The sequence below is a fragment of the Mesorhizobium sp. M0029 genome (genome assembly GCF_040323735.1).
In the GTDB taxonomy this organism is placed as follows: Bacteria; Pseudomonadota; Alphaproteobacteria; order Rhizobiales; family Rhizobiaceae; genus Mesorhizobium.
In genome coordinates this window covers 255,344-366,134 of record NZ_JAMYVF010000003.1, presented here as the reverse complement: position 1 = coordinate 366,134, position 110,791 = coordinate 255,344, and the positions used below count along the sequence as shown (strand labels likewise).

114 protein-coding genes, 1 tRNA gene and 1 pseudogene (2 of these 116 cut by a window edge) are annotated in these 110,791 nt (G+C 62.6%); 64 read left to right on the top strand and 52 right to left on the bottom strand.

Features of this window, described 5'->3' with window-relative positions; genetic code table 11:
* From NKJ76_RS07775 to NKJ76_RS07760, 4 genes are all read left to right on the top strand, one after another.
* Positions 1–1,552, top strand: the 3' portion of a protein-coding gene (locus NKJ76_RS07775; RefSeq protein ID WP_502902279.1) for an ABC transporter ATP-binding protein. The gene continues 305 nt to the left of window position 1, outside the view; the window shows 1,552 of its 1,857 coding nt (coding positions 306–1,857); its start codon lies beyond the left edge, outside the window; the stop codon is at positions 1,550–1,552.
* Positions 1,552–3,438, top strand: a complete 1,887-nt coding sequence (locus NKJ76_RS07770) for an ABC transporter ATP-binding protein (RefSeq protein ID WP_352537128.1) — start codon at positions 1,552–1,554, stop codon at positions 3,436–3,438. Before NKJ76_RS07775 ends, NKJ76_RS07770 begins: the two co-directional genes overlap by 1 nt.
* Positions 3,439–3,805: 367 nt before the next feature.
* Positions 3,806–3,970 (top strand): DUF3309 family protein, encoded by a 165-nt coding sequence (locus NKJ76_RS07765; protein WP_023667887.1) that lies wholly within the window; start codon positions 3,806–3,808, stop codon positions 3,968–3,970.
* 148 nt (positions 3,971–4,118) lie between these two features.
* Positions 4,119–4,316, top strand: a complete 198-nt coding sequence (locus NKJ76_RS07760; RefSeq protein ID WP_352537127.1) for a hypothetical protein — start codon at positions 4,119–4,121, stop codon at positions 4,314–4,316.
* On the opposite strand, the gene NKJ76_RS07755 is transcribed toward NKJ76_RS07760, so the two are convergent.
* On the bottom strand, positions 4,307–5,488 hold the full coding sequence (locus NKJ76_RS07755; protein ID WP_352537126.1) for an MFS transporter: 1,182 nt from the start codon (positions 5,486–5,488) through the stop codon (positions 4,307–4,309). The two genes, NKJ76_RS07760 and NKJ76_RS07755, sit on opposite strands and share 10 nt — an antisense overlap.
* Positions 5,489–5,590: 102 nt before the next feature.
* Positions 5,591–5,818, bottom strand: a complete 228-nt coding sequence (locus NKJ76_RS07750) for a DUF1127 domain-containing protein (RefSeq protein WP_352537125.1) — start codon at positions 5,816–5,818, stop codon at positions 5,591–5,593.
* A 255-nt stretch (positions 5,819–6,073) separates the two neighbouring features.
* Here NKJ76_RS07750 and NKJ76_RS07745 point away from each other — a divergent pair, with 255 nt between their 5' ends.
* Together NKJ76_RS07745 and NKJ76_RS07740 are read left to right on the top strand one after the other, a co-directional pair.
* The gene (locus tag NKJ76_RS07745) at positions 6,074–7,591 is read left to right on the top strand and encodes a winged helix-turn-helix domain-containing tetratricopeptide repeat protein (protein WP_352537124.1); all 1,518 of its coding nucleotides are present in this window, start codon (positions 6,074–6,076) and stop codon (positions 7,589–7,591) included.
* 531 nt (positions 7,592–8,122) lie between these two features.
* On the top strand, positions 8,123–9,619 hold the full coding sequence (locus NKJ76_RS07740; protein ID WP_352537123.1) for an aldehyde dehydrogenase family protein: 1,497 nt from the start codon (positions 8,123–8,125) through the stop codon (positions 9,617–9,619).
* A 24-nt stretch (positions 9,620–9,643) separates the two neighbouring features.
* Here the strand turns inward: NKJ76_RS07740 and doeB are convergent, their stop codons facing one another.
* From doeB to ehuR, 10 genes are all read right to left on the bottom strand, one after another.
* Positions 9,644–10,648: a N(2)-acetyl-L-2,4-diaminobutanoate deacetylase DoeB gene (gene doeB / locus NKJ76_RS07735; RefSeq protein WP_023682666.1), complete on the bottom strand. Its 1,005-nt coding sequence runs from the start codon at positions 10,646–10,648 to the stop codon at positions 9,644–9,646.
* A 5-nt stretch (positions 10,649–10,653) separates the two neighbouring features.
* Positions 10,654–11,832 (bottom strand): ectoine hydrolase DoeA, encoded by a 1,179-nt coding sequence (doeA, locus tag NKJ76_RS07730; RefSeq protein WP_352537122.1) that lies wholly within the window; start codon positions 11,830–11,832, stop codon positions 10,654–10,656.
* Between the two features lie 131 nt (positions 11,833–11,963).
* Entirely contained in the window at positions 11,964–12,956 is a 993-nt protein-coding gene (locus NKJ76_RS07725; RefSeq protein ID WP_352537121.1) for a cyclodeaminase, read from the bottom strand.
* 232 nt (positions 12,957–13,188) lie between these two features.
* On the bottom strand, positions 13,189–14,175 hold the full coding sequence (gene eutB, locus NKJ76_RS07720) for a hydroxyectoine utilization dehydratase EutB (protein ID WP_352537120.1): 987 nt from the start codon (positions 14,173–14,175) through the stop codon (positions 13,189–13,191).
* A gap of 5 nt (positions 14,176–14,180) precedes the next feature.
* Positions 14,181–14,960 (bottom strand): ectoine utilization protein EutA, encoded by a 780-nt coding sequence (gene eutA / locus NKJ76_RS07715; RefSeq protein WP_352537119.1) that lies wholly within the window; start codon positions 14,958–14,960, stop codon positions 14,181–14,183.
* Positions 14,961–14,967: 7 nt separating this feature from the next.
* Entirely contained in the window at positions 14,968–15,627 is a 660-nt protein-coding gene (ehuD, locus tag NKJ76_RS07710) for an ectoine/hydroxyectoine ABC transporter permease subunit EhuD (protein WP_352498036.1), read from the bottom strand.
* Positions 15,627–16,286: an ectoine/hydroxyectoine ABC transporter permease subunit EhuC gene (ehuC, locus tag NKJ76_RS07705; protein WP_023682673.1), complete on the bottom strand. Its 660-nt coding sequence runs from the start codon at positions 16,284–16,286 to the stop codon at positions 15,627–15,629. The genes ehuD and ehuC overlap by 1 nt, the downstream gene beginning before the upstream one ends.
* 163 nt (positions 16,287–16,449) lie before the next feature.
* Complete coding sequence (gene ehuB / locus NKJ76_RS07700; protein ID WP_352537118.1) at positions 16,450–17,301, bottom strand: ectoine/hydroxyectoine ABC transporter substrate-binding protein EhuB; 852 nt, start codon at positions 17,299–17,301, stop codon at positions 16,450–16,452.
* A 63-nt stretch (positions 17,302–17,364) separates the two neighbouring features.
* Positions 17,365–18,150: an ectoine/hydroxyectoine ABC transporter ATP-binding protein EhuA gene (ehuA, locus tag NKJ76_RS07695; RefSeq protein ID WP_023682675.1), complete on the bottom strand. Its 786-nt coding sequence runs from the start codon at positions 18,148–18,150 to the stop codon at positions 17,365–17,367.
* A gap of 124 nt (positions 18,151–18,274) precedes the next feature.
* Positions 18,275–19,660, bottom strand: a complete 1,386-nt coding sequence (gene ehuR / locus NKJ76_RS07690; protein WP_352537117.1) for a MocR-like ectoine utilization transcription factor EhuR — start codon at positions 19,658–19,660, stop codon at positions 18,275–18,277.
* Between the two features lie 82 nt (positions 19,661–19,742).
* Here ehuR and NKJ76_RS07685 point away from each other — a divergent pair, with 82 nt between their 5' ends.
* From NKJ76_RS07685 to NKJ76_RS07670, 4 genes are all read left to right on the top strand, one after another.
* Positions 19,743–20,231 carry an Lrp/AsnC family transcriptional regulator gene (locus NKJ76_RS07685; RefSeq protein ID WP_023686966.1) on the top strand — a complete coding sequence of 163 codons (489 nt, stop codon included), beginning with the start codon at positions 19,743–19,745 and terminating at the stop codon, positions 20,229–20,231.
* Between the two features lie 129 nt (positions 20,232–20,360).
* Positions 20,361–21,854 (top strand): NAD-dependent succinate-semialdehyde dehydrogenase, encoded by a 1,494-nt coding sequence (locus tag NKJ76_RS07680; protein ID WP_023686965.1) that lies wholly within the window; start codon positions 20,361–20,363, stop codon positions 21,852–21,854.
* Positions 21,855–21,885: 31 nt separating this feature from the next.
* Positions 21,886–23,265: an aspartate aminotransferase family protein gene (locus NKJ76_RS07675; protein WP_352537116.1), complete on the top strand. Its 1,380-nt coding sequence runs from the start codon at positions 21,886–21,888 to the stop codon at positions 23,263–23,265.
* Between the two features lie 9 nt (positions 23,266–23,274).
* The gene (locus tag NKJ76_RS07670; RefSeq protein WP_352537115.1) at positions 23,275–24,378 is read left to right on the top strand and encodes an alcohol dehydrogenase family protein; all 1,104 of its coding nucleotides are present in this window, start codon (positions 23,275–23,277) and stop codon (positions 24,376–24,378) included.
* A gap of 12 nt (positions 24,379–24,390) precedes the next feature.
* On the opposite strand, the gene NKJ76_RS07665 is transcribed toward NKJ76_RS07670, so the two are convergent.
* Complete coding sequence (locus NKJ76_RS07665; RefSeq protein ID WP_023692240.1) at positions 24,391–24,567, bottom strand: hypothetical protein; 177 nt, start codon at positions 24,565–24,567, stop codon at positions 24,391–24,393.
* Between the two features lie 177 nt (positions 24,568–24,744).
* On the opposite strand from NKJ76_RS07665, the gene NKJ76_RS07660 reads away from it, so the two are divergent.
* From NKJ76_RS07660 to NKJ76_RS07635, 6 genes are read left to right on the top strand one after another with little or no spacing between them, the layout of a single operon-like run.
* On the top strand, positions 24,745–25,416 hold the full coding sequence (locus tag NKJ76_RS07660) for an amino acid ABC transporter permease (protein WP_023807549.1): 672 nt from the start codon (positions 24,745–24,747) through the stop codon (positions 25,414–25,416).
* Positions 25,416–26,087: an amino acid ABC transporter permease gene (locus NKJ76_RS07655; protein WP_023692242.1), complete on the top strand. Its 672-nt coding sequence runs from the start codon at positions 25,416–25,418 to the stop codon at positions 26,085–26,087. The genes NKJ76_RS07660 and NKJ76_RS07655 overlap by 1 nt, the downstream gene beginning before the upstream one ends.
* 1 nt (position 26,088) lies before the next feature.
* Entirely contained in the window at positions 26,089–26,823 is a 735-nt protein-coding gene (locus NKJ76_RS07650) for an amino acid ABC transporter ATP-binding protein (protein WP_023692243.1), read from the top strand.
* A gap of 2 nt (positions 26,824–26,825) precedes the next feature.
* A complete protein-coding gene (locus NKJ76_RS07645; protein WP_352537114.1) occupies positions 26,826–27,746 on the top strand; it encodes an isoaspartyl peptidase/L-asparaginase in 921 nt (306 codons plus the stop codon).
* Positions 27,747–27,763: 17 nt separating this feature from the next.
* Positions 27,764–28,555: a transporter substrate-binding domain-containing protein gene (locus tag NKJ76_RS07640; RefSeq protein WP_023830390.1), complete on the top strand. Its 792-nt coding sequence runs from the start codon at positions 27,764–27,766 to the stop codon at positions 28,553–28,555.
* Positions 28,549–29,571 (top strand): LacI family DNA-binding transcriptional regulator, encoded by a 1,023-nt coding sequence (locus NKJ76_RS07635; RefSeq protein WP_023692245.1) that lies wholly within the window; start codon positions 28,549–28,551, stop codon positions 29,569–29,571. Before NKJ76_RS07640 ends, NKJ76_RS07635 begins: the two co-directional genes overlap by 7 nt.
* Before the next feature lie 81 nt (positions 29,572–29,652).
* Here the strand turns inward: NKJ76_RS07635 and NKJ76_RS07630 are convergent, their stop codons facing one another.
* From NKJ76_RS07630 to NKJ76_RS07605, 6 genes are read right to left on the bottom strand one after another with little or no spacing between them, the layout of a single operon-like run.
* On the bottom strand, positions 29,653–30,912 hold the full coding sequence (locus NKJ76_RS07630; protein ID WP_023695226.1) for an ABC transporter substrate-binding protein: 1,260 nt from the start codon (positions 30,910–30,912) through the stop codon (positions 29,653–29,655).
* A 36-nt stretch (positions 30,913–30,948) separates the two neighbouring features.
* Positions 30,949–31,377: a hypothetical protein gene (locus tag NKJ76_RS07625; RefSeq protein WP_023667860.1), complete on the bottom strand. Its 429-nt coding sequence runs from the start codon at positions 31,375–31,377 to the stop codon at positions 30,949–30,951.
* Complete coding sequence (locus NKJ76_RS07620) at positions 31,374–32,429, bottom strand: aldo/keto reductase (protein WP_023667859.1); 1,056 nt, start codon at positions 32,427–32,429, stop codon at positions 31,374–31,376. Before NKJ76_RS07620 ends, NKJ76_RS07625 begins: the two co-directional genes overlap by 4 nt.
* Complete coding sequence (locus tag NKJ76_RS07615) at positions 32,426–32,779, bottom strand: TIGR04076 family protein (RefSeq protein ID WP_023667858.1); 354 nt, start codon at positions 32,777–32,779, stop codon at positions 32,426–32,428. The genes NKJ76_RS07620 and NKJ76_RS07615 overlap by 4 nt, the downstream gene beginning before the upstream one ends.
* A complete protein-coding gene (locus NKJ76_RS07610; protein ID WP_023692247.1) occupies positions 32,780–33,268 on the bottom strand; it encodes a DUF3830 family protein in 489 nt (162 codons plus the stop codon).
* Between the two features lies 1 nt (position 33,269).
* A complete protein-coding gene (locus NKJ76_RS07605; RefSeq protein WP_023686960.1) occupies positions 33,270–33,992 on the bottom strand; it encodes a GntR family transcriptional regulator in 723 nt (240 codons plus the stop codon).
* A 124-nt stretch (positions 33,993–34,116) separates the two neighbouring features.
* Here NKJ76_RS07605 and NKJ76_RS07600 point away from each other — a divergent pair, with 124 nt between their 5' ends.
* Genes NKJ76_RS07600 through NKJ76_RS07580 form a run of 5 tightly spaced genes read left to right on the top strand, consistent with a single transcriptional unit; the run spans position 34,117 to position 38,840 of the window.
* A complete protein-coding gene (locus tag NKJ76_RS07600; RefSeq protein WP_023692248.1) occupies positions 34,117–34,917 on the top strand; it encodes an ABC transporter ATP-binding protein in 801 nt (266 codons plus the stop codon).
* Positions 34,914–35,663, top strand: a complete 750-nt coding sequence (locus tag NKJ76_RS07595) for a branched-chain amino acid ABC transporter ATP-binding protein (RefSeq protein WP_023692249.1) — start codon at positions 34,914–34,916, stop codon at positions 35,661–35,663. The genes NKJ76_RS07600 and NKJ76_RS07595 overlap by 4 nt, the downstream gene beginning before the upstream one ends.
* Complete coding sequence (locus tag NKJ76_RS07590) at positions 35,660–36,568, top strand: branched-chain amino acid ABC transporter permease (RefSeq protein WP_023745643.1); 909 nt, start codon at positions 35,660–35,662, stop codon at positions 36,566–36,568. Before NKJ76_RS07595 ends, NKJ76_RS07590 begins: the two co-directional genes overlap by 4 nt.
* The gene (locus tag NKJ76_RS07585) at positions 36,565–37,548 is read left to right on the top strand and encodes a branched-chain amino acid ABC transporter permease (RefSeq protein ID WP_352537177.1); all 984 of its coding nucleotides are present in this window, start codon (positions 36,565–36,567) and stop codon (positions 37,546–37,548) included. The genes NKJ76_RS07590 and NKJ76_RS07585 overlap by 4 nt, the downstream gene beginning before the upstream one ends.
* Positions 37,545–38,840, top strand: coding sequence for an NAD(P)/FAD-dependent oxidoreductase (locus NKJ76_RS07580; protein WP_352537113.1), 1,296 nt, complete (start codon positions 37,545–37,547; stop codon positions 38,838–38,840). Before NKJ76_RS07585 ends, NKJ76_RS07580 begins: the two co-directional genes overlap by 4 nt.
* Before the next feature lie 125 nt (positions 38,841–38,965).
* On the opposite strand, the gene NKJ76_RS07575 is transcribed toward NKJ76_RS07580, so the two are convergent.
* From NKJ76_RS07575 to NKJ76_RS07540, 8 genes are all read right to left on the bottom strand, one after another.
* Positions 38,966–41,803 (bottom strand): nitrate reductase, encoded by a 2,838-nt coding sequence (locus NKJ76_RS07575; RefSeq protein ID WP_352537112.1) that lies wholly within the window; start codon positions 41,801–41,803, stop codon positions 38,966–38,968.
* 3 nt (positions 41,804–41,806) lie between these two features.
* Positions 41,807–42,136: a nitrite reductase small subunit NirD gene (gene nirD, locus NKJ76_RS07570; RefSeq protein WP_352537111.1), complete on the bottom strand. Its 330-nt coding sequence runs from the start codon at positions 42,134–42,136 to the stop codon at positions 41,807–41,809.
* 5 nt (positions 42,137–42,141) lie between these two features.
* Positions 42,142–44,592 carry a nitrite reductase large subunit NirB gene (gene nirB / locus NKJ76_RS07565; RefSeq protein ID WP_352537110.1) on the bottom strand — a complete coding sequence of 817 codons (2,451 nt, stop codon included), beginning with the start codon at positions 44,590–44,592 and terminating at the stop codon, positions 42,142–42,144.
* Between the two features lie 4 nt (positions 44,593–44,596).
* Complete coding sequence (locus NKJ76_RS07560) at positions 44,597–45,394, bottom strand: ABC transporter ATP-binding protein (RefSeq protein WP_023667847.1); 798 nt, start codon at positions 45,392–45,394, stop codon at positions 44,597–44,599.
* Positions 45,395–45,404: 10 nt separating this feature from the next.
* Entirely contained in the window at positions 45,405–46,295 is an 891-nt protein-coding gene (gene ntrB, locus NKJ76_RS07555) for a nitrate ABC transporter permease (RefSeq protein WP_352537109.1), read from the bottom strand.
* A 92-nt stretch (positions 46,296–46,387) separates the two neighbouring features.
* Positions 46,388–47,716 (bottom strand): CmpA/NrtA family ABC transporter substrate-binding protein, encoded by a 1,329-nt coding sequence (locus NKJ76_RS07550; protein ID WP_352537108.1) that lies wholly within the window; start codon positions 47,714–47,716, stop codon positions 46,388–46,390.
* A 338-nt stretch (positions 47,717–48,054) separates the two neighbouring features.
* Positions 48,055–49,293 carry a CmpA/NrtA family ABC transporter substrate-binding protein gene (locus NKJ76_RS07545; RefSeq protein ID WP_352537176.1) on the bottom strand — a complete coding sequence of 413 codons (1,239 nt, stop codon included), beginning with the start codon at positions 49,291–49,293 and terminating at the stop codon, positions 48,055–48,057.
* A 2-nt stretch (positions 49,294–49,295) separates the two neighbouring features.
* Positions 49,296–49,898 carry an ANTAR domain-containing response regulator gene (locus NKJ76_RS07540; RefSeq protein ID WP_352537107.1) on the bottom strand — a complete coding sequence of 201 codons (603 nt, stop codon included), beginning with the start codon at positions 49,896–49,898 and terminating at the stop codon, positions 49,296–49,298.
* 282 nt (positions 49,899–50,180) lie between these two features.
* Between NKJ76_RS07540 and NKJ76_RS07535 the strand changes: the two genes are divergently transcribed.
* Positions 50,181–52,469 carry a mechanosensitive ion channel family protein gene (locus tag NKJ76_RS07535; RefSeq protein ID WP_352537106.1) on the top strand — a complete coding sequence of 763 codons (2,289 nt, stop codon included), beginning with the start codon at positions 50,181–50,183 and terminating at the stop codon, positions 52,467–52,469.
* A 177-nt stretch (positions 52,470–52,646) separates the two neighbouring features.
* Here the strand turns inward: NKJ76_RS07535 and NKJ76_RS07530 are convergent, their stop codons facing one another.
* From NKJ76_RS07530 to NKJ76_RS07520, 3 genes are all read right to left on the bottom strand, one after another.
* Entirely contained in the window at positions 52,647–54,134 is a 1,488-nt protein-coding gene (locus NKJ76_RS07530; RefSeq protein ID WP_352537105.1) for an aldehyde dehydrogenase, read from the bottom strand.
* Complete coding sequence (locus tag NKJ76_RS07525) at positions 54,131–55,324, bottom strand: cytochrome P450 (protein WP_352537104.1); 1,194 nt, start codon at positions 55,322–55,324, stop codon at positions 54,131–54,133. Before NKJ76_RS07525 ends, NKJ76_RS07530 begins: the two co-directional genes overlap by 4 nt.
* 62 nt (positions 55,325–55,386) lie before the next feature.
* Complete coding sequence (locus tag NKJ76_RS07520; RefSeq protein ID WP_352537103.1) at positions 55,387–56,835, bottom strand: APC family permease; 1,449 nt, start codon at positions 56,833–56,835, stop codon at positions 55,387–55,389.
* Between the two features lie 166 nt (positions 56,836–57,001).
* Between NKJ76_RS07520 and NKJ76_RS07515 the strand changes: the two genes are divergently transcribed.
* From NKJ76_RS07515 to NKJ76_RS07490, 6 genes are read left to right on the top strand one after another with little or no spacing between them, the layout of a single operon-like run.
* Positions 57,002–57,772 carry an IclR family transcriptional regulator gene (locus NKJ76_RS07515; protein WP_352446547.1) on the top strand — a complete coding sequence of 257 codons (771 nt, stop codon included), beginning with the start codon at positions 57,002–57,004 and terminating at the stop codon, positions 57,770–57,772.
* On the top strand, positions 57,772–59,055 hold the full coding sequence (locus NKJ76_RS07510; protein WP_023686943.1) for a Tm-1-like ATP-binding domain-containing protein: 1,284 nt from the start codon (positions 57,772–57,774) through the stop codon (positions 59,053–59,055). The genes NKJ76_RS07515 and NKJ76_RS07510 overlap by 1 nt, the downstream gene beginning before the upstream one ends.
* Positions 59,052–59,714 carry an HAD family hydrolase gene (locus NKJ76_RS07505; protein WP_023820914.1) on the top strand — a complete coding sequence of 221 codons (663 nt, stop codon included), beginning with the start codon at positions 59,052–59,054 and terminating at the stop codon, positions 59,712–59,714. Before NKJ76_RS07510 ends, NKJ76_RS07505 begins: the two co-directional genes overlap by 4 nt.
* A 20-nt stretch (positions 59,715–59,734) precedes the next feature.
* Positions 59,735–61,084, top strand: coding sequence for an aminotransferase class III-fold pyridoxal phosphate-dependent enzyme (locus NKJ76_RS07500; RefSeq protein ID WP_352537102.1), 1,350 nt, complete (start codon positions 59,735–59,737; stop codon positions 61,082–61,084).
* 33 nt (positions 61,085–61,117) lie between these two features.
* Positions 61,118–62,425 (top strand): aminotransferase class III-fold pyridoxal phosphate-dependent enzyme, encoded by a 1,308-nt coding sequence (locus NKJ76_RS07495; RefSeq protein ID WP_023751795.1) that lies wholly within the window; start codon positions 61,118–61,120, stop codon positions 62,423–62,425.
* The gene (locus NKJ76_RS07490) at positions 62,422–63,453 is read left to right on the top strand and encodes a phosphotransferase enzyme family protein (protein WP_352537101.1); all 1,032 of its coding nucleotides are present in this window, start codon (positions 62,422–62,424) and stop codon (positions 63,451–63,453) included. Before NKJ76_RS07495 ends, NKJ76_RS07490 begins: the two co-directional genes overlap by 4 nt.
* Before the next feature lie 17 nt (positions 63,454–63,470).
* On the opposite strand, the pseudogene NKJ76_RS07485 reads toward NKJ76_RS07490, so the two are convergent.
* Positions 63,471–63,971: pseudogene (locus NKJ76_RS07485) on the bottom strand (FAA hydrolase family protein); the annotation flags it as partial.
* 138 nt (positions 63,972–64,109) lie between these two features.
* On the opposite strand from NKJ76_RS07485, the gene NKJ76_RS07480 reads away from it, so the two are divergent.
* Positions 64,110–65,030: a zinc-binding dehydrogenase gene (locus NKJ76_RS07480; RefSeq protein WP_352537100.1), complete on the top strand. Its 921-nt coding sequence runs from the start codon at positions 64,110–64,112 to the stop codon at positions 65,028–65,030.
* 15 nt (positions 65,031–65,045) lie between these two features.
* Here NKJ76_RS07480 and NKJ76_RS07475 read toward each other — a convergent pair whose 3' ends face one another.
* The 9 genes from NKJ76_RS07475 to NKJ76_RS07435 form a co-directional block, all read right to left on the bottom strand.
* Positions 65,046–65,798, bottom strand: a complete 753-nt coding sequence (locus NKJ76_RS07475; RefSeq protein ID WP_023686590.1) for an SDR family NAD(P)-dependent oxidoreductase — start codon at positions 65,796–65,798, stop codon at positions 65,046–65,048.
* 130 nt (positions 65,799–65,928) lie between these two features.
* Positions 65,929–68,205 (bottom strand): transglycosylase domain-containing protein, encoded by a 2,277-nt coding sequence (locus NKJ76_RS07470; RefSeq protein ID WP_352521587.1) that lies wholly within the window; start codon positions 68,203–68,205, stop codon positions 65,929–65,931.
* Positions 68,206–68,327: 122 nt separating this feature from the next.
* A complete protein-coding gene (locus NKJ76_RS07465; RefSeq protein ID WP_352534055.1) occupies positions 68,328–69,563 on the bottom strand; it encodes a site-specific integrase in 1,236 nt (411 codons plus the stop codon).
* Positions 69,527–69,856 carry a hypothetical protein gene (locus NKJ76_RS07460; RefSeq protein WP_023820563.1) on the bottom strand — a complete coding sequence of 110 codons (330 nt, stop codon included), beginning with the start codon at positions 69,854–69,856 and terminating at the stop codon, positions 69,527–69,529. Before NKJ76_RS07460 ends, NKJ76_RS07465 begins: the two co-directional genes overlap by 37 nt.
* A 55-nt stretch (positions 69,857–69,911) precedes the next feature.
* Positions 69,912–70,352 carry a helix-turn-helix domain-containing protein gene (locus NKJ76_RS07455; protein WP_352537099.1) on the bottom strand — a complete coding sequence of 147 codons (441 nt, stop codon included), beginning with the start codon at positions 70,350–70,352 and terminating at the stop codon, positions 69,912–69,914.
* Positions 70,349–70,582: a hypothetical protein gene (locus NKJ76_RS07450; protein ID WP_023820561.1), complete on the bottom strand. Its 234-nt coding sequence runs from the start codon at positions 70,580–70,582 to the stop codon at positions 70,349–70,351. The genes NKJ76_RS07455 and NKJ76_RS07450 overlap by 4 nt, the downstream gene beginning before the upstream one ends.
* Positions 70,579–70,971, bottom strand: a complete 393-nt coding sequence (locus NKJ76_RS07445) for a hypothetical protein (protein WP_352534051.1) — start codon at positions 70,969–70,971, stop codon at positions 70,579–70,581. Before NKJ76_RS07445 ends, NKJ76_RS07450 begins: the two co-directional genes overlap by 4 nt.
* Positions 70,968–71,387 carry a hypothetical protein gene (locus NKJ76_RS07440; RefSeq protein WP_352534049.1) on the bottom strand — a complete coding sequence of 140 codons (420 nt, stop codon included), beginning with the start codon at positions 71,385–71,387 and terminating at the stop codon, positions 70,968–70,970. The genes NKJ76_RS07445 and NKJ76_RS07440 overlap by 4 nt, the downstream gene beginning before the upstream one ends.
* A 66-nt stretch (positions 71,388–71,453) precedes the next feature.
* Positions 71,454–71,627, bottom strand: a complete 174-nt coding sequence (locus tag NKJ76_RS07435) for an Arc family DNA-binding protein (protein ID WP_352537098.1) — start codon at positions 71,625–71,627, stop codon at positions 71,454–71,456.
* 84 nt (positions 71,628–71,711) lie between these two features.
* Between NKJ76_RS07435 and NKJ76_RS07430 the strand changes: the two genes are divergently transcribed.
* Positions 71,712–72,185, top strand: coding sequence for an Arc family DNA-binding protein (locus NKJ76_RS07430; protein WP_352534047.1), 474 nt, complete (start codon positions 71,712–71,714; stop codon positions 72,183–72,185).
* Position 72,186: 1 nt separating this feature from the next.
* Here the strand turns inward: NKJ76_RS07430 and NKJ76_RS07425 are convergent, their stop codons facing one another.
* Together NKJ76_RS07425 and NKJ76_RS07420 are read right to left on the bottom strand one after the other, a co-directional pair.
* On the bottom strand, positions 72,187–72,546 hold the full coding sequence (locus NKJ76_RS07425) for a hypothetical protein (RefSeq protein WP_155921514.1): 360 nt from the start codon (positions 72,544–72,546) through the stop codon (positions 72,187–72,189).
* 88 nt (positions 72,547–72,634) lie between these two features.
* Entirely contained in the window at positions 72,635–73,282 is a 648-nt protein-coding gene (locus tag NKJ76_RS07420; protein ID WP_023820555.1) for a LexA family protein, read from the bottom strand.
* Between the two features lie 88 nt (positions 73,283–73,370).
* On the opposite strand from NKJ76_RS07420, the gene NKJ76_RS07415 reads away from it, so the two are divergent.
* The 7 genes from NKJ76_RS07415 to NKJ76_RS07385 all read left to right on the top strand — a co-directional run bounded on the left by NKJ76_RS07415 (position 73,371) and on the right by NKJ76_RS07385 (position 78,599).
* A complete protein-coding gene (locus tag NKJ76_RS07415; RefSeq protein WP_352537097.1) occupies positions 73,371–73,649 on the top strand; it encodes a transcriptional regulator in 279 nt (92 codons plus the stop codon).
* A gap of 10 nt (positions 73,650–73,659) precedes the next feature.
* Positions 73,660–74,532: a hypothetical protein gene (locus NKJ76_RS07410; protein WP_352537096.1), complete on the top strand. Its 873-nt coding sequence runs from the start codon at positions 73,660–73,662 to the stop codon at positions 74,530–74,532.
* Positions 74,533–74,565: 33 nt separating this feature from the next.
* A complete protein-coding gene (locus NKJ76_RS07405; RefSeq protein ID WP_081731198.1) occupies positions 74,566–76,182 on the top strand; it encodes an AAA family ATPase in 1,617 nt (538 codons plus the stop codon).
* A complete protein-coding gene (locus NKJ76_RS07400) occupies positions 76,172–76,465 on the top strand; it encodes a hypothetical protein (protein WP_352534043.1) in 294 nt (97 codons plus the stop codon). The genes NKJ76_RS07405 and NKJ76_RS07400 overlap by 11 nt, the downstream gene beginning before the upstream one ends.
* Positions 76,452–76,913 carry a hypothetical protein gene (locus NKJ76_RS07395; protein ID WP_352534041.1) on the top strand — a complete coding sequence of 154 codons (462 nt, stop codon included), beginning with the start codon at positions 76,452–76,454 and terminating at the stop codon, positions 76,911–76,913. The genes NKJ76_RS07400 and NKJ76_RS07395 overlap by 14 nt, the downstream gene beginning before the upstream one ends.
* A gap of 176 nt (positions 76,914–77,089) precedes the next feature.
* Complete coding sequence (locus tag NKJ76_RS07390) at positions 77,090–77,941, top strand: hypothetical protein (protein ID WP_352537095.1); 852 nt, start codon at positions 77,090–77,092, stop codon at positions 77,939–77,941.
* Between the two features lie 52 nt (positions 77,942–77,993).
* Complete coding sequence (locus NKJ76_RS07385; protein ID WP_352499010.1) at positions 77,994–78,599, top strand: DUF6456 domain-containing protein; 606 nt, start codon at positions 77,994–77,996, stop codon at positions 78,597–78,599.
* 143 nt (positions 78,600–78,742) lie between these two features.
* Here NKJ76_RS07385 and NKJ76_RS07380 read toward each other — a convergent pair whose 3' ends face one another.
* Positions 78,743–78,922, bottom strand: a complete 180-nt coding sequence (locus NKJ76_RS07380; RefSeq protein WP_081731211.1) for a hypothetical protein — start codon at positions 78,920–78,922, stop codon at positions 78,743–78,745.
* 139 nt (positions 78,923–79,061) lie between these two features.
* On the opposite strand from NKJ76_RS07380, the gene NKJ76_RS07375 reads away from it, so the two are divergent.
* The 16 genes from NKJ76_RS07375 (at position 79,062) to NKJ76_RS07300 (ending at position 96,218) form a co-directional block, all read left to right on the top strand.
* Positions 79,062–79,568, top strand: coding sequence for a terminase small subunit (locus tag NKJ76_RS07375; protein ID WP_488377119.1), 507 nt, complete (start codon positions 79,062–79,064; stop codon positions 79,566–79,568).
* Positions 79,543–81,075 (top strand): terminase large subunit domain-containing protein, encoded by a 1,533-nt coding sequence (locus NKJ76_RS07370; protein ID WP_352537094.1) that lies wholly within the window; start codon positions 79,543–79,545, stop codon positions 81,073–81,075. The genes NKJ76_RS07375 and NKJ76_RS07370 overlap by 26 nt, the downstream gene beginning before the upstream one ends.
* Complete coding sequence (locus NKJ76_RS07365; protein ID WP_352537093.1) at positions 81,072–83,303, top strand: hypothetical protein; 2,232 nt, start codon at positions 81,072–81,074, stop codon at positions 83,301–83,303. Before NKJ76_RS07370 ends, NKJ76_RS07365 begins: the two co-directional genes overlap by 4 nt.
* A 13-nt stretch (positions 83,304–83,316) precedes the next feature.
* Entirely contained in the window at positions 83,317–83,568 is a 252-nt protein-coding gene (locus NKJ76_RS07360; protein WP_156939134.1) for a hypothetical protein, read from the top strand.
* Positions 83,569–83,618: 50 nt separating this feature from the next.
* Positions 83,619–83,894 carry a hypothetical protein gene (locus NKJ76_RS07355; RefSeq protein WP_352537092.1) on the top strand — a complete coding sequence of 92 codons (276 nt, stop codon included), beginning with the start codon at positions 83,619–83,621 and terminating at the stop codon, positions 83,892–83,894.
* Positions 83,891–84,112: a hypothetical protein gene (locus NKJ76_RS07350; RefSeq protein WP_352534033.1), complete on the top strand. Its 222-nt coding sequence runs from the start codon at positions 83,891–83,893 to the stop codon at positions 84,110–84,112. The genes NKJ76_RS07355 and NKJ76_RS07350 overlap by 4 nt, the downstream gene beginning before the upstream one ends.
* A 28-nt stretch (positions 84,113–84,140) precedes the next feature.
* Complete coding sequence (locus tag NKJ76_RS07345) at positions 84,141–85,304, top strand: hypothetical protein (protein WP_352537091.1); 1,164 nt, start codon at positions 84,141–84,143, stop codon at positions 85,302–85,304.
* Positions 85,305–85,328: 24 nt separating this feature from the next.
* Entirely contained in the window at positions 85,329–86,345 is a 1,017-nt protein-coding gene (locus NKJ76_RS07340; protein ID WP_352537090.1) for a phage major capsid protein, read from the top strand.
* Between the two features lie 18 nt (positions 86,346–86,363).
* Positions 86,364–86,879, top strand: a complete 516-nt coding sequence (locus tag NKJ76_RS07335) for a hypothetical protein (RefSeq protein WP_352534030.1) — start codon at positions 86,364–86,366, stop codon at positions 86,877–86,879.
* Between the two features lie 81 nt (positions 86,880–86,960).
* Complete coding sequence (locus NKJ76_RS07330; protein WP_352534028.1) at positions 86,961–87,782, top strand: hypothetical protein; 822 nt, start codon at positions 86,961–86,963, stop codon at positions 87,780–87,782.
* A gap of 5 nt (positions 87,783–87,787) precedes the next feature.
* The gene (locus NKJ76_RS07325; protein ID WP_352534026.1) at positions 87,788–88,489 is read left to right on the top strand and encodes a phage adaptor protein; all 702 of its coding nucleotides are present in this window, start codon (positions 87,788–87,790) and stop codon (positions 88,487–88,489) included.
* The gene (locus tag NKJ76_RS07320; RefSeq protein WP_352537089.1) at positions 88,486–90,069 is read left to right on the top strand and encodes a hypothetical protein; all 1,584 of its coding nucleotides are present in this window, start codon (positions 88,486–88,488) and stop codon (positions 90,067–90,069) included. Before NKJ76_RS07325 ends, NKJ76_RS07320 begins: the two co-directional genes overlap by 4 nt.
* The gene (locus NKJ76_RS07315; RefSeq protein ID WP_023691803.1) at positions 90,066–90,509 is read left to right on the top strand and encodes a GNAT family N-acetyltransferase; all 444 of its coding nucleotides are present in this window, start codon (positions 90,066–90,068) and stop codon (positions 90,507–90,509) included. Before NKJ76_RS07320 ends, NKJ76_RS07315 begins: the two co-directional genes overlap by 4 nt.
* Positions 90,502–91,515: a hypothetical protein gene (locus NKJ76_RS07310; protein ID WP_352537088.1), complete on the top strand. Its 1,014-nt coding sequence runs from the start codon at positions 90,502–90,504 to the stop codon at positions 91,513–91,515. Before NKJ76_RS07315 ends, NKJ76_RS07310 begins: the two co-directional genes overlap by 8 nt.
* Before the next feature lie 3 nt (positions 91,516–91,518).
* On the top strand, positions 91,519–94,047 hold the full coding sequence (locus NKJ76_RS07305) for a glycoside hydrolase family 24 protein (RefSeq protein ID WP_352537087.1): 2,529 nt from the start codon (positions 91,519–91,521) through the stop codon (positions 94,045–94,047).
* Positions 94,047–96,218 (top strand): hypothetical protein, encoded by a 2,172-nt coding sequence (locus NKJ76_RS07300; RefSeq protein WP_352537086.1) that lies wholly within the window; start codon positions 94,047–94,049, stop codon positions 96,216–96,218. The genes NKJ76_RS07305 and NKJ76_RS07300 overlap by 1 nt, the downstream gene beginning before the upstream one ends.
* Here NKJ76_RS07300 and NKJ76_RS07295 read toward each other — a convergent pair.
* Positions 96,171–96,569, bottom strand: coding sequence for a hypothetical protein (locus NKJ76_RS07295; protein WP_352534018.1), 399 nt, complete (start codon positions 96,567–96,569; stop codon positions 96,171–96,173). The two genes, NKJ76_RS07300 and NKJ76_RS07295, sit on opposite strands and share 48 nt — an antisense overlap.
* 47 nt (positions 96,570–96,616) lie before the next feature.
* On the opposite strand from NKJ76_RS07295, the gene NKJ76_RS07290 reads away from it, so the two are divergent.
* The 3 genes from NKJ76_RS07290 (at position 96,617) to NKJ76_RS07280 (ending at position 99,402) form a co-directional block, all read left to right on the top strand.
* Positions 96,617–97,771 (top strand): pyocin knob domain-containing protein, encoded by a 1,155-nt coding sequence (locus tag NKJ76_RS07290; protein ID WP_352534016.1) that lies wholly within the window; start codon positions 96,617–96,619, stop codon positions 97,769–97,771.
* 47 nt (positions 97,772–97,818) lie between these two features.
* Entirely contained in the window at positions 97,819–98,742 is a 924-nt protein-coding gene (locus tag NKJ76_RS07285) for a glycosyltransferase (protein WP_352534014.1), read from the top strand.
* A 297-nt stretch (positions 98,743–99,039) separates the two neighbouring features.
* On the top strand, positions 99,040–99,402 hold the full coding sequence (locus NKJ76_RS07280) for a hypothetical protein (RefSeq protein WP_352534013.1): 363 nt from the start codon (positions 99,040–99,042) through the stop codon (positions 99,400–99,402).
* On the opposite strand, the gene NKJ76_RS07275 is transcribed toward NKJ76_RS07280, so the two are convergent.
* Positions 99,386–100,171 (bottom strand): hypothetical protein, encoded by a 786-nt coding sequence (locus NKJ76_RS07275; RefSeq protein ID WP_352534011.1) that lies wholly within the window; start codon positions 100,169–100,171, stop codon positions 99,386–99,388. The genes NKJ76_RS07280 and NKJ76_RS07275 overlap by 17 nt on opposite strands.
* Positions 100,168–100,734 (bottom strand): CatB-related O-acetyltransferase, encoded by a 567-nt coding sequence (locus NKJ76_RS07270; RefSeq protein WP_023807183.1) that lies wholly within the window; start codon positions 100,732–100,734, stop codon positions 100,168–100,170. Before NKJ76_RS07270 ends, NKJ76_RS07275 begins: the two co-directional genes overlap by 4 nt.
* A 69-nt stretch (positions 100,735–100,803) precedes the next feature.
* Between NKJ76_RS07270 and NKJ76_RS07265 the strand changes: the two genes are divergently transcribed.
* From NKJ76_RS07265 to NKJ76_RS07235, 7 genes are all read left to right on the top strand, one after another.
* On the top strand, positions 100,804–101,601 hold the full coding sequence (locus NKJ76_RS07265; RefSeq protein ID WP_352537085.1) for a glycoside hydrolase family 108 protein: 798 nt from the start codon (positions 100,804–100,806) through the stop codon (positions 101,599–101,601).
* A 112-nt stretch (positions 101,602–101,713) separates the two neighbouring features.
* The gene (locus tag NKJ76_RS07260; protein WP_352534007.1) at positions 101,714–101,956 is read left to right on the top strand and encodes an ABC transporter permease; all 243 of its coding nucleotides are present in this window, start codon (positions 101,714–101,716) and stop codon (positions 101,954–101,956) included.
* On the top strand, positions 101,938–102,132 hold the full coding sequence (locus tag NKJ76_RS07255) for a hypothetical protein (RefSeq protein ID WP_352534005.1): 195 nt from the start codon (positions 101,938–101,940) through the stop codon (positions 102,130–102,132). The genes NKJ76_RS07260 and NKJ76_RS07255 overlap by 19 nt, the downstream gene beginning before the upstream one ends.
* A 37-nt stretch (positions 102,133–102,169) precedes the next feature.
* Positions 102,170–102,757: a hypothetical protein gene (locus tag NKJ76_RS07250; RefSeq protein ID WP_352537084.1), complete on the top strand. Its 588-nt coding sequence runs from the start codon at positions 102,170–102,172 to the stop codon at positions 102,755–102,757.
* A gap of 197 nt (positions 102,758–102,954) precedes the next feature.
* Positions 102,955–104,994: an acyltransferase family protein gene (locus NKJ76_RS07245; protein WP_352537083.1), complete on the top strand. Its 2,040-nt coding sequence runs from the start codon at positions 102,955–102,957 to the stop codon at positions 104,992–104,994.
* A gap of 142 nt (positions 104,995–105,136) precedes the next feature.
* Positions 105,137–105,484, top strand: coding sequence for a hypothetical protein (locus NKJ76_RS07240; protein ID WP_352533999.1), 348 nt, complete (start codon positions 105,137–105,139; stop codon positions 105,482–105,484).
* Between the two features lie 50 nt (positions 105,485–105,534).
* Positions 105,535–105,771: a hypothetical protein gene (locus NKJ76_RS07235; protein ID WP_352533997.1), complete on the top strand. Its 237-nt coding sequence runs from the start codon at positions 105,535–105,537 to the stop codon at positions 105,769–105,771.
* Positions 105,772–105,993: 222 nt separating this feature from the next.
* On the opposite strand, the gene NKJ76_RS07230 is transcribed toward NKJ76_RS07235, so the two are convergent.
* Positions 105,994–106,084, bottom strand: a tRNA-Ser gene (locus NKJ76_RS07230).
* 112 nt (positions 106,085–106,196) lie between these two features.
* On the bottom strand, positions 106,197–107,396 hold the full coding sequence (locus NKJ76_RS07225) for a porin (protein ID WP_352533995.1): 1,200 nt from the start codon (positions 107,394–107,396) through the stop codon (positions 106,197–106,199).
* Between the two features lie 323 nt (positions 107,397–107,719).
* Between NKJ76_RS07225 and NKJ76_RS07220 the strand changes: the two genes are divergently transcribed.
* Positions 107,720–108,442: an antitoxin Xre/MbcA/ParS-like domain-containing protein gene (locus tag NKJ76_RS07220; RefSeq protein WP_023814763.1), complete on the top strand. Its 723-nt coding sequence runs from the start codon at positions 107,720–107,722 to the stop codon at positions 108,440–108,442.
* 565 nt (positions 108,443–109,007) lie between these two features.
* Here NKJ76_RS07220 and NKJ76_RS07215 read toward each other — a convergent pair.
* From NKJ76_RS07215 to NKJ76_RS07200, 4 genes are all read right to left on the bottom strand, one after another.
* Positions 109,008–109,262, bottom strand: a complete 255-nt coding sequence (locus tag NKJ76_RS07215; protein WP_023704219.1) for a GlsB/YeaQ/YmgE family stress response membrane protein — start codon at positions 109,260–109,262, stop codon at positions 109,008–109,010.
* 105 nt (positions 109,263–109,367) lie between these two features.
* The gene (locus NKJ76_RS07210; RefSeq protein WP_023683046.1) at positions 109,368–109,574 is read right to left on the bottom strand and encodes a hypothetical protein; all 207 of its coding nucleotides are present in this window, start codon (positions 109,572–109,574) and stop codon (positions 109,368–109,370) included.
* A gap of 80 nt (positions 109,575–109,654) precedes the next feature.
* A complete protein-coding gene (locus NKJ76_RS07205; RefSeq protein WP_023698188.1) occupies positions 109,655–110,275 on the bottom strand; it encodes a ribonuclease D in 621 nt (206 codons plus the stop codon).
* Between the two features lie 77 nt (positions 110,276–110,352).
* Positions 110,353–110,791 carry the final stretch of a M20/M25/M40 family metallo-hydrolase gene (locus tag NKJ76_RS07200; protein WP_352537082.1) on the bottom strand. 947 nt of this gene lie beyond the right edge of the window, so 439 of the gene's 1,386 nt are visible here — the last part of the coding sequence; its start codon lies off the right edge, out of view — the gene reads right to left on this strand; it ends in the stop codon at positions 110,353–110,355.

Sequence of the window (110,791 nt, the reverse complement as noted above, 5' to 3'; positions counted from 1 at the left end):
CCTCTTCACCATGGCGCAGAATTATTACGGCGAGGCCGTCGGCCACCGCACCGGCTATGAGTTGCGCCTGGCTTTCTACGAAAAGATCCAGCGGCTGAGCTTTTCCTTCCATGACCGGGTGCATACCGGCGACCTGATTACGCTTGGCCTGCTCGACCTCGACGGCGTGCGCATGTTCTTTTCCACCGGCATATTGCGCGTGGTGCTGCTCGGCGTGCTGATCGGCGTCGGCTCCTATCTCCTGATCAGCACCGATCTCGAGCTCGGGCTGCTCAGTCTGAGTTTCGTGCCGTTCGTCGCCTGGCGCTCCTCGGTCACACAGCTCAGGCTGCGCAGCACCTGGCTGACGCTGCAGGAGCGGCTGTCAGTGCTGAGCCGGGTGATGGACGAGAACCTCGGCGGAATCCGCGTCGTGCGCGCCTTTGCGGCGCAGCGGCATGAGCTGGAAAAATTCGACCGCGCCAAGAAGTCGGCGCTGGAGCTTGCCGACCAGCGCGTCGACATCCGCGTCTCCAACACCAGCGCCATGAATTTTTCCTTCCTGGCTGCCATGGGCCTGGTGCTGTGGTTCGGTGGCCAGAAGGTGATCGCGGGCCAGATCAGCGTCGGCACGCTGGCCCAATTCCTCACCTTCATGACCATCCTGCAGATGCCGGTGCGCCAGCTCGGGCTGATGGTCAACTCGTTCGCCCGCGCCTCGACCTGCGGCACAAGGCTGTTCGAACTGCTCGACGCCGAACTCGACATTCAGGATGCGCCCGATGCCAAGGATCTCGTGGTCACCGAAGGCGTGCTGCGCTTCGACAATGTCGGCTTCCGCTACGCGGGCGCCGGCGGCCGGCCGGCACTGTCGGGCATTTCCTTCGAGGCAAGGTCCGGCGAGACCGTCGGCATTGTCGGCCCGCCGGGCAGCGGCAAGTCGACCATCGCGCATCTGATCCCGCGCTTCTACGACGTGACGTCGGGCGCGATCACGATTGACGGGCAAGATATCCGCGAGGTCACGCTGCAATCGCTGCGCAAGGCGGTCGGCGTCGTGCAGCAGGACGCCTTCCTGTTCACCACCTCGATCGAAAACAACATCGCCTATGGCAATCCGTGGGCGCGCGAGACCCGCATCGGGCAGGCGGCTGAATACGCCCAGCTGCACAATTACATCATCGGGCTTCCGGCCGGCTACACTACAGTCGTGGGCGAGCGCGGCTCATCGCTTTCCGGCGGCCAGCGGCAGCGCCTGACCATCGCCCGCACCCTGATGCTGCGGCCTTCGGTGCTGGTCTTCGACGATTCCACCGCGGCTGTCGACGCCGGCACCGAGCAGCGAATCCGCACCGCGATGAAGCGCTTCGCCAAGGACCGCGTCACGCTGATCATCTCGCACCGGCTGAGCTCGCTGATGCATGCCGACCAGATCCTGTTCGTCGAGAATGGCCGCATCGCCGAGCGCGGCACGCACCAGGAATTGCTGGCGCTGGGTGGACGCTACCGCGCGCTTTACGACCTGCAGCTGCGGCCGGACGACGATTTTCCGGTGGCGGTGGGAGCCGCATGATGTCAACACAGAACGACGACCAGAAGGAAGACACCAGCCGGCGGCCCACCAGGGCCGTTGTCGGTTCGCACCGCGACGAGGAAGAGGTCTTCGGCAAGGTCTACGATCCGCGTATCGTGCGCCGCATCTGGAGCTTCGTGAAACCGTATCAGGGCCGGATCTTCATCTCGGTTGCCGCCGTGCTGGTGTTCACGCTGACGCAATTGGCGATCCCGCTGGTCATCCGTTACGCCATCGACCACGGCATGGCCGCTGGCAAGGCCGACCGCTCGGTGATGAACTGGGCGATCGGCGCCTTCGCTCTGATCATCCTGATCAACTATGGCGCCAGCTATGTCCAGGAAAGTGTCGTCGGCAAGGTGGCCGAGAATGTGCTGTCGGATTTGCGCCGCGCCATGTTCAGCCATCTGCAGCGTGTGTCGCTGAGCTTCATGGACAAGACCGAAGTGGGACGGTTGATGTCGCGCCTGCAGGGCGACGTCAATTCCATGCAGGAATTCCTCGAGACCTCGGTGATGTCGGTGGGCGACATCGTGCTGCTGTTCGGCATCGTCAGCGTGCTTTTGTGGCTCGATTTCCGGCTCGGTCTGCTGACGCTGTCGACCATGCCGGCGTTGTTCATCGTGCGCCTGTTCTGGCTGCCGCGCGCCAAGGTCGCCTTCATGGCCGCGCATGAGACCAACTCGATCGCCAATGGCGCGCTGGCCGAAGGCATCCATGGCGTTCGCACGGTGCAGAGCCTGGAGCGCCAGCACGTCAATTTCGACCTTTATGACGAGAAGGTGCTGGCCAATCTCAGGGCTCACCTGACCTCGGCCAAATATGCGCAGGTGATGGTGCCGATCGTCGACACGCTGACCGGCATTGCGATGGCAACCGTGATCGTCGTCGGCGGCTCGATGGTGCTGTCGCACAGCCTCGACATCGGAGTCATGGTGGCGTTCCTGTTCTATATCCAGCGCTTCTTCGACCCGATCCGCTCGCTCACCATGCAGTACTCGGTCATGCAGCGTGCCATGGCGTCGGGCCAGCGAATTTCCGAAGTGCTCGATGTGCCGGTCGATGTCAGCGACAGACAAGGCGCGGTGGCGCTGACGCGCGACATGGACGGTTCGGTCGAGTTCAGGAACGTCACCTTCGGCTACCGGCAGAACCAGCCGGTGCTGAAAAACATCTCCTTCCGCGTCAATCCCGGCGAGACGGTTGCGCTTGTCGGCCCGACCGGTTCGGGCAAGTCGAGCTGCATGGCGCTGGTGCACCGCTTCTATGATGTCTGGTCGGGCGAGGTGCGGGTCGGCGGCCACGATGTGCGCGACGTGACGCAGGATTCGCTCGGCGACCAGGTGGCGATGGTGCTGCAGGAGCCATTCCTGTTTTCCGGCACGGTGCTGGAGAACATCCGCTACCACAAGACATCGGCTACCCGCGAAGAGGTTGTGCGCGCCGCGCAGGCCGTCGGCGCGCACGACTTCATCGAGCATTTGCCCGATGGCTACGACACCGAGCTCGAACAGCGCGGCGGCAATCTGTCCCTCGGCCAGCGCCAGCTGATCAGTTTCGCCCGGGCGCTGGTGGCGGATGCGAAAATCCTGGTGCTGGACGAGGCGACAGCGAGCATCGATTCCTACACCGAGATGCTGATCCAGAAGGCACTGGTCACGCTGCTGGAAGGCCGCACCGGGCTGGTCATCGCGCACCGGCTGGCGACCATACGCGGCGCCGATCGCATCATCGTTCTACAGAACGGCGAGATCGTCGAAAGCGGCAACCACGAGCAGCTGATGGCGCTCAAGGGCCTCTATGCCAGGCTCTACAACATGAACTACGCATCGTTCGACGATATTGCCGAGGAAGACATAGGCGCGCTGGCCGGCAAGGCGACGTGAGCTGCTGCCGGTTCGGCTCGACTGGAAATAGTGCGGGGCCAAAACTCGTCGTCGACCAATTCGGCTTCAGATGTCGACACGTTTCAGCTCGCCTTCCAGCGTAAGCCCGGCGTCACGCCTGCCGGCGCGTTCGGGTGGACGAGCCGCCGGCCGCCTTAAGGGCGATCCCGCGTAAATTCTGAATTCTACGCGCCGCCCAGCGCGCGCGATGGCCCGCCCAGCTTGCGCCTGAACCTCAGCAAACGCCGTGATGATGGCTTTCGTTCCTTAGCCGTCGGATGAAAATCGCCGGGGAACAGGAAGGCTTGCTGGGAGTTTAGTTCTTCGAGCCGCGCCGTGAACGGCGCGGCAGGGAAGGAGACGGCATATGGGCCTGGGTACCATTCTTATTATCATCCTGATCATCGCGTTGCTCGGCGGCTTCAGCGGCCTCGGCGGCGGCCCGTTCTACGGCACTGGTTACTATGGCGGCGGTGGCCTCGGGCTGGTGCTGATCATCGTGATCATTCTGGTTGTTCTCGGGCGAATATAGCGTCGCCATTGGCGGCCGCCGAGTTTCTACGGCGGCCGCGTTTTCGCCTGACATCGAGGTTTGAAGACATGGCAGCTGAAGACATTGCTGGTCCGGAAACACTGGGCCGGCGTCGGCGCGAGCGAACGCGACGAGCTGGGATATCCTAATGGTGGCACTATCCGAAGGCGCCGGGCGTAATGCTGCAGACCCCTACACCCGCCTGGCGGCCGTGGCGTTCATCGAGGCGGATCGGACGCTTCGAGAAACCCAGGACGGCGACGAGGCGGGTTCGGCCTTTCTCGCTCTTGTCGACAAGGGCAGCATCGGCCCGAAGGCAGCAATGGCAGGCACGCCTTACGCCTGAACGCGGTCAACCCGCCGTAGTTCCGCCAGCAGAAACACCACCAGCACGCAGCACAGGATGCCAAGCGACGATGGCAGTCCCTGATGTCGGGTCAGTTGCATCGCCAGCCCGGCCACCGGGGAGCCGACGATGCCGCCTACGCCCCATACGAACGCAAAGGCGGCATTGCCGGCGATCAAGGCTTGACCGGTGAAACGCTCGCCGAGCTGGATCAGCGACAGCGTGTAGATCCCGAACGAGACACCGCCCCAAACGAAGAAGAGCGGCCAGATAAGCCATGTAGCGAAGAGCAATGGCAACAGCAGGCAACCGGCCAGGCAAGCCAGGACACAGAACAGCATCATCGGCTTCGAGCCAAACCGTTCGGCGGCGCGCCCAAGCACGACCTGCAGCACGGCATTGCCGGCGATGAAACAGGTGATGAGCGAAGCGATGCGCTGCTCAGTGCTGCCGAGCGCGGCACCATAGACCGCGAACAGCGAAAGCAGGACTTGCTCGAAGGCGGCAGCCGTGAAGACTGCGAACAAGAGCAGCGGCGCCAGCGCGAAGAAGCCGCCGACCGACACCGCTTCGCCCTCACGCGGCATGTCGGGCAGGCGCGGCGCGACGGCAAGCACGATCAGGCCGCAGACAAGGAAGGCCGCGCTGCCGATGATGAAGGGTGGCCATCCTTGCGTGCCGACCAAGCCTAGCGACAGCGGGCCGAGGCCAAAGCCGGCGGAAACGATGGAGGAGTATAGGCCCATGATGCGGCCTCGGCGTGCGGCGGGTGTGATCGAGACCAGCCAGGTTTCACTGATCACGTAAAGCGGATTGGCAAAGAAGCCGAGCAGGAAGCGCAACGGCATCCAGGCCCATACATCCTGCGTCCAGGCAATCGCGATCAGGACGGTTGCTGCCAGGATCGAACACACAACCGCAAGGCGCGCCGCGCCCACCCGCCGGACCAGCGCCGGCGTGAAGAGCGACGATATAATGAAACCCAGAGGCGTCATCGCGGCCGAGAGGCCGATAAGGCCCGGTGTCGTCCCTTGCCGTTCCAGGATGAAGCTGAGTAGCGGATACGTCAGCCCCTGTGCTATGGCGAACACCGTAACTGTCGCGATGATGCCGGCCATCGCGACCCATGGGATGCGGTTCTCTGGCGGTGACGTCGCGTCTTCGGCGCTCATGCCGGCTTCGAAGCAGGATCGGCACGTTCCGGCAAGTGCAAATGCCGGCAAAACGCCGCGGTACGCCCAAACAGGCGGGCGGGTATTATCCGCGACATCAGCTCACACTTGCCAGAAGCGTTTGACGATTTCGGCCTCGACCTGGTGTCTGGTCAGACCGATATCGTCGATCAGGTGCGGATTGGCCTCCGCCATCTGCTTGAGGTCCCAGCGAAAGCGTAGCCGCTCGCGCCAGGCCGCGATCATGCCCCGCGGGCCTGTCGGACGCCGGCCCGATGACACCGCCTTTTCCGGCAAGGCTGCACGAGCAGAAGCAAGGGTATCGTTCATGGCAACCTCCATTCGGTTTGAGGGGCGACAGCCCTCTGCTTGAAAGAGGTTGAATTCTGCCGCATGCGGACGGCGCCGTAATTAAGCCCGGCCAAATAGTTCTCAAAAGTTCCAAACCGGCTAGAGCACCTCGCCGTTTCATGGAAACGGCGAGGTGCTCAACTCTTTGTTTTGACGCCATACGTCCGTGAAGCGCTCCGCCGCGCTTTCCCGTGGGAAAACCGCCTTCACACCTTTCCTGGAATTGCTCTATAGATGCGCGTTATGCAGGGATCGCGCTTTGCCTTTGGTCCGTTCGTGCTTGATCCGGGTGCGGGAACGCTCCTTCGGGACCAAGTTCCCGTCGCCGCCGGCCACCGCGGACTGCAGCTGCTGGCGGCGCTCGTCGCCCGGCCCGGCGAGATCGTGGCCAAGGCCGAGTTGATGGATGCGGCATGGCCAGGCACCGCCGTTGAGGAAGGCAACCTCACCGTCCAGATTGCGCAATTGCGCAAGCTGCTGGGTCCGGCCACGAACGGCGGAGAATGGATATCGACCGTTCCGCGCGTCGGCTATCGCTTCGCCGGCGCCATCGAACAGCTCGGCGACGAGAAGCGACAGGCTTTGCCGCTGCCCGCCAAACCGTCGATAGCCGTGCTGCCCTTTGCCAATTTCAGCAACGACCCCGAGCAGGAAGCCTTCGCCGACGGGTTGACCGAAGACCTGATCACCGACCTGTCGAGGATCGGCGGCCTGTTCGTCATCGCGCGCAACTCGACCTTTGCCTACAAGGGCAAGGCGGTGGATGTGCGCGAGGTCGCCAGAGAACTTGGCGTGCGCTATCTGTTGGAGGGCAGCGCCAGACGCGCCGCCGGGCGCGTGCGCATCAACGCCCAGCTGGTCGACGCGCTGAGCGGCGAGCATTTGTGGGCAGACCGCTTCGATCGCGGCCTGAAAGATATCTTTGCCGTTCAGGACGAGGTGACGGCCAAGATCGTCGAGGCGCTGCTTGGCCGGCTGCGCGCGCCGCTGCCGCGCAACCGGCCCCGAAATCTCGAGGCCTACGATCTGTGCGTGCGGGCCCGCAACCTGATCGACGTCTCGCCGGAGACGGCGCGCGAAGCGCATCTGTTGCTGACGCGCGCTCTTGCGCTCGATCCGGACTATGCCGAAGCCTATCGCTGGCTTGCCATGAACCACTGGATGGGATGGGTGCATTGGGGAGAGCCCATTGAGCCTGCCCGCGGCCTTGCCCTGGAACTGGCGCGCAAGGCTGTGGCGATCGATCCCAACGATGCCGGCTGCCACTGGGTGCTTGCCAACCTGCTTGCCTATGAGCGCAGATTCGACGAAGCGGATGTGGGATTTGCCAAGGCGTTCGAGCTCGACCCGAACGAGGCCGATGCCTGGGCGACATTGTCCGACATCGCGGTCCTGGCCGGGCGCGTCGAGGAGGGCCTCGACTATATCAGCAAGGCGTTCCGGCTGAACCCGTTTCCGGCAAGCTGGTACTATCTGACGCTCGGCCAGGCGCAATATGCGGCGCGCGACTATGAAGCCGCCGTCGAGACGACGCGCCGGGACGAGACGTATCGGACAAGCTCGCGCCGTTTCCTTGCGGCAAGCCTTGCGCAACTCGGCCGGATCGACGAGGCGCGCGCCGAGGTCGACCTGTTCCTCGTCGCGAACCCACATTTCACCACCCGTCACTGGGTCGAGACGGAGCCGTTCCGCGACACTGCCACGCTCGACCATTTCGTCGATGGCTTCCGAAAGGCCGGCCTTCCGGAGTGACGGACCGGCGTGCTCGATCGATGCCAGGCACCGTCGGTTGCGGATCAATCCTGCCAATGTTTGCACGTCGCGAGGCCGCTCGACCGATCTTGCTTCCGCGAGCAGTCATCCAACAGCGATTGCAGCGAAGCGGCGCGCGAAACCTCTGTCACGGTGAAGCCGGCTGGAACGGCCACGATCGATCCGGCCACGGGTGAGCGCTGGGTGGCGGCTGGCGACTGCCTGTTGCGCTCTCGTCTGCAATGCCGGCATCACGGTCGCCGTGGGCAATGATCGGCTTGCCTCATTGAGCTTTTAGCGACGCGCTCCGACAACTCGCGATGATTTTTCTAGATGCCATTTGTCGAAGCACAATCTTTTCCGAAAGCCGGTTTCCACTTTTCGGGACCATGCTCTAGCGGCTGTCTGTTTCTTGTTGCTGGCGCGATCGGAAGTCACCCGCACAACCTGGTTTCTGAGCGCCCTTTAGCTTTCCTTGTTTGAGGTCGGCGGCGGGAGTAATAGTCGCCAAGGAATTGCGAGGAGGAAGAGATGACGCTGAACTTCGACCCGAAGGCGAAGGCCACGGCGTTGTACCATGGCGAATTCCGACCGATGTTCATTGGCGGCAAGTGGGTCGCCGCGCAGTCCGGCCAGGGCATGCAGGCACTCAATCCGGCAACAGGCGAGGTGCTGGCGACAGTGCCGCGCGGCGGGGCTGCCGATATCGACTCGGCGGTGGCCGCCGCGCGCGCGGCCTTCGAAGGCCCATGGTCCAAATTCTCGCCCTACGAGCGGCAGTGCGTGCTGCTCAGGATCGCCGATCTGTTCGAGACGCATTGGGAAGAGCTCAGCGTTTCCGACACGCTCGATATGGGACTGCCGATCACGCGCACGCTCGCCAACCGGCGCCGCGTCATCGGCATGCTGCGCTTCTATGCCGGCATGGCGACGGCGCTGCATGGCGAGGCGATCGACAATTCGATTCCCGGCGAGATCGTCACCTTCACCCGGCGCGAGCCGGTGGGCGTCGTTGGTGCGATCATTCCCTGGAACGCGCCGACCGCCGCCTCGATCTGGAAGATCGCGCCGGCGCTGGCGACAGGCTGCACCATCGTGCTGAAACCGTCCGAGGATGCGTCGCTGACGCCGCTGCTGATCGCGCAACTGATGCAGGAAGCCGGCGTGCCCGACGGCGTCGTCAACGTCGTCACCGGCACCGGGGCCGAAGCCGGTGCGCGGCTCGCCGAACATCCAGACGTCAACAAGATCGTTTTCACCGGATCGACGCTGACCGGCCAGGCCATCGCGCGGGCAGCCGTGGCCAACCTCAAACGCGTTTCACTGGAGCTCGGCGGCAAGTCGCCGATCATCGTCTGCCGCGACGCCGACATCGACAAGGCTGTTCCGATCGCGGCGATGGCGGTGTTCGTGCATTCGGGCCAGATCTGCATTGCCGGCTCGCGGCTGTTCGTGGCGCGCGAAATCCATGACGAGTTCGTCCGCCGCCTCGCCGATTTCGCCGGCAGACTGCGGATCGGCCATGGCATCGAGGCAGAGACGGAAATCGGACCGCTCATCAATGCCAAGCAGGCAGCCAAGGTGGAGGGCTATATCAGGGCCGGCAGCGACGAAGGCGCCGAACTGGTCGCCGGCGGCTCGCGGCTGACCGGCGAGCTCTACGATGGCGGCAACTTCATTGCGCCGACGGTCTTCGGCGCCGTGTCGGACCAGATGACCATCGCGCGCGAGGAGATTTTCGGCCCGGTCATTTCGGCGATGCCCTTCGACTCGCTCGACGAAGCGGTGGCGCGTGCCAATGCGACGCCCTATGGCCTGGCCGCCGGCATCTTCACGACACATCTGGGCACCGCGCACAAGCTTGCGCGCCGCGTCAAGGCCGGCTCGGTCTGGGTCAACATGTACCATGCCATCGACCCGGCGGTGCCGTTCGGCGGCACGAAGATGTCGGGTTATGGCCGCGAGGGCGGCATCGAGCATCTGCACGAGTATCTGGAGACCAAGTCGGTCTGGATCCAGACCGACTGATATTCGCGCGGCGTACTCTGCGAATCACGATGAAACCACAACGGCCAGGACGGCGGCGCAGTCACCGGCTTTGACCAGGCCGGGGAAATGCCGCGCCGCCAGAATGCCGGACATTTTTGCCCGGATTTCCTGCGGAGCGATGCCGGTGCGGCCGGTGGAATGGATGCGCGCCAGCACCGAGCCTTCTTTCACAGGCTCGCCGAGATCGACCATGGTTTCGATCATGCCGTCCTCCTCGGCGAAGGAGAAACAATCGCCTGACGGCATGTCGAGCCACTGAGTTCTGCCCTTCTCGACCGCACCATCAACAATGCCGGCATGGCGCAGCACATTGCTGATGCCGCGCCGCGCGATCCGCACAGTCTGTGCGCGCGAGGTGCCGCCGCCGCCAAGCTCGGTGCTGACGAAGACCTTGCCCATTTCCTCCGCCGCCGTGTCGTACATGCCGACGGAGTCGATCTCGATCATGCGCATCGAGAACGGGGCAGAGAACGCCGCGACCGCATCGAAGGCTTTCTGCTCCAGCACCTTGTCGGGCACCGTGTGGGCGGCACAGAAGGGCACGAAATCCAGTGTCTTGCCACCGGAGTGGAAGTCGAAGACGAGGTCGGCGCGGGGCAGCAATTCGCGCTGGAAATAGTCGGCGATCTTTTCCGTCACCGTGCCGTCGGGACGGCCGGGAAAGCTGCGGTTCATATTGCCCTTGTCGATCGGCGATGTCCGGGTGCCGGCGCGAAAGGCCGGATAGTTCATCGCCGGCACGATGATCACCGTGCCGCTGACCTGTTTGGGATCGAGCGTGCGGGCGAGATCGTAGAGCGCCAGCGGCCCCTCATACTCGTCGCCATGATTGCCGCCGGTGAGCAGGGCAGTCGGCCCCTTGCCGTTGCGGATGACGCAGATCGGGATCATCACCGAGCCCCACGCCGAGTCGTTGCGGCTGTAGGGCAGGCGCAGGAAACCATGTTGCACGCCGTCCTTGTCGAAATCGACGGTCGGGGCGATCGGGGATGGGCGAAGGCTAGGCATCGGGCTCAATTCTTCACCACCAGTTTGCGCGGTACATTGGCGAGGCACTCTACACCGGTTTCGGTGATCAGGATGGATTCGGTGATTTCCAGTCCCATGGTCTCCAGCCAGAGACCGGTCATGAAATGGAAGGTCATGCCAGGCTTGAGTTCGGTGCGGTCGCCGGGGCGCAGGCTCATGGTGCGTTCGCCCCAATCCGGCGGATAGGAGAGACCGATGGAATAGCCGGTGCGGTTGTCCTTGACGATGCCATATTTCTTCAACACGGCGAAAAAGGCGTTGGCGATGTCCTCACAGGCATTGCCGGGCTTTGCCGCCGCCAGCCCCGCCTCCATGCCTTCCAGTGTCGCCTTCTCGGCATCGAGGAATTCCTGTGTCGGCTTGCCGAGAAAGACGGTGCGCGACAGCGGGCAATGGTAGCGGTTGTAGCAGCCGGCGATCTCGAAGAAGGTGCCCTCGCCCGACTTCATCGGCTGGTCGTCCCAGGTGAGATGCGGCGCCGAGGCGTCGGCGCCCGACGGCAGCAGCGGCACGATCGCCGGATAGTCGCCGCCGATGCCGTCGACGCCGCGCGTGCCGGCATCGTAGATCTCGGCGACCAGATCGCATTTGCGCATGCCGACTTCGATCTTGTCGACGATGCGCTGGTGCATGGCTTCGACGATCCGAGCCGCCATGCGCATATAGTCGATCTCGGTTGAACTCTTCACGGCGCGCTGCCAGTTGACCAGCGCTGTCGCGTCGACGAAGCGGGCGTTGGGCAAATGCTTCTGCAACGCGGCGAAGGCAGCGGCCGAGAACCAGTAATTGTCCATCTCGACGCCGACGGTCAGCTTGCCCCAACCGCGATCACTAAGCACGCTGGCCAAAAAATCCATCGGGTGGCGCTCGGTCGACTGCACGTAGTGGTCGGCATAGCCGACGATGTTGTCATGCAAGAGATAGGCGGTGCGCTTGGCGCCATTGGCATCCTGGCCGCGGCCGTACCAGACCGGCTCGCCCGATGGTGGCACGATCACCGCCTGATGCACATAGAACGACCAGCCATCATAGCCGGTCAGCCAGGCCATGTTGGATGGGTCGCTGACAACCAGGAGATCGACGCCCTTCACCTCCATGGCTTTGCGCGTCTTGGCGAGGCGATCCGCAAATTCGGCGCGCGAGAATTTCAGGTTCGGTTGCATTGTTCTTGGTCCTCGTTTGTTGGGCCTCAAGCCTGTTTTCAACTTTGTTGAACCCAGCTCGTCGTTCTTGCTTGAGCGTGATCTCTGGGAAAAACCGGTTCCCACTTTTCCGGATCACGCTTTGGCCAGCATCAGCTTTCAAAAATGGTTCCGGCATTGGCCGCCCGCGCCCGGTCGCGGGCGAGTGTGGCGATTGCCGTATCCTGCACACCGGTGCCGGTGAGGTCGGCGATGGTGATGTCGCTGGGTGAGCGCCTTCCGTGCCGTTCGCCGGCGATGATCTGGCCGAGTTCGGTGACCTCGGCATCGGCGCCCATCACGCCCGATGCGATGGCATGATGCAGTTCGCCGAGACGCTGTGTCTGCTTCGCGCTGTCGGCGACATAGAGATCGGCCATGCGCAGGATCGTTGGCGCGATCTCGTTCTTGTGCTCGGCGTCGGAGCCCATGGCGGTGATGTGCTGGCCGGCAACGACAAAGCCGGCCTTGATCAGCGGCTCGGTCGACGGCGTGGTGGTGACGATGATGTCGGCGCCGATGGTTGCTTTGGCTGCATCCGGCTCGGCGCGCACGAGAATACCTAGTTTTTCGCGCAGCGCGCCTGCGGCCGTCTCCGCCTTTACGGCATCGCGCGCCCAGATGCGTGCCTCGGCGATCGGCCGCACCAACATGAGCGCTTCGAGTTGCAGCCCGGCTTGCACGCCGGCGCCGAAGATTGCGGCGACGGACGAATCCGGCCGCGACAGATGCTTCGCCGCGACGGCACCGGCAGCAGCGGTGCGGACATCTGTGAGATAGCCATTGTCCAGCAGCAGCGCCTCGACCACACCGGTCCTTGCCGATAGCAGCACCATCATGCCGCCTCCGCTGGGCAGACCGAGCTTCGGATTGTCGAAAAAGCCGGAGCTTATCTTGACGGCGAAACCGTCTATTCCAGGCACATAGGCCGACTTCACATCGACCTCGCCGCGCTGCTCGTGAATGTCCAACCGCAGGATCGGCGGCATCGCCACCGGCAATGTGGCGAGCGCGCGGAAAGCGTTTTCGACACAGGCGACAGCGTCGAGATCGAGCGTCACGATTGTGCGCAGTTCTTTCTCGGTAAGGATCGTCATCCGGCTCATGCGACGCGCTCCGCGAAGGCGCGCACTGCGAAGGATAGTGTTCCGTCACACCCCCCTCTGGCCTGCCGGCCATCTCCCCCGCAAGGGGGGAGATTGGACTGCACTCCTGCCTTCGCCAATCTCCAGCGCAGCAAGAACAGCGACCGCATCGAAGCTGCCGATCTCCCCCCTTGCGGGGGAGATGTCCGGCAGGACAGAGGGGGGTGGGCGGGAATTCGGCGTGGGAGAGTTTTCATGCCGCGCGCTCCGCGATTGCATCACCGCAGACGATCTTGCGATGCGTGTTCATGTCGATATTGCGGCCCGAGAGAAGAACGACCACGGGCCCGGTCGCCCTGACCTTGCCGGCGAGTAGCGCAGCGATGCCGACCGCTCCGGCGCCTTCGACGATCTCGCGCTCCTGTTCATAGGCATGGCGGATGCCGGCGGCGATCTCGTCCTCGCTGAGCAGGATGACGTCGTCGAGCAGATCGCGGCACATGGCGAAGGTCAGCCGGTTGTCGAGACCGATGCCGCCGCCGAGCGAATCCGCCAGCGTCGGCAACTCCTCGACCTCGACCGGACGGCCGGCATCGAGGCTGGCCTTCATCGCCGCGCCGCGCGCCATCGAAACGCCGATGATTTTTGTCCCGGGGCTGACGCCCTTGACGGCGGCGGCGATGCCCGAGGCGAGTCCACCACCGGAGAGCTGCACCAGGACGAGAGCGGCATCCGGGACCTGCTCGATCATCTCCAGTCCAAGCGTGCCTTGCCCGGCGACGATGGCGGGATGGTCGAAGGGCGGCAACATCACCAGCCCCTCTTGCGCCACCAGCCGCTCGACCTCCTGCTGCGCCTCGTCCTGACTGTTGCCGATGATGCGGACATCCGCGCCAAGCCGACGGATTTCGTCGAGCTTGTTGCCCGGCACCAGTCGCGACATGCAGATCACCGCACGCATGCCTTCGAGCTTCGCGGCATGGGCCAGCGCACGGCCATGATTGCCGGTCGACGCCGCGACCACGCCGCGCGCCTTCTCCTCGGCGCTCAGCGAAGCAACGGCATTCGAGGCGCCGCGCAGCTTGAAGCTGCCGGTGGTCTGACGGTGTTCAAGCTTGAGGTGGACGGGGATGCCCAGTCGTTCGGAAAGGCTGTGAGATAACCCTGTCGGCGTGCGTTCGATTTTGCCGGCAATTCGCTCCCGGGCGGCACGAATATCGTTAAGGGTGACCGTCGTCATGATCGTCAATCGCGCGGCAAAGGCAGCGTCATCAGACGGCCAAATTCGGGATGCGACGTCCCGTCGCCACACAACCGCAAACAATTCCAGGCGCTGGCCTGATTGCTGGTGACGACCGGGCGGTCGATCGCCTGTTCCATGCCGGGAACCGCGAGCGCTCCGCGCAATGCGGTGCAGGACACGAACAGTGCATCGGCCTGCGCATGCGTCGCCTCACGAGCTAGGTCGACGATCGCTGCCGGCGCAATGCGCGCCATCTCGCGATCGTCCTCGGAGCCGAGGCAGGTGAAGCTGACGATCTCAAAGCCGCGCTCGCCGAAATACGTCGCCATCGGCCTGGAGGTTTCGACGGTGTAAGGGGTGAGGATGCTGATCTTTTTCGCGCCCAGCGCCTGCAGCCCGCGCACGCCGGCCATCGGCGGCGTGACGACGGGAACACCCGGCTTGGCAGACTGGATCGCGGCCTCGATTTCAGCGTCGCCAATCACCACCGAGGCCGAGGTGCAGGAGTAGCAGATCGCGTCGAGCGGCTCGTCTGGCAGGATCAGCGCGGCGCCCGCCGCCAGCTTCGGCTGCATCTTGCGAAGGTTTTCCGGCGTCGTCGGATTCTTGTAGGGAATGCGCGCGACATAGACGCCGACCCGCTCGCTCGCCACCATGCGGCGGAAATCCGGTTCGCTGGTGTGGTCGGTGGCAAGGATGATCAGGCCGACGCGCTTTTCCAGCGGGCGCGCATCGAGCGCCGGCCTTGTCGGCATCAGCCTGATCTCGGGCAGCGGTTTCATCTCAGAATTACCTTTCGATCTTGCCGTAGCGATGTTCCAGCCAGCGCAGCAGCACGACCGAGAAGAGGCTGATGACGAGAAAGAAAGCGCCGACCAGCGTGATCGGTTCGATGTAGCGGTAGTAGGTGTTGGCGACGCTCTTTGCCTGGTTCATCAGCTCCAGCACGGTGATTGCCGATAGCAGCGGTGTCTCCTTGAACATGGCGATGAAATAATTGGCCAGCGCCGGGATCATCGGTGGGATCGCTTGCGGAATGATGATGTTGGTCCAGGTCTGCGTGGCGCTCAGATTGCAGGCCTTGGCCGCCTCCCACTGGCCGCGCGGCACGTTGTCGATGCCGGCGCGATAGACTTCCGCCGTGTAGGTGCCGTAGTGCAGGCCGAGCCCGATGACGCCGGCGACCAGCGGCGGCAACAGGATGCCGAAATCCGGCAGGACATAGAAGATGAAATAAAGTTGCACCAGAAGTGGCGTGCCGCGGATGAATTCGGCCGCCCAACCAACGGTGCGCGACAGGACCTTGTTGGGCGAGCGTCGCGCCAGCGCGATGCCCAGACCCACGACAGCGGCCAGCACGGAGCCGAGCAGCGTTGCCAGGATGGTGATCTTCACGCCCTGGATCAGCGTCGGCAGGATCTCCCAGACGAAGTTCCAGTCCCAATCCATCAGACGCGCACCCCGTCGAGGCCGCGCGCCATGCGGCGTTCCAATGAACGCACGCCCCAGGAGATGATCAGCGCCAGGGCGAAATAGATGATCAGGATGGTGGTGAACGGCGCCAGCGTGTTGCCGGTCTGCGAGCGCACGACCTGCGCCTGAAAGGTGAGATCGGCGAGCGAGATCAGCGACACCACGGAGGTCGCCTTGAGCAGCTCGATGGCGTTGTTGCCGAAGGTCGGCAGCATGATCAGCAGCGCCTGCGGCAGGATGACATGGCGCATGCCTTGCCAGCGGCCGAGGTTGAGCGCGATGCAGGCCTCATATTGTTCGCGGCCGACCGACTGGATGGCGCCGCGTACCACCTCGGCCGCATAGGCGCCGACATTGAGGCCCAGCGCCAGCACACCCGCCTGCAGCGGGGTCAGTTCGAGGCCGATCAACGGCAACACGAAATAGGCAAAGAACAGCTGCACGAAGATCGAGGTGCCGCGGAAGAATTCTATATAGACGGTTGCCAGCCAGCGCAGAGCAAAGAAGCGCGACACGCGGCCCATGCCGGCGAGGAAGGCCATGATCAGGGCGAGCACCGACCCCATCAGCGTCAGCTCGATGGTGACAAGCGCTCCCTGCAATATCAGGCCAAGGTAGCCGGACCACTGGGTCATTCGGGTTCCAACGGTTGGGTTCTAGCTCCTTCTCCCCGTACACTGGGAGAAGGTGCCGGCAGGCAGATGAGGGGCAGCGCTAAATTCTCAGAACCTGGCGCCGCCCATCATCCGGCCCTTCGGGCCACCTTCTCCCCGTGAACGGGGAGAAGGCAAAACGGCCCTATTTCGCCGCGCAGAGCTTGTCCCGCGTGGTCGACATCGCGGCTGCGGCCGAGAAGCCGTAGGGCTCGATGATCTTGGCGAACTCGCTGGATTTCTTCAGCTTGGCGAGCTCGACATCGAAGGCATCGCGCAGGGCCTCATCGCCTTTCTTGAAGGCGGCGCCGTCGCAATAGACCGGGGCGCCGACCACCGGGGCGATGACTTCGAGGTTCGGATCGTTGGCTTTCTTGACGAGGTCGTTGATCGACAGGACGGGCAGCGAATAGGCGTCGATGCGGCCGTCCTGCAGCATCTTCAGGCCGCTCTGGCCGTCCGGCACGACGATGACGCGCTCGCGCGGCACGCCGGCGTTGAGCGCCAGCTTCTCCTCGGTGCCGCCACCGGGCGCGCCGATGGTGGCTGACGTGTCCTTGGCGACGTCCTCGTAGCTCTTGAAGCCCTTCGGATTGCCCTTCTTCACCAGCATCGCCTCGGCGTCGCACAGCACCGGCTCGGAATAGACGACCGCCGCGCAACGCTCCGGCTTCATGAACAGGCCGGCGGTGACGACGTCGAAGCGGCCGGCCTGCAGGCCGGGGATCATCGCGCCATATTCGGAGATCGAAGCGACGATGTCGGCAACACCGAGACGCTTGAAGACCTCGCGCGCCACGTCGGGCGCCGCACCCGAAACCTTGCCGTCGGCGGCGACCGCCGTATAGGGCGGCTCGTTGGCGATCGCGACGCGGGCAAAGCCCTGCGCCTTCAATTGCTCGAGCTTGCTGTCATCGGCCGAACCGGTGCTCGACGCGGCGAGCACCGCCGTCAGTGCGATACCGGCGACGCCGGCCAGAATGCCAAGTTTCTTCATTGTTCCCAACTCCTTGTTGTCTTCTTGGTTTTGTCTGGGGCGGTCTTTCGCCCCGCAAAGCGGTCAGACACGATGTCCGGCCGCGATGATCTTCTTCAGGAAGCCTTGCGTGCGCTCCTGCTTTGGATGGCGGAAAATCTCGTCTGGTTTGCCCTCTTCGACGATCTTGCCGCGGTCGAAGAACAGCACGCGGTCGGCGAAGTCGTGGGCAAAGCCCATCTCGTGGGTGACCAGCAGCATGGTCATGTCGGTCTCTGCGGCGAGCTTGCGCATGACATTCATCACCTCCTCGACCAGCTCCGGATCGAGGGCCGACGTCACCTCGTCGAACAGCATGATCTTCGGCGACAATGCCAGCGCACGGGCAATCGCCACGCGCTGCTTCTGGCCGCCGGACAGCTGCGCCGGCATCGACTTCGCCTTGTCGGCCATGCCGACCATGTCGAGCAGTTCCATGGCCCGCTTTTCAGCGGCGGCGCGAGGCGTGCCCTTGGTCAGCATCGGCGCCAGCGTCACGTTATCCATGACGCATTTGTGCGGAAACAGATTGAACAGCTGGAAGACCATGCCGATCTTCTGCCGCATCTTGGTCAGGTGCCGCTCGTCGGCGGGCAGCAGCTGGCCGTTGCGCTCCATGTGGTAGAGCTGCTCGCCATCGATCTGGATATGGCCGCCGTCGATCTTCTCCAGCGTCATCAGGATGCGCAGGATCGTCGTCTTGCCCGAGCCGGACGGGCCGATCAGCGCCAGCTTCTCGCCGGGCATGACCTGCATCGACAGGCCGTCCAGTACCTTGAACGAGCCGAAGCTCTTCGAAATGGCGTCGACCTTGATGATGGGTGAGGACAAATGAATTTCCCCTGCTGGAGAAGCCTGTGCCCTTAACGATGCGGAACGCGCCAAATCATGTCAATTGGGAAAATAAAATCATGACAATATTTCCGGCACTGCATGATTCCAGAGCAATTCCCGCTTAGATTGCGAGCAGCAGATGCTCCGGATCGCCAAGCAGCAACTTGGTGACAACGCCGAGGCCGGCGCGCAGTTCCCCCTCGGTGGTCGAGCCGAGCGAGATGCGCACCGCCGGATGCCAGGGCGCATCCGAGATGCGGAAGGAGGTGCCGGGCGCGATCGCCACGCCTTGCAGGCGGGCCTGGGCGACGAAGCTTTCCTCGGCACGGTCCGCGGGCAGTTGCAGCCAGACATGCAGCCCGTCGCGCCTGGCGCGATAACCAACCCCGCCCAGCACCTCGGCTGCGATGTCCTGGCGGCGGCGCAATGCCGCGCGCTGCCAGCGAACGAGTTCCATCGCCGTGCCGTCGGTCACCCATTTGGTGGCGATCTCGGCCACCAGCGGCGTCGCCATCCAGTTCGACACCAGATGCCGGTTGGCAACGGCGGCGACATAGCGGTCGGGCGCCGCGAGATAGCCGATGCGCAGGCCAGGTACCGTGATCTTGGTGAAGGAAGTGACGTAGAGCGTGCGCTCCGGTGCAAAGGCCGCGACAGGCGGCGGCCGGTCCTCCACCAAGGGACCCAGCACATCGTTCTCGATGATGGCGATGTCGTGCTTGCGCGCGACCGCGGCGATCTCTTCGCGCCGCCGAGCGTCCATCAGCGTCGCCGTCGGGTTGATCACCGACGGTTGCACGAATACCGCGCGAATGTCGGTGAGCCGGCAGACCTCGTCCAACGCCTCCGGGATCAGGCCATTGCCGTCGATCGGCAGGCCTTCCAGGTTGAAGCCGAGATAGCGCGCCAGCGGCACAAGCGTGTGGTGGCCGATGGCCTCCGTGGCGACGGTCGAGCCCGGCGGCGCCACGCTCATCAGCGCCACGGTCATCCCAGCAGTGGCGCCGTTGGTCAGGCTGATGTTCTGCGCGGAGACGTCAAGCCCGCACAGTTTCAGCCATTCGACCGCCACCGCGCGGTGGCGCGGAAACACCATGTTGGGCCGAAACGACAGCGCCGAACTCGATGGCAGGTTTTCGGCCAGCCAGCCCAGCGCCTGCTTCAGCCGCTCCAGATGCATCGGCTCGCAGACCGGCTTCAGGATCGACAGATCGATGACCTCGCCGAGGCGCTCCGGCAGATAGGGCGGCTCCGGTTCGCGGCGCTGCGTCTGGACAAAGCTGCCACGGCCGATCTCGCCCGAAATCAGGCCGCGCCGGATCAGTTCTTCGTAGGCGCGGCTGACCGTCTGCACCGACAGTTTTAAATCGTCTGCCAGCCTTCGATGCGTTGGAAGCCGCGCGCCGTTGGCCAGCCGCCCGTCATGAATGGCGCGGGCGAACTGGTCGGCCAGCGTTTGATAGGCTGGCCTGCGGATGAGCGCAGGGTCGGGTTGCCATGATGTCATGACTTAATAGAGATCGAAATCAGTGCAATTGACAATCGAAATAATGCGCCGTCATGGTGATGCCGACAAAAAGCGGACGCCGATGACATCGAAACTCGACGCGGTCGACCTCAGGATACTCGACGCCATCCAGCGCGACGGGCGCATCACCAAGCTGGCGCTGGCCGAACAGGTCGGGCTGTCGCCGACGCCGTGCTGGATGCGGCTGCGCAAGCTGGAGAAGGCAGGCATCGTCTCGGGCTACCACGCCAGGATCGCCATGCGCGTGGTGGCGCCGGTCGCCACCGTGTTGATGGAGGTGACGCTGGCCAGTCATCGCCAGGCCGATTTCGACCGCTTCGAACGCGTCATCCGCGACATCCCCGAAATCGTCGCCTGCTGGTCGGTGGGCGGCGGCGTCGACTATGTGGTCAAGGTGATGACGCGCGACATCGACGCCTATCAGCGGCTGGTCGACGACCTGCTGGAGCGCGAGATCGGCATCGACCGCTACTTCACCTACATCGTCACCAAGACGGTGAAGGACGAAATCGTGCTGCCGATAGCCGACCTGCTGCCGGCGTCGGCATAAGCCCGGAGAGAATGTCTGTCGGGACGGCACAATAGAGAGAGTCTCTCTCCTTCAGGGCGTCGAAACAGTCTCTCTGTCTGCATGTGACGGATAGTCTTCCCGCATCGTCCGAACCGGGAGGCCTCGACCATGTCCGCGCATTTTGCCCGCTCGCATCGCCATGAGGCGCTCGACCGCCTCTCCGACCGCCGGCTGCTGCGCGAGCTTGCCTATGTCGATGGGCATTGGACCGCGAGCGAAGCGGCCGAAAGCTTTGAAGTCACCGATCCGGCCACAGGCGCGACGGTCGCGTTTGTCGCCGCGCTCGATGCGCAGCAAACGACAAGGGCAATCGGTGCCGCCGCGCGTGCCTTCCCGGCTTGGCGGTCACTGCTGCCGCAGGAGCGGTCGAGAATTCTGCGAAAATGGTTCGAGCTGATCATCGCGGCGAAAGACGACCTTGCCCTGCTGATGACTTTGGAACAAGGCAAGCCGCTGCAGGAATCGCTCGGCGAAATCGACTATGCCGCCTCTTTCGTCGAATGGTATGCCGAAGAGGCAAAGCGCCTCAACGCCGAGAGCGTCACCAGCCATCTGCCGAATGCCGAGATGATGGTGAGGCGCGAGCCGCTCGGCGTTGTCGGCGTCGTCACGCCCTGGAATTTTCCGGCGGCGATGCTGACCCGCAAGGCGGCCGCCGCACTCGCCGCCGGCTGCACCATCGTCGCACACCCATCCTCGGAGACGCCGCTGTCGGCGCTGGCGCTGGCTGAACTCGGCGAGCGCGCCGGCCTGCCCGCCGGTGTCTTCAACGTCATCACCGGCAAGGCAGCGACGATCGTCGGGCGCATGTGCGAAGACCCGCGCGTCCGCGCCATGAGTTTTACCGGCTCGACGGAGATCGGCCGGTTGATCGCCGCACAGTGTGCTCCGACGATGAAGCGGCTGGTGATGGAGCTTGGCGGCCATGCGCCGCTGATCGTCTTTGCCGACGCCGATGTCGACAACGCAGTGAGCATTGCCATCGATGCCAAGTTTGCAACGTCAGGCCAGGACTGCCTTGCCGCCAACCGCATCTATGTCCAGCGCCCGATCTACGATCGCTTCTGCGCCGCCTTTGCCGAGCGCATCGAGGCGCTGCGGACCGGCAATGGGCTTGTCGAAAAGATCGATATCGGACCGCTGATGCATGAGCGCGCCGTGACCAAGGTCGAGGAACAGGTCGCCGATGCCGTCGCCCATGGCGCGCGCTGCCTCACCGGCGGCAAGCGGCATCAGGCCGGGCCGCTGTTCTACCAGCCGACGTTGCTGGCCGATGTCAGCGACGAAGCGCTGATCATGCGCGAGGAGACCTTTGGGCCGGTCGCCGCAGTCACGCCGTTCGACAGTGAGGACGAGGTGATCGCCCGTGCCAACGCCACAGAATATGGCCTCGTCGCCTATGTCGTTACCGAGAATGGCGCCCGCCAGCAACGTATGGGCCGCGCGCTCGACTACGGCATGGTCGCCATCAACCGCGTCAAGATCACCGGAGCGCCGATCCCCTTCGGCGGCGTCAAGCAATCCGGCATCGGCCGCGAAGGCTCGCGCCACGGGCTCGAAGCTTTCACCGATCTGAAGTACCTCTGTCTGGACGTCACATAGTCCGTCCGGCCATCTCTCAAGGAGTCAAAAAATGCTCGACCAGTCCAACGAACTCAACGCCTGGGATCGCGACCATTTCTTCCATCCTTCGACCCATATGGGCACGCATGCGCGGGGCGAGAGCCCGACCCGCATCATGGCCGGCGGTGAAGGCGTCACCGTCTGGGACAACAATGGCAAGAAGAGCATCGATGCCTTTGCCGGTCTCTATTGCGTCAATGTCGGCTATGGCCGCCAAAAGATCGCGGATGCCATCGCCACCCAGGCGAAGAACCTCGCCTATTACCACGCCTATGTCGGCCACGGCACCGAGGCTTCGATCACACTGGCCAAGATGATCATCGACCGCGCGCCGAAGGGCATGTCGAGGGTCTATTTCGGCCTCTCGGGTTCGGATGCCAACGAGACCAACATCAAGCTGATCTGGTACTACAACAACGTGCTTGGGCGGCCGGAGAAGAAGAAGATCATCTCGCGCTGGCGCGGCTATCACGGTTCGGGCGTGATGACGGGATCACTGACCGGGCTCGACCTGTTCCACAACGCCTTCGACCTGCCGCGCGCGCCGGTCCTGCACACCGAAGCGCCCTACTATTTCCGCCGCGCCGACCGCTCGATGAGCGAGGAGCAGTTCTCGCAGCATTGCGCCGACAGACTGGAAGAGATGATCCTGGCCGAAGGTCCCGAAACCGTCGCCGCCTTCATCGGCGAGCCGATCCTCGGTACTGGCGGCATCGTGCCGCCGCCGGCCGGCTACTGGGAGAAGATCCAGGCGGTGCTGAAGAAGTATGACGTGCTGCTGGTCGCCGACGAGGTGGTGACGGGCTTCGGCCGTCTGGGTACCATGTTCGGCTCCGACCATTACGGCATCAAGCCAGACCTCATCACCATCGCCAAGGGGCTGACCTCGGCCTACGCGCCGCTGTCGGGCGTCATCGTTGCCGACAAGATGTGGCAGGTGCTGGTGCAGGGCTCCGACAAGCTCGGTTCGCTCGGCCATGGCTGGACCTATGCCGCGCATCCGATCTGCGTCGCCGCAGGTGTCGCCAATCTCGAACTGATCGACGAACTGAACCTGGTGACGAACGCCGGTGAGACCGGCGCTTATTTCCGCGCCGAACTGACCAAGGCTGTCGGCGGGCACAGACACGTCGGCGACGTGCGCGGCGATGGCATGCTGGCGGCGGTCGAATTTGTCGCCGACAAGGACGACCGGGTGTTCTTCGACGCCTCGCTCAAGATCGGGCCGCAAGTGGCGACAGCACTTGCCGCCAGCGGCGTCATCGGCCGCGCCATGCCGCAGGGCGACATACTAGGCTTCGCGCCGCCGCTCTGCCTGACGCGTGAGGAAGCCGACATCGTCGTTTCGAAAACCGCCGATGCCGTCAACAGCGTGTTTTCCAATCTCTGAGATCGACCCATGAATGCCATGACCAAGACCCTCCCCGCCACCATGGCCGCCGTGCTGCTCACCGGGCATGGCGGACCGGAAAAGCTCGTCTATCGCAGCGAGGTGAAAGTGCCTGTGCCTGCCGCCGGCGAGGTGCTGGTCAGGGTCAGCGCTTGCGGTATGAACAACACCGATGTCTGGGTACGCCAGGGCGCCTATGGCACGGAGGAGGACGCTGCCGCCGTGTCGACGTGGCGGCGGCAAGGCAACACGCTTACCTTCCCGCGCATCCAGGGCACCGACACGGTCGGCACCATCGCTGCCGTCGGCGAAGGCGTTTCCCCGGGCCGTATCGGCGAACGGGTAATGGTCGATTTTTCGATCTACAACCGCGACGACGATTCCCTCGCCGACATTGACTATATGGGCCACGGTCGCGACGGCGGGTACGCCGAGTACCAGACGGTGCCGGGCGAGAATGCGCATTTCGTCGATACTGACATGAGCGACGTCGAACTCGCCACCTTCTGCTGCGCCTACCTCACCGGCGAACAGATGCTGGAGCGCGCCGGGCTGAAAGCCGGCGAACGCGTGCTGGTCACCGGCGCCTCAGGCGGCGTCGGTTCCGGCATCGTGCAGCTGGCGCGGGCGCGCGGCGCCATTCCCTATGCGGTCGTCGGCAAGGGCAAGGAGCAGGCGGTGCGCGACATCGGCGCCGAAGCGGTCATTACCCGTGGGGTTGCCGATCTTCCCGCCGCCGTGAATGAAGCCACTGGCGACCAGCCGATCGATGTGGTCGCTGATCTCGTCGGCGGCGCGATCTTCAACGACCTGCTGCGCATCCTGCGACCTGAAGGCCGCTACACCACCGCCGGCGCCATCGCCGGCCCGGTCGTGCAGCTCGATCTCAGGACCATGTATCTCAAGCAGCTGCAACTGCACGGATCGAGCCAGGGCACGCGCGCCGACTTCCGCCGCATCATTGGATACATCGAAGCGAAGAAAATCCGGCCGCTGGTCGGCGGCGTCTACAGGCTCTCCGATTTTCACAAGGCGCAGGCAGACTTTGTTGCCAAGGACTTCGTCGGCAAGCTGGTGGTTGTGCCGGACGCCATGTGGAACATCCGCGCATAACGGCTCCCAACGTCAGAGCGCGTCGTAAACGGCATCAATCAACACCTTGCGGCGTGGATCGACGTCGTCGAAACCCAGCATGCGGTTGGTGACGTAGCCGAATCCGACACCGGCGCCGGGATCGGCAAAATCGAGGGCGCCGCCCCCAGCCGCCATGGCCGAGGGATTGCGGCGACGCGCGGCTGGCATAGGCGGCGTCCTCGAGCTGAAAGCCGGCGGCGAATTGCCGGCGCTTGAGACATAGCGCTCATGAGGCGAACCGGAATCATCGCAACGAATGCAAGCCACAGGCGGCAACCAGACCCTGCATCTTGACAGACGAGGCGAAAGCCAAAAGAGTGAAACCGGTTTCACTGGGGACCGCCGGTGCATTTCGATCTGTCCATTCTGCTCCCGCATCTGGGTTTTCTGGCGCGCGGCGCCGAACTTACGGCGGCGGCTTGCGCGCTGTCGCTGGTGGGAAGCGTCGTCATGGGCGCGTTGGTGGCGATCGCACGCACCTCCGCCTCGGCACTGCTTCGACGGATCGCCTTCGTCTACGTCGATCTCTTCCGCAATGTGCCGTTCATCGTCCAGCTGTTCTTCTTCTATTACGGCCTGCCCGAGCTCGGCATTTACATCGACGCCTTCACCACCGGCGTCGTGGCGCTTTCCATTGCCGGCGGCGCCTATGCCTCCGACATCATTCGAGCCGGCATCCTCGCCATCGACCAGGGCATCATCGACGCCGCTGAAGTGAGCGGCCTGTCCAGGCGCAAGGTCTTTACCCGCATCGTGCTGCCGATTGCGCTGCGCACCTCCGTGCGACCGCTCGGATCCGTGCTCATCAACATGATCCTTACGTCCTCGATCCTCTCGACCATCACGCTCAACGAGCTCACCGGCTCAGCCCAGATCGTGGTCTCGCAGACCTATCGGCCCTTCGAGGTCTATGTGGTGCTGCTCTGTGCCTATGCGGCCCTGACTTATCTGGTTTCGCTGGGCGTCACCCTGCTCCACCGCCATCTCAATCGGGACATGATGGAGGCGGTCGGCTGATGCGGTTCAGCGATTTCACCTCCTACGACCTGATCCTGCTGGCGCAAGGTCTCGGCACCAACGTCGCGCTGTTTCTCGTCACCTCTCTGATCGGACTGCTGATTGGCCTGAGCTGGGCGTTGGTGCGGTTCTACCGTGTGCCGGTTCTGGCCCAGGTCGTCACCTTCCTGTCGGAGCTGTTGAAGAACTCGCCGGTGTTGGTGCAGCTGTTCCTGGTGTTCTTCGGCCTGCCGGCGCTGTTGCATATAAGGGTGACGCCGGTCACCGCAGCGACCATCACTCTGTCGGCGAACACCGCGGCATTCGTCTATGTCATCGCGGTCTCGGCGATCGAGTCGATCGAACGCGAGCAGGTCGAGGCCGCGCGTGTCTTCGGCCTGACCCGGTGGCAGGTCCTGCGCCATATCGTTTCGCCCCAGGCTGCCGCCTTCGCGGTCGGCCCGCTCGTCGCGCTGCTGGTCAACCAGCTTCAGGTGACGTCGCTGATTTCTGTCATCGGCGTCGTCGACCTGACCAAGATTGGCCACATCCTCAACATGCGAACCTTGAAGCCGTTCGCGGTCTGGACCGTCGTCGGGCTGCTCTACTATGGCGCGGCAAAGCTGGTCGCCCTGCTTGGCGAGCGTCTTGAAAACCGCCTGCGGGCGCACAGCGCCTGGCGGGGGCTTTAACATGCTCAAGATCGAAAACGTGCACAAAGCGTTCGGCGAGGTCACTGTGCTGGACGGCGTCGACCTGACGATCGCGCCCGGCGAAGTGGTCTCGATCCTCGGGTCGTCGGGGTCCGGCAAGTCGACACTGATCCGTTGCATCAACGGCCTCGAAAAGCTGAAGTCGGGCCGCATCACGGTCGACGATTTCGATGTCAGCAAGCCGAAGGAGCTGGCCGAGGCGCGCAAGCGCTCAAGCACCGTCTTCCAGCTGTTCAACCTCTATCCGCATATGAGCGCGCTTCAGAACATTACGCTCGCCCCGATCGAGGTGCTGAAGATGCCGCGCCCTGAGGCCGAGGCGCTGGCGCGCAAGCTGCTCGAGTCCGTCGGCCTCGCCGATCGGGCCAACGCCTACCCGGCGCAGTTGTCGGGCGGGCAGCGCCAGCGTGTCGGCATCTGCCGGGCGCTCGCCATGCAGCCGCGCTATCTGCTGCTCGATGAAGTGACCAGCGCGCTCGACCCGGAAATGACTTCCGAGGTGCTGGCCATCCTGGCAAAGCTCGCCGCGCAAGGCACGACGATGCTGTTCGTCACCCACGAGATCGAATTCGCGCGCGAGATTTCCAACCGCATCGTCTTCCTCGACAAGGGCAGGCTGGTGGTCGATCTGCCAACGGATCGTTTCTTCGCCGCGGACGGCGGCCGGGCGCAGCCGCGGGTTGCGCAGTTTCTCTCCAAGATGCGCAAGGACTAGGAATGCTGCTGTTAGCCAACAACGAAGCATGGCCGGGATTCGAAACCTCGGTGCAAATGCTGCGCGATGGCGCCGTCAGCCTGGACGCGATGGTTGCCGGCATCGGCATGGTGGAGAAAGAGGTCAAGGTTCGAAGCGTCGGCTATGGCGGCTGGCCGAACATGCTGGGCGAGATGGAGTTCGACGCCGGCGTCATGGATGGCAATACAAGAGAGGTCGGTTCAGTCGGCGCTGTGCCAAGGACCTTGGCGGTCGCTGCCCTGGCGCACCAGGTGATGAAGCGCCTGCCGCATGTGATACTGACCGGCGAAGGGGCGCAGCGCTTTGCCAGCGAAATCGGCTTTGCCGAAGACAAAGTCTTGTTCGAGGACTCCAGGCGCGTCTGGTGGGAGCGGCTGCAACAGGAACTCACACCGCAACAGCTGGCGAAATTCCCCAATATCGATCTGGCGCCGCTCAGCCGTACTATCACCGATCCCGAGCGCGTCCGCGACACCACCGTCTTCCTGTCGGCGGATGCGCGGCGCGGCATCCATGCCGCGACTTCGACCTCGGGCTGGGCCTGGAAATATCCGGGCCGGCTCGGCGATTCTCCCATTCCCGGCGCAGGCTTTTACGCCGACAGCCGCTATGGCGCGGCGGCGTGCACCCATACCGGCGAGATGACGATGCGCTGCGCCACCGCACGGACCGTCGTGCTGGCCATGAAGCTTGGCCGATCCTTGTCGGATGCGGTCGCGCTGGCGGTCGAGGAACTGGCTGAACTCGACACCGGCTTCCTGGCCGGAGTGGTCATCCACGCCGTCGACGCCGAGCAGAACCACGAGGTGGCGAATTTCAGATGCGAGGGCGAGGTCCGCTACTGGCTCTGGAAGGATTCCATGTCCGCACCCGAATTGCGGGCGGCAAGACGCGTCACTTGAAAATAAGGAGAGGAACCATGAAAACCGTACTGCGTGCCTTCGCCGCGCTGGCCATCGTGGCCGGTTCGGCATTTCCAGCCCTTGCCGGCATGATTGACGACATCCGCTCACGCGGCACCATTCGCATCGGCGTATCGCTCGGCGGCGAGCCGATCGGCTTTCGCGATGCACAAAACAACCCTGTCGGCTACGATGTCGATGTCGCGACGCTGCTGGCGCAAAAGCTCGGCGTGCCGGTCGAGTTCGTCGACGTCTCGGGCGATGCGCGTATTTCCATGCTGGTGTCGGGACAGATCGATGTCGCGGTCGCAAACACCTCTGCAACGCTCGAGCGGGCCAAGACCGTCGACTTCACCATCCCCTACAACCGGGCCGGGCTGCGCGTCATCGTCCAGAAAGATGCCGGGATAACCGACCTCAAGGGGCTCGCCGGCAAGAAGGTTGTCGTCGGCCGCGGCACCACGGGCGAAACCTTCCTCAAGGCGGCCGTGCCGGAAGCAGAGCTCGTCTATGTCGACCAGTTCGCGCCCGACGGGGTTCTGCAGCTGCAACAGAAGCGCGTCGATGCGGCGATCGAGGATTCCTCGTTGCTCGATTACCTCGCGACCAAGACACCGAGCCTGGTGACGCTGCCAGGCCTCTATTCCAACGATCCGATCGGCATCGCCGTCGCCAAGGGCGATCCCGAATTCGTCCGCTGGCTCGACATGTTCGTGTCCGACTTCATCCAGTCGGGCACCTACGAGACGACCTACAAGAAGTGGTGGGGGCCGGACTCCAACCCGCCGGCGCTCAACCCGCTGTGGTGACACCCATTACCGGCAACCGATCGGCGCACACTCGAGGCGCCGTCGCAACGATCGCCGACGTCGCGCGGCTGGCAGGCGTGTCGCGTGCCGCGGCCAGCCGTGCGCTGTCGAGCGGACCGCGACCGGTCTCGGCGGACAAACGCGAACGTGTCGTGCAGGCCGCCGCGCAGCTCGGCTACAAACCCAATCTCCTGGCGCAAAGCCTGACCACCAAGACCGTCAATCTGGTTGCCGTCGTGGTCAACCACATTCACGACCTTTCAGATCTCGACCTGTTCGACCGGCTGCTCGACGCAATCCAGTCGATCGGCAAGCAGGTCATCCTCATCCGCATCGGCTCGGCGGAAGGGGTCGAGGATTTTCTGCGCAACGGCGTTGCCTATCATGTCGATGCCGCCGTGGTGTTCTCCGACTTTGCCGATGCAGCGACGGTGCGGCGCTTGTTTCGCTCGGACCTGGTCATCATGCTGAACGGACTGCATGACGATCTGTCACCCACCGTCATTCCCGATGAAGGTGTGGGCATCGCCGAGGCCGTGGCGGATGCGGCGGCCAAGCGCGTGCGCACGGCCAGCCTACTGACCGGCCGTTCGTCCTCGCGCGTCGAACAGCTGCGCATCGGCCACTACCTCGAAGCGTTCCGGCATCATGGAATTGAACTGCTGCAGACGGTCCAGGGAGACTATTCCTACGAGTCGGGCTATGCGGCAGCCGCCGGCCTGACGGGACGCGGCTGTCCCGATGCGGTCTTTTGTACGTCCGACGCGATGGCCATGGGTGTTCTGGATGTCTGCCGGGCGGATTTCCCCGACAACCGGCCCAGCCGCTTCCGCCTCTATGGCTTCGACAATGTGTCCCTGACAAATTTCGACGCCTACCCGATATCGTCAATCGGCTACGACAAATCGGACTATGTGGGTCATATCGTCGGCGCCCTCTCCAATCCGCAGGTCTTCATGCCCGGCCAGCCGCCTGTCGTTATATTGACCCGGCTGATTTCGCGCTTGACCGCGTAACTAGCGCCGATGTTGGACTGCTTGTCCGGCGTCGATCTCCCAGAGATCGAACGGAGATCGCGCCGGACAATGTACCAGCGCCTACTGCAATTTCGCCTGCAGCGCGTTGACGTCGTCGGTTGTCATTTCACCGTCGGTCGTCACCTTGCCGTCGACGATCTTCCACAGCCGGAACGGACCGGTGATGTCGCCATATTTGTCGAAGCTGACCGGACCGATGACGCCTTCATAGCGGATCGGCTTGCCGTCCTTGATCAGGCCGAGCGCCTTGGCGAACTCGTCCTTGCCGGCATAGATCGGTGTGCCGGCAGGATCGACCGCCTTGTACATGGCATCCTTGATCTTGGCTGGATCCTCGGAGCCGGCAATGGCAATGGCGAGGCCGACAATGGCGCCGGCATCATAGGAACGGTCGGCTGCCGGGTTCGACGGCTCGATACCCGAAAACTCCTTGTAGTTTTTCAGGAAGTAGTCGGTGGAGGCCGTCGGGCTGGTGCCGGAAGAGGTGCCATAGGCATCCTTGAGATAATCGGCGCCGACGGATTCGATGAAGTCCGGGCTGTTCATGCCGTCATTGAGCAGGAATTTCTGCACGCCGCCCTGCGATATCCAGGTGCGGGCGACCGTTGCGCCGTCGACCGGCGTGCTGACGAGGTAGAGCCCGTCCGGTTCGCCTCCCATCGCCGCCGTGACCTCCGAGGCATAGCTCGACTGCTTTTCGTTGTAGCGCGTGTCGGAGACGATGGTGCCGCCGAGCGCTTTGTAGGCGCGCGAGAATTCCGCCACCATGTTGACGCCGAAGTCGTTGTTGACGTGGATGATCGACAGTTTCTTAAAACCCTTGTCGATGGCGTATTTGGCGGCGGCCACGCCTTGCAGCGCATCCGACGTGATGGTGCGGAAGAAGATGCCGTTGGTCTTGCCATCGCGGCCAAGGGCGGTCAGCGTCGGCGAGGATGAAGCCGGCGACACCTGCACGATCTTGGCCGGCCCGGTGACCGAGGTCAAAATCGGGATCGACACCGAGGAGATGATGCCGCCGATGATCACCGGCACCTTCTTGACCTGTACCAGCTGGGTCGCGGCATCGACCGCGATATTGCCCTGGCTCTGGCTGTCGCGCGTGTCGGTTGCGAGATCGCAGCCGCGTACGCCACCGGCTTCATTGATGTCGCGGAAGGCCATTTCGACGGACTTCGCGCCGGCCTGGCCGTATTCGCCGGCCGGACCGGTGAGCTCCATGACCAAGCCGACGGTGATCTTGCAGTCCGCTGCGTGTGCGGCGCCGGCCATCGTCACGAGAGCCAGTGCTGTGGTGATTTGAAGTATCGTCTTCTTCATTGCCGTTCCCCTTTTCTTGTTTGAACTTTTGCCTGTTCAGCCTTCCGGCGCCTGCAGCCAGGTCTCATGCAGATGCCGCCATTCGACGCCGTTTGGTGCCGATGAACTGGTGGTGAAGACCGCACTGGACTGCCGGCGACTGTGTTTGCCGGCGCGCAGTTGCGCCTCGATGTAGAAGATGACGATCGTGTCCGCGTCCTGCCAACCCGGCCTGATGTCCTCGATCGATATGGCAAAACCGTCGTCGCAAGTGGCGCGGCTTGTCCGGACATGATCTACGACCGCGTCGCGATCGAGGATCTGGCCATTCGGCGCCACCATGGTGAGGCCTTCGCCCATGACAGCCTCGAAGCGGCCGAACTCCACAGCGTCGGCTCGCGCGGCGACAAACCAGTCGACGAAGAAGCGATGCAGGTCGATGATTTCAGCGCTGGCACGCGAAAAAAGGGAAGGCTCTCCGCTCATTTCTTCCCCGCATTGAGGTTGTAATGCATGATCGAGCCGTGGCGGCCATGACGGTCGCGCTCCAGCGCGTAGACATCGCCCGCGAGGCCGGTGCCTTGTGCGATGGCGGCAGCAATCCGCGCGCGATCGTCGGCGTCGAGCGCGACGTCCATGATTTTCGTATTGGCCAGCGCATGTGCCTGGTTGCGCGCACCGACAATGACGGCCGCGACCTGCGGCTGCTCGAGCACCCATGCCGAGGCGATGGTGGCAATGTCGACGCCGTGGCGATCGCCGACCGCTTTCAGCGCCTTGAGCAGGGACTGGAACAGCTCCCAGCCGCCGAAGTCGTCGATGATCAGCTTGTATTTGACCAGCGAGCGGTTTTCGAGCGGCGTGGAGGGCTCGGCCACGCCAAGCCATTTGTCGCTGAGGAAGCCGCCCGCCACCGAGCCGTAGCAGAGGAAGCGGACACCGTTCTTAGCGGCAAGGCCCGCAAGGCTGTTTGCCGGCCGCTGGTCGAGCACTGAATATTGCAGTTGCTGGCTGACCAGCGGGATGCCCGCGGAGAGGATTTCGGCTAGCCTCGGCGTATCGAAATTGGTGGTGCCGAGATTGCGCACCTTGCCTTCCAGCCGAAGCTCGTCGAGCCAACCCATCGCCTCGACGTAACGAGGCTGGTCATAATCCCACCAGTGAAACTGCACGAGGTCGATCCGCTCGGTCTTGAGCCTGCGAAGCGACTGATCGACGATGCCCCTGATGTAGTCGCGGCTGATGCCTGCCAGTCGTTCGAGGTCCGGCACCAGCTTGGTGTGCACCTTCATCCTGGCCGCGACATCGAGACCGCGCTCGCCGGCCAGCCGCAGGCGCGCGGCGCCGATCAGTTCCTCGACGCCGGTGTAGATGTCGGCGCAGTCATAGGTCCAGATGCCGGCATCGAAAGTGGCGATGAGGTCGGTCACCGCCTGGCTGCGGTCGACGGCGCCATGCCCGCCGGCCAGCTGCCAGCCACCGCGGATGACTCGCGAGATCCCATAGCCGGGGCTGAGTTCGATGGTCCTGGCGGTCATCCCTTGTCGGTCTCCTTCGGCAGCGGCACGGCCGTGGTTTCGGCATGGCTGAACCGCCGCTTGGCAAGCCTGACGATGCGGAGCCGGCTGGCGCAATTGGGATCGGGACAGGCGATCTCGGCATCCGAGGTCATCCAGTCATTTGCATGCGTCGGGCGCTGCTTTGCCGCCAGGAGCGGCAACACGGCCGAGATCGAATAGATCGAAAAACCCTGCCCTGCCGGCAGCGAGAGCATTTCGCCCTTGAGTTCGAAATAGTCGCCGGCCCTGGCGCCGCAATAGACCGGCTTGCCCTCGGGGATGACCGCTTCGACGCGCAGATCGAAGAGTTCGAAACTGTCGTCGGCCATTCAGGCCTCCACCAGGCTGAAGGTGATGTCACAGGCGCCGTTGCGGCGGATGACGCCGCAGGCGGCGGCAAACTGATCGCGCTCTCCGGCAAGCACTTGCGCGACCACGCTGCCGGCCAGCCAGCCGATCGGGAACAGCAGCCGCGCCCCCTGCCCGTAGTACAGGCCGATATCGAAGATGGCATTGGGATTGCCGCCCCACACGCGTGGCGGCACATAGGACAGCACGATATCGCCGGGCTGCGGCGTCACCGTTGCATTCTCCGGTGGCAAAGACTGGGCATAGGCCTGGCCGTGGAGATCGGCTGACGGAACCGGGCACGAGATTTCCGGTCCTGTCCACATCGCATGGATGCCTGGGATGATGCGTGGCTGCGCCAGATACGCCAGCAGGAAGGCGGCATTCTCCGGCGCCTTTTCGGGCAATAGCAGCGCCGTCACGGAAAGCTTCGAGCGTGGTTCTGTGATGCCGATGGCGGGCTTGGGCATGTCAGTCCTTCGCCGATTGAAGTTTGTCGCGCAGGAAGGCGAAGGGGCGGCTGATGTCGGCTACCAGCGCCTCGCGCGCCGCTTGCGCATCCTGTTTGGCAAGTGCCGCGACAATTCGACGATGATAGTGGGCGGTATCAACCTCGCCTGCCTCGGAGAAGGCATAGATGGCGACGCGGATGCAGGGACCCGATTGAAGCCAGAGGCTTTCGATCATCGGGATCAGCACAGCCGAGCCGCAGCAGCGGTAGATCTCAAAATGGAAGCTCTGGTTGAGCGTCGCTTCGCGATCGATATCCTTCTTGTGCTTCAGGGCCCGCATCTCGTCCCACTCGCCCAGCATGGCTTCGATCGATGCGATCTGGCGCGGGCTCATGCGCCTGGCGGCAAGCGCTATCGCTTCGCCTTCGATGAGGGAGCGGGCACGCAGGAGGTCGTCGATGCGCTCCAGCGTGATCGGCGGCACGCGCACGGAACGGTTGGGCAGCGCCTCCAGCGCCTTTTCCGTGATCAGCCGGCCGAGCGCTTCGCGTACCGGCATGGTCGAGGTGACCAGCGCATCGGCAAGACCACGGATGGTCAGCACCTGGTTTGGCTCGAAAAGGCCACCGATCAGAGCACGGCGCAACTCGGAATAGACGCGATCCTGCACCGTCTCGCGGCCGACCGGCGTAAGCTGGGCTGCGATCGTCTCGTTGTTCTTTTCGATGGCAGCCTTCTGCATTACCGGCATTTGCCCCGTTTTCGGCTTGCGAATGAAATTAAAGCCGAATAGCGTGATCAAAGCAAGTGTGATCACAAATCAAAAATCAGGAGGCGACAACGATCGTCTTCGGCCAGAGGGTTTGATGAGCGATGCAGCGGAGCGCCAAGGGCAGGAGACCCGTGCGCCAGTTCTGACGGCACGAAACGTCGTCAGGCGTTTTGGCGGCCTTGTCGCCGTCAACGATGTCTCGTTTGATGTCAAAGCGGGCGAAATCCTCGGCCTGATCGGGCCGAATGGCGCCGGCAAGACGACGATGTTCGATCTGTTGGCGGGCAGCATATTGCCAACCAGCGGCGATATCCTGCTCAATGGCACGCGCGTCTCCGGCGAAGCCGCTCATCTGCGTATCGGCCGTGGTCTTGGCCGCACCTTCCAGATCCCGCGCCCCCTGCCCAATCTGACGCTGATCGAAAACATCATGCTGGCGGCGCAGGGCCAAGCCGGCGAAAAATTGCTCGCCAACTTCGTCACGCCGTGGCGAGTGGCGGCACAGGAAAGAGCAGCCAGGGCAAAGGCACTCGAGCTGCTGGATTTGGTCACTCTCACCCATCTCGCGCACGAGCCGGCACGCGTGCTTTCCGGCGGCCAGCGCAAGCTGCTCGAACTCGCCCGCGTCATGATGGCCGATCCGGCGATCATCCTGCTCGACGAACCGGCCGCCGGCGTCAACGCGACGCTGCTCGAGATCATCATCGACCGCATCCGCGACATCAACGCGCACGGCATCACCTTTCTGCTGATCGAGCACAATATCGACATGGTGACGCGGCTCTGCCACCGCGTGCTGGTCATGGCGAGCGGCCAGTTGCTCAGCGAAGGCACGGCAGAGGAAGTCGCCCGCGACCCGCGCGTCATCGAGGCTTATCTCGGGGGCGCCACATGAACGAGACCGTCCTCGACGTGCGCAACCTCGAAGCCGGCTATGAGCTTGGCGTGCCGATCGTGCGCGGCGCCTCGATCACCGTTGGCAAGGGCGAGATCGTCGTCGTGCTCGGTCCCAACGGCGCCGGCAAGTCGAGCTTCATCAAGGCGATCGCCGGCCTTGTCCCGATCACCGGCGGCACCGTATTTCTGGACGGCAAGGACATCACCGCCGCTCCCGCGCACACCATGGTTCGGCTCGGCCTGGCCTTCGTACCGCAGACGGAGAACATCTTCCCGCTGATGTCGGTCGAGGACAATCTGAAGGTCGCCTGCGGCATCCTCGAGCGACGCGAAATCCCTGCCCGCATCGAGGAAATGTATGCGGCCTTCCCCGACCTCGTCCGCCAGCGCCGCACCGCCGCCGGCAATCTGTCGGGCGGACAGCGGCAGATGCTCGCCGTCGCACGTGCGCTGATCGTCCATCCTAAGGTGCTGCTGCTCGACGAGCCGTCGGCCGGCCTGTCGCCGAAATTCGTATCGATGGTGTTCGAGATGCTGGCCGGCATCCGCAGGTCCGGCGTCACCATCCTGCTGGTCGAACAGAACGCCAAGGCAGCGCTGGCCATCGGCGACCGCGCCTATGTGCTGGTCGAAGGCAAGGACCGGCACGAGGGTGTGGCGTCCGAATTGTGGAACGATCCTGTCGTCGCCGAACTCTATCTCGGCCAACGCCCGTCTCACGCCGGCAAGGAAGGCGCGGCATGAGCCTGCAATTTGTCGTCGATGGGTTGCTGACCGGCTCGATGATCGGACTTGGCGCCATCGGCGTGACGCTGACCTATTCGATCCTGCGCTTCTCGAATTTTGCCCATGGCGACTTCATGGCCTGGGGCACCTATGCGACGCTCGCCGTCGTCAGCGCCATCGGCGCGATGTTCGGCAAGGTGGCGCCCATTGGACCGCTGTCTTTCGGCTGGCCGCTGCTGGTTGCGCTGGTTGTCGGCATGACTTTCACCGCCCTGCTGGCGCTGTTGCTCGACAAGGTGCTGTTTTCGCGGCTTCGCTCGCAGGGGCAAGCCATCATCGTGGTGATGGCGAGCTTCGGCGCCTCGATGGCGCTGCGCAGCCTGCTCGAATTCACCTTCAGCTCACGGCCGACCTATTTCAGCCGCGCGATCCAGATCGCCATGCCGGTCGGCTTCGGCATCCGCATCACGCCCGATCAGATCGCGCTTCTGCTGCTGACCGCCGTGCTGGTGCTCGGCGTGCATCTGTTGATGACACGCACGCAGACCGGCCGCTCCATGCAGGCGCTGAGCCAGAATGCAGCGCTGGCCCGCATCGTCGGTATCGATGTTGCCTCCGTTGTGCGTGTCACCTGGATCATCGGCGGGGCGCTGGCCTGCGTGGCCGGCGTGATGATCGGCATTCTGGTGCAGATCCGCCCGTTCATGGGCTTCGACATGCTGCTGCCGATGTTTGCAGCAGCCATCCTCGGCGGCATCGGCAGCATTCCGGGCGCTGTGCTCGGCGGCTTGATCATCGGTCTTGCCGAAGCAGGTGCGGTGCAGCTGATCGGCGCCGAATGGCGCGCCGCAATCTCCTTCATCATCCTGATGGCGGTGCTGTTCGTGCGGCCGATCGGCCTGTTTGGTGTGAGGGAACGCTGATGGACCTGCTCGGCTACGGCGCCTTCTTCCTGACCACCGCACTGATCTTTTCGCTGGTCACACTGGGGCTCAATCTGCAGTGGGGGCTGACTGGCCTTTTCAATGTCGGCCTTGCCGGATTCGTCGCCATCGGCGCCTATACATCGGCGCTGCTGACGACCCCGGACGATGCCGCGCGCTTCGGCGGCTTCGGTCTGCCGATCCTGGTCGGCTGGGCGGGCGCCATGGTCGTCGGCGGTATCGCCGCAGCACTTACCGGCATGGCCACGCTGCGTCTGCGATCCGACTACCTGGCGATCACCACCTTCGGCGTCGCCGTCGTCGTGCAGCTGGTCGCGCTCAACGCGCAGAAACTCACGGGCGGCCCGTTCGGCATCGGCTTCATTCCGCGTCCTTTCGGCAGCCTTGCCGAGACGCCGCTGCTGTTCAACCTGTCGAACCTCGCGGTCGTTTCGGCTGTGACGCTGATGGCCTATCTCGCTCTGGAGCACCTGTCACGCAGTCCGTGGGGCCGCGTGCTCAAGGCGCTGCGCGAGGACGAGCGAGCGGCGATTTCGCTGGGCAAGAGCGCGCGCTTCTACCGCGTCCAGGCCTTCGCCGTCGGCGGCGCCATCATGGCGCTGGCCGGCGCTTTGCAGGCGCATTTCACCGGCTTCATCGCGCCGGACAATTACCTGCCGATCCTGACCTTCCAGGTCTGGGTGATGCTGATCGTCGGCGGCTCGGGCAGCAATGCCGGCGCCATCGCCGGCAGCATCCTGGTCTGGGCGATATGGGCGGGGTCGGGCACGCTGACCAGCGTGCTGTTTGCGCCCGAGCAGCAGGCACGCGCGGCCTCGCTGCAGATCGTCGCCATCGGCGTCATGCTCTGCGTCATCCTGCTGATCCGGCCGAACGGATTGTTCGGCGACCGGCCGCGCCGGCCGAAGCCCGGCAAACAGACAAAGGCGGCGGCCAGCGAGAACGAGGCCGGACCATGAATGCCATGATCCGGCAAGACGTGCATGGCGTTTCACTCTGGCATGCCGTCAGCCGCAACCGCCGCGACCGGGGCACGCTGCAAGGCGGGCTCGACGTCGATCTCGCAATCGTTGGCGGCGGCTTTTCCGGCCTCTCGACGGCATTGCATGCCGCCGAGAAAGGGCTTTCGGTCGCGGTCCTTGAAGCCGAATTCCTTGCCTGGGGTGCGACCGGCCGGAATGCCGGCTTCGTCGTTCCGAACTTCGCCAAGCGGGATCCAGACGACATCATCGCCGAACTCGGACCCGAGCGCGGCGGGCGCCTGGTTGACTTCGCCGCCGGCAGCGCCGACCTGGTCTTCGGGCTGATCAAGCGGCACGGCATCGAATGCGACGCTGTGCAGAATGGTTGGATCCAGCCGGCGCATTCGTCCGCCGCGCTGGAAAAGACGCGATCGCGCGCCGAGCAATGGGCGGCGCGGGGCAGGCCGACCGTTGCGCTCGATGCCATGGCGGTCACGGAGCTCACCGGCATCGACGGCTATGCCGGCGGCTGGATGGACAGATCTGGCGGCGTCCTCAATCCGGTCGAGTATGCGCGCAGCCTGGCCGATGCCGCCGAAAAAGCCGGCGCGCGGATCTTCGAGCAGACGCGCGTCGCTTCCATTGACCGCGCTGCGGATGGCTGGACCTTGACGACCGCATCCGGCGCCGTGCGTGCGGGCAAGGTGGTGATCGCCACCAACGCCTATGGCGGGGCACTGAACCGGACACTGGCGCGGACCTATATCCCGCTGAAAGTCTTCCAGATCGCCACTGCGCCGCTGTCGCGGGCCATACGCGCGCGCCTGCTGCCCGGCGGCCAGGGCGTTGGCGACACCAGGCGCAACCTGTTCACGTGCCGCTTCGATGGCCAGAACCGGCTGATCAGCGGCGGCATGCATGTCGTCGGAGCCGGCGCTGAGACGCGCATGCCGCAAACGATTTGGCGACGGCTCGCCAGGCATCTCGATTTGCCTGACCTGCCGCCGCTTGCCTACAGCTGGACAGGCGTGGCGGCGGTGGTGCCGGATTTCCTGCCGCGTCTCATCGACCTCGGCCCGGGCCTGATCGCCGGCTTCGCCTGCAACGGTCGCGGCATCGCCATGACCACGGCAATGGGCAAAGTGCTGGCGGACTGGGCGAGCGGAACGGACGCCCGATTTCTGCCGCTCCCCTTCGCACCGCCAGCGCCGATCCCGCTGCACAACCTCGTGCGCTATGCACCGAATATGCTGCTCCCCTGGAGCATCCTGCGCGACCGGCTGGATTAGACAGCCAAGCCAGGTGATCCCCCTTGCCGGCGCGCTCATGGCGGCCCGAAAAGGACCGCCACCGCAATCGATGACCATGGTGGCCCAAGAGGATATCGTCAGATCCCCTCCCCAGCCAGCCGCATCTACTCCGCAGCCTGAACCCGATTGGCCCGGATGACCGCCCGTATCTCGGACCGGCAGGAGCCGCAATTGGTGCCGGCCTTCAGGGCGCCGCCTATGGCTTCGACTGTCGTGCACCCGGCCGCCACTGCCGCCACGATCTGGTTGACCCCGACGTTGAAACAGGAGCAGACGGTCGCGCCCGCATCGGGCCGATCGGCGCCGGCGCGACCGGCCACGATCCTGAAGCGTTCGCGCTGGCTGGTGTGAACCTCCTGGAGTTGCTGTGCCGCCCAACCCCGCGAAACCGCCACCGGTCCCGACGCGATAAACAAAGCCCCGGCGAGGTGCTGGTCGTCAAAGGCAGCAACACGATGCTGGCCGGTATCGCGGTCGTGATAGGCGAGCATGTCGGCTACGCGAACATCGAAAAGCGAACCAGCAAAACCAGCCCAGTCGATGTCGTCGTCGGCAAAGGCAAGCTCCACTCGCCAGCCGCCCTTGCATTTGGCCACGGCCCAGTAATCTGCTGCGACCGGCACCGGCTTGTGGCGCACCACAGCGAAGCCGAAGGCTCTCGCGGCGAATTTCTCGATACGGGCGCCGACATGTTTCAGCGCAGGCTGACCGGAAACCGGATCGGTCAGAGGCGCGGTCAGCGCATCGAGCCGGCCCTTTGCCGAAAACTGGTCAGTCCAGTGCATCGGCGCAAACACGCTCCCCTGGCGCTGGCGTGCCGTCACCAGCGCGCGCACCAGCACATCGCCGCGCGGGCTGGAGACGCGCACGATGTCGGCGTCGCCAATGCCGTGATGCGTGGCATCCGCCGGGTGGATCTCGACGAAGGGCTCGGCCATGTGCTGGGAGAGACGTGGGCTTTTCCCAGTGCGGGTCATCGTGTGCCAATGGTCGCGAACACGGCCGGTGTTGAGGATCAGCGGATAGTCCGGGCTGGTGCGTGTCTCGACGATGGGACGAATGGCGATGAAGCGGGCCTTGCGGTCGGGATTGTAGAAATTGCCGTTGGCGAAGAAGCGGGTGCTGGAAGGGTCAAGTCCCGCTTGAACACCCCCCTCTGTCCTGCCGGACATCTCCCCCGCAAGGGGGGAGATTGGCAGCTTTGACGCCGGCATATCTTCTGCATCGTTGGTAATTGGCGAAGGCCGAGGCGACGGCTGATCTCCCCCCTTGCGGGGGAGATGGCCGGCAGGCCAGAGGGGGGTGGCTGTGCTCGGCGCCGGCCATTGGAAAGGCTCAAGCGCTGCATAGGCCTCCTTATCAACACCAGCATAAGCGCCAATATCAAAATCCCGTGCGCCGTCATTCTCGAACCCCGACAGCGCGGCGTGTTCGGCGAAGATTTCCGCTGGCGACGAATAGGAAAACGCCTCGTCAAACCCCATCCGCTTGCCCACCTCGGCGACGATCAACCAATCCGGCCGCGCTTCACCGGGCACTGCAAGAAAGCTGCGCTGGCGCCAGATGCGGCGCTCTGAATTGGTCACGGTGCCGTCCTTCTCGCCCCATGCGGCGGCGGGCAGCCGCACATGGGCGTGGCGCACGGTATCCGTGCTCGCCAGCACATCCGAAACCACGACGAACGGGCAAGCCTTGATCGCTGCCTCCACGGCATCGGCATCCGGCATCGAATCGACCGGGTTGGTGGCCATGATCCACAGTGCCTTGATGCGGCCGGCGGCGATCGCCTGAAACATCTCGACCGCCTTCAGACCGGGCTTTTGAGCGAGGGCCGGCGCATTCCAGAAACGCTGCACGCGGTCGCGGTGCTCGGGGTTTTCGATCTCCATATGGGCGGCCAGCATATTGGCCATGCCGCCGACCTCGCGGCCGCCCATGGCGTTGGGCTGGCCGGTCACTGAAAACGGTCCTGCCCCAGGTTTGCCGATGCGGCCGGTGGCGAGATGGCAGTTGATGATGGCGTTGACCTTGTCAGTGCCCGAAGACGACTGGTTCACGCCTTGGCTGTAGACGGTGACGGTCTTCGCGGTGGCGGCAAACAGGCTGTAGAAGCGGGCAAGCTCCTCTTCGCTCAAGCCGGTGGCGGCGGCAGCGCCGGCAAGATCGAGTTTCGAGGCGGCGAAGAGCGCTTGCCCGAAGCCGGTCGTGTGGGCGGTGATGTAGGCGCGGTCGAGCGCGTTGTGCTGGCCGAGCCAGGCGAGCAGACCGGTGAACAAAGCGACGTCGCCATCCGGCGCGATCGCCAGGTGCATGTTGGCGATATCAGCGGTCATGGTGCGGCGGGGATCGACCAGCACGACCTTCATCTCCGGTCGTTTTTCCCGGGCCGCCGCGATGCGCTGGAAGAGCACGGGATGGCACCAGGCGAGATTGGAGCCGACCAGCACGATCAGGTCGGCGAGCTCGAGATCCTCGTAAGTGCCCGGCACGGTGTCGGAGCCGAAGGCGCGGCGATGGCCAGCCACCGAGGATGCCATGCATAGCCGCGAATTGGTGTCGATGTTGGCCGAGCCGATGAAGCCCTTCATCAGCTTGTTGGCGACATAATAGTCTTCGGTCAGCAACTGGCCGGAGACATAGAAGGCGACGGAGTCAGGACCGTGCTCGGCGATGGTTTGCGAAAAGGTCGAAGCGACGAGATCGAGCGCTTCGTCCCAGCCGGCACGGCGGCCGCGGATTTCCGGGTAGAGTAGCCTGCCGTCGAGGTCGATGGTTTCGGCGAGGGCCGAGCCCTTGGAGCAGAGCCGGCCGAAGTTCGCTGGATGGTCGGGGTCGCCGCGGACGCTTACTTCACCGTCCGCGGCGACCTTCGCCAGCACGCCGCAACCCACTCCGCAATAGGGGCAGGTGGTCCTCACCTCGCGCGCTTCGCCAAGTTTCATGCTTCAGGCCGCGCGGCTGGCCAGCGCTTTCAGCGCAATGAACAGGAGCTCGCCCTCGATCCGCACAGGAATGGTGCGCACCGCGCCCTCGTCGGCGCCGAGCGCCTTGCCCGTCTCCAGCGAGATGACCCAATTGTGCAAGGGGCAGGTGACGGCGGTGCCGTGGACGATGCCTTGGCTCAGCGGCCCACCTCTGTGCGGGCAATGGTCGTCGATGGCGTAGACCTGATCGTCCTGCGTGCGGAAGACGGCGATCTTACCCTCGGGTGTAGCGATGCAGCGCGCTCCGCGGCGGGGGATGTCGGAGAGTGAGCCGATTGCGATCCAGTCCATTTTAATCACTCCGCAGCCTGCGCAAATCCGACAGAAGCCATTGGCCGGAACTCGTGCTTGTCCTTGCCGGAGACGCGTTCCGACCATGGGTCGACCTGGGCGAATTTCTGGCTGAAGACGAAGCGTTCGTAATAGGCCTTGCGCTTGGCGCCGTCGTCCATGATCTGGCGCTTGATCTCGGCGATGCCGATGCGCTTGGCCCATTTGTAGATGCGCTCGAGATAGCGGCCCTGCTCGCGGTACATCTGCGTCAGCGCCACGATATGCTCCAGCGCCTCGTCCTCGGTCTTGACCAGGCCAAGCACTTCGGTGCCCTTGATGTCGAGGCCGGCCGCGCCGGCGAAATGGATCTCGTAGCCACTGTCGACACAGATCACGCCGACATCCTTGCAGGTCGCCTCGGCGCAGTTGCGCGGACAGCCCGACACCGCCATCTTAACCTTGGCCGGGGTCCACGAGCCCCACATGAATTTCTCGATGCGAATGCCGAGGCCGGTCGAATCCTGCGTGCCGAAGCGGCACCAGTCGGAGCCGACACAGGTCTTCACCGTGCGCAGGCCCTTGGCGTAAGCATGGCCTGAGACGAAGCCGGCCTGGCCGAGATCGGCCCACACCGCCGGCAGATCCTCCTTGCGGATGCCCAGCATGTCGATGCGCTGGCCGCCGGTGACCTTGACCATCGGTATCTCGAACTTGTCGACGACGTCGGCGATGGCGCGCAGTTCGGCGGCGTTGGTGACGCCGCCCCACATGCGCGGCACCACCGAATAGGTGCCGTCCTTCTGGATGTTGGCGTGGACGCGCTCATTGATGAAACGCGACTGGTAGTCGTCGGCGTAATCGTTCGGCCAGTCGCAGACGAGGTAGTAGTTGAGCGCAGGCCGACATTTTGCGCAGCCGCAGGAGGTCGTCCATTCCAGCTCCTGCATGACGGCGGGAATGGTCTTCAGGCTCTTGGCGATGATCAGTCGGCGCACCTCGTCATGGCCGAGCGTGGTGCAGCCGCACATCGGTTGCACGGCGGCCGGGTTGTATTTGTCGCCGATGGTCAGCACCATCAGCTTCTCGACCAGCCCGGTGCACGAACCGCAGGAAGCCGATGCCTTGGTGTGGGCGCGCACGTCGTCGAGCGAAGCCAGGCCCTTGGCCGTGATCGCGCCGGTGATCTTGCCCTTGCAAACGCCGTTGCAGCCGCAGATTTCCGCATCATCCGGCAAGGCTGCAACGGCCGCCATAGGGTCCAGCGGGGCACCCCCCTGGTAGGACTGGCCGAAGATGAGCGTGTCGCGCATCTCCGATATGTCGGTCTGCTTCTTCTTGAGATCGTTGAACCAGGCCCCATCCGCCGTCTCGCCATAAAGCACGGTGCCGATGATGCGGTCGTCTTTCAGGACAAGGCGCTTGTAGACGCCGGCGGCGGCATCGCGCAGCACGATCTCCTGGCGGTCCTCGCCTTCGGCGAAGTCGCCAAGCGAGAACAGGTCGATGCCGGTGACCTTGAGCTTGGTCGGCGTGTCCATGTGGACGAAGGCCGCTGCCTCGTTGCCGGCCAACTGGTTCGCGGCAACGCGCGCCATCTCATAGAGCGGCGCGACCAGCCCGTAAACCTGGCCGTTGACCTCGGCGCATTCGCCGAGCGCGTAGATGTCGGGGTCGTTGCTGCGCATGCCGGCATCGACGACGATACCACGATTGACGGCTATGCCGGCCTCCCTGGCCAGCGCCGCATTCGGCCGGATGCCGACCGCCATCACCACCAGCGTTGCCGGGATAATAGTGCCGTCGGCAAGCTCCACCTGCCCGACCTTGCCGTTGCCGGTGATCGCCTGGGTGTTGGCCTTGGTGATGACCTTGATGCCGCGCTGTTCCACCGCGCGCTGCAGGAGATAGCCGGCGGCTGGATCGAGCTGACGCTCCATCAATGTCGGCATGACATGCAGCACGGTGACGTCCATGCCTTGGGCGTTCAAACCTGCTGCCGCCTCCAGCCCGAGCAGGCCGCCGCCGATGACCACGGCCTTGGCGCGCGACTGGGCGGCAAGCATCATGGCCTGAACATCGTCGAGGTCGCGATAGGTCAGCACCCCCGGCAGATCATGGCCGGGCACCGGAATGATAAAGGGCACCGATCCGGTGGCGATGACGAGCTTGTCGTAAGGCTCGGTGACGCCGTGGTCGGAGGTGACGGTCTTGGCCGCCCGGTCGATGGCGACGATCTTGTGACCCTTGTAGAGGGTGATGTTGTTGGCGATGTACCAGCCGTCGCCGTGGATGATGATTTCCTCATAGGCCTTTTCGCCGGAGAGAACCGGCGACAGCATGATGCGGTCGTAGTTCACCCGCGGCTCGGCGTTGAAGATGGTCACGGTGTAGCGGCCCGGCGCCTGTTCGAGCAGATGCTCCAGCATGCGCCCAGGGGCCATGCCGTTGCCGATGATGACGAGCTTTTCGGTCATGGCGTTACTCCGCGGCTTCGACGAAGCGATGACGTTCATAGAGGAACTTCAGCACCGCTTCGCGGCAGCGCAAAAAGGTGCGGTCGGAAGAGAGTTCGACGCGTCGACGCGGCCGCAGCAGCGGCACCGCAAGCACCTCGCCGATGGTAGCCGCCGGACCGTTGGTCATCATGACGATGCGATCGGACAACAATACCGCCTCGTCGACATCGTGGGTGATCATGATCGTCGTCGAGCCGAGCCTGGAATGGATGTCCATGACCGCGTCCTGAAGATGGGCGCGCGTCAGCGCGTCGAGTGCACCGAACGGCTCGTCGAGCAACAGGATCTTCGGCTCCATGGCAAGCGCCCGGGCAATGCCGACGCGCTGCTTCATGCCGCCCGATATTTCGGCCGGCCGCTTGTCCTTGGCATGCGCCATTTGCACGAGATCGAGATTGCGCATGATCCAGTCATGTCGTTCGGTCCTGCTCTTGGAACGGCCAAAGACTTTCGACACCGCCAGGCTGATGTTTTCGTAGACGGTGAGCCAGGGCAGCAGGCTGTGGTTCTGGAACACCACGGCGCGCTCGGGTCCGGGGCTGTCGACCTCCTTGTTTTCGAGCAGCACGGCGCCGGCGGAAACCTTGGTCAGCCCGGCGATCAGATTGAGCAAGGTCGACTTGCCACAGCCGGAATGGCCGATGATGGAGACGAATTCGCCCTTGTCGATGGTCAGCCTGATGTCCTTGAGCACCTCGCTGACCTGACCGCCGCGGGCAAAGGATTTGTCGATATGGTCGAGCTTCAGATAGGCCGTCATCGCCCTCTCCTCACTTTGCCGTTGTGCCGCGGGTGACGAAAGCGCCGACCGCAGCGACCAGGCGGTCGAGGCAGAAGCCGGTGACGCCGATATAGGCGAGCGCGACGATGATGTCGGGCAGCCGCGACGAGTTCCAGGCGTCCCAGATGAAGAAGCCGATGCCGACGCCGCCGGTCAGCATTTCGGCGGCGACGATGGCGAGCCAGGACAGGCCGATGCCGATTCTGAGGCCGGTGAAGATGTAGGGTGCGGCGGCCGGAACCATGATCTTGACGAAGAATTCGAACTGGTTGAGCCGCAAGATGCGTGAGACGTTGCGGTAGTCTTCCGGAATGTTTCGCACGCCGACGGCGGTGTTGATGATGATCGGCCAGATCGAGGTGATGAAGATAACGAACAGCGCCGACGGGCTGGAATCGCGGAAAGCAGCCAGCGACAGCGGCAACCAGGCCAGCGGCGGCACGGTGCGCAGTATCTGGAACACCGGATCGAGGCCACGCATGGCCCAGATCGACTGGCCGACCAGGGCGCCGAGCGCGACGCCGACGATCGCCGCCAGGCCGAAGCCGATGGCGACGCGCTGCAGAGAGATCAGCACCCGCCACGCAAGGCCGATATCCTGCGGGCCGTTGTTGAAGAACGGATGCGCGATCAGGTCATAGGCCTCGTTCCACACCTGGCTGGGCGGCGGCAGGCTGGCGGTCGGCGACGAGCAGGCGATCTGCCACACGACCAGCATGAAGGCGATAACGATGACCGGCGGCACCAGGGCGGTGGCCAGCCTGCCGGCGATCGCGATCGGGTCGAAGCGGCGCCGCGCTTTGGCGGTGAAAGCGATGACCGCGGCAGACTTGGCGGGGAACGCCTTCACCGTGGTTTCCTCAATGGCTTGGATGGACATGTCTGACAATAACTCCGGGGTCGATGCGGGCGACAACGGCGAAGCGCCGTTGCGCTGGGGCGACAAACGGCGGAACGCGCCGTTTGCGCTGGTCAAGCCGATGCCTTGATCTTCAGGCTGTCGAGATAGGCCGACGGGTTGGCCGGGTCGAAAATCTTGCCGTCGAAGAAGGTCTCGACGCCGCGCGACGACGAGGCCGGAATATCGGCTGCGGCAACGCCGAGATCCTTCGCCGCCTCGCGCCAGATATCCTCGCGATTGACCTGATCGACCAGCGTCTTGATGTCGGTGGTCGGCGCGAATTTTCCCCAACGGATGTTTTCGGCGAGGAACCAGCTGTCGTGGCTCCTGTAGGGATAGGAGACGCCACCCTTCCAGAATTTCATGTAGAGGTCAGTGCCGGTGGCCACGCGGCCATTGCCGTAGTTGATGTCGCCCTTGAGGCGGCCGATAATGTCGGCGACAGGCACGTTCATCCATTGCCGCTTGCCGATGATGGCGGCCATCTCGTCCTTGTTCTCCGTGGCCTCACACCATTGCTGGGCCTCCATGACGGCCATCACGATCGCCTTGGTGGCGTTCGGGTATTTGTCGATGAATTCGGCGCGGAGGCCGAGCGCCTTTTCGGGATGACCCTTCCACAGTTCGCCGGTGGTGGCGGCGGTGAAACCAACGCCCTGGTGGACGAGCTGTTCGTTCCACGGTTCGCCAACGCAGAACACGTCCATGTTGCCGACTTTCATGTTGGCGACCATCTGCGGCGGCGGCACGACAATGGTCGAGACGTCCTTGTCGGGATCGATGCCGCCGGCGGCAAGCCAGTAACGGAGCCACAAATCATGGGTCCCGCCCGGGAACGTCATGGCGGCCTTGATTTCCTTGCCGGCCGCCTTCTTGGCGGCGAAGGCGTCCTTCAGCTTGGAGGCGTCGAGCCCGACACCGGTGCCGGCGTATTCCTGCGCAACCGAAATGCCCTGGCAGTCGTAGTTGAGCCGCGCCACGATAGCCATCGGCATCGGCTGGTTGTTCTGCGTCACCTTGCCGGTGTGCATGAGATAGGGCAGCGGCGTCAGGATGTGAGCGCCGTCGATGCCGTTGGCTTCGCCGCCGAGCATCAGATTGTCGCGCGTCGCGCCCCAGGAGGCCTGCTTGATCACCTCGACGTCGGGCATGCCGAACTTGGCGAACAGCCCCTTCTCCTTGGCGATCATCAGCGGCGCCGCGTCGGTCAGCGCGATGAAGCCGAGCTTGGCGCCGGTGACCTCCGGAGCGGTCGTAGCGGCATAGGCGCCCGAGGGGAAGAGCTTGCGGGCCGCCACGAACAGGCCGGCCGTCATGGCGCTGCTGACAAGAAAATCGCGGCGCGTCACATCCTTGAGCGATGTTCCCGTCCCGATCCATTTCCCTATTTTTTCTTTCATCGTGATCTCCGGTTGAACGCTTCGTCGAGTGGCCCAAAACAAAAAAGCCGCCGTCCAGGCCTCGCGCGTCCGTACATCCGGGATCGCGTCGTTGACCTGAGCGGCAGCTTTGCCTGTGGCGCCCGCCATTGGACGCCTGTTCCGTGACCCGCGAAGGGTCTGGCTAATTCAAAGCAGGAACCGTGCCAGTTCTGAGTGAAACGAAAAACCTAAATGAAATCAACATTACGCGCCAGACGCCGGCACGCGAGGCGACATCGCAAGCAGGTCAAAGATTGTTCATTACAGCAATCGCACGCACATTTTTTGTGCAATGCACAAGAATGGCGCGAGAATGATCAGGTTTCCGCGCGAGCGACTTTCTGGCGCGCTATATAGCCGTCGATCTCGTCGGGGTCGAAGGTCTGACCGTCGAAGAAGCCGTCCGGCCCAAGCACCAAGCCTGCCCCAGTCGCACCGACAGCCGTGGCGACCTTAAGCGCGCCCTCGACCTTCGCATTGGCGCCGGGAAGTGCAACGCCAAGCGGCTTTAGCGCCGAGCGGTAGAGGTCCGGACGGTAGCAGTCACGGGCGATAGCAAGGTTTTCCGGCGTGTGCTCGACATGCCCCCAGCGCACCATCTGCGTATAGAACCACAGCGCATGGCTCTTCCACGGAAAGTTCGCCGCCTTGTCGAAGGGCAGGAAGAAGTCGTCGACATCCAGTTCGGCGCCGCCGCCCAGTTCAAGATGGCCGGTCAGGATCGGCATCTGGACAGCTGGTGGCAGGCCGAGGAAGCCAGCTTGAGCCATCACACCAGCCAGTTCGGCGTGGTTGCCCGGATCCTGGCACCAGCGCGCCGAATGATGCAGCGCGCGCAGCAATGCTGCCAGCGCGACCGGGTTCTCCTGCGACCAGGCCTTGCGCACGCCGATCACCTTCTCCGGACTGTTGCGCCACAGCAGCGCCTTGATGGTGACGATATGGCCGGTGCCGGCGGCGACCGAGGCGCTGTTCCAGGGCTCGCCGACGCAGTAGCCGTCGATCCGCCCGGCGACCAGCGCATCGGCCATGAAGGGCGGTGGCACGATGACGATCTCGATCTCGCGCTCCGGATCGATGCCGCACCCGGCAAGCCAGTAGCGCAGTTCGTAATTATGCCCCGAATGCGGGTGCACCACGGCAAAGCGCAGCGGATCGCCGCCAGCCCCGGCGCGGTCGCGAATGAAGGCACCGAGGGCTGCGCCCGCGCGCGCGGGCTCGAGATCGGGTATGGCGCCGTGTGCCGCCATGCCTTCCCAGACAGCGTTGGAGATGGTGACGCAATTGCCGCCAAGCCCGAGCGAAAACGGCACGATGGTCTCGGAAGCAAGCGGCGTCAGCCCGAGATTGCAGGCGAGCGGCATCGGCCCCAGCATGTGCGCCAGGTGGAAATGGCCGATGGCGATGCGGTCGCGGATGTTGGCCCAGGAGGTCTCGCGGTGCAGTGTGAGATCGATGCCCTCGCGTGCGGCAAATCCAAGCTCACCCGCCGCAACCAGCACGGCACTGTCGAAGAGCGGCATGAAGCCGGCGGTGATCTGGTGCTCGGCGCTCATGCTCATTCGTCCTCCGACGGCCCGAGCAGCCCGGCGGCAGTCACCAGGCTCTGGGCAATGTCGCCGATCTTGCGGTTCTGGTTCATCGCCGTCTTGCGCAGGAGCGTGTAGGCGGCCTCTTCGGTCAGGCCGCGCGACTTCATCAGGATGCCCTTGGCACGGTCGATCACCTTGCGGCTCTCAAGCTCCCCTCGAACCTCTTCCAGCTCGCGCGCCATGCGCGAGAAAGCGTTGAAGCGGCTGACCGCCATGTCCAGGATCGGCTTGACGCGCTCTTGCCTGAGGCCTTCGACGACATAGGCCGAAACGCCGGCATCGACCGCCGCTTCGATCGATGCCTGGTCCGATCGGTCGACGAACATGGCGATCGGCCGCTTCACCGCACGCGACAGCTGGAACATGTTTTCCAGCATGTCGCGGTTCGGGTTTTCCAGGTCGATGACGATGACGTCCGGCTCGATCTCGGAGATGCGCCGCGCAATGCCGGTCACGTCGTGGATGACGGTGACCCGCTCATGGCCGGCCTCGCGCAAACCTGCCTCGATGATCGCGGCGCGGATACGGTTTTCGTCGATGACCAGGACGGCGAGTGAGCTGCGGACCATGCGTGCATTGTGGGCAAGGTCGCAAAATTGTGCAATGCGGCATGGTCACAGGCTCCCGCCGCGGAGCAACCGACGACCGACAACGACCCGGTCTAGGTGGTCGGGACAAGGAACGCAGCGCAACGCTGGCGCTGGTGATGACAGCCTTGCCGGTCGCCTGGTGCCCTACCCAACGGTCTAGGTGCGATGAGACTTGCACCGCAACATCGGCTTGTTAAAGGTGGGGGCAACGACGGACATAGCTGTCCTTGCTCGCCGATCTGACCGGAAGGTTACCGCACGATGCTGCTCATGAAACGACGATTGGGAGCCAGCAAGCTGGCGCGCCCGGCACGGCGTCTCGGAGGCCTGACGACGATGTTTGCCCTGATTGCCGGGCCGCTCATCCTTGGCATCGCCCTCCTGCTGGCTGGCCCGGCACAGGCGCAGTCACCGGCCGCCGTCGCGCCCGACAAGGTCAAACAGCTGTTCGAGCTTCTCGACGATCCGTCGGTGAAGGCCTGGGTGGCCGAGCAACGAAATCCGGCCGCTGGATCAACGGAAGCGCCTGCCGAGGCTGGCGCTCCGCCGGCCGACGCCGTGGCCGCACCGAGCCAGATGAATACAATGGCATCCTCGACGCTCGATCGGATCAAGCATCACATCGAGAAAATCGTGCGAACCGTGCCCACACTGCCGGGCCAGTTCGCACGCGTCCGGGCCCAGACAATGGACGATATGTCCAGCAAGGGCCCCGTCAGCATATTGGTGCTGATTGCGATCTTTATCGCTGCCGGCCTGGCGCTCACCTGGGCAATATACAAGCTCACCCGTCCATTTCGTCTTTGGATCATCGCGCAACCCAGAGATACGCCCATCGGGCGGGCCAAGAAGATCGGCGGCCGCACGCTTTATTCCAGCATGATGATCGGCTCGTTCGCGCTGGGCAGCGCCGGTGCGTTCATGCTGTTCGACTGGCCAGCGCTCATCCGCGAGATTGTGCTGACATTTCTGATGGCTGCGGTCTTTACGTGGGCTGTGCGCCTATACGTGATGGCCACGCTCGTCCCTTCTTTCATGGAGGTCGAGCACGCCATCGAGGTTCGTGCCCTGCCGATCACCAACGGAGCTGCTGACCATTGGGCTTATTGGCTGCCCCGGATCGTCGGCGTTTTCGCCTTCTTCGCCGCCGCGTTTGTCCTCTTGCCGGGTCTCGGCATAGACCAGGACGGAATGATGGTCCTGTCCGTCGGCGCCGATTTCATCCTGCTGTTGCTCTTCCTGCTGGCCATTTGGCGTCGGCCAAGGACGCAGCGAGACGGCGCGCGCCACAGCGGTCACACGGCAGTGACATGGTTGTTGACGGCTTATTTCGTCGTTCTGTTCCTCGAACGCATTGCCGGCCTCTACACATTCTTCTGGTTTACCTTCACCGCATTCTTCCTGCCTTTGGCAATTGTGCTGACAGAGCGCGGGGTTAATTTCGTCCTGCGGCCCGGTTCGGAAGATGCGGGCCGGCCGACGATCCCGGCGGTGACGATCGCTGTCATCGATCGCGGTATCCGGATGATTTTCATCCTCGCGGCGGCTTACCTTCTCGCACGCGTACTGGGCCTGGACATGCAATCCATGCGCGGCAGCGATACGACCACCACGCTCATATTGCGCGGCTTGATCAACGTCGTGGTCATTGCCCTTGCTGCCGATTTCGGCTGGTCGATCATCAAAGCCTTGATCGAACGAAAGCTGGGCGTCGCGATACCGCAAGCGGTGGTGAGCGAAGAAGACATCCTCACCCTCGATCCGCATCAGGCGCGGCTGCACACGCTGTTGCCGATCATCCAGAACATTCTGCTAGCAGTGATCATCGTGATGGCGGTGCTGATGATGCTCGCTTCGATCGGCATCCAGATCGGCCCGCTGATCGCCGGCGCCGGCGTCGTCGGCGTCGCGGTGGGTTTTGGTGCGCAAACCATCGTCAAGGACGTGATCTCTGGCGTGTTTTATCTGCTCGACGATGCTTTCCGTGTCGGCGAATACATTTCATCGGGCAGCTACAGGGGTACGGTGGAGAGCTTTTCGCTGCGCTCGGTGAAGCTGCGCCACCATCGTGGTCCGCTGTTCACGATACCTTTCGGCGAACTCGGCGCCGTGCAGAACCAGAGCCGTGACTGGGTCACCGACAAATTCAACATCACCGTTGGCTATGACACCGATATCGACTTTGCTCGCAAACTGATCAAGCGAATTGGCCTGGAACTGGCGGAAGATCCGGAGTTCAAACACTGGGTGATCGAACCGATCAAGATGCAGGGGGTGCAGGAGTTCGGCGAGTACGGCATCGTCTTGAGGGTCAAGGTCACGACCAGACCTGGAGGCGCCTTCAGCATGAAAGGCAGGTTCTTTTTGCGCCTCCGCCAGGCCTTCAAGGAGCAGGGCATCGAGCTCCCATTCCCGACCGTTCACGTCCAGGGGCTGCAAGACCCGCATGGGTCAGAGAATGCGCCTTTGGAGATCACACCCGAATTACGAATGGCCGTCGCCCAGTCGCACACCAATCGGCGCAGAAAAAAAGCGAGCACAACGGAGTAGGACGCCGTGATACCGGCCGGCCGCAACACGGCTTTCCGCGCAAAACCAGGACCCACGACACCACGCTAGTCGGAATTGCCGATAGCGGTGACGCGATCGCCGCCAACCAGCACCAGCGTGGCGTTTCTGAGGCCAAGCTTGACGAAAAGAGCAGATACGCTGGCCTTTCCGCAAGGCTCAGAGCGCAATCCAGGCGGTCTTGAGGTCGACAAATTTCTCCAGCGCATGCAGCGACTTGTCACGGCCGAAACCGGACTGTTTGACGCCGCCAAGCGGCACGGTGATATCGGCTCCGCCATAGGTGTTGACGTGGACGACACCGGCGTTGATGGCGCGCACCATGCGATGGGCCGTGGAAAGATTGGCGGTCCACACCGCCGAGGCAAGTCCGTAGACAGTGGAGTTGGCGAGATGCACCGCCTCCTCCTCGGTCTCGAAGCGCATCACGCCGAGCACCGGTCCGAACACCTCCTCGCGCGCCAACTGCATCTCTTGCGTCACGTTCTCGAAGATCGTCGGCGCCATGTAGCTGCCGCCAGTCTCGGTCAGTATCCGTTCGCCACCGGCGACGAGACGGGCGTCTTCGGCTTGCGCCATGGCGACGAAGCCGAGATTCTTGTCCAGCTGTTCGGCGCTCGATACCGCACCGATATCGCTGGCGAGATCGAGCGGGTCGCCGACCTTGAGCCGCGTGGTTGCCGAGACAAGTTCGTCCATGAAAAGATCATAGACCGACGACTGGACGAGCAGACGCGAGCCCGCCACGCAGACCTGGCCTGAATTGCGAAAGATGCCGTTGGCCGAGACGACCGCCGCCTGCTTCAGGTCCGGAGCGTCGGCAAAGACGATGTTGGGCGACTTGCCGCCAAGCTCGAGGAAGACCCGCTTCAAATTGGAACGGGCGGAATATTCGAGCAGCCGCCGGCCGACCGGCCCCGATCCGGTAAAGGCGATGGCGTCGACATCCATGTGGAGGCCAAGCGCTTCGCCGGCGACAGCACCATGCCCGGTAACGACGTTGAACACGCCTTCGGGAAGTCCAGCCTCGCTTGCGAGTTCGGCCAGCCGCAGCAAGGTCAGCGAGGCGATCTCCGGCGGCTTGACGACGACGCTGTTGCCGGTGGCCAGTGCGGGCGCAATCTTCCAGGCGCCGATCATCAGCGGGAAGTTCCACGGCACGATGACGCCGACGACACCGAGTGGCTCCCTGTGGATCAGCCCGAGCACATTGTCGGCCGTCGGCGCGATCTCGCCATAGACCTTGTCGATCGCCTCGGCGTAGTAGCGGATGGTGCCGGCCGCCGACAGTGGCTCGGCCTTGTAGGCCATGCCGATCTCGGTGCCGTTGTCGCGCACGCCAAGCACGACCAGCTCGTCGACATGTTCTTCGATCAGCTCGGCAAATTTCGTCAGCACCTTCTTGCGAAAGGCAGGGGCGGCGCGCGACCATGAACCCTTCTCGAATGCTTTTCGCGCCGATCGGACCGCGCGATCGATGTCGGCGGCATTGCCGTCGGCGATGCTGGCAAAAGGGCGGCCGTCGATCGGCGAAATCACCGCCAGCGTCGCGCCGCTCGTCGCTGCGGCCTGTACGCCATCGATAAACAAGCCCCGCTCGCCGATCTCCGTCTTGCGCAGCGCGTCGATGGCATTCTGGCTGATCATTGGTGGCGGACTCCCAGGGAAACATACAACGTGGTTGGCGCTCGGAATTCCCAGCCGCGAAACACCGGCACCTTGCCCGGCACCAGGCTGAGATCGGGGAAGCGCAGGAGCAGCAGCCTTAATGCAAGGCACATCTGCTCGCGCGCGAAAAACCGGCCCGAACAGAAATGATGACCAAAGCCGAAGGCGGCATGATTGCCTTCCCTGCGGTTGATGTCGAAGCGGTCTGGATCGGCAAAGCGGCTCTCGTCGCGGCTTGCCGAGGAGACAAGTGCAGCGACCGCGGCGCCGGCAGGGATCGTTACGCCGCCAAGCTCGACCGCCCGCGTCGTCTGCCGCGTCTGGGTGCCGATCGGCGCCACCCAGCGCAAGCCTTCATCGACAGCCCTGGGCACAAAGGTCTCGGGATCGGCGAGCACCTGCCGCAATTGTTCGGGATGCGCAAGCAGGCCGGCGAGGATCGAACCGGCACCATGTCCGGGCTCCTGCATGCCGCCAAGCAGGATGACCTTGATGCTTGGCATCAAGAAATCGATCGGCCGCGTCGTGCCTTCCGGCATGCCGTCATGCAGCATATGCGACAGCGCCGAGTCGTCGGGTGCGCGCGCCAGTCTATCCAGAGTCGGCCGGATGGCTGCGCCGACCTCGGCGCTGATCGCGTCGGCGATCTCTTGCCGCTTCGGGTCGTTCTCGAAATTGATGGCGCCCTGCGCAAGGCCATAGAACCAGCGGCGCAGCGTCGGCATGTCGATGTCGGCAAGGCCAAGCGAGCGCGCCAGGCTGAGCGTCGACACCGGCTCGAAATAATCCGCCATCAGCTCGGCGGAGCCTTGTTCGGCGATCCGGTCGAGAAAAGGTTCGGCAATCGACCGTACGAGATCGCCGGCATAGGCGGCGACGGTGCGCGGCCGGTATTTCCGATCGACGCCTTGGCGCAGCTGTCTATGCGTTTCGCCGTCGGTAGTCAGGATGGTCGGCTTGCCGAACGAGCGTTCGACCGGAGACGTACCGACGACGGCGGAGAAGATGTCGGGTGACTTTGCGACGGTCTCGACGTCCTTCCAGCGGGTGACGAACCAGAGATTGACCGCCGGCACGAAAGCGACAGGCGCGCTGCGCCGCAGTTCCGCATAGATCGGATACGGATCGGCTTCCAGCGCCTCAACGGTGATGCTCTCGGCAAAGCTCAACGCAGTTACTCCCTTGCGATGGAAAGGGGCGGCGCCGAACGCGCTACCCCTTGTCCTTTGTCCTAGTCCTTCAGCGGCACGCCGAGATTTTCGAAGGCAACCGGATCCCGGCTCTTCAACGCACCGGCAAGCAGCAGGCCGATCACCGCGGCAATCAGCACCAGCCCCGGCAGCAACACGCCGAGGAAGCCGCTGGCGCCCGACAGGCCACCGAAATTAATGACGATCAGGTAGATGATGACGACGAAAGCGATGAAAGCCAGCCCAGGCAGGATGGTGGTCTTCAGCGCATTCTCCTGCGTCGACGGGTTGGCGCGGAAGTACATCACCACGGCGAGCGAGGCCACTGCCATCATGACGATGACTCCCAGCGTCGCGACATTGGTCAGCCAGGAAAACAGCGCCAGAACCGGATCGAGGCCGAGTATCGCGAACAGTCCGATGACGATCGCTGCCAACACGCTCTGGATGACGGAAGCAACATGCGGGCTCTGGTGCACTGAATGCGTCACGCCGATCGCTTCAGGCAACAGCTTCTCGCGGCCCGAGACGTAGATGTAGCGGGCAACCGCGTTGTGGAACGCCAGCACGCCGGCAAACAGGCTCGACACGAACAGGATGCCCATGGCGTGCGACAGCATGGTTCCGGCGTAGCGGTCGGACAGGCCGAACAGGAAAGTCGTCGGATCCTGAAGCGCTTGCAGTGCGGGCAACAATTTGTCGACGCCGGCGCCGACCGCCATCAGCCAGGCCGTGACCATGTAGAAGACGCCGATCAGCAACACTGAGAAATAGGTGGCGCGCGGAATGGTCACCTTGGGGTCGCGGGCTTCCTCGGCGTAGATCGTCGTCGCCTCGAAACCGATGAAGGCGGCGAAACAGAACAGGATGGCGATGGCGGGCGAGCCGCTGACGATCTGGCTCCAGCTGAACGGCGCCGCAGAGAGACCACTGTCGCCACCGGTCTTGAGGATGGCGAGGTCTAGCACCAGCACAACGATGTATTCGCACAGCACCAGCACCGTCAGGATCTTGGCCGACAGGTCGACCTGGCGGTAGCCCAACACCGCGACGATGGCAACGGCGATGAAGCTCCACACCCACCAGGGCAGGTCGATGCCCCAGCCGGCGAACAGGCCGGCGGTCGCGGCCCCCAGCAGGCCCATGACCCCGATCTGCATGGCGTTGTAGGACAGGATCGCGATGATTGCGGTTGCGCCGCCGGCAAAACCGCCCAGCCCGCGCGCGGCATAGGCATAGAAGGCGCCGGCATTGCCGACATGGCGCGACATGGCGACGTAGCCGACCGCAAACAGCAGCAGCAACACGGTCACGATAAGATAGGTGCCGGCAAAGCCCGCCCCATTGCCCATAAGCATGCCGAGCGGCGTGCCGCCGGCGACCGCGGTGAGCGGCGCCGCCGCCGAAATCACCATGAAGGTGATAGCGCCGACGCCAAGACTGTTCTTGCGCAGCCTGTTGGCGGGCACCTGTTCCGAAACTGCTGACATTTGTCCCTCCAGTCTTACGAACCCCTGGGTTCGCGGCCGCTCGGCCTGTTCCCTGAATGCCATTGGTTCATTATTTGAACCCTTATTTTGAATATAGACTTGCAAAGAATGCGGATGCCTGTCAAGTTAATTCACACATTAAGTTTCTGTCCGAGCGGGAGGCTGGATGGGTACGGTCGGCAAGGCGATTTCACTTCTGGAGCTGTTCACGGCGGACGAGCCCGAGCTCGGACTTTCCGATCTCGCGCGGCGGTGCGCCTTGGACAAGGCGACGACGCGGCGGCTGCTGATGGCGCTTGGCGGCCATGGCTTCGTCGAGCAGGATGCCGGCACGCGGCACTATCGCCTCGGCGCCGGCCTGTCGCGGCTGGCGCGTATCCGCGAAGCCTGCTTCCCGTTCCTGCAAACGGCAATTCCCGTGGCGCAGGATTTGGCGGGTTCGACAACCGAGACGGTGCATCTGTCGGAATTCGGCGTCGACAGGCTGATCACCGTTTATGTCGAGCATTCAAGCTGGGCAAACCGGGTGAACATCGATGTCGGCCAGCTTCTGCCGCTGCATTCCACCGCCTCCGGCATCGCCTATCTCGCCTTCGCCGACAACGCGACCGTGAAAGCATGCCTGACAGGTTCGCTTGAGGCCTTCACCGATCATACCCTCGTCGAGCCGGCCGCCATTTCAAAGTCGATCGGCGAGGCGCGCGACCGCGGCTATTCGATCTGCGACCAGGGCCATGAGGACGGCGTGATCGGCGTCGCGGCTGCAATCCGCGCCGCCGATGGTCTTGCGCTGGGGACAATTGCGGTGGCAGCCCCGAAGGCCAGGACGACACCGGCTACGATCGTGGAACGAGGGCTTGCGGTTGTGACCGCGGCACGGGAGATTTCGATGCGCCTCAATGGCGAAAACCTGCAAACCCTGAGGAGGCAGGCCTGATGTCTGCAGATATGGCGACGCCCCGCATCCTGGTCATCGGCACGGGCGACACCAAGACCGACGAACTGCTGTTCATGAAAGCGTGTATCGAGGCATCCGGTGGCCGCGCCGTGATGATGGATGTCAGCGTGCTGGGCGCCCCCGCCTATAGTCCCGATCACGACAAGCATGCCGTTGCGCGGGCCGCTGGCGTGACGATGGCCGAAATCGTCTCGAGCGGCGACGAAAACACCGCCATGACATTGATGGCCGTCGGCGCCGTTCAGCTGGTGCGCCAGCTTCACCAGCGCGGCGAGATCGACGCCTTCATCGCCATCGGTGGTTCGATGGGAACCGATTTGGCGCTCGATGTCGCGCTGTGCCTGCCGCTCGGCGTGCCGAAATTCGTCGTCTCGACCATCGCCTACTCGCATCTCATTCCGCCCGAGCGCGTCGCGCCCGACCTGATGATGATCCTGTGGGCAGGCGGGCTCTACGGCCTCAACACCATCTGCAAGCTGGTCCTTTCCCAGGCCTGCGGCGCGGTGGTCGGTGCGGCGAGGATCGTGCTTGCATCCCGTGCTTCGGCCCCGGCGGTCGGACCGACCATCGGCATGACTTCGCTGGGCAGCAGTTGCCTGCGCTATATGAAGACGCTGAAGCCGGCGTTGGAGCAGCGCGGCTATGACGTCGCAGTCTTTCACACCACCGGGATGGGGGGCCGGGCCTTCGAATCGATCGCCAGCCAGGACCATTTCTGCGCGGTGTTCGACTTCAGCCTGCAGGAGATCACCAATCATCTTGCCGGTTCGGTCGTCAGCTCCGGCGCCGACCGGCTCGAGAATGCCGGCGCCCGCGGCATTCCGCAGATCGCAGCCCCTGGCGCCGTAGACATGGTCGATTTGCCGACCTGGCAGGCGCTGCCGACAAAGTTCGCGCAGCGGCCATTCCATGCTCATAACAGGTTGATCGGCTCGATCACCGTCGATGCCGCCGACCGCCGTGAAGTCGCCAGGACCATCGCCGCCAAGCTCGGTGCGTCGAAGGGGCGCTCCGCTTTCATCCTGCCCTCCGGCGGCATCCAGGAATGGGATGCGCAGGGCGAGCCGCTGTACGAACCCGAAGCCCTCGCGGCGTTCACCGATGAGATGCGCAAGGCCATTCCCGCCGGCGTCGAGTTCCACGAGATCGACGCCCACATCAACAGCGACGAGTTCGTCGGCAAGGCGCTCGAAATCTTCGACCGCTGGGTCGAGGAAGGCATCATCCCGCGCGGCATGCCGGCCAAGGGAGTGGCTGCGTGAGCGCTGTTCCTGCCCAGGCGCTCGTCCTCGATTTCGGCGGCGTCGTCACCCGGACCCTTTTCGAGACCCATGCCTTGACCGAACAGGCGCTCGGCCTCGCGCCGGGAACGCTGCAATGGCACGGGCCGTTCGACCCGGATTCAGATCCGCTGTGGCGCTCCATGCAGGCCAACGACATCAGCGAGCGCGATTATTGGCGCACCCGCACCAGCGAAGTCGGCCGGCTCGTCGGCGAGGACTGGGAGGCAATGGAGACATTCGTCCAGCGCGCACGCGGAGCCGAGCCGGAAAAGATCGTGCGGCCCGAAGCCGTCCGCGCCATCCGGACCGTACATGCGGCGGGATTTCGCCTGGCGATCCTGTCCAACGAGCTAGATCTGTTCTATGGCGCCGGCTTCCGTCAGCGGCTGCCGCTGCTCGAGCTGTTCGACACCATCGTCGACGCCACCTATACCCGCATCCTCAAGCCCGATCCGCGCGCCTATGCCTTGGTGACCGAGGCGCTTGGCCTGCCTGCCCGCGCCTGTGTGTTCGTTGACGACCAGCAGCGCAATGTCGATGGCGGCCGTGCCGCCGGCATGCGCACCGTTCATTTCGACGTCGCGCGGCCGGCACTTTCCTATGCCGAGGCCCTCGGCCATTTCGACCTCATCTCCTGAGACATTTGCGGAGCCTTGCGATGCGCGACATCAATTTCCTCACCGAGAAAAACGCCAAGCCGATCTGGCATCCGATGGCACACCCGGCCGAGATGCGGGCCAACCCGCCAAAGGTGATCATGAAAGGCGAAGGCGTGATGGTCACCGACATCGACGGCAACACCGTGCTCGATGCGGTTGGCGGACTGTGGAACGTCAATCTCGGCTACTCCTGCGACCCGATCAAGAAGGCCATCGCCGACCAGCTCAGCGCCCTGCCCTACTATTCCGGGTTTCGCGGCACGTCGACCGGCCCGTCGATCGAGCTCGCTTACGAACTCAGCGAATGGTTCGAACCGGAAGGCATGGTGCGGACCTTCTTCACCTCGGGCGGCTCGGATTCGGTCGAAACCGCACTGCGGCTCGCCCGCCAATACTGGAAGATCCGCGGCCAGGGCGACCGGACAAAATTCCTCGCGCTGAAGAAGGGCTATCACGGCACCCATTTCGGTGGCGCGTCAGTCAACGGCAACGCCAATTTCCGCCGCAACTATGAGCCGCTTATGCCCGGCGTCTTCCACATTCCCGCACCCTGGACCTTCCGCAATCCGTTCGATGAGACCGATCCGGCGCGGCTGGCCAAACTGTGCGCCAAAGCGCTGGAGGATGAGATCGCCTTCCAGGGCGGCGACACCATTGCCGCCTTCATCATGGAGCCGGTTCTCGGCGCCGGCGGCGTCATCGTTCCGCATGACAGCTTCATGCCGCTGGTCCGCGAGATATGCGACCGCCACGAAATCCTGCTGATCGCCGACGAGGTGGTCACGGGCTTCGGTCGCACCGGCGCCTGGTCGGGTTCGCGGCTATCCGGCGTGAAGCCGGATTTCATGACCATCGCCAAGGCGATCACCTCGGGCTATTTCCCGCTCGGCGCCACCTTGATCGGCGCCAAGGTCGCCGACGTCTTCGAGGCCGACAACACCAGCTTCGGGGCGATCGGTCATGGCTATACCTATTCCGGCCATCCTGTCGGCTGCGCGGCAGGGCTGGCTGCACTTGCCGAGACCAAGCGGCTTCGCCTGGACGAGAACGCAGCCGCGCGCGGCATCGAGCTCGCGGCGACGCTGGAGGGGCTAAAAGCCAAGCACGCGATCGTCGGCGACATCAGGTACAAGGGCCTGATGGCTGCGCTAGAGCTGGTCTCCGATCGCACGACGAAAAAGCCGGTGGACAAGAAGACCATGGCCGTGGTTTCGGAAGCCACTTATGACGCCGGCGTCATGCTGCGCGTGTCCGGCAACAACATCATCCTGTCGCCGCCGCTGATCATCGGCGCCGCCGACGTGGCAAAGATCGGCGAGGCCATCGATGCAGGTCTGTCGAGGGCCTGATAGACCCGCTGACGCAATGGAGTTTGGTACGCAATGACCCAATCTGAGAAGAACCCGAGCGAGGAAGCGCTCGTCAAGCGGCGTGCCCGCCTGCTCGGCGCGAAATCGCAATTGTTCTACGACGAGCCCGTGCACCTGGTGCGCGGCGAAGGCGTCTGGCTCTACGATGCCGACGGCCGCAAATATCTCGATGCCTACAACAACGTCGCCCATGTCGGCCATTGCCACCCGCATGTGGTCGAGGCCTTGTGCCGTCAGGCAAGCCTGCTCAACACCCACACACGCTATCTGCACACCGCAATTCTCGACTATGTCGAGCGGCTGACGGCGACCTTCGATGCAAGCCTCGCCACCGCAATCCTGACCTGCACCGGCAGCGAGGCCAACGACATCGCGCTGCGCATGGCGCAGGCCGCCTCCGGCAATATGGGCATCATCGCCACCGACGCCACCTATCATGGCAACACGACGGCGGTTTCGCAGCTGAGCACGCGCATGCCTCCGATCCGCGGCCGCGCCCCCCATGTCAGGCTGGTGCCGGCCCCCGACAGCTATCGCCATCCCGATGCGATGGCCAATGGCAAGGCCTTTGGCGACGCCGTGCGCCAAGCGATCGCCTCGCTGGCACAGGATGGCATTGGCCTGTCTGGCATCATCTTGTGTCCGCTGCTCGCCAATGAAGGTTTCCCGGCTCTGCCCACCGGATTTTTCGACGACGCCTTGGGGGCCGTGCGCGAAGCCGGTGGTCTGGTCATCGCCGACGAAGTGCAGCCCGGCTTCGGCCGCACCGGCAGCCATTTCTGGGGCCATCAGCGCGCCGGCTTCGTCCCCGACATCGTCACCATGGGCAAGCCGATGGGCAATGGCCATCCGATCGCGGCCGTGGTCACCACCAAGGAGATACTGGCGACCTTCCGCGACGCTTTCCGCTACTTCAACACCTTTGGCGGCAACCCGGTCTCCTGCGCGGTCGCCAATGCCGTCCTCGACGTCATCGAACAGGAAACCCTTGTCGCCAACGCGCAAGACGTCGGCGCCTATGCGCTCGGCCTGCTGCGCCCGCTGGCCGATCGGCATGAGTGCATCGGCGAGGTCAGGGGGGCCGGACTGTTCTTCGGCGCCGAGCTGGTCCACGACCGCGACACGCGCGAACCGGCGCCCGACATTGCCGAGCAGGTCGCCAATCGCATGCGCCATCGCGGCGTGCTGATGGGCAAGACCGGCATCCACGGCAATGTGCTCAAGATCCGCCCGCCCATGCCGTTCTCGCGCGACAATGCCGACTTCCTGATCGGCCTGCTGGACGAGGTGCTGGGCGAAGTCGGCGGAGTGCCGGCGTGAATTCTGTTTCCACCCAATCCGAGCCCGAAACGGCAGCCGATGTCACGGAGCTCGCCAGGCGTGCGCTCGAACATTGGGGCGTCCGCAACTCTGAGCCGGAACTTCTGAAGCACCGCGAGAACGCCGTCTTCCGCGTGCGGCTGCCGGATGGCCAGCCGGCAGCCATGCGCATCCACCGCCTCGGCTACCACACGGACGCCGCGCTGCGTTCGGAACTGCAATGGATGGGCTTCCTGCAATCCGCCGGCGTCGCCACGCCGTCTTGCGTCGCAACACAGGCCGGCGATCCGTTCGTGCTTGTCAGCACGGCCACCTCGGCGCAGCCCCGGCAGGCCGATTGCCTGAGCTGGCTGGAAGGCCGCGCCGTGGGCGCACGCGGCGTGCCACTGGTCTACACGGCCGACCAGTCGATCCAGATCTTCACGGCGATCGGGCGGACCATCGCCCATATGCACAATGTCACTGCCTCCTGGACGCCGCCCGCGGGCTTCGCCCGCCATGCCTGGGACTTCGACGGCTTCTTCGGGGCGAACCCGGTCTGGGGCCGGTTCGAGACCTCGCCCTTTCTCGATGGTCCTCGCCGCGCGCTGGTCTTGCAGGCGCGCGACAAGGCAGTGAAGGCGCTGTCGCAACATGAGCGCAGCGCGCGCAATTTCGGCATCATCCACGCCGATCTGGTGCGCGAAAATGTGCTCATCCATGACAGCGCGGTGCGCATCATCGATTTCGACGATTGCGGCCATGGCTGGCACATGTACGATCTTGCCGTCGCCCTCTACCAGAACCGCGAGGAGGCGATCTACCCGCTGATCGAAACCGCTTTGCTTGACGGCTACCAGCAAGAGCGTGCGCTGACCCCGCAGGACATCGCCGCATTGCCTCTATTCGCCGCCTTGCGTGCCTTCGCGTTTCTTGGCTGGGTGCAAAGCCGCGTCGAAGGCGACATCACCAGGGATGTCGGCTTGCGCATGTCGACCATCGCAGCCGATGTGGTGATTGACTACTTGCGCGGCGAACAGCCCAACTGACGAGCCGATGAGAGCCATCAGCTCTTGGCGAAATGGATGCTGACCGTTCCCGAGCTGCCGAAGTCGGCGACGATCGTATCGCCGGGCCGCGCCTCGACCGGGCGCACGAACGATCCGGACAGCACCACCTCGCCGGCCGCGATGGACATGCCGTAGCGGGCGAGCCTGTGCGCCAGCCAGGCAATGCCCATCGCCGGATGGTTGAGCACGCCGGCGCCAAGCCCGGTCTCCTCGACCTCCGCATTGCGCGAGACGATGGCGCCGATCCAGCGCATATCGGCTTCATCGGGTCGTTGCGGCCGGCCGCCGATGACAATGCCGGCATTGGCGGCGTTGTCGGAAATCGTATCGAAGAAAGTGCGCGCCTTCTTTGTCTCGGCATTGACGCGTTCGATGCGCGTGTCGAGGATTTCGAGCGCCGGCGTGATATAATCGGTGGCGTTGAGCACGTCGAAGATGGTCACGCCTGGGCCCCTCAGCGGCGCCTTCATGACGAAGGCTATCTCGGCCTCGACGCGCCAGGGGTAGCGGAGAGGCTGTCTCACAATTGACCGCTTTTAGCGACTATTCGCCATGATAGCTAAATTCTTTGATGCGGGAATTCGATAGGCTCCGGTTCGTGGCTGGCATGTCACAAAGTATCAGGAGGGCTTCCCATGCGCGCGCTCGTCATGTCTCCCGACAACCCCACCAGACTGACGCTCGCCGAGGTCGAGGACCCTCGGCCCCTCCCCAACGAAGCGCTTGTCTCAGTCCACGCTACCTCGTTGAACCGCGGTGAACTGCGCCTGCTCACCATACGCCCGGAAGGCTGGATACCTGGCCAGGACGTGGTTGGAGTGATCAAGCGGGCGGCAGCCGATGGCTCCGGGCCTGCCGTCGGCGCCCGGGTTGTGGCTTTGGTCGACGAGGCCGGCTGGGCCGAACAGGTCGCCGTTCCGACCGACCGCCTCGCCGTCATCCCGGACGAGGTCAGCTTCGGGTCCGCCGCCACGCTTCCGGTCGCGGGCACGACGGCTCTCAGGGTCTTGCGCCATGGCGGCGACCTCGCGGGACAGCAGGTGTTGATCACCGGCGCCAGCGGCGCGGTCGGCCGTTTCCAGATCCAGATCGCCCGCGAGCAAGGCGCCGCGGTGACTGCAATCGCCGCCGCCCGGCACGCCGAGGATCTCCGCGGTCTTGGTGCTCACGAGGTCGTCGAGTCGATCGAACTGGCCGAAGGGCCATTCTCTCTGATCACCGAGTCGGTCGGCGGCCAAAGCCTCGCCCATGCCATCGAACGCGTCGCCCCCGGCTGCACCATCGTCATGTTCGGTTCGAGCAGCGGCGAACTCACGCCGGTTGGCTTCAGACAATTCGTTCCGGGCCATGAGGGAGCGGGGCTTCAGACTTTCGCCTACTACACATCCGGTCGAGCCATTGGCGCGGACATCGCCTCGCTGCTCGCTCTGGTCGCGGCCGGCCGGCTGGAAACCCGCGTGTCCATGACCGTGCCGTGGACAGACATCGCCCAGGCCCTGGACGCCTTGCGGCAGCGCAGCTTCAGCGGCAAGGCTGTTCTCACCATCGCCGAATGAGCAGTCTGTCAGTGCTCAGACGTGCTGGCCGCCATTGATGTGGATTTCCGAGCCCGTCACATAGGACGCCTGCTGCGAGCACAGGAAGAAGATGATGTCGGCGACTTCCGAGGTGGCGCCAAGGCGCCTGAGTGGGATCGTCTCGACGATTTTGTCGGTGCCCGGCGACAGGATCGCGGTGTCGATCTCGCCCGGCGCAATCGCATTGACGCGGATGCCGTGCGGGCCGAAATCATGCGCCATCTCGCGCGTCAGCGAGCCGAGCGCCGCCTTCGAGGTCGCATAGGCGGTGCCGGCGAAAGGATGCACGCGCGTGCCGGCGATCGAGGTGACGTTGACGATCGAACCTTTCGCTGCAGCAAGCTCCTTGAAGAGGCCCCGCGCGAGCATGATCGGCGCGAAGAAATTCACCTGGAACACATCGCGCCAGACATGCATCGGCGTGTCGATCGAATCCATCCGGCTGTTGCCGTCCTTGAGCTTTGGCGAGATGCCGGCATTGTTGACCAGAGCGTGCAACTGGCCGCCATGCGCCTCGAGCCGGTGACGGATCTCCGAGACGGCGATGCCGACATCTTCCTGGTCGGCGAGATCGACCTTGATGTGGTCCTCTGGGCCGGCCGGCCACGGGCAATCCTCGGCAAAAGCCTGGCGCGAACAGGTGATGACCCGCCAGCCCTCACGCGAAAAGCGCTTGACCGTGGCATGGCCGATGCCGCGGCTGGCTCCGGTCAGCACGATGGTTTTTCTGATGTCGGTTTCAGCCATGTCTGTCACTCCGGCCGGAGATGTAGCCGAATGCCGCGAAGGTGGCGAGAGGCCGAATTGTCACCGCAGCTCTCATATGAGGAACGGATTGCCAGCTCGCATTTGATTCGAAGCTAGAATGACGAGCCGCTCAGCCGCCGCCGAGAATATCCAGGATTGAGGTTTTCCGCTTCTTGGTCGGGCCGCCGACGCTGCCCGGCGGTACCGGATGCTTGATCGAGGCCGTGGTGCCGCCGTCGCCCGGCATGTCGAAACCGTCGGCATCGACGGTTTCGGCCGGACGGCGGACCGGTGCTTGTGCGGGTACAGCAGCAGGTGCCGGCGCGGCAGCAGGCTCAGAACGGCTGACGGCCACGGCAGGCAACGGCGCCGCCTGATTGTTATCGACTGACGGAATATCGTCGGGCACGATGGTGTCGGGCGGCGTCGACTTCCAGGTGCCGGGCAGCGGCCGGACCGGCACACCTTCATGCGCGGCCACCATGAACTCGTGCCAGGCCTGTGCCGGCAGCGCGCCACCGGTGACCTTCTTCATCGGCGTGCCGTCATCATTGCCGAACCACACGCCGGTGGTGAGGTTTGCGGTGTAGCCGACGAACCAGGCGTCGCGCGAATTCTGGCTGGTTCCGGTCTTGCCGGCCGACGGCCAGGCGAAGGCCGCCTTCCTGGCCGTGCCGATCTCGACCGTGCCGGTCATCATCGAGTTCATCATGCCGACAATGTTCTGCTTGACGACGCGCGGCGCGCTGCCGCCATTGTCGTCATAGAGCACCTTGCCTTCGGTCGTGGTGATGCGGCGGATGAAATGGATGTCGGGCTTGTAGCCGCCATTGGCGAACGGCACATAGGCCGATGTCAGCTCCAGCGGCGTCACTTCCGAAGTGCCGAGCGCGATCGAGGTGTTGGCGATCAGATCGGATTGGATGCCCATGCGGTGCGCCGCCTCGACCACCGCGTCGGGGCCGACCTCCATGGTCAGCTGCGCCGCGACGGAATTCAGCGACTTCGCCAAAGCGGTCGCCAACGTCACCTTGCCGAAATACTTGCCGCCGTAATTGTCCGGTGTCCACTTGCCGATCTTGATCGGTGCGTCGTTGCGCACGCTGTCGGGCGTGCGGCCGGCTTCCAGCGCGGCCATATAGACGAACGGCTTGAACGCCGAGCCCGGCTGGCGGCGTGCTTCGGAGGCGCGGTCGAACTGGCTGGTCGAATAGTCGTAGCCGCCGACCATGGCGCGCACGGCGCCGGAATTGTCGATCGAGACCAGCGCGCCTTGGCTGACATTGAGCTTCTTGCCGCTCTCGTCGATCAGCCGGCGGATCGACTGTTCGGCGAGCTTCTGCAGGTTGAGGTCGACGGTGGTGTCGACGACGATGTCGCTGCGCACGTCACCAATCAAATCGGGCAATTCTTCCATGATGGTGTCGGCGACATAGTTTTCCGAGCCGGTCCAATAGGATGGCGCGCGCGTTGCCGGCGCGCTCATCGCCGAGGCCAGTTCCTTGGCGCTGATCTTGCCTTCGTCGCGCATGGCGGCCAGCACCAGTTGCGAGCGCTCCTCCGCCGCCTTCGGATCCCGCGCCGGCGACAGTCGCGACGGCGCCTTCAAGAGGCCGGCGAGAAGGGCCGCCTCCGACAGAGTGACATCGCGCGCGCTCTTGCCGAAATAGCGACGCGAGGCCGCCTCGACGCCATAGGCGCCGGAGCCGAAATAAACCCGGTTGAGGTACATTTCGAGGATCTGGTCCTTGGTATGCTTGTGCTCCAGCCAGAGCGACAGCAGCACTTCCTGCACCTTGCGCTCCAGCGTGCGGTCGGGCTTCAGGAACAGGTTCTTGGCCAGCTGCTGGGTCAGCGTCGAGCCGCCCTGCGAGAAACGCCGGCCCAGAACGTTGGTCACCATGGCGCGCGATAGGCCGATCGGGTCGATGCCGAAATGCGAATAAAAGCGGCGATCCTCGATGGCGATGACGGCTTCCGGAATGTAGGGCGACATTTCGTGCAGGCCGACCGCCTCCCCGCCGCTCATGCCGCGGTTGGCAAGCAGTTGCCCGTCGACCGAGACGATCTTGATGTTGGGCGCGCGGTCGGGGATCGACCAGGTGGTGGCCGCCGGCATCTTGGCGCCGTAATAGACGACAATGCCGGCCACGGCGATGCCGCCCCAGATGCAGAGCACGAAGCACCAGTAGAACATCCGCGCCATCACGCCGAACAGCCCGCGCCGGGGTTTGCCGCGCTTGCCGCGTGACGATGATTTTGCCTTGGAGGTTTTGCGCGCCGAAGATGATTTGCGATTGGCCGGCACGACCCGATCCTCCTCGTTCACCGAAAAACCGGCCGCGGATTTCGCCTTTGGCGATCCCTCGAAGCTGGGTTCGATGCGACTGTCTCTGCGGTTCGCCATGCGTTGCGCTGTCTTCCCGGTGTCAATGGCGCTCGGGTTGGAGGGTAGATGCGGCGGTTTAAGGGCGCGTTAAAGCAGGGCTCGTGCAGGCCGTTGAAATTCCTTACGAAATTCTTAATCCGTTACCGCGCGTTACCGCCGCCGTTACCGCTCTGTTCACGTCGCTTGACGCGCGCGTCAGCAAAGCGGTCCGCAGCCTCCAACACGGCGCGATCATACTGCTTGGTGGTGGTGGTTGCGCTATGCCCGGCGACCTTGCTGGCATCGTCCAGACTGGCATCGGATGCCCTGCCCTCGGTGATGCCTGAAGCCCGCAAGTCTCGCGCCCAAAGGGTCACCGGAAGACCTGCCACCTTGCGGTCGACAGACCAGCGCTGCGCGAAAATCGTGGCGCGCCAGGGCAAGCCGTTTTCCTCGGCCACGATGATCGGCCCCTTGCGCTTCTCGATCGGCCAGTGCTGCAGCTCTTCCATGACCATCGGCGCCTTCCTCAGCGAATAGGAAATGCTGAAGCCTGTGCTATCGGCGGTCTTGGATGGCGTGTAGTGCAGCACCATGTCGGCGTCGATGTCTTCCCAGCGAAGGCCAAACCATTTCAGATCCCGGTCGGCGTCAAGCACTTCGGAAATTCCGCCCATGTCCATCGGCCACCACTGGCCGATCACGTCCCACAACCGAAGCACCGTCTCGAAGCACAAGGCATAGGCGAGCGCCGACGAAGGCCGGCCGGCCTGATGCGCTGCCGCGCGCGCCGCGATGATCTGGGTGGCGGTGGCGGACTGTTTGCGGGGCTTGGGGTGCGGGAGCCTCTTTGCAGTCTCGCGCATGACGACCGACAATTCCGAACAGCCGGGCAAGCGCATCATGATGCCGAAGCTGACTGCAGCGAAAAGAACGGCGCGCGCGGTCGACGCAGCGGCGAGATAACGCCCGTTCTCCGACCAAACGTCATGCCAGTCGATGAGGTCAACGCCGGTTGTTTCGTCAAGCCGGACGCTGCCTATGTGGCCCTTCAGGTTCTTCAGATAGTGGTTATAGGGCCGCAGCGAACCGGGTTTTAGCTTCCGGTATGGGCTGCGCTTGTGCGTCTCGTAGATGGTCAGGAGCGACTTGATCGTTCCGTCGAACTTCAGAGGGTCGGCACGGTAGCCGGTGCGCCATAGAAGCATCTCGGCTTGGAGCGAATGGCATTTCGCCTTCAGCATCTCCGGCTGATCGGCCAGATAGTAGAGGTTCACCGTTTTCGGGATGTAGCCGTTCTTTACGTCATTTTCGTCGGCAACCCAGTGCGGCACTCGGCCGCCAGCGCGCTTGATCCATTTCAGACCTGGGGCCTTTGTCGCGTCTTCGTTTTCCATTGGCTTGCGTCCGCTTTGCCGGGTGGCGCTGTTGCCGTGGTCGAGCCGGTTCCAAGGTAATTTTCATAGAACCGCTGCACCAAGGCGACCGGGCGCCCTCCGTGAAATTCATCAATAGCCGGGAAACCGGGCTTGTTGGCAAGGGTCGGCAGGCGCTCGCGCATCCATTTGCCTGCTTTATCCTTCCCGACGATGGCCTCTGCGATCTGCTCGTCCGATGCGAACATGGGCAGATCGTCGAGGGTTGCCCCGGCGCGGGTCATCTGCCCGCCCTCGCGCAGGTCCAGAACCACAGGCCGGCTTTGTCACAATGTTGCTGTGCTTTCGAAAAATTGCTGAAATCGCCGTTCATCCGGCGCGCTCCATCGATTGGCAAGCGTCTTCGAGCCGATTGGTTGAGCCGTTCAGCGCTTCGCGTATCGGCGTCAATGTGCCGTCATCATCCAGATCTGACGTGTTGCCCAGGGCCAACCAAATGGTGCGCAGTTCGTCTCGCACTTGGTGAAGCTGGTCGATCGCTGAGAGCGGGACAACCCGGCCGCCTCCTAGTGGATCGCCCTCCCCGCTGAGCAACCATTCCCACCGGACGCCATAGCCAGCCGCATACAGGCGGGCGACTTCATAGTCGAAAGCGCGGTTTCCGCTCTCGTGGCCCGCATATGTGCCGGGCGGCACTTTCAGCGCTTCGGCGCCGCCGCTGACGGTGTGGATACCGGCCTGAGTTCTCGCCCAGGCCAGCCGCGCGCCAGCGGTCTTGATCTTGCTCGTAATGCTGACGACTTGGATCACTTCGCACCTGCCTTCGGACCTTCATGGCCCTCAAGCGCATCGGTAACGGGTCCAAGGAGTTCGTCGGCGGCGGCAAGAGCATCAACGATGCTGGTTGCCATATTCACATGGCCGCCTTCCTGGATCGCCCAGGCCGCTGCACCGCAAACCCGGACGATTGCAGCCGCTTGGATGCAGCAAGACATTATCTGATCTGCAGACATGTCTCTGTGATCGATGAAGCGGCTCATTTGCCACCTTCCCGGGTAAGCTGCCAATCGATGTCCCCGGCAATCCTGGCCAACTCCGCGACAACCGATGCAGGGCTGTCGGTGCCCCCGTCATACTGGCCGACTATGATCCCAAACTTAAGTTCGCCTTCGTCTCGGGTGCTGACTGGCCTTTGCAACACGGCCTCGCGTATGTCGTCGATCTCGCAGCCGATATTGTTGCGGAGGAACTCTAGTATCTCGCCAGCTTCGTTGTACGGTTGACCGTCATCCGGGCCGTTGAAACGAGGCTGCTCCTGAAGACCGCTGAGAACTTGGGCGACAGTGGTCAGCGTCTCGACGAGTGCCGACAGTTGCTTGAGCGAGAGAAGGTCGGTTTTGAAGCCGAGCGGGTGCGCTGGGCGGCTCATTCCGCACCGCCTTCCGACTTGCCCATGGTTTTGACCACGGCAACCATTGTCGCAGCGTAGCGGTTGACCTCGCCCAGGAAACCGATCTCGACGCCGGTCAGATGGTTGCGGGACGGCAAGCGTTCTTCCTGCCGGAGTCGGCACATATCGTTGACGATGCAGCCGAGAAGTGTGGTTGCGCCGTTGGTCGGGTGACGGCCGATGAAGTCGAGATATTCGCGCGCCAGTTCATGGCCTTTGTCGCAGTCCTTGCCGAAATGGCCGGTTGCGTCGACATTCCAGTAGCAGATGCCACCGCCGGCATCGCGGCCTTTGCGGTGCATAAACGACAGGGTGTCAGCCTCATGCGCTATCTTCGCAGCGGGGCGACCAGTTTGAATTTTCGCCGATGCGGTGTTATGTAACGCCTTGGTCATCTTCAATATCCTTTGTCGGTGATCGTGGGGAGCCGCCGTGCAAGGCGGTTTCATTTCGAACGACGATCAGATTGAGCTTGCCGGCTCGCTGGTCGTCGTTTTCGTTTCGTCCATGCGGTTACGGATGCACCGCACGATTGCAGAATTTTGAGAACTTCCGTTCCGCGCGGCCTGCGTGGCGATGAATGCCTTTACGTCTGCCGGCAGTCTCACCAGAAATTTCGGGTCCGCCCGACTCATGTCCTTTCCTTCCCGTTAACCAAGACGGAATATAGCACCGTGCTAGGTTGCGAGCAATAGCACCGTGCTATATATCCCCAGCCTATGGCGCGCGAAGATCCCCAGATAAACATCCGGCTACCGGCGAACTTGAAAGAGCGCCTGGAGGAGCGCGCCGAACGCAACAACCGCAGCACCACCGCTGAAATCGTCGCTCGGCTGGAACAGTCCTTTCTCGGCCCCAAGCATCCGCCGTCGATCACGATCCGCTTGGAGGCGTTGCCGTTTGGGACGCCTGCCATCGACGTATCTATCGGCACATTCTTTTCCGACCTGTCGAAGACGCTGAAAGAAAGCGTCGAAAGCATTCGCGCCGCTGAACGGGTCGAACGGCTTGCGGAGCGCGAGCGCGCCGCAAATAGCCTCGAACCCGCACAAGATGCCGGTATCGACGACGCAAGAATCGTTGTCTCGGTCGCGGCGGAAAATACCGAACGGCGCCGACTAAAACGGTTGGCCAAGCTCGAACGCGACGCTGCCGCCGCTAAGGCAGCCCAAGACGATGAAAGCGGCGAATAGCTCACGCCGCGCAATCCTTCAGCAGAAACGTTAGCACCTTGTGGACGGCGCGGGTGTCGGCCGCGTTGCTGAATTCGCCGCCGTCGTAAACGCCGGGCTGACTGTTGAGATAGTGGCACCAGCCCCAAACCATCGCGGCGACCCGCGCCCCATCCATGGTCTCGGGCGTGAGCGTCAGGATTCGGTCGGAGAGCTCCGAGCATCGATGGAATGCGGCCGCAATAGAGGGGTCTTTGTCGAAGTCCTCTCCTGAATCGCTGAAGGCGGCGCGCTCGTCCGCCCAGGCCTTGCGGAATTCGACGCCAAGGGCGATCAGGTCAGCGTCAGTATGCATAAGGCTTGATAAGGGGGTGGGGTTCATTGAAAGCTCCATCCGATGCGATGGATACTATTCAAGCACCGCTTAACCATATAGTCAAGCCACGCTTAACACCTTTTCAAGTTCGGCTTCACCTTGTTCGGCGCCGGAACCTTCGATGCTCGTTCATTGTCCCGACAATGCGGCCAGGATTCTTGGCTGAGATGGTCAGCGTAGGATAGTCGGGGTTGAGCGGGTAAAGTTCGATGATCGGCTGGCCGTTGTCGTCCAAGCCGCGCGGGCGGTACTTCTTGAAAGTTGCCTCTTCCTCACTCTCAATGGCGGCCACCACGCAATCGCCAGGCAGAGGCCGAAGGCCGGTGTCGACTATAATCACGTCGCCGCTCTGAAATTCGGGAAGCATGCTGTCGCCATCGATTTCCAAAGAAAAGGCGTATCCGGCCGGCTCCCAATGGATTTCAAAAGCTTGGGTATCTGGGGGCAGTGGCTGCTCGGCAATGACTGGTGACCAAGAGCCTGCTGTCACGCGGCTGATCAGCGGCGCGGCGAAAACCTTGCCTTCCGCTTTGAAAGGGAGCAACTCGCGCCGGCCACCAGCTGGGGCTAGATCGATACCCAGCAAATTGCTGAGCTTGATCAATCTGCCTCCAGTCGGCGTGGTGGTGTCACTTTCCCATTGGGATACAGCCTGAAGACTTACGCCCATGGAATTGGCGACCGAGGCCAGCGTCAAATCCTTCGCCTTGCGCGCGGCTTTGATGGTTTCCCCCAAGGTCATGAAAAAATTCTCCGTTTCAATTCAAGAGACTAAAGTCAGACTTGATTAATTCAAGCAAGCTGCACTTGAACTTATGGTTAAGCCGTGCTTGAATTTCACTTCGCAATTCGAGCCAGGGGTGCAGAACTTCATGAGTGATCCGGACGGAAAGAGCGGCCTCGAACTGGCCGTTGAAGCAATTGGCCAGGCCAAGAAGCTTGCCGAGATGCTGGATATCACGCCGCAGGCCGTAAGCCAGTGGAAGCAGATCCCGCACGACCGCGTGATTGCAGTCGAGCGGCTGACAGGCATCCATCGTGGCCGCCTCCGTCCCGACCTGTACCCGCCGGAACTGCCGTCAGTTGATTTGGTGCGAGCATCGGCATGACGGCGGCGCAATGACCAGCGGCGTTTTCGCGGTGTCTCGCGACATCTTCGAACATCATTTTTTCGCGGCGGAACCGTTCACCGAGCGCGAGGCATGGGTTTGGCTGATCCGCGAGGCGGCATGGAAAGCGCGGCGCGTTCGGGTCAAGGACGGCATGGTAGCGTTGAAGCGCGGCCAGCTCGCGTCATCGGTCAGGTTCATGGCCGATCGCTGGCAATGGCACCGGTCCAGTGTCGACCGCTTTCTAAAGCGTCTAAAAACCGAGACAATGATCAGCATCTCCGTCGAGACAGGGCAGAGCGTCATAACTATCTGTAAATACGACACTTATCAGCGCGTCAGCCTTCCAGCCGAGACAGCTAGCGAGACACCAAGCGAGACGACCGCGAGACAACCCCGAGACAAACAAGAAGACATTAAAGGCATTGAAGGCATTAAAAAGAAGAACAACGCGCCTTCGGCTGTGGTCGACAAAGTTCCCCCTCAAGCCGTCCAACCCAACCCGGCAGAAAACAAGAATGACCGCGACGGCGGGCCGGATTGGCACGGGTCGGCCGAAGAGAAGTTTTATGCCGCCCTGCCCGGATGGCAGAAAGCCGGAGTGCCGCGCGGGATGCTGTTTCAGATCGGCGAGCATCTTGGCGGCGACTTCGATCAGTTGATTGACATCGCTGGTCGAGCCGCGAGCGCCAAAAAGCCAAAGGCCTATCTCGGCGGAGTGCTGAAACAATACCGCCCCCCGGCGCCGGCAAAGGTCGATCCCAAATTACCGGCATGGATCACAGACGCGCGCTGCCAGGGTTACCCGGTCGAGCGGGAAGGCACGTACTGGCGCTTCGCTGGCGGCCTCTACGACGACACCAAGCAACAGGTCGGCAACTGATGCGCGAGCTGAGCGAACTCGGAATTTTCATCAATGATCGCGATGGCGAGCAGCGGACTACCTGCCCGTCTTGTTCCCCGCATCGCCGGAAGAAAAAGGACAAATGCCTTGCTGTCAGGATCGACGGAGACGGAGCAACCTACTTCTGCCACCACTGCGGTTTCAACGGTGGCGTTCGAACAGGGCAAGCTTTCGGCGGCGGCAAAGGACTACGCAAAGACGGTCCGGGGCATAAGCGCGACGACTTTGGCGCAGCTCGGCGCCGCCTCAGGAACGGTCTACTTTCCTCGCCGTCTTGAACGCAAAAGCGAGGCCGTTTTCTTCCCCTACACGCTCAGCGGCAAGCGGGTGAACTACAAGGCCTGCGCCTTCCCAGAGAAGGATTTCATCGGCGAGAAGGGCGGCAAGCTTTGCTTCTACAATCTCGACCGCGTGTTGGCCGCGCCCCCCGGCGATGTCTACATGGTCGAAGGCGAATGGGACTTGGCCGCCATGGTCGAGGCCGGTTTACCGATCGGCCGGATTCTGTCTGTGCCAAACGGCGGCCGGGAGAAGAAGGAAGGCGCGGACGACAAGCCAGCGGAGCCCGCCGGCTATGAGTACGTCGAACAGGCTCTGGCGCGCGGCCTCGGCAAGCACAAGCGTTTCATCTGGTGCGGGGACATGGACGACACCGGGCTTTCGCTCCGGGCGGACATGGCCCATCTGCTCGGCGCCGCCAAGTTCTGGTTCATCGACTGGCCCGAAGGTATCAAAGACGCCAACGACATGTTGCGCGCTGATGGCATCGAAGCGCTGAAAGACCTGGTCACCAATGGTGCGTTGCCGTGGCCGGTCGCCGGTCTCTACAGGCTCGCGGAACTGCCGGAGATGGCGCCGATCCGAGCTTGGGAGGTTCCCCGCATGCCGGCCTGGCGCGGCAAGATCCTTTTCGCGCCCGGCACCATGTCAGTGGTCACCGGTCACCCTGGCCACGGCAAGACGGCAGTGATGGCGCAGGTTTGGGCCGACATCGCCGACAAATACGGGCTGGTCATCGCCACGGCCACGTTTGAGACGCGGGCCAAGCCACACTACCGGCGCATCCTGCGGACGCTGCATGCAGGCCGTCTGGAGCGAGAAATGACGCCGGAAGAAATCCGGTACTCGGACCAGTGGATAAACGACCACTACCTGTTCATGCAGCACCCGGAGCAGACGCCAACGCTAGGCTGGCTACTTGAAACGGCAGAGGCCGCGGTGGTCAGGCACGGCGCATCAGTGGTGCAGCTCGACCCATGGAACCGACTGGAAAGCCAGCGCGAGGCTCGGGAAACAGAAACCGAATACATCGGCCGCTGCCTGACGGCGATCTACAAATTTTCGCAGGACATGGGCTGTCACGTCCAAGTGTTGGCCCATCCGGCGAAAATGGACGGGCCGCGCAAAGGTTCGCCCCCGGAGCTCGACGACATAGCCGGCTCAAAGCATTGGGACAACCGCGTTGACCAGGGCTTGGTCGTGCACCGCCCGAAGATGTTCGACGAGGGCCAACGCTGCACCGATGCGGTGATCTTCCACAAGAAGACCCGCTTCGACGAGCTGGGCCATCCCTGCAAGCTGAAGATCAACTTCAACATCCAGAACGGGAGGTTTGAAGATGCCGAATAAGGAAAAATCCGAGCGGCTTCCGTGGTCTGTTGAACAGGCGTTGCTTGTCCACACGAGCATCAATCTCGCGGCCCGCGACGCTGTAATCGGCATCTGGTGCGAGTTGCCAGACAAGACTTGGTTGGCAATGAAACCCGTCCTGGAGCGGTGGATAGCGATCGGCAACGCCAATAGGGCGGATCTGCGGCGGATCATTGACGAGGTTGATTACCGGCGCCGCGAATTTCCCCGAGGCCTGACACTTTCGAACGACAACAAAGGGCGTTGCCATGACCGTGATTGAAGCTTCGGGCGGGGGCTGGATTGTGGTTTCTCGCGGCGAAACCTTGGCGGGGCCGTTTCCGACCAACGCGGAAGCCTGGCGCGCGGCTGATCGCATCGAGGGCTCGCCCATATCGCCAGCCGAAAAGCGGGCTGACTGGATCTCGAACAAGATCCTGTCGAGCGGGCCGGCAGAAAACGGGTTGCAGGAAAACCCGTTTCCCACCCTTCCGAAGCAGACCCGGCAGGAGAAGAAACAGGCCGCTAAGAAACGGCGGACGAAAGAGCGGCGGACGCCCGCTGCAGCAAAGGCTCCGAAATGGCTGCGGACAATAGCGGCGACTGACTTCGACCCGAAGGGAAAGCGCAATTATCGGGATGCGCAGCTCGGGACATTTGGCGCGGCATCGCCCGTCCGCCACATCAGTCCAGCGGAATATCTAGCGGCAAGCGAAGGGAACGAAAATTGAGCGGTTCGCAAGCGTTCGTTCACCAATCTTTCGGCTACCGGTGGGCAGACACCGAGAATGTCGGGGAAAGCTCGGCGCGCTTGGTCGTTGTCCACAGCGAGGCCTGCAACCAAGCAGCCGCGCACTCATGCAGAGGCGTCCCCGCTCAGGTTGAGCTGCGTAACAGGAAAAACTCTGTGGAACTTCTCAATGGTATTGCCGCGATCTCAACAACCGGCCTCAATCCACGTAAGCCCAGCACAGGTGAGCCGATCTGCGAGCGCGTAGATCCGTCGGCCCTATTCGTCGACCATGAGTACCAGCGTGCTATTGGCGAAAAAGGCCACAGACAAATCCGGCAAATCATCGAGAGGTTTTGCTGGACGAAATATAAGCCGCCGATCTGTGCCTACGCCGAGCATGGCGGCAAAACTATCTTGAAGGTGCTTGACGGGCAGCACACTGCAATTGCAGCTGCGAGTAATCCTCATATCGATCTTATCCCGGTGATGATCGTCGACGCGCCCGACACCCAGACCCAGGCAGCGGCATTCGTCGGTCAAAACACTCAGCGGCTTGGAGTTACCGCACTGCATCTCCATCACTCTGCGGTCTTAGCGGGTTTTGAGGACGCTGTGGACGTTGACCGTACCTGTCAGCGGGCCGGGGTCAAAGTTCTTAAGAATCTGCCCAAGTCGGGCAAATATCAGCCTGGCGATACGATTGCGATTTCGGCCATCAGGGGCCTCGTCGCCCGTCGTGAACCACTGGGAGCGCGGATCATCCTTGAGGTCTTGGCCAAGGCTCATTTGGCACCCATCACCGCAACTCACATCAAGGCTGCCGAGTACGTCATGACCGACAGTGAGATGTCGATAAAGCTCGATCCCGATGATCTGTCGAAAACGATAGGCGATCTGTACCTGTCGGCCGAAGACGAAGCGAAACTAATGGCGAAGACCCATCGCACGTCGGAATGGAAGGCGTTCGGATCAATCTGGTACCGCAAGACAAAGAAGAAGCGACAGGTGATGCGCTTGGTCGCCTGAAACGGCGCGCCGCGGCGAATTGACGGCGCGGCGCACCCCAACGGAGTTTCGTATGACGAAAGCAGCAAAGAAAACCAAGCCGACCGCGCCAAAGATGCGCAAGGGTGAGGCCGAACAGGTGAAAATCCGTCGCGACCTCGGCCATGACTTCGCTGTCCAGACGGATGATTACGGGCGCGATCGGCTTATCGCCGGGACGGCAGAAGCGCGTCGGGTCTACGATGTCAGCAATGGCGGCTATATCAGCACGGGTGGCATAGCCCGGGTTCGCAAGGTCGATCCCCTCAAGGGCATCTCGAGCCTGACGTACAAGCAGCGGGAGGCCGGTACTCGCTATCGCGCTGACTTCGAACTGGCCACGCGCGAGGGCCTGAAGACCATGGGCATGGGCGAGCGCGTGGACGGAGGGCGGTCCGGAGCGAGTGTCCCGGCCAAGCTGATCGACAACCATGCTGTCATGGCGCGGGCGCGGCAAGCTCTGGTCTATCCCGAGATACTGGCTGTAATCGATGCGGTATGCGGTCTCGGGATGTCAATCAAGGAAGTGGCGCAGCGGGAGAACGTGGTCCGAGACATTCCCGCCCAGCTTTTGCGCATGGGTCTGGAACGCCTCGTTTTCCACTACGGGTCGCAGTCAGCAACGCGTCACAACAGTTGAAACGTGCCGTCACGTATGGTAGATATTTGGGCACGGTGACGATTTGCGCCGGAACCCGCCTAAGTCAGGCGGGTTTTTTGTTGAGCAGCGAAGCAGGAAGCTCCTCCAGAGACGCGGTTCGCTCTTCTTGCAGCCTGACCGTCTCAAGTGAGCGTTGGCTCGATCCCCGGCGGGTTAAGCCTTATCCGCTGACCGGCCGCAAAATTCCTGGCAAATTCTTCGTTCTCAAAAAGATGCTGGGTGGTTTCGCCGTTCTCAAAAATCTGCACCGCCCATTTGCCGTCGATGCGTTCGATACGAACACCAGTTGTCTTATCGTCCAAGTCGCCACTCCCACACACGAGCTCCAACAAACCATAGCGTCTTAGAACGCACAAGTTCCTGCATGCGCTCAGACCGCAAGGTGCCTCAATGCCCGCAAAAGAGCTAACCCCGAAGCAAGCGCGCTTCGTCGAAGAATTCATGATCGACCTGAACGCCACACAGGCGGCAAAGCGGGCCGGCTACAGCGAATTGACGGCTCAGGTGCAGGGATCGCGCCTATTATCGAATGTTATGGTTGGCGAGGCCATCGCAGCGAGGCAAGCGGCCATCGCGCAGAAGCTCGGCGTCACTCAGGAACGCATCGTGGCCGAGTTGGCAAAGATAGCCTTTTCTGACATTCGCAAGGCGGTGCAGTGGGGCCGCAGCCCGATCGACACGGAATCGGAGAACGCAAAGCCGAATGGCCTAGGCATCTATCCGGTCGAGCTGGTCGGCAGCGACAAGATTGACGACGACACGGCCGCCGCAGTGTCCGAGGTTTCGCTCACCCAAACCGGTATCAAGATCAAGATGCACGACAAGAAATCGGCGCTGGTCGACCTGGGCAAGCATCTCGGCATGTTCAAGGAACGCGTCGAGCTCACTGGCAAGGACGGCGCTGCGCTCGTCCCCGTGGTCAATGTCCGCCTCCGCAGCCGCAGCTGAAATCAATCTCGACCTGCACGACAAGCAGGCGCTGGCATTCGAGACGGAAGCAACCGAAGCGCTCTATGGCGGTGCTGCTGGTGGTGGCAAGTCGCACCTGATGCGCGCGGCCGCCATCACGTGGTGCGCCGAAATCCCAGGCCTTCAGGTCTATCTCTTCCGCCGCATCCGCGACGACCTGATCAAGAACCACATGGAAGGCCCGCAAGGCTTTCGCCAGATGCTCGCCGGCTGGGTGGAATGCGGGTTCGTCACCATCGTCGAGGATGAAATTCGGTTCTGGAACGGATCGAGGATCTACCTTTGCCACTGCAAGGACGAGAAGGACCGTTTCAAATATCAGGGCGCTGAAATCCATGTGCTGCTGATCGACGAGCTGACCCACTTCACCGAAGTGATTTATCGGTTCCTCCGCAACCGCGTGCGCATGGTCGGGATCAAGGTTCCACCGCAATACGCCGGCCGGTTCCCGCGCATCCTGTGTGGCGCCAATCCGGGCGGCATTGGTCACCAGTTCGTCAAGGCAACATTCATTGACGGCGTGCTGCCGCTGAAGGTGTACAAGGCCGAAGTCAGCGAAGGCGGCATGCAGCGTCAGTTCATCCCTGCGCAGCTCGAAGACAACCCGTCGATGAACGACAACGATCCCGGCTATGAAAGCCGGTTGATGGGTCTCGGTTCGGAAAGCCTGGTGCGCGCGATGCGCTATGGCGACTGGGATGTGGTCGAGGGCGCCTATTTCGACAACTTCGAACGACGCCGGCATGTCGTCAAACCGTTCACAATTCCAGACCACTGGACACGCTTCAGGGCGGGCGACTGGGGCAGCGCCAAGCCCTTCTCTTTCGGGTGGTATGCGGTGGCGTCCGACGACACGATAGTGCCGTCTGGCGTGGCTGGCGCGCCCGGCATCGTCATTCCGCGCGGCGCGCTCATCAAGTACCGCGAATGGTATGGCGTGAAGATCGACAAGTCGGGCCGCTATCTGCCCAACACCGGTCTGAAGCTGCATGCCGAAGCAGTCGGCGCCGGTGTCCGGCAGCGCGATTATGACGACACCATTAGCTATGGCGTGCTTGACCCTGCTGCCTTCAGCCAGGACGGCGGGCCATCTCTCACCGAGCGCATGGCTAACGGGACCAACTCCAACGGATCGACCTTCCGACGCGCCGACAACAAGCGAGCGGCTGGACGCGGTGCCATGGGCGGCTGGGACCAGTTGCGCGGCCGACTGACCGGCGACGAGGACGGCCGTGCGATGCTGTTCTTCTTCGAGACCTGCATCCACACGATTCGGACACTGCCGGCGCTGCAGCACGACGAGGCGAACCCGGAAGACCTCAACAGCGACCAGGAAGACCATGCGGCCGACGAGACGCGCTACGCGTGCATGTCGCGGCCATGGGCAGCCAAGACCAAGACGCCGGCTCCCAAGGTGCCACAGGGCTATGTCCAGCTTCCCGGCGTGCCTGACGACGGCAACGGGCGTCGAAGGATTCGCATATGATCAACGACACTGAAGACGAGATCGACAACACTGCAGATGATGCGGTCGACCCGTCGCTGAAGCCGAAGGCCTCCAAGGGCTGGCTGAAGCTGATCACGGATCAGGAGAAGGCCGGCTTTGCCGACTATCAGACACGGTGCACCAACATCCAGAAGCGGTATGCCGATCTGGAGCGCCTGGCGAACGTCACCCGAGACCGCGAGTTTCAAATCTTCTGGGCCAATATCGAAGTCCTGAAGCCTTCCATGTATTCCCGCCCACCGGTTCCGGTGGTCGCGCCGCGCTTTCAGGACAGGCGGCCGCTCCCGCGCACGGCATCGGAGCTTGTCGAGCGCTCGACGGCGGTGACGTTCGATCGGCAGAACATTGACGGCGTGATGCGGCTGGTGCGAGACGACCTGGCCACGATTGCGCGCGGCTGCATGTGGATCCGGTACGAGACCAAGAGCCGAGAGAACGGCTACACCGAAACCGTCTGCATCGAGCACAAGAACCGTCGCGACTTCGTGCATGATCCCGCCCGAAACTGGAAGGAAGTGGACTGGGTCGCGGGCGGCGCATGGATGACGCGCAAAGAGATGCGCAAGCGCTTCAAGGCGACGTCGGGCAACGCCTATCAGGATGCCGAGTTCGCCAAGCGCAAGGACGACAAGAACAACACCGACGGCAAGCTGAAGGCGAGGGTCTGGGAACTGTGGTCGAAGTCCGAAAACAAGGTGGTGTGGCTGTCACCGGGCGTTGATGTCGTGCTGGACGAGGGCGCGCCGCACCTGACGCTGGAAAACTTCTTCCCGTGTCCGCAGCCGGCCTACGGGACGTTGCAGCCGGAGAGCCTTATCCCGGTCCCCGATTACGTCTTCTACAAAGACCAGATCGAGGAAATCAACGACATCACCAACCGCATTTCGGCATTGACCGAAGCGCTTCAAGTGCGCGGCTTCTATCCGGCCGGCGCTGGTGAAATCGGCGATGCGATCGAGGCTGCGGTTAAGACGCGCGATCCGCGCCAGATCATGGTTCCGGTCAGCAACTGGGCCGCGTTCGGCAATGGATCGGCCAAGGACACGGTTGTCTGGCTGCCGACCGACATGGTGGCGTCGACCATCACGCAGCTGATCGCGCTTCGCAAGCAGCTCATCGAGGACATTTACCAGATCAGCGGCCTGTCGGACATCATGCGGGGCGAGAGCAACCCGAACGAAACGCTCGGCGCGCAGCAGATCAAGACGCAATACGGCTCTGTCCGCATTCGCGACCGGCAGAACGAGCTGGTGCGCATCGCTCGCGACGCGGCGCGCATCATCGCCGAGGTGATGGCAGAGAATTTCCAGTCGAAGACGCTGCTGGAAATGAGCCAGATGGAACTGCCGAGCGATGCCGATATCGCCAAACAGGTAAAGCCGCTGGAGGCCCAGGCCAAGAGCATCGAGAAGGAATTGCAGGGCGCGTCGAGCGATCCTGAAGTCGCCGCGATGGCGAAGCAGAACCCGGAAGCCGCGCAGCAGATCATGCAGCAGGCTCAGGGCCAGATTGCCGAGATCGCCAATCAGATCGAGGAGCTGAAAAAGACCGTCACCATCGACCAGGTGATGGACTTCCTGCACGACCAGAAAATCCGGCCGTTCAGTCTCGACATCGAGACAGACAGCACCATCCAGCCCGACGAGAACGCCGAGAAGCAGCGCCGCAGCGAGTTCCTGACGGCACTGGCTGGCACGCTCGCCCAGCTTGGCCCGATGGTGCAGGCGCAACCCGAGACGGCTCCCTTTGCTGCCGAGGTGCTGAAGTTCGCCATGGCGCCGTTCCGTCCCGGTCGCAGCATGGATGCGACGATCGACGAGTTCGCCGAGCAAATGAAGGCGATGGGTTCCCAGCCTAGGCCAGATCCCAGTGCAGGTAAGGCCGAAGCTGACGCCAAGGCCAACGAAGGCAAGATGGCGGTGGAAAAGGCCAAGTCTGACGCCGCAATGGCCAAGTCCCAAAGCGACGCGGAAATCGCCAGGACTAAGGCGGAGGCCGATATCGCCAGGATCAACGCCGATGCCGCGCAAAAGCAGCGCGAGGCCGATATCCGCATCCGCGAGATCGAGGCGAACGCGGCCGCCGCAGCTCAGAAGCACGAGCAGGACATGCAGAAGGGTCAGCTCGAAATCGAAAAGCTGCGCCTTCAGGTGCTCGGCCAAGCGCAGAAGAACGCCGCGCCTCAGCCAGCTGCTGCTCAACTTTGACAAGGACAACACCATGCCAGTCAGTGCTGATGAACTCTGCCGGGGCGGGATGTCATATCCGGTGGCGGTCGAAGTAGCCCGCCAGATGAATGCTGGCCTCACCAATGGCAACGTCGACCGGCTTATGTCCGTTGGGGTGCCTGGCGAGCAGGCAAAGGAACTGGCCAAGCAGATCAACGCCGGTGTCTTCGATGCGCACAAGCTTGCTTTAAGCAATGTGAACCCGGGCGTCGCAACTCTGCTGAAGCGGACCAGCGGCCTGTGATGGCTTACACGTGGATCAATCTCGGCGACGGCCGGCAGGTTTTCCGCAAGGTGGATACCACCAAGCCGAAGCGCTCGCATCTATCGGCGCCAATGATCAATTCGGACACCATGTCCGAAGTCCAATCAATGCACGACGGCAAGGTCTACACCTCGAAATCGGCTCTTCGCGCGACTTACCGCGCCGCCGGGCTCGAGGAAGTTGGCAACGATCCGGCACGGCTGCGGCCCCGCAAGCGTCCGAAGATCGACCGTAAGGCGATCAAAGAAACAGTGCTGAAAGCAAAAGCCCGATTTGACCGCGGCGAACGGGTCCGGGCGCCGTGATCAGCGCCGGCCTCGCCAACGCGATCGAGGCATCATTCAAAGCCAGTCGCCTCGATATTGGCCAGCAGGCTGTCTTGTGTGTCGCCATGATTGAGGGCGCGCTGTCCCTGATCATCCCGAACGACATTCAGGCGAAGATGGAAGACAAGTTTCTGCGCGGCATCACGCGCGAGCACATTGACCAGGCGCTGGAATTGATGCGCCAGGACCACCAGTAACCAGCAATCCCTCAGACGGAGCAATCCCATGGAAGACTTGAACGGAGGCGCTTCGGCGCCCGCCGAAATCTCGACTGTTGCCGACGACGTGCAGACGCCGACTCCGATCAGCACCGAACCAAACACCGCCGAGCCCAAGCCGGAACCGGAAGCGAAGAAGGCCCCGACCGCTCGGGAAGCGCTGAAGGCAGCGGCCGAAAAGGTCAATGAGAAAGCCAAGGCCGAAGGGACCGACACCGGCAAGAAACCTGCGCCGGTGGAGACCCAGCCCAAGCCGGGCGAGAAGGCTGCTGACAAGACCGACAAGACGCTTCCCGATCCGAAGCCTACCAAGCACGCGAACACCACTCAGCAGCCTGCCAAGCCGGCAGAGACAGCCAAAACCGAGTCCGGCAAGACGCAAACCAGCCATGCCGAGGCGCCAGCGCGCTTCAAGAGCGATGCCGCTGCGATGGCCGAATGGGAGAAGGCTCCCGACCCGGTCAAGGCGGCCGTTCACCGCTCGATCCGCGAGCTTGAAGCCGGCATCGAAAAGCACCGCGTGCCAGCGGAGGAATTCGAGAAGGTCCGTGACTTCCACGAACTGGCCACCAAGAACAACACCACGATGCGCGATGCGATGACGCGCTACACCAATCTGGAGCGGACGCTACTCTCGGACCCGCTGAAGGGCATTGAAGCCGTTTGCGACTATGCCGGCATCTCGCTTCGCCAGCTCGCTGCGCATGTCATGGGCCAGAAGCCAGACGAGGTGCAGGGCCAGAACGACGCCACCATCCAGCAGCTCAAGCGCGAGATCGAGACCCTCAAGCATAGCGTCGGCGGCGTGACCAGCACGATGCAGCAGCAGCATGTCGCAACGATCGACGCCCAGGTGCAGAAATTCGCGGCTGACAATCCCCGTTTTGAGGACCTGGCCGAAGACATCGCCTTTTTCCTGAAATCAGGCAAAACCGCCGATCTGGCCGAAGCTTACAAGCTCGCGGAAATGCTCAATCCCGACCCGGCCGCATCGACAACCACAGTTTCAGCAGCGCCTCAGACGCGCACCGCTCAAGACCCGCAGGCTCAGACCCTGAAGGGCCAGAAATCCATCACAGGCGCGCCCTCGGCTGGCTCAGACCCGGCAACGAAGCGGGCTTCCACCTCAATCAAGGATTCGCTCCGGCGGGCTGTGTCCCAGATCGGATAATCCATCGCAAAAAGGAGGGCCGAAATGGCTCTTACTTCCGTAGAAAAGAACCAGGAGATTTTGTCTCTGGCGCTTGAGGATCGAGCCTCGGGTTACCAGAACCTGGTCTCCAATTCCAACGCCTTGCTCAACGTGCTTAAGCGCAAGGGCAAGTTCAAGGAATACTCCGGCCCGAAGATCCGCCAGCGCCTGCTCTATACCAAGACGGGTTCGGCGGTCTGGTATAACGGCTTCGACTTCCTCAACCCGGTTCCGGCCGAGTTGTTCAACGACGCCGAATACTCGCCGAAAATGTGCGCGGTTGCCGTCACTCTCGCGAACGAGGACATCCTCAACAACGAGGGCGAAAACCAGCTCATGGACATTCTGGAGTCTCATATCGAGGCTGCGGAAGGTGAGCTGCAGGACGAGGTCGATATCTCGCTCCACGGCAACGGCACTCGCTTCGGCGGCAAGGAACTTGGCGGCCTCCAGCTCGCGGTTCCGACTGTGGTCAACTCCGGCGTCTATGCCGGAATCGACCGCGGCGCCAACGCGATTTGGCGCACTTCAGTGTTCGACGCGAACTCTGCCTTCCCGGCTATCGGAACGCAGGTCACGGCGACCACCATTCGCCCGATGCTCAACTCGATCATGACGCAGCGCTCGCGTGGCACCAGGGCCGCCGATCTCCTGCTGATGTCGCCGGAGCATTACGCGGCCTATGACGCGGCCACCGTGGCAATCCAGCGCGTCAACGATGTTTCTGGGCTCGGCAAGCTCGGCTTCACGTCGCTGAAATACTTCGGCGCCGGTCGCTCTGCTGAAATCGTCCAGGAAGGCGGCATTGGTTCCAACATGCCGGCGAACACGACCTATGGTCTGGACACCGACACGCTCTGGCTCCGCTACCACCCGGAACGAAACTTCAACAAGATCGGCAAATCCATGATGCCGATCAATCAGGACGCAAATGTCCAGTACATCGGCTTCATGGGCGAACTGACGATGAACAATCCGCTGTTCCAGTGGAAGCTCATCGACAGCAACCCGGCCGCGTAAAGGAGAGGATCCAGAAAAATGGCTTACGTTCCTCACACTCCGCACCTCGGTCTCCCGCCGATCGCCGCAACGCTCCCGGCCTCTACGGCGGCCGGGCGCTCCACTCCTGGCCCTTGGCTGGGTCAGATCATCCAGGCGCAAGATCCGGTCTACGGCGTCGGCGAGTTCATCTATCTCGCCGGCGTCGCCACCACCGGTGTCGGCTCGTGGGTGCTCTACAATCCTGACGACTGGTCGACGGTGCTCCTCGGCCCCGACATGATCGGTTCCGTTGCAGTCGCCATGTCCGCGAATGTCGCCAGCCAGTTCGGTTGGTATCAGATCAAGGGCAAGGCGATCGGCAAGGCTCTGGTCGGCTTCCTCGACAATGCCAACGTCTACGCCACGGCGACCGCCGGCAGCGTCGACGATGCTGTTGTCGCTGGCGACCGCGTCAAGAACGCCAAGGGCGCTTCTGCGATCGGCGTACCGTCTGCCGGTCTCGGCGAGTTCGAGATCGATCGACCGTACGTCGACGACGCTCTGGCCGCGTAAACGGGCCAATTCCAACAGGACACTGAAACGGGGGCTTCGGCTCCCGTTTTTCTTTGCACCCTCTCAGACAGGAGTTTCGCCATGAGTGCGAACCTGAACATCGTCAACGTCGTTTTTCGAAATCACGTCATCCCCAACGAACAAGCCAGCAGGTCCGCCGGCCGGCCGATCTTCACCGATATGGAGGTCTGCGACCTTTCATTCCCGGCAAACCGCCAGACCAAGGCGACCTATCCGGCACATGATGCCGAACCGAACGCCACGCGCGAGAGCATCGCGGCCGGCGGCGGTCTCGTCACGTATGCGCAGCTCTACAACAAGCAATATCTCGCCTTCAAAGACGGAACCTCTCAGCCGCTCTCCGGCACGCCGCTGTCCGAAGCGCCGTTCCTGAAGGAAGGCAAGCGCCGCGAACTGAAGGCTCTCGGCGTCCACACAGTCGAGCAGCTTGCTTCGCTGGACGGCACCCCGCTGAAGCAGCTCGGCATGGGCGGACGCGAACTGAAGAACCAGGCGCAGGCTTATCTCGACAATGCGGCCGGCAGCGCCGACATCGTCAACCTTGCGGCTCAGGTCGCGGCCCTGACCCAGCAGTTGGCGGATGAACGCCGGCTGCGCGAGGAGTTCATGCAAGCGGGAAAGCCACTGGAGGGCGCCAGCGCGACGGCCAAAGATACCGCCGCCGACGATGAACCCGGCGACGACGACGAGGAAACTAGCGAGGACGAGGACGGCGACGAAGAGACCGAGCCGACCACGCCGCCAACCGCTGCCGAAATCGAGGCGATGGATGATGAAGCTCTGAAGGTCTACATCGCCAAGGAAACCGGCAGTCGCCCTCGCGGCAATCCGAACCATGACACCTTGGTGGCCGCCGCCAAGGAACTGGCGATGGTGGACTGATCCCAATGACGATCCTCAGCGTCATCAAGGATGTCTGCACGGTCATCGGTTTGACCGTGCCGACCGCCGTCTTTTCGTCGACCGACCGCGAGGATATCGAATTGCAGTCGCTCGCCAACGAGATGGCGCAGAGGATCGCATTCGACACACGGGACTGGACCAAACTCAAGACGCTTGCCACCCTCACCGGCGACGGCGTTTCGACCGGCCTCAATCTCCCGGTCGATTACCAGCGCATGCTGAAGAAAGCACGCGTCTGGCCGTCGGCAAGCCCTTATACATCGCTCACGCACTATCCCGACAGCGACGAGTGGCTGGGCCTGGCGGTGCAGAATTTTCAGATCCTCGTCGGCGCCTGGACGATGATCGGCGATCAGATCCAGATCAAGCCCGCCATCCCCAACCCGGCCACGGCGCAATTCTACTATCTGACGAACAAAATCATCAAGGACAAGGACGGCGCCACAAAAGCAGCTTTCACGGCTGACGATGACGTGTTCCGGCTCGATGAGCGCGTGTTGAAACTCGGCATGATCTGGCAATGGAAGGCCAACAAGGGGCAGTCCTATTCCGAGGACATGGCGACCTATGAGGATGCCATCTCGGTGTCAGCCGGCGCTGACAAGGGCTCCAACATTCTGGCCGTCGGTGGGCGCCGCTCGACGATCGATGCTGACTTTGCCTTCCCGGGAGTAATCACGCCATGAGGGCCGGCTTCAGGCGCGTCCCTGTTGCGGCCCAATCGCAGCAGCGGCACAGCACGCTTACATTTCCAGCACCGATCCGGGGCAAGATTTCGAATGAAAATCTCGCTGCATCGAAGCCGCAGGGTGCCCGCGTCCTCGAGAACTGGTTTCCGACGACAACCGGCATCCGATTGCGCGGCGGCGAGAAGAAGAAGGCGACGATCGGCACTATCGCAGTGGTCAGCATGATGTCCTATGACGCGTCGCCGGGCCGGTTCATGTTCGCGGCGGATGGCACGAAGATTTTCGATGTCACGAACCCTGCCAACCCCAATGTAGCGCCGGCTCCCGTGGTCTCCGGGCTGACCAGCGGTTATTTCTCCTATGTGCAGTTCGAGACCGCTGGCGGCGACTACCTGTCGGCGGTGAACGGCACGGACAGCATGCGCCAATTCGACGGCACGGCATGGACGACGGTGGCCGCGCTGGGCACCATTGCCACGAACAAGCTCTCGCACGTCTGGACCTATCGCAACCGCGAATTCTTCATCCAAAAAAACAGCCTTACGGCGTGGTTTCTACCAGTCGACACCATTGCCGGCGCCGCCGTCGATCTCTCACTTGCCGGTGTCTTCCAGAAGGGCGGATCGCTGCTTTTTGGCGGCACCTGGTCGCTCGATGCCGGCGACGGTGTCGACGACAAATGCGTGTTCGTTTCGACCAAGGGCGAGGTAGCGGTCTACGAGGGTGCAAACCCCGCCGATCCGAATGACTGGTCGCTCGTCGGCCGCTATGACATGTCGCCGCCTCGCGGCAAACGGGCTGTCATGCAGGCTGGCGGCGAACTGCTGATCGGCATGGATGATGGCATCATCCCGATCTCGCAGGCGATCCAGAAAGATCGTGCCGCGCTGTCCATGATTAGTGTTTCCCGCAACATAGAACCGGACTGGCGCCGTGAGGCGGCGGCGCGCGCCAATCTGCCTTGGGAAATCCTGAAGTGGCCGCTGTTCAACATGGCAATCGTCTCGCTGCCGGCGGATGTCGGACAGGATGCGAGGTGCTTCGTCGTCAACCTGCAAACTGGAGCATGGGCGGACTACACAGGCTGGGATACGCGATGCCTAGTCCTGCATGACGGCTGGGCGTATTTTGGGACGTCGGACGGCAAGATCATGCAGTGCGAGGTCAGCGGCAGTGATGATGGCTCGCCTTATACCTGCACCTATGTTGGCCTGTTCGATCACATGAAGTCGCCGGCGCGGAGCAAGATCGTTCACATGGCGCGGACGGTCTTCCTGGCCAGCCGCAAATTCATCGCCAAGCTTTCAGTCTCGAAGGACTATCAGGTCTCACTGCCTTCGGCGCCGTCGTCGGTTGCCGACGATGTCGTTTTCGATGAATGGGATCTGGGCCTCTGGGATGTTGCGAAGTGGGACGCCAGCGCAACGAAGACGGTTTCCACGAAATGGGTCTCTGTCGGCCTGACGGGCTTTGCCATCGCGCCTCAGGTGCAGGTGACCTGTGGTGTGACGCCGACGCCTGATGCCGAGCTCGTCGCGATCGACATGACCTATGAAGTCGGTTCGGTGGTCGTTTGAAACTGATTTTCGGCCATAGCGAAGCGGTCGCTCGGTTCGTGGCCGACATGACGCCGGGCTGCGAAACCGGCTTCGGCAAATGCCAGGCGATCGGCGTGGGCGATGACGAAACCGGCGAACTCGTCGCCGGCATGGTGTTTCATGACTTTCAACCAGGCCCGGGGCTGATCCAGATTTCGAGCGCTTCGAAAACGCCGCGGTGGCTGACGGCGGATGTCCGCCACATCATGTTTTCGTATCCGTTCGACCAGATCGGTTGCCAGATGGTGGTTCTGCAGGTTTCCGCAAAGAACGAGCGCATGGTTCGAATCGCGAAGGCCTTCGGCTTCACCCCTTACCTGATCAAGCGCATGCGCGGCCGCGACGAAGACGGCTACGTTTTCACGCTCACTGAAGAAGACTGGCGCAACGGCCGTTTTACGAGGAAGACAAATGGGTAAAGCCTCAGCACCTAAGCCGCCAGATCCCAAGGAAACATCCGCGGCGTCGACCGGGACGAACATCTCGACTGCTATTGCCAACTCGTATTTGAACAACGCCAATCAGGTCGGGCCTGATGGCACGATCACCTATACGAACAGCGGCACGCAATCGATCACTGATCCCTATACGGGCAAGACCTATCAAATCCCGACGCGCACCGCGACGACGACGCTTTCCGCTGCGCAGCAGGCGATCAAGGATCAGACCGACAAGGCGCAGCTGAACCTTGGCACCCTTGCCAACAATCAGTCGTCGTTCCTGAACGATTACATGGCCAAGCCCTTCGACGGCTCAAACGATGCGACCGAAGCACGGCTGCTGCAGCTCGGGAAAGCGCGCCTCGATCCGATCTTGGCTCAACAACAAGATGCCTTGGCAACAAAGCTCTCAAATCAGGGCATCAAACTTAGCTCGGCCGCCTATGACCGAGCGATGGCCCAGCAAGGCCAGAACGTCAATGACGCCAACAACCAGCTAATCCTTTCGGGGCATGGGCAGGCGTTCGCGGAAGGGCAGGCGATCCGCAACCAGCCGATCAACGAAATCACGGCGCTGCTTTCCGGCTCGCAGGTCAGTTCGCCACAGGCCGCCGGCTATACCGGCAGCACCATTCCGACGACCGACAACGCTGGGCTGATCAACCAGAATTACCAGCAGCGCGTCGACGCAGTGAATGCAAAAAACGCGCAGACCGGAAGCTTGGTCGGAGGTCTTTTCGGTCTCGGCAGCAAGCTCATCGGACTGTCCGACGACGACGCGAAAAAGGACAAGGAACGGCTCGCCGACATCACCCCGGAAATGGGGCTGTGGAAGTTCCACTACAAAGGCGAGGCAAAGGGCGCTCCGATGCGGCTTGGGCTCATGGCCAGCGAAGTCGAGAAGGTGCGACCCGATGCTGTTTCGCGTCGGCCTGACGGTTATCGCCAGGTCGACTACGGCAAAGCTCTGTCGTTGGGGGCCTGAGACATGGCGTTGTCATTCATCTTCGATGCCGAGAAGGGCGAGACGCCTGCGTCGGTCGCCAAGAAGCGGGCTATTGTCCAGGCGCTGATGACGTCCCAGCGCGCGCCGCAGAACATCGGCGAGGGCTTGAACGCGCTCGGCGATGGCATCGTGCAGAATGTGCTCAACAGGCGCGCCGACGCGGCAGAGACCGCCGGACAAGCCCGTGCAACCGACGCGTTTGGCGGCATGATCAATGCGGGCACCTTCCCGGCGGCCCCGGGCTCTCCAGTTGCGGCCTCCGCGAGCGGCGCGGCCGACTACGGCGGCGACCAACTCGCATGGCAAGACGCAAAGCCCTATCAGAAGGCGCTGCTCAACACGATTTCCGGCCCAGAAAGCGGCGGTCGCTACAACGTCATCTATGGCGGCGGAAAGTTCGATGATTTCTCCCACCATCCGAACCAGGCGGTGCGCATCCAAACAGGGCCGAATGCTGGCCGCACCTCGTCGGCCGCCGGCAAATATCAGTTTCTTGGCTCCACATGGGACGATGAGGCGAAGGAACTCGGTTTGCCCGACTTCTCGCCAGTCAACCAGGATAAGGCTGCATGGAACCTCGCCGCCAAGACCTACAAGGCCAAAACGGGCCAAGTGCTTGATGACGTTCTTCAGTCCGGCGATCCTGACGCAATCGCCAAGGTCGGCCAGGTCTTGAGCGGGACGTGGACGAGCCTTCCCGGTGGTATCGAACAGGGGACAAACACGAACAGGTTCGTTGCGACCTATCAGAAGGCGCTTGGCGCTGGCGCTACACCCGCACAGGCAGCGCAGGTGGCTCAGCAGGAGCAGTCACAAGACCCAGTTCAGGTTGCCTCGCTTGATCCCTCCGCTGGCATGAAACCAGCCCCAGCCCCCCTCACCGCCATGGCACCCGGCACCACGGCTCCTGCGTATGATCCCAGCGGCCTCCCTCCGCTCGATCCTAATGACCCGATGGCACCCGCAACGCGTCCGACTTATCCAGGCGCTCCGCAAGGGTCTGGCACAGCTGGTGAAGTTCGCCGGGGCGCCGACGGCAAGACCTATCAGTTTGTCGAGACAACTGGCATGGCCGGCGCGACTGGTGATCAGGGATGGATTCCGGTCAATGCTGATGCGCCTTTGCCCAATCCCGGCCCCGGCGATCCTGCTGCGACCACGCCGGCCGGCCAGCGCGTGCTGTCAACAATGATGAGCCCAGAACTGCTGAGCGGTCGCGGTGGCGTCGTGCAGGCCCTCAGCGCGGCTCAGCAGCCCGTACCAGCAGCGGCAGCCCCGTCGCCGGTAGTTGCGGCTCTCGCGGGCGCTCATCAGCCGCAGCAGGCCTCGCCAGCCTCTCCCGGCGTCCAGAAGGTCGCTCAGGCAATGTCTCCGCAGCAAGACCTGTCCAGCATCCCGGTAGAGGCTGGCGGCACTGGCGGCGCTATCCAGCCCGGTCAGGGCGGTCCGTCTATTCAGCAGATCATGCAGGTTGCCGCTGACCCGTGGGCATCGCCCGAGCAAAAGGCGATGGCCAATATGATGCTCCAGCAGAAAATGCAGGAGGCCGATCCTTTGCGGCAGCTGCAAATTCAGGCTGCGCGAAAGTCTTTGGCCGTTCCGCCGAAGCAGTGGCAAAAGCTCGATGACGACACCCTGTTCGATCCGGCCAGCGGCGAGACGAAAAGCATTTCAGGCGGCGGCCCGACGAAGTTCGAAGGCAACGGCCTCGATGCGCAGGCTTGGAACATCCTCTCGACCGCCGATCCCGCTTCGCGAGAATATGCGACTGCCTACGCTATCATTTCGCAGCCAAAAACGCAGATGGTGCAGACGCCTGATGGCATGGTGCCTATTCAGATGCCGCCCAACCTTCCGGCATGGCTACAGGCTCCCGGTGGTGGTGTCGTGCCTGCCGCACCAGCCGCGCCAGGAGTGACTTCGCCCGCTCAGGTAGCGCCTCCTGCTGCTGGGGCACCGGCTCCCGCCGTCGCTGCGCCGCCTTCGGCCGCTCCTTCTGCAGGAGCCGTCATCCCAGGCACAATGAAGCCGACAGAAACACAGCGGAACCGGGTTTCCTCGGTCGACCAGGCGTTCGATGCCATCACCGGCGAACTCGACCGCTATTCGGAGCTGGTCGCCAAGACCGGCATCGAGGCAATGCCCGGCGCGTCCAAGGACAATCTGAACACCGTCCGCCAGGGCATCATGTTGCAGATGAAGGAACTCTTCAATCTGGGCGTTCTCAACGGGCCTGATCTCCAGTTGATGGAAAACATGATCTACGACCCGGTTGTCGACGTGACCAAGGACGGCGGGGCATGGAACCTTCCGAGCCAGGTCTACACCGCAGCTACTGGCGGGGCGGGTGACAGGGCGGCCAACAGCGTCAAAGAGCTGAAGCGCATGCTGGAAGGCATCAAGGATTCGGTCGACCGGACGACGGCCGAGCCGAACGCTCCGGCAGCATCGCCAAATCCGGATGGCTGGAAAGATGTCGACAACGGTGTTCGGATCAGGGTGAAACCATAATGGCGACATTCGAAATTCAAGGCGCGGACGGCAAGACCTACGAAGTCGACGCGCCCGACGAAAGGACCGCGCTGAGCGCGCTCGGCCAGGCGGGCGCATCCTCGGGTCCCGATGCTCGCGCTCAAGCCGGCATTGCGCTCGCCCAACAGATGCATGCGCTGTCGCCCGACCAAAAGCGCGCGATTGCCGGGGTCGACCAAGAGACGTTGCAGCCGGCCCGCGTGCCAGCATTCGCGCCTCCTGGCTATAATTCGCTCACCGACAAGATCGAGGGCGATGATGCTCTGAGCAAAATGCGCACCACGTCGGGCGGGATTCTGGAGGGCATCCCGATCTTGGGCCCAATGATCCGAGGCGGCGTCGATCGGGCAGCTGCTGCGACAATCGCAGGAGCGTCTGACGAGACCTATGACCAAGTTCTGAAGCGAATTCAGGCCGGCACCGCTGCGGAAAAGTCGATGAACCCGAAGCTGGATCGGGCGTCTCAGATTACTGGTGCGGTTGCTGGCACGATACCGGCCATGGCCGCAGCGCCGGAGGCTTTTGGCATTAACGCCGCCACTAATTTCGGCAAATTTGGAATGGGTGCGGCCTCTGGCGCGGTCATCAATGGAACTGACGCGCTAGTCCGCTCTGGTGGCGATCTGAACGAGGCCGGTTGGGGAGCTGCCACAGGCGCGGGCCTCGGCCTCGTTGCCCCTGCTGTGGCTCCTTTGGTCGGGAAGGGCGTCAAATATCTCGCCGATGGCTGGAACCTGCGAGGTGCGGCGAAGTCGCTCGGCGTCGATAAGGTTGCTGCCGCGATGATGGCAAAGGCTTTTGGGAACGATGCGCTCGACGCAGGTGCGCGAGGGAAACTAGCCGATCTCGGGCCATCGGGCATGGTCATGGATCTCGGCGACAACATGCGGCAGCAGGCCGCCGGCTTGGTGACGTTGCCCGGAGAAGGCCGATCGATTGTAAAAGGGGCAATCAACGCTCGCGACGCTGACGCCAACTGGCGCATTCGCTCGGGACTTGACGAAACCCTTGGCGAGGCTCCTACGCCGTCGCGCATCATCGATCGCGCCAACCGCAATCAGCAGGCGCTGGCGCCGGAGTATCGCGAAGCTTTGCGTGATGCCGGCCCCGTCGACACTCTGCCGATTGCCCGATATTTGGAGACCGAAGCCCAGACGCTGCGCGGCGATCCTCAACGGCTCGTTCAGCGCGTCCGCGCGATGCTGGACCACCAGCCTACGCCGGCCGATATTGCCAGGGCTCGCGCTAACGGCCAGCCGCCGCCCGGGACGACGCTGGTGAGCGATGCCAGCGAGTTGTTGAACACCCGCCATGCGATCGATGACATGCTGGAGACTACGCAGGGAACGAATGCGGTCAACGCGCTGACCACAGCCCGTCAGGCCGTCGATGACGAGCTTCGCGCGTCTGTTCCCGGCATCAAAGAGGTTGACGCGAAATACGCCGAACTCGCAAGGCAGAAGGAAGCGGTCGGCCGTGGTCAGACGGTCCTATCCAGCGGTAGAGAAGCGCCTCGCCCCGACGAGTTGGCGGCAGAGGCCAGGCAGGGCGCCTTGCCGCAGGGGTTGCAGATCGGACCGTCTGCCGTCCCGGTTCGTCTGCGCGAGGGAGCTCGTGCCGAGATCGAGCGCATTGTTGGCACCAAAGCCAACGACCGGGTCGCGCTTCAGCAGATCATCAAGGGCGAAGGGGACTGGAATCGCGCTCGGCTATCGACGCTCTTCGGGCAAGAGAGGGCCGGAAAAATCATCGATCTGCTGGACAGGGAGCGACTCTTTGCCGAGACCACCGATGAGGTTACCCGCAATTCGTACACAGCTGCGCGGCAGGCGGCGCAGAAGGCGCTCACAGGTCAAGGTGGCGACGGGTTCGGCGTTCCTCAAGCCTATATGGCCGGAGGGCTTCCGGGCGTGGCTCGCGCAACAGGCGTCAAGGGCGTGAATGCAGTTGTCGACGCGCTGAGCGGCCTCAAATCGGAAGCATCTCGCGCTGCGATTGCCAGGACCCTGACCAGTAACAACAGCGCCGTGATCGATGCCTTGTTGAAAGCTAACGCGGGATCGCGGTTGCCAACCTCAGAGATCGACGATGTCGCTCGAGCCTTACTGCTGTCGTCGGGCCAGCGTCCGTCGATCCCACAACGCCAGTGAACCAAAGAGCGCCAACATCGCAACTATGCCGACCCCCACTCCGACCACGAATAGCCGTCCGCTGGCTATCGTGTCCGCTGCGGCAAACCAAAAGGCGTAAGTCCCCGCCAGGCATGCGGCAATGACAAACGATATCTGGTATCGCCCGGCTTTGCTCACTCCCGCAGTCGCAGCCGGGTTCTGCATATGCACCGCCATGACAGCGCCGATTGTGCCGATGCCGCCCACCACAAGCCCTGCCATCAGATGCAGCTCAAGCATGCGCACAAGGACGGCTAGGACATCGTGAACGAAAACCAAGATCACGATCGTGATCACGGCAGCGATGACCTGAAGAATTCTGACGCGCATGGGCGCGGAACATAGACCAATCCCCCAAAAAGCAAAAGGTGCTGCCAATGCCTATGAATGGAGCCGGCGTCACGTCATGGCCGCCGAACACAACGGCGATTCCGAACACGACGATCGAGAGCGGGAAGTACAACGCCTTCTTGGCCGATCTTCTGTCGATCATGAACACGCCGCGCCCAATCACGATGGGCGGCACGGGCGCGAGCTCGGCGGTCGGTGGCAATGATGCTCTGCACACGACCAGCAGTGTCATCGCATCAGCTGCGACGACTGATCTGGCCGCGGCAACCGGTGTCTCCGTCACGGTGTCGGGCGCGGCGGTGATCACCGCTTTGGGCGTGCTGCCCAGCGGCGTCTTGCGTTTCCTGACCTTCTCCGGAGCGGCGACGCTTACCCATAATGCCGCCACGCTCATCCTGCCGGGGGCCGCCAACATCGTTGCCGCAGCCGGTGATACCGCCGTGGCGCAGTCCCTGGGTGGTGGCAACTGGCGTGTTCGATCCTACATCCGCGCGTCTGGCCAACCAGTCGCAGTAATCTCTGATGCCAACCTCCCCGCGCGCCTTGGTGTGGTGGCTAAGACGATCACCGACTGGAACACTGCGGTCGACAACGGCTGGTATATGGGCAGTGGGGCGGCCAACGCCCCTGCGGCAAACACCGGGTGGAATATCGGCACGGTCGAGGCACACGGGGCGGCCGGCTACCGAACCCAAACGGTTTACGATTTTGTGAATGCCACGGCGGCCAACACCACCATCTGGCGCCGTTACCAGAACGGCGGCGTGTGGGGTGCTTGGTTTAAAATCCAGTGGTCTCAGGCCGAGCAAGACGCCCGCTACGTTCAGTCGAGCACGGCGCTTCTGCAGAAAGCCTACGAGAGCGCCCAGCAGACCATCACGGCCGGCGGCACATTGACGCTGGCGCATGGGCTAGGGGTGAAGCCGAAGCTCTACATCGCCGTCATCCAGTGCACGACTGCGGACTTGGCGTATTCGATCGGCGATGAAGTCGCCATCAATCCTATGCTGAACACTACTGACGCTACCGTGCAGGCCATCAGCATGGTTCCGGATACAACCAATTTGAATGTTCGAATTGGCGCCAATTCCAGTTCACTTCGAATTATGGCCAAAAGCGGAGCAAGCCTTACCAACATAACGAACACAAGCTGGAGGCTGGTATTCAGGGCGTGGGCCTAGCTTGCTGAATAGGATCCGTCTAAACCTGCGAAATGCATGCTACTGTCGTGGTTCAAGGCGAAATACCCTGCAAAGGTTACGGTGGCACTCAGCGCCAAGTAGACTGGCTGGCCACCACGCTGGTCGGTCTGGGGCATCGGGTCACGCTGATTGCCGCCCATGGCTCTACACATCCCCTTTGTGAGGTTCGACACGCTGCATCTGCGCCCGAAAGCGTGGCGGCAATCCCGCCAGATACCGACATTGTGCATTTCAACGGCTGGTACGAGGCCGAGACCAGTCACCGAGCGCTCTACACGCTGCACGGCTATGTGCCGAATACGCCAAGGGAAGGGCTGAACTGGAGTTTCGTTAGCGCCAGCCACGCCCGGCACCAGGGCCGGCAGACATTCGTCTACAACGGGTTCCCGGTGGATGCCTACCGGCTCGCCGACAAGAAGACCGGTCGGCTGTTGTTTCTCGGCGGTATCGCAAGAGCGGGAAAGGGTCTCGGTCGCGCCGTCGACCTCGCCAAGAGATTTGACTTCGATCTCGACGTTGCCGGCGGCTCTCGCTGGAAGTTGCTCGGGCGTAGCAAGACTCGGGGCGTGTTCCTCAAAAGCCTTTCGCGTCGTTTCAATTTCACGGGGACTGTCGACGGTGACGAAAAGCTGCGGCTGTTGGGCGAGGCAAAAGCCTTCCTCAACCCGATTTCTTGGGATGAGCCGTTCGGCATGGCGCCGGTCGAGGCAATGCTATGCGGAACTCCAGTACTGACTACTCGACGCGGCGCGCTACCTGAAACAGTTAACGCAGAGACCGGACGCTTTTTCGACAGTAACGATGAATTCGCGACCGGCCTGAACGAGATCAGCGGGATGTCCGCACTCCGCTGCCGCGAATCGGCTGCTGACCGATTCCCAATCGAAAAGACCACTAAAGCCTACCTGGCCCTCTACCAGCGCGTTCTTGACGGCGAAACGCTTCCGTAAAGTTTCCGGACGGGCGGCAATGCCCAAACCGGAGGTTTCCCATGACAAAATACTTCGCCAAAGCTCAAGGCGTGCGCCGCTAGCCGGCGGAAGGCCTATGCTGCTAACGCTCTTCCCCCCGCCTGATCTCAAAATCATCATGGTGCGTCCAATAATAAACGGCAGCTGACATTGCCACGATGCCCAACGCAAAGCCGACCGCCAACCCCAAATAAAACATCTCTGCCTCACGGCGAAAAACCATGCTTGGCGAAGGCATACACCAATGACAAATTCTGAGTAAAGGGATCGGCAGATATGACCAAATTCTTCGTCGACGCGGATGGCGTCTATCTCGGCGGCTTTGACGGTGAAAACGTCGATCTGCCTCAAAATGGCATTGAGGTCTTGGAGGCCCCGGCAGATGCCCGCCAACTCTGGGATGGCAAAGCGTGGAGCGCGCCGCCTGGTGAGCGTCGCATGGTGCCAAAATCGGTTGTGCAGGCTCGGATTATTGAGGCTGGCAAGATGTCGCAGGCCTATGCCGCCCTGGCGGGCAACCCAATCTATTTTGCCCGCTGGTTCGCGCCGGATCGGCCGGAAGTTTACAGCGACGATCCTGACGCAGTCGGGCTAGTCCGTGCTCTTGGGCTTGATCCTGCAGTCATCCTCGCGCCTTGAGTTTTTGGCGAATGATATCCACCGGCGTCCGCCACACTCGATATCGGCCAGCTTCGACGATTTGCCGTGCAACGGGCTCGGCAGCGTATGCATCGAAGAAGCGATGTACACGAGGTTCTGCGAACGCCTTCTTCCCTCGCGTATTATAGTCCCTGATCTTGAGCTTATGCGGGCTGATCGTCCGCCCCCCCAAGGACAAGGCTATGCCGATGCAGAACTGCTCCGCAGCGTCAATTTTCGATATCTGATGGACAGCAAGCATCGGTGGATACGCGTCCATCAGAGCGGGAAGATTGTCTCGATGCACTCCGAGAATGCCACTTTGCCACATAGGTTCGCGGCCCGTGATAACATGTTCGCCGATCCGAAGGCCTTCCCCTTCCAGCACAGGCGTCCATTTGTGGGGTTTCTCTAGGCGTCGCATCACTGAATGCTTAGGCGAAATGCTTTCGAAGCCAAGGGATAGAAATCCTGCTGGGTAGTGGTCTGAGTCCATGAAGATGAGGCGGTCGGTCATCCTCAGCAGTTTGATCAGCGCCCGTGCCTTGATGCCAAAATGATATTGACCGCTGAAGGACCAAGCCTCTTTCTGCATGTCAGTCAGAAGCAACGTCTCCATGGGATAGTCGATAAACAATTCGGGCCTGTCCGTCGCAACAATGATCTTTGCTTCTGGACAATGATACAAAAGCTTGAGTGCGCTCAGCAACGCGCCGCGATGGTACAATTCGTTTTCGCCATACGCGATATAACCGAAAACGTCCCTCATCGAGTGGCGTGCTTTGCAATGAAAGTCTCGATCGGACCGCTGAGAGTAGCTGCCTCGCTCTTGATCTTATCGTCGTCCCACAACCACCACTGTATTTCCAGCAATTGCACAACGGTATCAGCAGGGAACCGGCTGCGGACAACTTGCGCGCGATTGCCGGCCACTATCGCATAGGGCTCGACAGACTTGGCGACGACGGAGCCGGCACCCACAACAGCGCCGTCGCCGACTGTCACGCCTGGCAATATGATCGCACCGTGGCCAATCCAAACATCGTTGCCGATCGTGATGCCCCCAGGCTTCCCAGCGTTGGGTAAAGGCTCAGGCTGCTTCAGGACGCGGCTATAGATCGGGAATGAAGTGGCACTCTTGGTTTGGTGTTGGCCGGTGCACATGAACAGGACTTGGCCAGCAACAGAGCAGAAGCTTCCCACATTTAGAGGGGCTTCATTAGTCGGAAAAAGCACCTTCCGCCAAGTGACGCCATAGGTGTGGCGGCCGACCGACACATTATCGGGCAGTTTCGCGCGCGCGTCTTTGAACCACTTAGAGAATACTGACATTTAGACATCCCGCCCTGACCGCCAAATAGCGGTTACCTTCTTTCAAATGCAACCTCAAGAGGCTTACACATGGACCGCAATTTCGCGCGGGCGCTCTCGCTCGTTCTCAAATCGGAAGGGCTCTGGTCGGACAATCCGGCCGACCCTGGCGGCGCGACCATGAAAGGGGTGACGCTGGCCAACTTCCGCCGCTATGTGAAGGCCGATGCCAGCAAAGCCGATCTGCGCAAGATCAGCGATGACCAAGTCGCGACGGTCTATCGCCGCTTCTATTGGGACGCAGTGGCCGGCGCTCAGTTGCCAGGTGGCGTCGATTACGCGCTGTTTGACTATGCGGTGAACTCCGGGCCGGGACGTGCTGCAAAGTGCCTTCAGGCGGTCGTAGGCGCCAAGCAGGATGGGAAGATCGGCCCTGACACGCTGGTCAAGCTGAAGGGCATGATGCGCGCTACCGTGGTGGACGAGGTCTGCGACCAGCGTATGGCCTTCCTGAAGCGTCTGCCGACATGGAAGACTTTCGGCAAGGGTTGGTCGTCCCGCGTGTCCTCAGTGCGGGATGAAGCCATGAAGATGGCCGCTCTGCCCGATGCGCCGCCGCCGATCAGGGTTGAAGTGCCCGTCGAAGTCCCGAAACCTGTCGTTCCTGAAAAGGTGGAGCAGAAGGTCAAGGAGAAATCCGGCTTCCTGTCCTGGCTCACCGGCCTCTTCGGTTCCGGCGCCATCGGGCTCGGCTGGCTCGGCGGCATGGATTGGCAGGCGGTTCTCGCCGGTGGCGTCGTGCTGCTGGTGTTCCTCCTGATCTTGCTCTTGCTGCGCTCGCAGATCGTCGCAGCGGTGCGTCAGATCAAGGCTGAGGTGGCCGAGTGATGGAAGGCTTCCGCGAACTGCTCATCCCGGCGTTCGATCGCCTGCTGCGCACTGTCGGCGCTGTCAGCCTGGCTATCATCGCCGCCTTTGCCGTCTGGTTTTGGTGGCCGCTATGAGTGCGGTCATCGCATGGTTCCTGAGCAACCCGACCGTCCTTGCAATCGGGGCGGCCATCATCGGCGCGCTTGGGTTCGGCTTTCAACAGCGACTCGCCGGCGCAAAGGCCGAGCGCAACAAGCAGACAGCAGACAATGCCGTGGCCGCAACCGAAGCCGACAAGATCGATGATGCCGTCGCCGGCCGCGCGCCGGGCGTCAACCGGGAGAGGCTGGGCAAATGGTCACCAAAGCAATAGCCCTTGCGGTGCTCATCGCGATTGCCGGCTGCGCGACGGCTGGCGGCTCATTTTGCGCGGTGGAGCACCCGATCCGCCTATCCGCCGAGGCCATCGCAGCGCTCTCAGACGGCGAGGTGAGCCAGGTCTTGGCCCACAACGAAAAAGGTCAAAAGCTTTGCGGCTGGCGGCCGTAAGCAGTGCGTGGGTGGGGCGAACAGAATGGCGGATGACATGAACAACGGACAGTCAGTCCCTTTCGACCCCTTGGCGTCATATGCCCGTCTCAGCGAGCGGGTGGAGAACCAGGGCCGCGACATCGTGGATCTGCGGTCCAACATGAACACCGGCTTTCGCAACATCGAAGGCGCGGTGAATTCGCTGGCAACCGAGCTGCGCGGGAGCTCCAAGACGCAATGGCCTGTCATCTGGTCGGCGATCGGCGTCTCGTTCGCTATCCTGCTGGCCGTAGGCAGCCAAGCTCTGGCCCCGATCCGTGAAAATGTCAGCGATGTCAAGGGCGCGCTGAGCGTCGTTGTCGACAAGATGGTCACGCAAGCCGAGATGAAATGGCGAACGGATCGTGGGGCGGAAGACCGCCTGCGCACTGAGGCTGCCATTGCCGACATCCGCAGCGGCCTGGTTCCGCGCGCCGAACATGAGCGCGTCTGGCAAAACTACGATCAGCGCTTCGCCGATGAGCAGCGCCAGATCGATGAGATGAAGGCCGCAACCGCCAGCGTCTACAATCAGCGGGATATAATCCGCGACATCCTCGAGCGGCTTGACCGGGCGGAGCATCGCGTGCCGCCGGCGCCCTGACGACGGTATCCTTCTGACTTTCTGACCTTCCTACTCGCCCGTCTCGGCTTCGCGCCGGGGCGGGCTTTTCGCTTTTCTCGCCCCCCCAGCTGATGCGAAATTGAGTACTGAGGTTGTTATTGGGCTACTTGTTCCATACCCTCACGTACGTTTCACTCTGTGTAAGCGCGAGCCTAGCAGCAACCGGCAGCAAGTATTTGAGCAAGTCCAGTTTCCGGCCTGAGATTCAGGGGCTGCGTGCTATCGCTGTCTGCTCAGTCGCTTTGTTCCACGTCTGGCCGTGGCTGGTCCCCGGCGGCTATGTGGGCGTTGACGTGTTTTTTGTGATTTCTGGGTTCTTGATCACCGGCGTCTTGCTGCGGGAGGTGGAGGACACCGGAAGAATTGGCCTACTTGGTTTCTATATTCGCCGGGCGCGGCGCCTGTTGCCTGCCGCGATGCTTGTGCTTCTGCTGGTGGGCTTGGCGACCCCGCTCTATCTACCCTCGGCCCTTTGGAGGGACGGCACAAACGAACTAGTGCACAGCGCCCTCCAATTGGAGAACTGGCGGCTCGCCGCGAAGGCGATTGATTACCTGGCGATGACGAGCGCGCCGAGTCCGGTCCAACATTACTGGTCGCTGTCGATCGAAGAACAATTCTACGTCGTCTGGCCGGGGCTGATCATCGGCGTCCTGTGGCTTTCACGAAAGGCCCGCAGGCCTTGGCGGCCCTTGCTGGTCACCGTGCTAGGCGCAATCTTCATCGCCTCGCTTGCCACCTCCGTATGGCTCACCCTTGTTGACCCGGCGCGGGCGTATTTCGTCACTCACACTCGTATCTGGGAGCTGGCGCTCGGCGCTCTGCTGTGCCTTTCGTCTGCGGAAATGTGGTTCAGCGAACGAACCCGGCGGGTGCTGGGCCTTGCCGGCATAGCTTCAATCCTCGCGGCTGCCTTTCTGTTCTCGGCCAAGACACCCTTCCCCGGCTACGCGGCGCTGTTGCCGACGGTAGCGGCCGCGCTGGTGATCGTCTCCGGTCAAAGCCGGTTGTCGTTCAGCGCCTTTGCTTTGCTCAAGTCACGACCGTTCCAATTCCTCGGCGACATCTCTTACTCGCTCTATCTTTGGCATTGGCCGATCATCGTCTTTTCCACACAGCAAAGTGGCGAAACGATGGGCTTTTGGGGAGGCGTGGCCATCCTTACGGCAAGCGTCGGTCTGGCCGCCGTCACAAAGGTCCAGGTCGAGGACCGTTTCCGCTTCCGCGCATCGTTGCCATCACGCCCCCGACTGATCGAGTGCCTGACCGTTTTCGCCCCGGTTCCCCTGGTGCCTCTAATCGCATTTTGCGCTGTCTCAATAGAAATTGCCCGGCAAGAAGCGTTGATCTCGAACAACCCCGACGACTATCCAGGGGCTAGGTCGTTGTTCTCCAACAAGCCGGTGCCGACCGTAGCGGCCTATGCTCCTTCGCTACCGACAATAAAGCAGGATAAGCCACAAACGGACAGCTGCCGCCCGCCTCGCGAAAACAGCGAACCTGTCGGTTGCCAGGTTGGCGATCCAAATGGGCGGCTCAAGGTGTTCCTGGTTGGCGATTCGCACGCAGAACACTGGCTTCCGGCGTTTCAGGTGACCGCGTCGGATCGAGGGTGGAATGCGGAGAGTTTTACCAAGCCCGGTTGCCCGCTGTTCCCCGCCATGATCATGGTGTCTGACAGCGACCGTCCGTTTCCAGATTGCCTGACCTGGGGCCAGCATATGCTGCGAATTTTTCAACAACAAAGGCCAGACATCATCATTTTCGGACAGAGAGACGTTTTACGTGCTTATCCCGACGACGGAAGCCAGCTGCCCGTGAGCGATACGTTGGTGCAGCTATGGCGCAACATCGAGGCATTGGGCATTAAGGTGGTGGTAATAGCCGACACACCAGCTTGGGGAACGAACCCGGAGCGATGCATGGCTCGGGACCGTCGCTGCTCCGTTCCATATAAATCGGAACGTGATCGTGATCCGCTGGTCGTTGCTCACCGCCTCTACCCGCATGTGCCCCTCGTCGACTTCAGCGACATCGTGTGCCCAGGCAACATCTGCGCCGCTGTTATCGGCAACGTGTATGTCTGGCGTGACGGTGACCACCTCACCGCCACCTATTCACGCTCTATGGCCGACATTTTCGGCAAACGCATCGACGCGGCAATCAATGAGCCACGGGCGGCTGGCACTCATTGGTCGAACTCCAGGGGCTCGTGATCTGGTTGCTGGTGCCACATGACCTGGCGGAAGTCGCGCCGGTCGACCTGCTGGCCGCAGATGGGGCAGACATGGAAATGCTCTTGCAAGTGAGGATCATGTGGCTTACCGGGCTTGCGGTCCGAGGTCGGCTATTCTCGTCATGCTCGAACGAACACCATTCCACGGCAAAAGTTCCGTCAGTTTGGTCTTCTCAGTTGGTGAAAGACATCGCACCAAAAGCGGCAGTCATGGCGGAGCGACTGCTTCCATCGGCACCGGCGGCGCCAATGACGGTGTCGTCACCGGGGTCGGTACCGAAGTAAATGTCGGCGTTGGAGCCAATCCAGCCGCCAACCCCAGCAACCCGACCGCTCCGAGCAACCCGAATCTGGCTAGCGTTGTCGGCGATATGTCGAACGCCCAGGTCACTCGGATGAAGAAGCGCTGCGTCGAAGTGCTTAGCAACGAAGATACCTATGATCGTGACCTGCGCCGGCTTGCCTGCTGATCTCGCGCCGTTAACCAGCGACCCCTTTCCGACCTGTCGCGGCTGTCGACATGACACTCTCCAGTTCCGACAGTGCAAGCCCGCCCGCCGAAAGGTTGGGCGGGCTTTTACAGTCAGCGTCCTTCCATCCGCAGCAGACAATCGCGCTTGGCATCAGCGACCTGGCCGAGCAAGCGAAGGAAGACCGCGCGGACAAGCTGGGCATATCCTGCGCAGAGGAAGTCGGCAGCGTGTACGCCGCGATTCTCGGTGCTATCGTGCACCGCGACGCCGGCTTGGCTGACTGACCGAGGCCGCTATATCGCGCCCGGCGGGCGTATTCAGTTCAGCGAGCCCGTGGGAAGCCAAGGCCATCCAGTTGATAACAGCGGCAGAGAAGGCCGGCATCGCCCCTCATGAAATCGCTGGCGAGGTCGAAAGCCTCTTCGAACTGCTCTTAGAGGGATGCGGCGGTGAGAGGTGCGCGAGACCGGGCATAGCCCGGACAAAACGTCTCTCAGAAGGGCAATTGGCGGAGAGGATGGGATTCGAACCCACGAGAAGCTTTTGACCTCTACTCCCTTAGCAGGGGAGCGCCTTCGACCACTCGGCCACCTCTCCATAACGCCGCAAGCTACAGCGACTTCTGCACCCAATGGGACGTGGGTAAGGTCTGACAAAATGAAAACCCGGCGGTTGCCCGCCGGGTTCCATTTTCCAATCAAGCGCGCTATCAGAACGAGCGCTGGAAGCGGAGCATGCCGCCGATGGCGTCGTCGCCATCAGTGATACCGGTCCAGTTGTGGTTCAGGGTGCCACCGTCTTCACCGATGCTGCCTGCATTGACGTAGTCAACTTCGGCAGTGATCGTGAACCCGGGAACGACGTCGTAGGCGATGTTGGCTGCGATGCCGAGGTTTTCACCTTCGTCATACGAAACCTGAGCGTTGAACGAGGTCTTCTCGTTGATGGTGTAGGTGCCACCACCCCAGACTGCCCAGTTGCCATCCCACGGCTTATAGAAGCCGCGGCCGCCGGCCGGGAACGCGTAGCCCGTATCCGTCAGGTTGTCGTCGGTGCCGTAGCCGCCCATGATGAAGAGCGACAGGTTCTGCATCGGGGTGATGTCCAAACGAACCTTGCCGGAGACTTCTTCATAGTTGCTGTCATAAGCGAGCACGCCGGTGATGGCGCCCCAGCCCTGCGTGTACTTCAGACCGCCGACGACATGCGGAACGTAGCTGTCGATAGTGCCCACGCCGTAGACGCCGTTGCCGGCAAGATCTACCGTGCCGCCGCCCGAACCTTCTTCGAGCGAGATCACGGCCGAGAAGCCGTTGCCTGCGTCGAAGTAGTACTGGATGACGTTGGTGTCGAAATCACCGTAGGGAACGAGCGTATCCTGGATGACGTTGCCGGCGTAGCCGATGAACGTGTTGAACGCCGATTCGTCCTTACCGACGCGCAGGCCACCAAGCTGGATCCAGGCGAAGTTCAGCGAAGCACCGGTGTTGCCGGCAGGATTTACGTCACCAAGCGCGCCCGCATCACGGTTGTTGTTCTGGAAGTTGAAGCGGGTCTCGGTGTAGGTCTTCAAGGTGCCGAGCTCGGTTTCCTGGCCGGTCCAGGTCTTCAGCGAGAAGCGGGCCTTCTTGAAGTAGGTGTCATTGCTGCCGCCGTCCTCAACGTCAGCGGACGTCGCACCGTCGAACGAACCGACATCACCCACGCCGATGTCGTAACGGACATAGCCGCCGATGCGCAGGCAGGTTTCGGTGCCGGGGATGTAGAAGTAGCCCGAGCCGTAAACGTCGCAAATCTTGACGTATTCAGCCGGTTCCGGCTCGGCGACGACGACGGCGTCGGCGGCGCGCGCACCGGAAACTGCGATCAGGGCCGCAGCGGAGCCGAGAAGAAGGCTCTTAATGTTCATTTTCTGACCTCCAGTCAAAAGTTAAAAAACGGGTCTGGGTATTCTTTGCTGAAGGACAGCGTTCCCTGCCCCATCCCCACTACCGAAAAAGTGCGCACCGCGCCGCTCCTTCGAAGTCAACATTATCCATGAGGTTTTGATGATCAACCCAGATCGTCAATTCGAAGGACGCCTCTCACCGCTATCCGCGGCGCGTGTTGCAGAAACGTCACGTTTTCGCCCTGCGAGCAACAATTTGGTAACGAATTGGCGTTGCTCGGCCCGCTTTTATGATCTTTGTATGGCGGTGGGATGCCTTACCTAACAACAGAATCGAGAGCGCAATGACAACCAGAAGACGTTTTTCCAAACTGCGGCACAGGGAAAAGCTTGAAAGCCGCGAAGGCCTGCAGGAGACCCTCTATCTAGCCATTGAAAGCGTGCTCCAAACGGATGGACCGAAGATTCGCCTGCCGGCGATGAGGGCTGCGGCTGAGATAGCGGCCATCATCGTATCCCAGATAGTATGTCAGCCAGACGCTATTCAGAGGGCCTTCAAAACCATTGAGGAAGACGTTCCGAATTACGCGACTGAGTTTGCGACCGAGTTGACACAGATCGCCTTGGGACAAGTTTCTAGGCGCCTCGTTCGTCTCAAAGCCAGCCGTTCCGAACAGACAGCAACTCTGAAACTGGCGGACGATTGGGCCGGCCCGGTGGCTGGCCCAACGGAGATCGAGCGTTTCTTCGGAATTCCGCGCTCCACATTATATCGTTGGCAGAAACGAAATGAAGCCGTCGCTCTAAATACCAGGAGCAGCAGCAAGCCCGTATTCCCTTTAAGGCAGTTTGCTGATGGACGGCCCGTTCCTGGCATCGCTGAGGTAATCTCGGTCGTTGGTAGTCCACGTCAAGCATGGGAATGGCTCATATCCCCAAACGTTCTGCTTAAGGAACAAAGACCAATCGATGTTCTTCACGCTGGCGACGTAAAAGGGGTGGTTTCAGCTGCTCGGAACCTCGCACCGAATGACCCTACAGTTATCCCGTTCAAAGTCTCAACGTAAGTTTTGGTTGTGCCAACACGAAAATCCCGCCCCTCGGTTGGTCGCGAATAGCTCGCCTCGGTCTTGAGTTCATTTCGCACAGCGCGCTCCATCGCGGATTCCATTGGATTGTAGTTTTCCATTGCATTTCTCTCCCCAACGCCCCGAACGATCGGAACCAACGGTAACGACTTCAAACAAATTCAACGGCTTAGTGTTAAGGGCGCGTTAAAGCAGGGTTTATGCACCCTTCTGAAATTCCTTAAGAATTTCTAAAATCCGCTGCCGCCAACTGGGTCCGAAAGCCGCATCCTCGCGGCCTGTCTGCCGCAAAAGGCAGAGGCCCTGGCTACCCCGAATATTTCAATTCTGCTGGATCGAAATGCCCTTGTCGTCGATCTTCAGTTCGACGCCCTTGGGCTTGGTCTATTCGTGATAGACATATGCACCGAGCGCGATGACCACGACAACGAGCGCGCCGACAAGGAGATAGAGAGTGTTCTGTTTCACGGCGCGCTCCTTTGGCAGCAATTCCAGGAAAGCACAGGCTTTCTCCTGAGGATTGCGTTGAATGAAACTTAGAGCGTCAAGCTCGCTTCAGAACCTTGACCAGCACCAGCAGGATGACGGCGCCGATCGTGGCGTTGATGATGGCAGCCAGAATGCCGCCGCCGATAGCGAAACCGAGCCTTGGAAATAGCCAGCCGGCGATCAGGGCGCCGATAATGCCGACGATGATGTTGCCGATGAGGCCGAAGCCGAAGCCCGAGACGATGAGGCCGGCGAGCCAGCCGGCAATGGCGCCGATTATGATGAAGATGAGAAGGCTTTCGATGCCCATGACGCGTTCCTCCAGGAAGAGAGGCTACGGAGCGGAAGGCCCCGAATCGGCCTCGATATCAACGACTTCAGGCTATGCGAAAGCAGTTGCACCCGCCAGCGGCGCTCATTGATCGTCGTCATCGTCGCTGGAGACTGGCCGCCAGCTGGTCGGGTCGACCTTTTTCTGGGTATCGCTGTCGGTGTAGACCCACCAGGCGCCGTCGCGATATTGCCCGACGGATTCGCTGACGACGCCGGCGCCGTCCTTCCACAGAACAGTGACCTTGGATCCATCCGTCGGGGCGGTCGCTATCGGTTTGCGGTCTGCCACGTCATCCCCCTCATTGAGTCGACAGAACGCCACGACGCGTGTCTGGTTGCAAGGCTGCCGGAAGCGTTATCCGAAGGCCATCAGCTGTGGGCAAAAATATCCTCTTCGTCCCAACCCATCAAATCGAGCTTGGCACGCGTCGGCAGGAAGCGGAAGCAGGCGTCGGCTTCCTTGGTGCGCCCGTCCCGCGCCAGGCGTCCAGCCAGCACCTCGCGCAGACGGTGCAGATAGAGAACGTCGGAAGCGGCATATTCGAGCTGTTCGGGCGACAGGGTCTCGGCCGCCCAGTCCGACGATTGCTGCGCCTTCGACAGGCCGACGCCAAGCAGTTCGAAGCAGATGTCCTTCAAGCCGTGCCGGTCGGTATAGGTGCGGGTCAGCCGCGAGGCGATCTTGGTGCAGAACACCGGCTCCGGCATGACGCCGAAGGCGTTGTAGAGCACGGCGAGGTCGAAACGGCCGTAGTGGAACAGTTTCGATATGCCGCGGTTGCGGAGCAGGCTGACGAGGTTCGGCGCTTTCTTCTGGCCGGGCGCGATCTGGATCACGTCGGCCGAGCCATCGCCGGGCGAGATCTGCACCACGCACAGCCGGTCGCGGTGCGGGTTCAACCCCAGCGTCTCGGTATCGATGGCCACCGCGTCGACATTGTAGTGGGCGAGGTCGGGCAGATCGTTCTTGTGGAAGCGGATGTCGGGCATGGTTTTCTCCGGATCGCGGCGTAACTCGTCCTCGCCGCGATCCGCTGAAAAATCAACAAGAAAACTTCCCAGCCTCCTCAGCGCGTCAGCGCATCGAGAATGCGCGCCCAGGAGCGCTGGCCCTTGTGGAAGGAGGTCAGCTCGTATTTCTCGTTGGGCGAGTGGATGCGGTCGTCGTCGAGGCCGAACCCGACCAGCAGCGATTCCATGCCGAGATAGGTCTGGAAGTCGCCGACCACCGGTATCGAGCCTCCGCTGCCCGTCGTCACCGCTGGCTTCGGCCATTCATCCGACAGCGCAGTCTTGGCCTTGGCCAGGAATGGCGAGTCGTAGGAAAGCTGAATTGCCGGCCCGCCGCCATGCGGGTGGAATTCGACCGAACAGTCCCTGGGAATGCGCGCCTTGACGAATTCCCGGAACGCGGCGCGGATCTTCTCGGGGTCCTGCTTGTGGACGAGGCGGAAGGAGATTTTCGACGACGCTTCCGCCGCGATCACCGTCTTGAACCCCTTGCCG

What these genes read in the sequence shown, in the direction of transcription:
- NKJ76_RS07770 (WP_352537128.1), top strand. Translation starts at nt 1,552, where the DNA reads ATGTCAACACAGAACGACGACCAGAAGGAAGACACCAGCCGGCGGCCC.
- NKJ76_RS07765 (WP_023667887.1), top strand. Translation starts at nt 3,806, where the DNA reads ATGGGCCTGGGTACCATTCTTATTATCATCCTGATCATCGCGTTGCTC.
- NKJ76_RS07760 (WP_352537127.1), top strand. Translation starts at nt 4,119, where the DNA reads ATGGTGGCACTATCCGAAGGCGCCGGGCGTAATGCTGCAGACCCCTAC.
- NKJ76_RS07755 (WP_352537126.1), bottom strand. Translation starts at nt 5,488, where the DNA reads ATGAGCGCCGAAGACGCGACGTCACCGCCAGAGAACCGCATCCCATGG.
- NKJ76_RS07750 (WP_352537125.1), bottom strand. Translation starts at nt 5,818, where the DNA reads ATGAACGATACCCTTGCTTCTGCTCGTGCAGCCTTGCCGGAAAAGGCG.
- NKJ76_RS07745 (WP_352537124.1), top strand. Translation starts at nt 6,074, where the DNA reads ATGCGCGTTATGCAGGGATCGCGCTTTGCCTTTGGTCCGTTCGTGCTT.
- NKJ76_RS07740 (WP_352537123.1), top strand. Translation starts at nt 8,123, where the DNA reads ATGACGCTGAACTTCGACCCGAAGGCGAAGGCCACGGCGTTGTACCAT.
- doeB (WP_023682666.1), bottom strand. Translation starts at nt 10,648, where the DNA reads ATGCCTAGCCTTCGCCCATCCCCGATCGCCCCGACCGTCGATTTCGAC.
- doeA (WP_352537122.1), bottom strand. Translation starts at nt 11,832, where the DNA reads ATGCAACCGAACCTGAAATTCTCGCGCGCCGAATTTGCGGATCGCCTC.
- NKJ76_RS07725 (WP_352537121.1), bottom strand. Translation starts at nt 12,956, where the DNA reads ATGAGCCGGATGACGATCCTTACCGAGAAAGAACTGCGCACAATCGTG.
- eutB (WP_352537120.1), bottom strand. Translation starts at nt 14,175, where the DNA reads ATGACGACGGTCACCCTTAACGATATTCGTGCCGCCCGGGAGCGAATT.
- eutA (WP_352537119.1), bottom strand. Translation starts at nt 14,960, where the DNA reads ATGAAACCGCTGCCCGAGATCAGGCTGATGCCGACAAGGCCGGCGCTC.
- ehuD (WP_352498036.1), bottom strand. Translation starts at nt 15,627, where the DNA reads ATGGATTGGGACTGGAACTTCGTCTGGGAGATCCTGCCGACGCTGATC.
- ehuC (WP_023682673.1), bottom strand. Translation starts at nt 16,286, where the DNA reads ATGACCCAGTGGTCCGGCTACCTTGGCCTGATATTGCAGGGAGCGCTT.
- ehuB (WP_352537118.1), bottom strand. Translation starts at nt 17,301, where the DNA reads ATGAAGAAACTTGGCATTCTGGCCGGCGTCGCCGGTATCGCACTGACG.
- ehuR (WP_352537117.1), bottom strand. Translation starts at nt 19,660, where the DNA reads ATGACATCATGGCAACCCGACCCTGCGCTCATCCGCAGGCCAGCCTAT.
- NKJ76_RS07685 (WP_023686966.1), top strand. Translation starts at nt 19,743, where the DNA reads ATGACATCGAAACTCGACGCGGTCGACCTCAGGATACTCGACGCCATC.
- NKJ76_RS07680 (WP_023686965.1), top strand. Translation starts at nt 20,361, where the DNA reads ATGTCCGCGCATTTTGCCCGCTCGCATCGCCATGAGGCGCTCGACCGC.
- NKJ76_RS07675 (WP_352537116.1), top strand. Translation starts at nt 21,886, where the DNA reads ATGCTCGACCAGTCCAACGAACTCAACGCCTGGGATCGCGACCATTTC.
- NKJ76_RS07670 (WP_352537115.1), top strand. Translation starts at nt 23,275, where the DNA reads ATGAATGCCATGACCAAGACCCTCCCCGCCACCATGGCCGCCGTGCTG.
- NKJ76_RS07665 (WP_023692240.1), bottom strand. Translation starts at nt 24,567, where the DNA reads ATGCCAGCCGCGCGTCGCCGCAATCCCTCGGCCATGGCGGCTGGGGGC.
- NKJ76_RS07655 (WP_023692242.1), top strand. Translation starts at nt 25,416, where the DNA reads ATGCGGTTCAGCGATTTCACCTCCTACGACCTGATCCTGCTGGCGCAA.
- NKJ76_RS07650 (WP_023692243.1), top strand. Translation starts at nt 26,089, where the DNA reads ATGCTCAAGATCGAAAACGTGCACAAAGCGTTCGGCGAGGTCACTGTG.
- NKJ76_RS07645 (WP_352537114.1), top strand. Translation starts at nt 26,826, where the DNA reads ATGCTGCTGTTAGCCAACAACGAAGCATGGCCGGGATTCGAAACCTCG.
- NKJ76_RS07640 (WP_023830390.1), top strand. Translation starts at nt 27,764, where the DNA reads ATGAAAACCGTACTGCGTGCCTTCGCCGCGCTGGCCATCGTGGCCGGT.
- NKJ76_RS07630 (WP_023695226.1), bottom strand. Translation starts at nt 30,912, where the DNA reads ATGAAGAAGACGATACTTCAAATCACCACAGCACTGGCTCTCGTGACG.
- NKJ76_RS07625 (WP_023667860.1), bottom strand. Translation starts at nt 31,377, where the DNA reads ATGAGCGGAGAGCCTTCCCTTTTTTCGCGTGCCAGCGCTGAAATCATC.
- NKJ76_RS07620 (WP_023667859.1), bottom strand. Translation starts at nt 32,429, where the DNA reads ATGACCGCCAGGACCATCGAACTCAGCCCCGGCTATGGGATCTCGCGA.
- NKJ76_RS07615 (WP_023667858.1), bottom strand. Translation starts at nt 32,779, where the DNA reads ATGGCCGACGACAGTTTCGAACTCTTCGATCTGCGCGTCGAAGCGGTC.
- NKJ76_RS07610 (WP_023692247.1), bottom strand. Translation starts at nt 33,268, where the DNA reads ATGCCCAAGCCCGCCATCGGCATCACAGAACCACGCTCGAAGCTTTCC.
- NKJ76_RS07605 (WP_023686960.1), bottom strand. Translation starts at nt 33,992, where the DNA reads ATGCAGAAGGCTGCCATCGAAAAGAACAACGAGACGATCGCAGCCCAG.
- NKJ76_RS07600 (WP_023692248.1), top strand. Translation starts at nt 34,117, where the DNA reads ATGAGCGATGCAGCGGAGCGCCAAGGGCAGGAGACCCGTGCGCCAGTT.
- NKJ76_RS07595 (WP_023692249.1), top strand. Translation starts at nt 34,914, where the DNA reads ATGAACGAGACCGTCCTCGACGTGCGCAACCTCGAAGCCGGCTATGAG.
- NKJ76_RS07590 (WP_023745643.1), top strand. Translation starts at nt 35,660, where the DNA reads ATGAGCCTGCAATTTGTCGTCGATGGGTTGCTGACCGGCTCGATGATC.
- NKJ76_RS07580 (WP_352537113.1), top strand. Translation starts at nt 37,545, where the DNA reads ATGAATGCCATGATCCGGCAAGACGTGCATGGCGTTTCACTCTGGCAT.
- NKJ76_RS07575 (WP_352537112.1), bottom strand. Translation starts at nt 41,803, where the DNA reads ATGAAACTTGGCGAAGCGCGCGAGGTGAGGACCACCTGCCCCTATTGC.
- nirD (WP_352537111.1), bottom strand. Translation starts at nt 42,136, where the DNA reads ATGGACTGGATCGCAATCGGCTCACTCTCCGACATCCCCCGCCGCGGA.
- nirB (WP_352537110.1), bottom strand. Translation starts at nt 44,592, where the DNA reads ATGACCGAAAAGCTCGTCATCATCGGCAACGGCATGGCCCCTGGGCGC.
- NKJ76_RS07560 (WP_023667847.1), bottom strand. Translation starts at nt 45,394, where the DNA reads ATGACGGCCTATCTGAAGCTCGACCATATCGACAAATCCTTTGCCCGC.
- ntrB (WP_352537109.1), bottom strand. Translation starts at nt 46,295, where the DNA reads ATGTCCATCCAAGCCATTGAGGAAACCACGGTGAAGGCGTTCCCCGCC.
- NKJ76_RS07550 (WP_352537108.1), bottom strand. Translation starts at nt 47,716, where the DNA reads ATGAAAGAAAAAATAGGGAAATGGATCGGGACGGGAACATCGCTCAAG.
- NKJ76_RS07545 (WP_352537176.1), bottom strand. Translation starts at nt 49,293, where the DNA reads ATGAGCGCCGAGCACCAGATCACCGCCGGCTTCATGCCGCTCTTCGAC.
- NKJ76_RS07540 (WP_352537107.1), bottom strand. Translation starts at nt 49,898, where the DNA reads ATGGTCCGCAGCTCACTCGCCGTCCTGGTCATCGACGAAAACCGTATC.
- NKJ76_RS07535 (WP_352537106.1), top strand. Translation starts at nt 50,181, where the DNA reads ATGCTGCTCATGAAACGACGATTGGGAGCCAGCAAGCTGGCGCGCCCG.
- NKJ76_RS07530 (WP_352537105.1), bottom strand. Translation starts at nt 54,134, where the DNA reads ATGATCAGCCAGAATGCCATCGACGCGCTGCGCAAGACGGAGATCGGC.
- NKJ76_RS07520 (WP_352537103.1), bottom strand. Translation starts at nt 56,835, where the DNA reads ATGTCAGCAGTTTCGGAACAGGTGCCCGCCAACAGGCTGCGCAAGAAC.
- NKJ76_RS07515 (WP_352446547.1), top strand. Translation starts at nt 57,002, where the DNA reads ATGGGTACGGTCGGCAAGGCGATTTCACTTCTGGAGCTGTTCACGGCG.
- NKJ76_RS07510 (WP_023686943.1), top strand. Translation starts at nt 57,772, where the DNA reads ATGTCTGCAGATATGGCGACGCCCCGCATCCTGGTCATCGGCACGGGC.
- NKJ76_RS07500 (WP_352537102.1), top strand. Translation starts at nt 59,735, where the DNA reads ATGCGCGACATCAATTTCCTCACCGAGAAAAACGCCAAGCCGATCTGG.
- NKJ76_RS07495 (WP_023751795.1), top strand. Translation starts at nt 61,118, where the DNA reads ATGACCCAATCTGAGAAGAACCCGAGCGAGGAAGCGCTCGTCAAGCGG.
- NKJ76_RS07480 (WP_352537100.1), top strand. Translation starts at nt 64,110, where the DNA reads ATGCGCGCGCTCGTCATGTCTCCCGACAACCCCACCAGACTGACGCTC.
- NKJ76_RS07475 (WP_023686590.1), bottom strand. Translation starts at nt 65,798, where the DNA reads ATGGCTGAAACCGACATCAGAAAAACCATCGTGCTGACCGGAGCCAGC.
- NKJ76_RS07470 (WP_352521587.1), bottom strand. Translation starts at nt 68,205, where the DNA reads ATGGCGAACCGCAGAGACAGTCGCATCGAACCCAGCTTCGAGGGATCG.
- NKJ76_RS07465 (WP_352534055.1), bottom strand. Translation starts at nt 69,563, where the DNA reads ATGGAAAACGAAGACGCGACAAAGGCCCCAGGTCTGAAATGGATCAAG.
- NKJ76_RS07450 (WP_023820561.1), bottom strand. Translation starts at nt 70,582, where the DNA reads ATGAGCCGCTTCATCGATCACAGAGACATGTCTGCAGATCAGATAATG.
- NKJ76_RS07445 (WP_352534051.1), bottom strand. Translation starts at nt 70,971, where the DNA reads ATGAGCCGCCCAGCGCACCCGCTCGGCTTCAAAACCGACCTTCTCTCG.
- NKJ76_RS07440 (WP_352534049.1), bottom strand. Translation starts at nt 71,387, where the DNA reads ATGACCAAGGCGTTACATAACACCGCATCGGCGAAAATTCAAACTGGT.
- NKJ76_RS07435 (WP_352537098.1), bottom strand. Translation starts at nt 71,627, where the DNA reads ATGAGTCGGGCGGACCCGAAATTTCTGGTGAGACTGCCGGCAGACGTA.
- NKJ76_RS07430 (WP_352534047.1), top strand. Translation starts at nt 71,712, where the DNA reads ATGGCGCGCGAAGATCCCCAGATAAACATCCGGCTACCGGCGAACTTG.
- NKJ76_RS07425 (WP_155921514.1), bottom strand. Translation starts at nt 72,546, where the DNA reads ATGAACCCCACCCCCTTATCAAGCCTTATGCATACTGACGCTGACCTG.
- NKJ76_RS07420 (WP_023820555.1), bottom strand. Translation starts at nt 73,282, where the DNA reads ATGACCTTGGGGGAAACCATCAAAGCCGCGCGCAAGGCGAAGGATTTG.
- NKJ76_RS07410 (WP_352537096.1), top strand. Translation starts at nt 73,660, where the DNA reads ATGACCAGCGGCGTTTTCGCGGTGTCTCGCGACATCTTCGAACATCAT.
- NKJ76_RS07405 (WP_081731198.1), top strand. Translation starts at nt 74,566, where the DNA reads ATGATCGCGATGGCGAGCAGCGGACTACCTGCCCGTCTTGTTCCCCGC.
- NKJ76_RS07400 (WP_352534043.1), top strand. Translation starts at nt 76,172, where the DNA reads ATGCCGAATAAGGAAAAATCCGAGCGGCTTCCGTGGTCTGTTGAACAG.
- NKJ76_RS07395 (WP_352534041.1), top strand. Translation starts at nt 76,452, where the DNA reads ATGACCGTGATTGAAGCTTCGGGCGGGGGCTGGATTGTGGTTTCTCGC.
- NKJ76_RS07385 (WP_352499010.1), top strand. Translation starts at nt 77,994, where the DNA reads ATGACGAAAGCAGCAAAGAAAACCAAGCCGACCGCGCCAAAGATGCGC.
- NKJ76_RS07375 (WP_488377119.1), top strand. Translation starts at nt 79,062, where the DNA reads ATGATCGACCTGAACGCCACACAGGCGGCAAAGCGGGCCGGCTACAGC.
- NKJ76_RS07370 (WP_352537094.1), top strand. Translation starts at nt 79,543, where the DNA reads ATGTCCGCCTCCGCAGCCGCAGCTGAAATCAATCTCGACCTGCACGAC.
- NKJ76_RS07365 (WP_352537093.1), top strand. Translation starts at nt 81,072, where the DNA reads ATGATCAACGACACTGAAGACGAGATCGACAACACTGCAGATGATGCG.
- NKJ76_RS07360 (WP_156939134.1), top strand. Translation starts at nt 83,317, where the DNA reads ATGCCAGTCAGTGCTGATGAACTCTGCCGGGGCGGGATGTCATATCCG.
- NKJ76_RS07345 (WP_352537091.1), top strand. Translation starts at nt 84,141, where the DNA reads ATGGAAGACTTGAACGGAGGCGCTTCGGCGCCCGCCGAAATCTCGACT.
- NKJ76_RS07340 (WP_352537090.1), top strand. Translation starts at nt 85,329, where the DNA reads ATGGCTCTTACTTCCGTAGAAAAGAACCAGGAGATTTTGTCTCTGGCG.
- NKJ76_RS07335 (WP_352534030.1), top strand. Translation starts at nt 86,364, where the DNA reads ATGGCTTACGTTCCTCACACTCCGCACCTCGGTCTCCCGCCGATCGCC.
- NKJ76_RS07330 (WP_352534028.1), top strand. Translation starts at nt 86,961, where the DNA reads ATGAGTGCGAACCTGAACATCGTCAACGTCGTTTTTCGAAATCACGTC.
- NKJ76_RS07325 (WP_352534026.1), top strand. Translation starts at nt 87,788, where the DNA reads ATGACGATCCTCAGCGTCATCAAGGATGTCTGCACGGTCATCGGTTTG.
- NKJ76_RS07320 (WP_352537089.1), top strand. Translation starts at nt 88,486, where the DNA reads ATGAGGGCCGGCTTCAGGCGCGTCCCTGTTGCGGCCCAATCGCAGCAG.
- NKJ76_RS07310 (WP_352537088.1), top strand. Translation starts at nt 90,502, where the DNA reads ATGGGTAAAGCCTCAGCACCTAAGCCGCCAGATCCCAAGGAAACATCC.
- NKJ76_RS07305 (WP_352537087.1), top strand. Translation starts at nt 91,519, where the DNA reads ATGGCGTTGTCATTCATCTTCGATGCCGAGAAGGGCGAGACGCCTGCG.
- NKJ76_RS07300 (WP_352537086.1), top strand. Translation starts at nt 94,047, where the DNA reads ATGGCGACATTCGAAATTCAAGGCGCGGACGGCAAGACCTACGAAGTC.
- NKJ76_RS07295 (WP_352534018.1), bottom strand. Translation starts at nt 96,569, where the DNA reads ATGCGCGTCAGAATTCTTCAGGTCATCGCTGCCGTGATCACGATCGTG.
- NKJ76_RS07290 (WP_352534016.1), top strand. Translation starts at nt 96,617, where the DNA reads ATGCCTATGAATGGAGCCGGCGTCACGTCATGGCCGCCGAACACAACG.
- NKJ76_RS07280 (WP_352534013.1), top strand. Translation starts at nt 99,040, where the DNA reads ATGACCAAATTCTTCGTCGACGCGGATGGCGTCTATCTCGGCGGCTTT.
- NKJ76_RS07275 (WP_352534011.1), bottom strand. Translation starts at nt 100,171, where the DNA reads ATGAGGGACGTTTTCGGTTATATCGCGTATGGCGAAAACGAATTGTAC.
- NKJ76_RS07270 (WP_023807183.1), bottom strand. Translation starts at nt 100,734, where the DNA reads ATGTCAGTATTCTCTAAGTGGTTCAAAGACGCGCGCGCGAAACTGCCC.
- NKJ76_RS07265 (WP_352537085.1), top strand. Translation starts at nt 100,804, where the DNA reads ATGGACCGCAATTTCGCGCGGGCGCTCTCGCTCGTTCTCAAATCGGAA.
- NKJ76_RS07260 (WP_352534007.1), top strand. Translation starts at nt 101,714, where the DNA reads ATGAGTGCGGTCATCGCATGGTTCCTGAGCAACCCGACCGTCCTTGCA.
- NKJ76_RS07255 (WP_352534005.1), top strand. Translation starts at nt 101,938, where the DNA reads ATGGTCACCAAAGCAATAGCCCTTGCGGTGCTCATCGCGATTGCCGGC.
- NKJ76_RS07250 (WP_352537084.1), top strand. Translation starts at nt 102,170, where the DNA reads ATGAACAACGGACAGTCAGTCCCTTTCGACCCCTTGGCGTCATATGCC.
- NKJ76_RS07240 (WP_352533999.1), top strand. Translation starts at nt 105,137, where the DNA reads ATGCTCGAACGAACACCATTCCACGGCAAAAGTTCCGTCAGTTTGGTC.
- NKJ76_RS07235 (WP_352533997.1), top strand. Translation starts at nt 105,535, where the DNA reads ATGACACTCTCCAGTTCCGACAGTGCAAGCCCGCCCGCCGAAAGGTTG.
- NKJ76_RS07225 (WP_352533995.1), bottom strand. Translation starts at nt 107,396, where the DNA reads ATGAACATTAAGAGCCTTCTTCTCGGCTCCGCTGCGGCCCTGATCGCA.
- NKJ76_RS07220 (WP_023814763.1), top strand. Translation starts at nt 107,720, where the DNA reads ATGACAACCAGAAGACGTTTTTCCAAACTGCGGCACAGGGAAAAGCTT.
- NKJ76_RS07215 (WP_023704219.1), bottom strand. Translation starts at nt 109,262, where the DNA reads ATGGGCATCGAAAGCCTTCTCATCTTCATCATAATCGGCGCCATTGCC.
- NKJ76_RS07205 (WP_023698188.1), bottom strand. Translation starts at nt 110,275, where the DNA reads ATGCCCGACATCCGCTTCCACAAGAACGATCTGCCCGACCTCGCCCAC.